Source organism: Faecalibacterium sp. IP-3-29, from assembly GCF_023347335.1.
Classification (GTDB): domain Bacteria; phylum Bacillota; class Clostridia; order Oscillospirales; family Ruminococcaceae; genus Faecalibacterium; species Faecalibacterium duncaniae.
Genome location: NZ_CP094471.1, coordinates 2753567 through 2861957 on the forward strand (window position 1 = coordinate 2753567; position 108391 = coordinate 2861957).

The 108391-nt window shown below is 59.7% G+C and carries 124 protein-coding genes and 5 tRNA genes (2 of these 129 cut by a window edge); 41 read left to right on the plus strand and 88 right to left on the minus strand.

All coding sequences use genetic code 11. From position 1 onward, the window contains the following. The 47 genes from MTP40_RS13105 to MTP40_RS13335 all read right to left on the minus strand — a co-directional run. A protein-coding gene (locus MTP40_RS13105; protein WP_207684665.1) for a hypothetical protein crosses the window boundary here: on the minus strand, positions 1–360 show its 5' portion. 303 nt of this gene lie to the left of the window's left edge; 360 of the gene's 663 nt are visible here — the first part of the coding sequence; the start codon lies at positions 358–360; its stop codon lies beyond the left edge, outside the window. Beyond that, positions 357–947: a CDP-diacylglycerol--glycerol-3-phosphate 3-phosphatidyltransferase gene (pgsA, locus tag MTP40_RS13110; protein ID WP_156067059.1), complete on the minus strand. Its 591-nt coding sequence runs from the start codon at positions 945–947 to the stop codon at positions 357–359. Before pgsA ends, MTP40_RS13105 begins: the two co-directional genes overlap by 4 nt. Positions 948–965: 18 nt before the next feature. Then, positions 966–2291, minus strand: a complete 1326-nt coding sequence (rimO, locus tag MTP40_RS13115) for a 30S ribosomal protein S12 methylthiotransferase RimO (protein ID WP_186851252.1) — start codon at positions 2289–2291, stop codon at positions 966–968. A gap of 189 nt (positions 2292–2480) precedes the next feature. Continuing rightward, positions 2481–2993 (minus strand): regulatory protein RecX, encoded by a 513-nt coding sequence (locus MTP40_RS13120; RefSeq protein WP_207697579.1) that lies wholly within the window; start codon positions 2991–2993, stop codon positions 2481–2483. Further along, entirely contained in the window at positions 2994–4175 is a 1182-nt protein-coding gene (gene recA / locus MTP40_RS13125) for a recombinase RecA (protein WP_082210798.1), read from the minus strand. Between the two features lie 126 nt (positions 4176–4301). Further along, positions 4302–5153, minus strand: a complete 852-nt coding sequence (prmC, locus tag MTP40_RS13130) for a peptide chain release factor N(5)-glutamine methyltransferase (RefSeq protein ID WP_249259514.1) — start codon at positions 5151–5153, stop codon at positions 4302–4304. Beyond that, positions 5147–6094, minus strand: coding sequence for a DUF1385 domain-containing protein (locus MTP40_RS13135; protein ID WP_249257482.1), 948 nt, complete (start codon positions 6092–6094; stop codon positions 5147–5149). The genes prmC and MTP40_RS13135 overlap by 7 nt, the downstream gene beginning before the upstream one ends. 81 nt (positions 6095–6175) lie before the next feature. Further along, on the minus strand, positions 6176–7597 hold the full coding sequence (locus tag MTP40_RS13140; RefSeq protein ID WP_215665442.1) for a sensor histidine kinase: 1422 nt from the start codon (positions 7595–7597) through the stop codon (positions 6176–6178). Between the two features lie 81 nt (positions 7598–7678). Then, complete coding sequence (locus MTP40_RS13145) at positions 7679–8383, minus strand: response regulator transcription factor (protein ID WP_005934889.1); 705 nt, start codon at positions 8381–8383, stop codon at positions 7679–7681. A 116-nt stretch (positions 8384–8499) separates the two neighbouring features. Next, the gene (locus tag MTP40_RS13150; RefSeq protein WP_227611058.1) at positions 8500–9804 is read right to left on the minus strand and encodes a hypothetical protein; all 1305 of its coding nucleotides are present in this window, start codon (positions 9802–9804) and stop codon (positions 8500–8502) included. A 299-nt stretch (positions 9805–10103) separates the two neighbouring features. Then, positions 10104–10445 (minus strand): 50S ribosomal protein L17, encoded by a 342-nt coding sequence (gene rplQ, locus MTP40_RS13155; RefSeq protein ID WP_005934891.1) that lies wholly within the window; start codon positions 10443–10445, stop codon positions 10104–10106. A 25-nt stretch (positions 10446–10470) separates the two neighbouring features. After that, the gene (locus tag MTP40_RS13160) at positions 10471–11427 is read right to left on the minus strand and encodes a DNA-directed RNA polymerase subunit alpha (RefSeq protein ID WP_035394747.1); all 957 of its coding nucleotides are present in this window, start codon (positions 11425–11427) and stop codon (positions 10471–10473) included. Positions 11428–11537: 110 nt separating this feature from the next. Further along, the gene (rpsD, locus tag MTP40_RS13165) at positions 11538–12140 is read right to left on the minus strand and encodes a 30S ribosomal protein S4 (protein ID WP_005934893.1); all 603 of its coding nucleotides are present in this window, start codon (positions 12138–12140) and stop codon (positions 11538–11540) included. 20 nt (positions 12141–12160) lie between these two features. Then, on the minus strand, positions 12161–12571 hold the full coding sequence (gene rpsK / locus MTP40_RS13170; RefSeq protein ID WP_005934894.1) for a 30S ribosomal protein S11: 411 nt from the start codon (positions 12569–12571) through the stop codon (positions 12161–12163). 14 nt (positions 12572–12585) lie between these two features. Beyond that, positions 12586–12957: a 30S ribosomal protein S13 gene (gene rpsM, locus MTP40_RS13175; RefSeq protein ID WP_005937976.1), complete on the minus strand. Its 372-nt coding sequence runs from the start codon at positions 12955–12957 to the stop codon at positions 12586–12588. A gap of 81 nt (positions 12958–13038) precedes the next feature. Then, positions 13039–13152 carry a 50S ribosomal protein L36 gene (gene rpmJ / locus MTP40_RS13180; RefSeq protein ID WP_005921832.1) on the minus strand — a complete coding sequence of 38 codons (114 nt, stop codon included), beginning with the start codon at positions 13150–13152 and terminating at the stop codon, positions 13039–13041. A gap of 35 nt (positions 13153–13187) precedes the next feature. Then, positions 13188–13439 (minus strand): translation initiation factor IF-1, encoded by a 252-nt coding sequence (gene infA / locus MTP40_RS13185; RefSeq protein WP_005937979.1) that lies wholly within the window; start codon positions 13437–13439, stop codon positions 13188–13190. 383 nt (positions 13440–13822) lie between these two features. Continuing rightward, entirely contained in the window at positions 13823–14614 is a 792-nt protein-coding gene (gene map, locus MTP40_RS13190; RefSeq protein WP_249259515.1) for a type I methionyl aminopeptidase, read from the minus strand. A 2-nt stretch (positions 14615–14616) separates the two neighbouring features. Beyond that, complete coding sequence (locus tag MTP40_RS13195) at positions 14617–15249, minus strand: adenylate kinase (RefSeq protein ID WP_249259516.1); 633 nt, start codon at positions 15247–15249, stop codon at positions 14617–14619. A gap of 141 nt (positions 15250–15390) precedes the next feature. Then, entirely contained in the window at positions 15391–16686 is a 1296-nt protein-coding gene (gene secY, locus MTP40_RS13200; RefSeq protein ID WP_097771299.1) for a preprotein translocase subunit SecY, read from the minus strand. Between the two features lies 1 nt (position 16687). After that, positions 16688–17128 carry a 50S ribosomal protein L15 gene (gene rplO / locus MTP40_RS13205; RefSeq protein WP_005934902.1) on the minus strand — a complete coding sequence of 147 codons (441 nt, stop codon included), beginning with the start codon at positions 17126–17128 and terminating at the stop codon, positions 16688–16690. Positions 17129–17148: 20 nt separating this feature from the next. After that, positions 17149–17334 carry a 50S ribosomal protein L30 gene (gene rpmD / locus MTP40_RS13210; RefSeq protein WP_005934904.1) on the minus strand — a complete coding sequence of 62 codons (186 nt, stop codon included), beginning with the start codon at positions 17332–17334 and terminating at the stop codon, positions 17149–17151. Between the two features lie 14 nt (positions 17335–17348). Continuing rightward, the gene (rpsE, locus tag MTP40_RS13215; RefSeq protein WP_097771300.1) at positions 17349–17849 is read right to left on the minus strand and encodes a 30S ribosomal protein S5; all 501 of its coding nucleotides are present in this window, start codon (positions 17847–17849) and stop codon (positions 17349–17351) included. Between the two features lie 19 nt (positions 17850–17868). Beyond that, complete coding sequence (rplR, locus tag MTP40_RS13220; RefSeq protein ID WP_005934906.1) at positions 17869–18228, minus strand: 50S ribosomal protein L18; 360 nt, start codon at positions 18226–18228, stop codon at positions 17869–17871. An 18-nt stretch (positions 18229–18246) separates the two neighbouring features. After that, the gene (rplF, locus tag MTP40_RS13225) at positions 18247–18798 is read right to left on the minus strand and encodes a 50S ribosomal protein L6 (protein WP_156067074.1); all 552 of its coding nucleotides are present in this window, start codon (positions 18796–18798) and stop codon (positions 18247–18249) included. A gap of 17 nt (positions 18799–18815) precedes the next feature. After that, on the minus strand, positions 18816–19214 hold the full coding sequence (gene rpsH, locus MTP40_RS13230; RefSeq protein WP_005934908.1) for a 30S ribosomal protein S8: 399 nt from the start codon (positions 19212–19214) through the stop codon (positions 18816–18818). A gap of 109 nt (positions 19215–19323) precedes the next feature. Continuing rightward, the gene (locus MTP40_RS13235; RefSeq protein ID WP_005921866.1) at positions 19324–19509 is read right to left on the minus strand and encodes a type Z 30S ribosomal protein S14; all 186 of its coding nucleotides are present in this window, start codon (positions 19507–19509) and stop codon (positions 19324–19326) included. A gap of 16 nt (positions 19510–19525) precedes the next feature. Next, a complete protein-coding gene (rplE, locus tag MTP40_RS13240) occupies positions 19526–20074 on the minus strand; it encodes a 50S ribosomal protein L5 (protein ID WP_005934909.1) in 549 nt (182 codons plus the stop codon). A gap of 18 nt (positions 20075–20092) precedes the next feature. Further along, positions 20093–20407: a 50S ribosomal protein L24 gene (gene rplX, locus MTP40_RS13245; protein ID WP_005934911.1), complete on the minus strand. Its 315-nt coding sequence runs from the start codon at positions 20405–20407 to the stop codon at positions 20093–20095. A 13-nt stretch (positions 20408–20420) separates the two neighbouring features. Then, a complete protein-coding gene (gene rplN / locus MTP40_RS13250) occupies positions 20421–20789 on the minus strand; it encodes a 50S ribosomal protein L14 (protein ID WP_005921875.1) in 369 nt (122 codons plus the stop codon). A 43-nt stretch (positions 20790–20832) separates the two neighbouring features. Then, positions 20833–21090 carry a 30S ribosomal protein S17 gene (gene rpsQ, locus MTP40_RS13255; RefSeq protein WP_005921877.1) on the minus strand — a complete coding sequence of 86 codons (258 nt, stop codon included), beginning with the start codon at positions 21088–21090 and terminating at the stop codon, positions 20833–20835. A gap of 12 nt (positions 21091–21102) precedes the next feature. Then, complete coding sequence (gene rpmC, locus MTP40_RS13260) at positions 21103–21288, minus strand: 50S ribosomal protein L29 (protein WP_005934912.1); 186 nt, start codon at positions 21286–21288, stop codon at positions 21103–21105. Beyond that, entirely contained in the window at positions 21278–21718 is a 441-nt protein-coding gene (gene rplP, locus MTP40_RS13265) for a 50S ribosomal protein L16 (protein ID WP_005934913.1), read from the minus strand. The genes rpmC and rplP overlap by 11 nt, the downstream gene beginning before the upstream one ends. Beyond that, positions 21718–22422 (minus strand): 30S ribosomal protein S3, encoded by a 705-nt coding sequence (rpsC, locus tag MTP40_RS13270; protein ID WP_005934914.1) that lies wholly within the window; start codon positions 22420–22422, stop codon positions 21718–21720. The genes rplP and rpsC overlap by 1 nt, the downstream gene beginning before the upstream one ends. Positions 22423–22434: 12 nt before the next feature. Further along, positions 22435–22770, minus strand: a complete 336-nt coding sequence (gene rplV, locus MTP40_RS13275; protein WP_005921882.1) for a 50S ribosomal protein L22 — start codon at positions 22768–22770, stop codon at positions 22435–22437. Positions 22771–22788: 18 nt separating this feature from the next. Then, positions 22789–23055, minus strand: coding sequence for a 30S ribosomal protein S19 (rpsS, locus tag MTP40_RS13280; protein ID WP_005934915.1), 267 nt, complete (start codon positions 23053–23055; stop codon positions 22789–22791). A gap of 17 nt (positions 23056–23072) precedes the next feature. Then, positions 23073–23903, minus strand: a complete 831-nt coding sequence (rplB, locus tag MTP40_RS13285; RefSeq protein WP_097771302.1) for a 50S ribosomal protein L2 — start codon at positions 23901–23903, stop codon at positions 23073–23075. A gap of 78 nt (positions 23904–23981) precedes the next feature. Further along, entirely contained in the window at positions 23982–24278 is a 297-nt protein-coding gene (gene rplW, locus MTP40_RS13290) for a 50S ribosomal protein L23 (protein WP_005934919.1), read from the minus strand. Beyond that, the gene (gene rplD, locus MTP40_RS13295; RefSeq protein WP_005934920.1) at positions 24278–24901 is read right to left on the minus strand and encodes a 50S ribosomal protein L4; all 624 of its coding nucleotides are present in this window, start codon (positions 24899–24901) and stop codon (positions 24278–24280) included. Before rplD ends, rplW begins: the two co-directional genes overlap by 1 nt. 14 nt (positions 24902–24915) lie before the next feature. Further along, the gene (gene rplC / locus MTP40_RS13300; protein ID WP_097771303.1) at positions 24916–25548 is read right to left on the minus strand and encodes a 50S ribosomal protein L3; all 633 of its coding nucleotides are present in this window, start codon (positions 25546–25548) and stop codon (positions 24916–24918) included. A gap of 93 nt (positions 25549–25641) precedes the next feature. Further along, positions 25642–25953 (minus strand): 30S ribosomal protein S10, encoded by a 312-nt coding sequence (gene rpsJ / locus MTP40_RS13305; RefSeq protein ID WP_005934923.1) that lies wholly within the window; start codon positions 25951–25953, stop codon positions 25642–25644. A gap of 584 nt (positions 25954–26537) precedes the next feature. Further along, on the minus strand, positions 26538–28295 hold the full coding sequence (locus MTP40_RS13310; protein WP_249259517.1) for an Rqc2 family fibronectin-binding protein: 1758 nt from the start codon (positions 28293–28295) through the stop codon (positions 26538–26540). 237 nt (positions 28296–28532) lie between these two features. Next, positions 28533–29309, minus strand: coding sequence for a Nif3-like dinuclear metal center hexameric protein (locus MTP40_RS13315; RefSeq protein WP_249259518.1), 777 nt, complete (start codon positions 29307–29309; stop codon positions 28533–28535). A 143-nt stretch (positions 29310–29452) separates the two neighbouring features. Next, positions 29453–30124: a class I SAM-dependent methyltransferase gene (locus tag MTP40_RS13320; RefSeq protein ID WP_249259519.1), complete on the minus strand. Its 672-nt coding sequence runs from the start codon at positions 30122–30124 to the stop codon at positions 29453–29455. Beyond that, on the minus strand, positions 30125–30379 hold the full coding sequence (locus MTP40_RS13325; RefSeq protein ID WP_005934504.1) for a DUF1858 domain-containing protein: 255 nt from the start codon (positions 30377–30379) through the stop codon (positions 30125–30127). A 333-nt stretch (positions 30380–30712) separates the two neighbouring features. Then, on the minus strand, positions 30713–31000 hold the full coding sequence (locus MTP40_RS13330) for a zinc-ribbon domain containing protein (protein WP_005921120.1): 288 nt from the start codon (positions 30998–31000) through the stop codon (positions 30713–30715). A 316-nt stretch (positions 31001–31316) separates the two neighbouring features. Beyond that, positions 31317–32513: an acetate/propionate family kinase gene (locus tag MTP40_RS13335; protein WP_156182136.1), complete on the minus strand. Its 1197-nt coding sequence runs from the start codon at positions 32511–32513 to the stop codon at positions 31317–31319. 183 nt (positions 32514–32696) lie between these two features. On the opposite strand from MTP40_RS13335, the gene MTP40_RS13340 reads away from it, so the two are divergent. The 7 genes from MTP40_RS13340 to MTP40_RS13370 all read left to right on the plus strand — a co-directional run bounded on the left by MTP40_RS13340 (position 32697) and on the right by MTP40_RS13370 (position 40901). Continuing rightward, positions 32697–33923, plus strand: coding sequence for a nucleotidyltransferase family protein (locus MTP40_RS13340; RefSeq protein WP_249259520.1), 1227 nt, complete (start codon positions 32697–32699; stop codon positions 33921–33923). A gap of 124 nt (positions 33924–34047) precedes the next feature. Beyond that, positions 34048–35367 (plus strand): NAD(P)-dependent oxidoreductase, encoded by a 1320-nt coding sequence (locus MTP40_RS13345; protein WP_249259521.1) that lies wholly within the window; start codon positions 34048–34050, stop codon positions 35365–35367. 199 nt (positions 35368–35566) lie between these two features. After that, on the plus strand, positions 35567–37117 hold the full coding sequence (locus MTP40_RS13350) for a DUF1538 domain-containing protein (RefSeq protein ID WP_249259522.1): 1551 nt from the start codon (positions 35567–35569) through the stop codon (positions 37115–37117). A gap of 12 nt (positions 37118–37129) precedes the next feature. Then, entirely contained in the window at positions 37130–37804 is a 675-nt protein-coding gene (locus MTP40_RS13355; RefSeq protein WP_097786494.1) for a P-II family nitrogen regulator, read from the plus strand. Between the two features lie 154 nt (positions 37805–37958). Then, the gene (locus MTP40_RS13360) at positions 37959–38828 is read left to right on the plus strand and encodes a YitT family protein (protein WP_179859154.1); all 870 of its coding nucleotides are present in this window, start codon (positions 37959–37961) and stop codon (positions 38826–38828) included. Positions 38829–38970: 142 nt separating this feature from the next. Next, positions 38971–39951, plus strand: a complete 981-nt coding sequence (locus MTP40_RS13365) for an alpha/beta hydrolase (RefSeq protein ID WP_249259523.1) — start codon at positions 38971–38973, stop codon at positions 39949–39951. Positions 39952–39962: 11 nt separating this feature from the next. Then, positions 39963–40901, plus strand: coding sequence for a nucleoside hydrolase (locus tag MTP40_RS13370; RefSeq protein WP_249259524.1), 939 nt, complete (start codon positions 39963–39965; stop codon positions 40899–40901). A gap of 70 nt (positions 40902–40971) precedes the next feature. On the opposite strand, the gene MTP40_RS13375 is transcribed toward MTP40_RS13370, so the two are convergent. Both MTP40_RS13375 and MTP40_RS13380 read right to left on the minus strand, forming a co-directional pair. Further along, positions 40972–42591, minus strand: a complete 1620-nt coding sequence (locus tag MTP40_RS13375) for a phospholipase D-like domain-containing protein (protein WP_156074910.1) — start codon at positions 42589–42591, stop codon at positions 40972–40974. Positions 42592–42603: 12 nt separating this feature from the next. After that, the gene (locus tag MTP40_RS13380) at positions 42604–43221 is read right to left on the minus strand and encodes a C39 family peptidase (protein WP_249259525.1); all 618 of its coding nucleotides are present in this window, start codon (positions 43219–43221) and stop codon (positions 42604–42606) included. Between the two features lie 145 nt (positions 43222–43366). On the opposite strand from MTP40_RS13380, the gene udk reads away from it, so the two are divergent. Then, a complete protein-coding gene (udk, locus tag MTP40_RS13385; RefSeq protein ID WP_005934518.1) occupies positions 43367–43996 on the plus strand; it encodes a uridine kinase in 630 nt (209 codons plus the stop codon). Between the two features lie 85 nt (positions 43997–44081). Here udk and nifU read toward each other — a convergent pair whose 3' ends face one another. From nifU to MTP40_RS13405, 4 genes are all read right to left on the minus strand, one after another. Then, positions 44082–44531, minus strand: a complete 450-nt coding sequence (gene nifU / locus MTP40_RS13390) for a Fe-S cluster assembly scaffold protein NifU (RefSeq protein WP_005934520.1) — start codon at positions 44529–44531, stop codon at positions 44082–44084. A 1-nt stretch (position 44532) separates the two neighbouring features. Further along, positions 44533–45750, minus strand: a complete 1218-nt coding sequence (locus tag MTP40_RS13395) for a cysteine desulfurase family protein (protein ID WP_249259526.1) — start codon at positions 45748–45750, stop codon at positions 44533–44535. Positions 45751–45909: 159 nt separating this feature from the next. After that, complete coding sequence (locus MTP40_RS13400; RefSeq protein ID WP_207684653.1) at positions 45910–46341, minus strand: hypothetical protein; 432 nt, start codon at positions 46339–46341, stop codon at positions 45910–45912. Between the two features lie 101 nt (positions 46342–46442). Beyond that, positions 46443–46766, minus strand: coding sequence for a rhodanese-like domain-containing protein (locus tag MTP40_RS13405; protein ID WP_249259527.1), 324 nt, complete (start codon positions 46764–46766; stop codon positions 46443–46445). A 139-nt stretch (positions 46767–46905) separates the two neighbouring features. Between MTP40_RS13405 and MTP40_RS13410 the strand changes: the two genes are divergently transcribed. From MTP40_RS13410 to MTP40_RS13430, 5 genes are all read left to right on the plus strand, one after another. Further along, positions 46906–47355: an RrF2 family transcriptional regulator gene (locus MTP40_RS13410; protein ID WP_097771320.1), complete on the plus strand. Its 450-nt coding sequence runs from the start codon at positions 46906–46908 to the stop codon at positions 47353–47355. A gap of 71 nt (positions 47356–47426) precedes the next feature. After that, positions 47427–47502: transfer RNA gene (locus MTP40_RS13415), tRNA-Trp, on the plus strand. A gap of 284 nt (positions 47503–47786) precedes the next feature. Continuing rightward, positions 47787–47863: transfer RNA gene (locus tag MTP40_RS13420), tRNA-Asp, on the plus strand. Between the two features lie 3 nt (positions 47864–47866). Then, positions 47867–47942: transfer RNA gene (locus MTP40_RS13425), tRNA-Thr, on the plus strand. Positions 47943–48181: 239 nt separating this feature from the next. After that, positions 48182–49399 (plus strand): iron-containing alcohol dehydrogenase, encoded by a 1218-nt coding sequence (locus tag MTP40_RS13430; RefSeq protein WP_249259528.1) that lies wholly within the window; start codon positions 48182–48184, stop codon positions 49397–49399. A 213-nt stretch (positions 49400–49612) separates the two neighbouring features. Here MTP40_RS13430 and MTP40_RS13435 read toward each other — a convergent pair. From MTP40_RS13435 to MTP40_RS13450, 4 genes are all read right to left on the minus strand, one after another. Further along, positions 49613–49688, minus strand: a tRNA-Thr gene (locus MTP40_RS13435). Positions 49689–49883: 195 nt separating this feature from the next. After that, positions 49884–50759 carry a patatin family protein gene (locus MTP40_RS13440; RefSeq protein WP_442900432.1) on the minus strand — a complete coding sequence of 292 codons (876 nt, stop codon included), beginning with the start codon at positions 50757–50759 and terminating at the stop codon, positions 49884–49886. Positions 50760–50971: 212 nt separating this feature from the next. After that, positions 50972–51045 (minus strand) — tRNA-Ile (locus MTP40_RS13445). A 74-nt stretch (positions 51046–51119) separates the two neighbouring features. Then, the gene (locus MTP40_RS13450) at positions 51120–51539 is read right to left on the minus strand and encodes a hypothetical protein (RefSeq protein WP_005934560.1); all 420 of its coding nucleotides are present in this window, start codon (positions 51537–51539) and stop codon (positions 51120–51122) included. A 109-nt stretch (positions 51540–51648) separates the two neighbouring features. On the opposite strand from MTP40_RS13450, the gene MTP40_RS13455 reads away from it, so the two are divergent. The 6 genes from MTP40_RS13455 (at position 51649) to MTP40_RS13480 (ending at position 57041) form a co-directional block, all read left to right on the plus strand. Beyond that, complete coding sequence (locus tag MTP40_RS13455; RefSeq protein WP_005934562.1) at positions 51649–52146, plus strand: hypothetical protein; 498 nt, start codon at positions 51649–51651, stop codon at positions 52144–52146. Continuing rightward, positions 52143–53420, plus strand: coding sequence for a glycoside hydrolase family 10 protein (locus MTP40_RS13460; RefSeq protein WP_249259530.1), 1278 nt, complete (start codon positions 52143–52145; stop codon positions 53418–53420). The genes MTP40_RS13455 and MTP40_RS13460 overlap by 4 nt, the downstream gene beginning before the upstream one ends. 102 nt (positions 53421–53522) lie before the next feature. Then, positions 53523–54056: a hypothetical protein gene (locus MTP40_RS13465; RefSeq protein WP_249259531.1), complete on the plus strand. Its 534-nt coding sequence runs from the start codon at positions 53523–53525 to the stop codon at positions 54054–54056. A gap of 1 nt (position 54057) precedes the next feature. Further along, positions 54058–54987: a DMT family transporter gene (locus MTP40_RS13470; RefSeq protein WP_249259532.1), complete on the plus strand. Its 930-nt coding sequence runs from the start codon at positions 54058–54060 to the stop codon at positions 54985–54987. Further along, entirely contained in the window at positions 54963–55517 is a 555-nt protein-coding gene (locus MTP40_RS13475; protein ID WP_249259533.1) for a M48 family metallopeptidase, read from the plus strand. Before MTP40_RS13470 ends, MTP40_RS13475 begins: the two co-directional genes overlap by 25 nt. A gap of 36 nt (positions 55518–55553) precedes the next feature. Further along, positions 55554–57041, plus strand: coding sequence for a lipopolysaccharide biosynthesis protein (locus MTP40_RS13480; RefSeq protein WP_249259534.1), 1488 nt, complete (start codon positions 55554–55556; stop codon positions 57039–57041). A gap of 65 nt (positions 57042–57106) precedes the next feature. On the opposite strand, the gene MTP40_RS13485 is transcribed toward MTP40_RS13480, so the two are convergent. Both MTP40_RS13485 and MTP40_RS13490 read right to left on the minus strand, forming a co-directional pair. Further along, positions 57107–59536, minus strand: a complete 2430-nt coding sequence (locus tag MTP40_RS13485; RefSeq protein WP_207685036.1) for a homocysteine S-methyltransferase family protein — start codon at positions 59534–59536, stop codon at positions 57107–57109. After that, positions 59523–60212 carry a vitamin B12 dependent-methionine synthase activation domain-containing protein gene (locus tag MTP40_RS13490; protein WP_207685035.1) on the minus strand — a complete coding sequence of 230 codons (690 nt, stop codon included), beginning with the start codon at positions 60210–60212 and terminating at the stop codon, positions 59523–59525. The genes MTP40_RS13485 and MTP40_RS13490 overlap by 14 nt, the downstream gene beginning before the upstream one ends. 152 nt (positions 60213–60364) lie before the next feature. Between MTP40_RS13490 and MTP40_RS13495 the strand changes: the two genes are divergently transcribed. The 3 genes from MTP40_RS13495 (at position 60365) to MTP40_RS13505 (ending at position 62689) form a co-directional block, all read left to right on the plus strand. Next, a complete protein-coding gene (locus tag MTP40_RS13495; protein WP_249259535.1) occupies positions 60365–60670 on the plus strand; it encodes a type II toxin-antitoxin system RelB/DinJ family antitoxin in 306 nt (101 codons plus the stop codon). Then, entirely contained in the window at positions 60667–60987 is a 321-nt protein-coding gene (locus MTP40_RS13500) for a type II toxin-antitoxin system RelE/ParE family toxin (protein WP_215696971.1), read from the plus strand. Before MTP40_RS13495 ends, MTP40_RS13500 begins: the two co-directional genes overlap by 4 nt. Positions 60988–61399: 412 nt before the next feature. Continuing rightward, positions 61400–62689, plus strand: a complete 1290-nt coding sequence (locus MTP40_RS13505; protein ID WP_249259536.1) for an O-acetylhomoserine aminocarboxypropyltransferase/cysteine synthase family protein — start codon at positions 61400–61402, stop codon at positions 62687–62689. A gap of 119 nt (positions 62690–62808) precedes the next feature. On the opposite strand, the gene MTP40_RS13510 is transcribed toward MTP40_RS13505, so the two are convergent. Together MTP40_RS13510 and MTP40_RS13515 are read right to left on the minus strand one after the other, a co-directional pair. Beyond that, a complete protein-coding gene (locus MTP40_RS13510; RefSeq protein WP_249257580.1) occupies positions 62809–63735 on the minus strand; it encodes an alpha/beta fold hydrolase in 927 nt (308 codons plus the stop codon). A 21-nt stretch (positions 63736–63756) separates the two neighbouring features. Next, entirely contained in the window at positions 63757–64014 is a 258-nt protein-coding gene (locus MTP40_RS13515) for an AbrB/MazE/SpoVT family DNA-binding domain-containing protein (RefSeq protein ID WP_097771333.1), read from the minus strand. A 302-nt stretch (positions 64015–64316) separates the two neighbouring features. Here MTP40_RS13515 and gltX point away from each other — a divergent pair, with 302 nt between their 5' ends. The 6 genes from gltX to MTP40_RS13545 all read left to right on the plus strand — a co-directional run bounded on the left by gltX (position 64317) and on the right by MTP40_RS13545 (position 69944). Next, positions 64317–65786 (plus strand): glutamate--tRNA ligase, encoded by a 1470-nt coding sequence (gene gltX, locus MTP40_RS13520; protein ID WP_098924215.1) that lies wholly within the window; start codon positions 64317–64319, stop codon positions 65784–65786. Positions 65787–65830: 44 nt separating this feature from the next. Then, the gene (locus tag MTP40_RS13525; protein WP_097771335.1) at positions 65831–66103 is read left to right on the plus strand and encodes a hypothetical protein; all 273 of its coding nucleotides are present in this window, start codon (positions 65831–65833) and stop codon (positions 66101–66103) included. Then, a complete protein-coding gene (locus tag MTP40_RS13530) occupies positions 66087–66365 on the plus strand; it encodes a DUF4160 domain-containing protein (protein WP_097771336.1) in 279 nt (92 codons plus the stop codon). Before MTP40_RS13525 ends, MTP40_RS13530 begins: the two co-directional genes overlap by 17 nt. A gap of 119 nt (positions 66366–66484) precedes the next feature. Beyond that, positions 66485–68767 carry a SpoIIE family protein phosphatase gene (locus tag MTP40_RS13535; RefSeq protein WP_249259537.1) on the plus strand — a complete coding sequence of 761 codons (2283 nt, stop codon included), beginning with the start codon at positions 66485–66487 and terminating at the stop codon, positions 68765–68767. Positions 68768–68822: 55 nt separating this feature from the next. Then, a complete protein-coding gene (locus MTP40_RS13540) occupies positions 68823–69764 on the plus strand; it encodes a pectinesterase family protein (protein ID WP_249259538.1) in 942 nt (313 codons plus the stop codon). A gap of 24 nt (positions 69765–69788) precedes the next feature. Continuing rightward, positions 69789–69944 carry a hypothetical protein gene (locus MTP40_RS13545; protein ID WP_166444380.1) on the plus strand — a complete coding sequence of 52 codons (156 nt, stop codon included), beginning with the start codon at positions 69789–69791 and terminating at the stop codon, positions 69942–69944. A 49-nt stretch (positions 69945–69993) separates the two neighbouring features. On the opposite strand, the gene MTP40_RS13550 is transcribed toward MTP40_RS13545, so the two are convergent. Together MTP40_RS13550 and MTP40_RS13555 are read right to left on the minus strand one after the other, a co-directional pair. Next, complete coding sequence (locus MTP40_RS13550; RefSeq protein ID WP_005934608.1) at positions 69994–71505, minus strand: sensor histidine kinase; 1512 nt, start codon at positions 71503–71505, stop codon at positions 69994–69996. Positions 71506–71523: 18 nt separating this feature from the next. Continuing rightward, positions 71524–72210, minus strand: a complete 687-nt coding sequence (locus tag MTP40_RS13555; RefSeq protein ID WP_035394613.1) for a response regulator transcription factor — start codon at positions 72208–72210, stop codon at positions 71524–71526. A gap of 239 nt (positions 72211–72449) precedes the next feature. Here MTP40_RS13555 and MTP40_RS13560 point away from each other — a divergent pair, with 239 nt between their 5' ends. The 5 genes from MTP40_RS13560 to MTP40_RS13580 all read left to right on the plus strand — a co-directional run bounded on the left by MTP40_RS13560 (position 72450) and on the right by MTP40_RS13580 (position 77634). Beyond that, positions 72450–73763: an SMP-30/gluconolactonase/LRE family protein gene (locus tag MTP40_RS13560; RefSeq protein ID WP_249259539.1), complete on the plus strand. Its 1314-nt coding sequence runs from the start codon at positions 72450–72452 to the stop codon at positions 73761–73763. 141 nt (positions 73764–73904) lie between these two features. Continuing rightward, positions 73905–74465, plus strand: coding sequence for a TIGR01440 family protein (locus tag MTP40_RS13565; RefSeq protein WP_154277133.1), 561 nt, complete (start codon positions 73905–73907; stop codon positions 74463–74465). 6 nt (positions 74466–74471) lie between these two features. Further along, positions 74472–75191 carry a YggS family pyridoxal phosphate-dependent enzyme gene (locus tag MTP40_RS13570; RefSeq protein WP_097771342.1) on the plus strand — a complete coding sequence of 240 codons (720 nt, stop codon included), beginning with the start codon at positions 74472–74474 and terminating at the stop codon, positions 75189–75191. A gap of 54 nt (positions 75192–75245) precedes the next feature. Further along, positions 75246–77036, plus strand: a complete 1791-nt coding sequence (locus MTP40_RS13575) for an ABC transporter ATP-binding protein (protein ID WP_005934623.1) — start codon at positions 75246–75248, stop codon at positions 77034–77036. A 13-nt stretch (positions 77037–77049) separates the two neighbouring features. After that, entirely contained in the window at positions 77050–77634 is a 585-nt protein-coding gene (locus MTP40_RS13580; RefSeq protein WP_098924203.1) for a sugar O-acetyltransferase, read from the plus strand. A gap of 68 nt (positions 77635–77702) precedes the next feature. On the opposite strand, the gene MTP40_RS13585 is transcribed toward MTP40_RS13580, so the two are convergent. The 13 genes from MTP40_RS13585 to MTP40_RS13645 all read right to left on the minus strand — a co-directional run bounded on the left by MTP40_RS13585 (position 77703) and on the right by MTP40_RS13645 (position 85435). After that, positions 77703–78146: a DUF6773 family protein gene (locus MTP40_RS13585; RefSeq protein ID WP_227622235.1), complete on the minus strand. Its 444-nt coding sequence runs from the start codon at positions 78144–78146 to the stop codon at positions 77703–77705. 3 nt (positions 78147–78149) lie between these two features. Next, positions 78150–78347, minus strand: coding sequence for a helix-turn-helix transcriptional regulator (locus MTP40_RS13590; RefSeq protein WP_005934630.1), 198 nt, complete (start codon positions 78345–78347; stop codon positions 78150–78152). Between the two features lie 292 nt (positions 78348–78639). Then, positions 78640–79077 (minus strand): GNAT family N-acetyltransferase, encoded by a 438-nt coding sequence (locus MTP40_RS13595; RefSeq protein WP_227622233.1) that lies wholly within the window; start codon positions 79075–79077, stop codon positions 78640–78642. 85 nt (positions 79078–79162) lie between these two features. Next, positions 79163–80113, minus strand: coding sequence for an ROK family glucokinase (locus MTP40_RS13600; protein ID WP_097773228.1), 951 nt, complete (start codon positions 80111–80113; stop codon positions 79163–79165). 185 nt (positions 80114–80298) lie between these two features. Further along, entirely contained in the window at positions 80299–81108 is an 810-nt protein-coding gene (tatC, locus tag MTP40_RS13605) for a twin-arginine translocase subunit TatC (RefSeq protein WP_156066665.1), read from the minus strand. A gap of 3 nt (positions 81109–81111) precedes the next feature. Beyond that, positions 81112–81318, minus strand: a complete 207-nt coding sequence (tatA, locus tag MTP40_RS13610) for a twin-arginine translocase TatA/TatE family subunit (RefSeq protein WP_005934643.1) — start codon at positions 81316–81318, stop codon at positions 81112–81114. Between the two features lie 94 nt (positions 81319–81412). Beyond that, entirely contained in the window at positions 81413–81943 is a 531-nt protein-coding gene (locus MTP40_RS13615) for a Sec-independent protein translocase subunit TatA/TatB (RefSeq protein ID WP_249257583.1), read from the minus strand. Between the two features lie 223 nt (positions 81944–82166). Next, on the minus strand, positions 82167–83051 hold the full coding sequence (locus tag MTP40_RS13620; RefSeq protein WP_249257584.1) for a fumarylacetoacetate hydrolase family protein: 885 nt from the start codon (positions 83049–83051) through the stop codon (positions 82167–82169). Between the two features lie 15 nt (positions 83052–83066). Next, the gene (locus tag MTP40_RS13625) at positions 83067–83618 is read right to left on the minus strand and encodes a DJ-1 family glyoxalase III (RefSeq protein ID WP_117533755.1); all 552 of its coding nucleotides are present in this window, start codon (positions 83616–83618) and stop codon (positions 83067–83069) included. A gap of 72 nt (positions 83619–83690) precedes the next feature. Continuing rightward, the gene (locus MTP40_RS13630; RefSeq protein WP_005934651.1) at positions 83691–83990 is read right to left on the minus strand and encodes a YerC/YecD family TrpR-related protein; all 300 of its coding nucleotides are present in this window, start codon (positions 83988–83990) and stop codon (positions 83691–83693) included. A 103-nt stretch (positions 83991–84093) separates the two neighbouring features. Continuing rightward, positions 84094–84585 (minus strand): GNAT family N-acetyltransferase, encoded by a 492-nt coding sequence (locus MTP40_RS13635; RefSeq protein ID WP_097773195.1) that lies wholly within the window; start codon positions 84583–84585, stop codon positions 84094–84096. 8 nt (positions 84586–84593) lie between these two features. Beyond that, the gene (locus MTP40_RS13640; protein ID WP_005934653.1) at positions 84594–85115 is read right to left on the minus strand and encodes a nitroreductase family protein; all 522 of its coding nucleotides are present in this window, start codon (positions 85113–85115) and stop codon (positions 84594–84596) included. A 137-nt stretch (positions 85116–85252) separates the two neighbouring features. Next, positions 85253–85435, minus strand: a complete 183-nt coding sequence (locus MTP40_RS13645) for a hypothetical protein (RefSeq protein ID WP_005934654.1) — start codon at positions 85433–85435, stop codon at positions 85253–85255. 434 nt (positions 85436–85869) lie between these two features. Between MTP40_RS13645 and MTP40_RS13650 the strand changes: the two genes are divergently transcribed. The 3 genes from MTP40_RS13650 to MTP40_RS13660 all read left to right on the plus strand — a co-directional run bounded on the left by MTP40_RS13650 (position 85870) and on the right by MTP40_RS13660 (position 88070). Continuing rightward, complete coding sequence (locus MTP40_RS13650; protein WP_249259540.1) at positions 85870–86817, plus strand: hypothetical protein; 948 nt, start codon at positions 85870–85872, stop codon at positions 86815–86817. 100 nt (positions 86818–86917) lie between these two features. Next, complete coding sequence (locus MTP40_RS13655) at positions 86918–87505, plus strand: RICIN domain-containing protein (RefSeq protein ID WP_035394617.1); 588 nt, start codon at positions 86918–86920, stop codon at positions 87503–87505. Between the two features lie 76 nt (positions 87506–87581). Beyond that, on the plus strand, positions 87582–88070 hold the full coding sequence (locus tag MTP40_RS13660) for an NUDIX hydrolase (protein WP_249259541.1): 489 nt from the start codon (positions 87582–87584) through the stop codon (positions 88068–88070). 103 nt (positions 88071–88173) lie between these two features. Here MTP40_RS13660 and MTP40_RS13665 read toward each other — a convergent pair whose 3' ends face one another. Beyond that, positions 88174–89232, minus strand: coding sequence for a PTS transporter subunit IIC (locus tag MTP40_RS13665; RefSeq protein ID WP_249259542.1), 1059 nt, complete (start codon positions 89230–89232; stop codon positions 88174–88176). A gap of 363 nt (positions 89233–89595) precedes the next feature. Here MTP40_RS13665 and MTP40_RS13670 point away from each other — a divergent pair, with 363 nt between their 5' ends. Both MTP40_RS13670 and MTP40_RS13675 read left to right on the plus strand, forming a co-directional pair. Beyond that, positions 89596–91095, plus strand: coding sequence for a GH25 family lysozyme (locus MTP40_RS13670; RefSeq protein WP_249259543.1), 1500 nt, complete (start codon positions 89596–89598; stop codon positions 91093–91095). A 3-nt stretch (positions 91096–91098) separates the two neighbouring features. Next, positions 91099–91929, plus strand: a complete 831-nt coding sequence (locus MTP40_RS13675; RefSeq protein WP_249259544.1) for an HAD family hydrolase — start codon at positions 91099–91101, stop codon at positions 91927–91929. A 187-nt stretch (positions 91930–92116) separates the two neighbouring features. Here the strand turns inward: MTP40_RS13675 and dnaJ are convergent, their stop codons facing one another. The 7 genes from dnaJ to MTP40_RS13710 form a co-directional block, all read right to left on the minus strand. Then, positions 92117–93286, minus strand: a complete 1170-nt coding sequence (gene dnaJ / locus MTP40_RS13680) for a molecular chaperone DnaJ (RefSeq protein WP_249259545.1) — start codon at positions 93284–93286, stop codon at positions 92117–92119. Between the two features lie 116 nt (positions 93287–93402). Next, positions 93403–95232 (minus strand): molecular chaperone DnaK, encoded by a 1830-nt coding sequence (dnaK, locus tag MTP40_RS13685; protein ID WP_005934665.1) that lies wholly within the window; start codon positions 95230–95232, stop codon positions 93403–93405. Positions 95233–95334: 102 nt separating this feature from the next. After that, complete coding sequence (gene grpE / locus MTP40_RS13690; protein ID WP_207684640.1) at positions 95335–95964, minus strand: nucleotide exchange factor GrpE; 630 nt, start codon at positions 95962–95964, stop codon at positions 95335–95337. Continuing rightward, positions 95961–97034 carry a heat-inducible transcriptional repressor HrcA gene (hrcA, locus tag MTP40_RS13695; protein WP_097771359.1) on the minus strand — a complete coding sequence of 358 codons (1074 nt, stop codon included), beginning with the start codon at positions 97032–97034 and terminating at the stop codon, positions 95961–95963. The genes grpE and hrcA overlap by 4 nt, the downstream gene beginning before the upstream one ends. Positions 97035–97219: 185 nt before the next feature. After that, entirely contained in the window at positions 97220–97762 is a 543-nt protein-coding gene (locus tag MTP40_RS13700) for a stage V sporulation T C-terminal domain-containing protein (protein WP_005934668.1), read from the minus strand. Between the two features lie 107 nt (positions 97763–97869). Beyond that, positions 97870–98922: a Fic family protein gene (locus MTP40_RS13705; RefSeq protein ID WP_223455328.1), complete on the minus strand. Its 1053-nt coding sequence runs from the start codon at positions 98920–98922 to the stop codon at positions 97870–97872. Between the two features lie 102 nt (positions 98923–99024). Beyond that, complete coding sequence (locus MTP40_RS13710; RefSeq protein WP_249259546.1) at positions 99025–100506, minus strand: sensor domain-containing diguanylate cyclase; 1482 nt, start codon at positions 100504–100506, stop codon at positions 99025–99027. 223 nt (positions 100507–100729) lie between these two features. Here MTP40_RS13710 and MTP40_RS13715 point away from each other — a divergent pair, with 223 nt between their 5' ends. Further along, positions 100730–102013, plus strand: a complete 1284-nt coding sequence (locus MTP40_RS13715; protein ID WP_249259547.1) for an NAD(P)/FAD-dependent oxidoreductase — start codon at positions 100730–100732, stop codon at positions 102011–102013. Positions 102014–102067: 54 nt separating this feature from the next. Here the strand turns inward: MTP40_RS13715 and MTP40_RS13720 are convergent, their stop codons facing one another. Then, the gene (locus MTP40_RS13720) at positions 102068–103453 is read right to left on the minus strand and encodes an alanine/glycine:cation symporter family protein (protein WP_249259548.1); all 1386 of its coding nucleotides are present in this window, start codon (positions 103451–103453) and stop codon (positions 102068–102070) included. 124 nt (positions 103454–103577) lie between these two features. On the opposite strand from MTP40_RS13720, the gene MTP40_RS13725 reads away from it, so the two are divergent. After that, complete coding sequence (locus MTP40_RS13725; RefSeq protein WP_249259549.1) at positions 103578–104489, plus strand: hypothetical protein; 912 nt, start codon at positions 103578–103580, stop codon at positions 104487–104489. Here MTP40_RS13725 and pdxR read toward each other — a convergent pair. Further along, positions 104396–105835 carry a MocR-like pyridoxine biosynthesis transcription factor PdxR gene (gene pdxR, locus MTP40_RS13730; RefSeq protein ID WP_249259550.1) on the minus strand — a complete coding sequence of 480 codons (1440 nt, stop codon included), beginning with the start codon at positions 105833–105835 and terminating at the stop codon, positions 104396–104398. The two genes, MTP40_RS13725 and pdxR, sit on opposite strands and share 94 nt — an antisense overlap. 223 nt (positions 105836–106058) lie before the next feature. Here pdxR and MTP40_RS13735 point away from each other — a divergent pair, with 223 nt between their 5' ends. Continuing rightward, the gene (locus MTP40_RS13735; protein WP_117533782.1) at positions 106059–106712 is read left to right on the plus strand and encodes an ECF transporter S component; all 654 of its coding nucleotides are present in this window, start codon (positions 106059–106061) and stop codon (positions 106710–106712) included. 351 nt (positions 106713–107063) lie between these two features. On the opposite strand, the gene MTP40_RS13740 is transcribed toward MTP40_RS13735, so the two are convergent. Both MTP40_RS13740 and MTP40_RS13745 read right to left on the minus strand, forming a co-directional pair. After that, complete coding sequence (locus tag MTP40_RS13740; RefSeq protein ID WP_005934679.1) at positions 107064–107540, minus strand: peptidylprolyl isomerase; 477 nt, start codon at positions 107538–107540, stop codon at positions 107064–107066. A gap of 162 nt (positions 107541–107702) precedes the next feature. Next, a protein-coding gene (locus MTP40_RS13745) for a hypothetical protein (protein ID WP_249259551.1) crosses the window boundary here: on the minus strand, positions 107703–108391 show its 3' portion. Its footprint extends 376 nt past the window's final position; 689 of the gene's 1065 nt are visible here — the last part of the coding sequence; its start codon lies beyond the right edge, outside the window; the stop codon is at positions 107703–107705.

Below are 108391 nucleotides of genomic sequence, written 5' to 3' on the forward strand. Positions count from 1 at the left end.
GAGCAGGTGGTGGTAGAGCATGGAGCTCTCGGTCAGCAGGAACACCACGCCGCCCTGGTCGGCACAGTAGGGCCCCAGCACGAACACCACGGTCAGGAAGGTCATGGTCAGGCAGCAGGTGGCAATGTACTTGAGCGTCTTGACCCAGCGGGGCAGCTGCCGCCCCGTGAACAGGCAGATCACCTGACACACCGCCACCAGCAGGCAGACAAAGAACGCAAAGACATTGGAGTTCTCGGTGTAAAAGGTGAAGGTCTGGCTGCCCACCGCTTCCCAGGTCATCCGGATGGCCACCGGCTCCCACCGCACGATGCAGAGGTTCAGGAAAATGGAACAGAGAATGGCGATCTTCTTGATCATTTTGCGGTATTGATGAAGCTGCGGTTGTCCCACAGGTACTTGATGCCGGAGATGGCGGTGGCAATGGCCACCAGCCAGCACAGCCAGTAAGAGAGGAACACGCAGTCAGCGCCTATCATAATGAAATTGCCCCAGGTCAATGCGGTGCCGAAGTAGTAGAAGATGATGGTGAGCATCTGCAGTACAGTCTTGACCTTGCCCCACATGTTGGCGGCGATCACCTTGCCGTCCTTGGCACCGGCGGCCACCATCCGCAGACCGGACACGGCAAACTCACGGGCCAGGATGATGCAGAGCACCACCGGGCTGCAAACTCCGTCCCGCAGCATGTAAATGAAGGCCACGGTGGTCAGCAGTTTGTCGGCCAGCGGGTCGGCAAACTTTCCAAAGTCGGTGACCATGTTCCACTTGCGGGCCAGATGGCCGTCCAGAAAATCGGTAAAACTGGCCGCGGCAAAGATGATGCCTGCCACCAGATACCAGGTGGGATTGAAATCTTCCGTTCCGATCTGGGTCAGGGAAACGAAGACCATGAACACCGGCACCAGAATGATGCGGGTCAGGGTGAGCTTATTGGGCAGATTCATATAGATTCCTCCAATTTGTTATTTTGCAACCGTGCCGTACAGATCGTAAAGGTCGCTATCCTCCACCAGCACATCATAGAACTGGCCGGGATAGAGCGGCTCCTCGCTGGAAACGCAGACATTGCCGTCCACCTCGGGGGCATCGCCGGTGGTGCGGCAGAGGTACAGGCCGCTCTCCTCGTCGATGCCGTCACAGAGCACACGGACGGTCTGGCCCACCTTTTCGGCCTGTTTCTGGGCCATGATGCCGGTCTGGATCTGCATCACCAGCTCTGCGCGCCGGTCCTTGGTCTCCTGATCGATCTGGCCGTCCATCTTTGCGGCCACGGTATTCTCCTCGGCAGAATAGGCAAAGCAGCCCAGACGGTCAAACCTGACCTCCTTGACGAAGTTGCACAGGTCTTCAAACTGCTCCTCGGTCTCGCCGGGGAAGCCTGCGATCAGGGTGGTGCGCAGGGTGATGCCGGGGATCTCCCGGCGCAGCTTGCCGATGACCTCCAGCAGCTCTGCGCGGTTGGAGCGGCGGTTCATGTTTTTGAGGATGGTATCGTTGCAGTGCTGGATGGGCAGGTCGAGGTAAGGCACCACCTTCTCGTTCCGCTTCATGGCGGCAATAAAGTCATCGGTGATACGCTCCGGGTAGGCGTACATGATGCGGATCCACTCAAGGCCCGGCACCTTGTTCAGCTTGTCCAGCAGCTCACAGATGCTGCCGGGCTTGCCCCAGTCCTCGCCATAGGCGGTGGGGTCCTGGGCCACCACGATCAGCTCCTTCACGCCCTCACCGGCCAGCCAGCGGGCCTCGGCCACGCAGTCGGCCAAATCGCGGCTGTGCAGCGGGCCGCGGATGCCCGGGATGGCGCAGTAGTGGCAGCGGTTGTTGCAGCCCTCTGCGATCTTTAAGTACGCATAGTGGGCAGGCGTGCCGATGACGCGCTTGCCGCCCAGCGGGAAGTCCTTTTTGGCACCGTAGCTTTCCAGATGGTTCTCGCCCTGGAACAGGCGGGCCACGATGGTGTCAATGGCCTTGTTGGAGGCACAGCCCACCACAGCATCCACCTCGGGGATCTCCTCCTCGATCTGGCTGCGGTAACGCTCGGCCAGGCAGCCGGTGACGATGACCTTCAGCTCCGGGTTCTGCTGCTTGTAGGCGCAGGCCTCCAGAATGTTCTCAATGGCCTCGGTCTTGGCGCTCTCGATAAAGCCGCAGGTGTTGACCAGAATAACATCGGCTTCACCCAGGTCGGCCACCGTCTCGTGACCAGCCGAAAGCAGGATGTGCACCATCACGTCCAGATCAACCTGGTTCTTGGGGCAGCCAAGGGAAATACATGCAATTTTCATAAAAAGGGATACTCTCTTTCTTTGGTTCACTTCTCCTCTGTACAACCTCTCAGTCTCGCATTCGCTCGACAGCTCCCCTAGTAGGGGAGCCCTTGGCAAAATCGGAAACTTTCCCTGACTGCCAAGGCCTCTCCTACTAGGAGAGGTGGCATTGCGAAGCAATGACGGAGAGGTTGTACCAAGGATCACTTATTCCTCTTCGATTCGCCGAATGGCTTCCTTAATGACGGAATACGAAAATCCCCGCCGCTGCAGGGCCGCAATGACCAGATCCCTGCGGCCCGCTTCCAGCTTTTTGCGGTAATGCCCTTCCACCAGAGCGGCGGCGGCTTCCAGCTCCGGGTCCTCGCCGGAAACATCGGGGGTGTAAACAGCATCCAGCGCCTGCTGGATCTCGCCTGCGGCCAGGCCCTTCTGCCGCAGATTCTGGGCAGCGGCGCGGCGGCTCTTTTTTGCCGCCAGCAGGGCGTGGGCACGGGTCTCGGCATAGCGGGCATCGTTGATATACTCCCGCTGCACCATCTCTGCCACCACGGCGGCACTGGTCTGCTGGGTATAGCGGCGGTTCAGCCGCTCATACAGCTGGCCCGAGGAAAGCTCCTGCCCGGCCAGCAGCTCCATGGCCCGGGTGCGGGCCTTGGCGGCATCGGTAGATTTTTCCTCTTCGGCCAGCGGGCGGCGGCCACGGCTGTAAAAGGCCATTTACTCTTCCACCATGATATCCAGCTCACTCTCGCTGCTGCGGGCGGGAGCCTTGACCACCGGCTCCTTTGCTGTGGCAGGAGCCGCCGGTTCCCCCTCTGCAGGGGCGGCAGCAGCCTTGCCCCCCGGGCGGCGGGTGGCATAGAGCTTGTCGGCATTGGCGCGCACCTGACCCTCGATATCGTTGGCGATCTCGGGGTTATCGCGCAGGAATTGCTTGGCATTGTCGCGGCCCTGACCCAGGCGGATATCGCCGTAGTTGAACCATGCACCGCTCTTCTGAACGATGCCCAGCTTGACACCCAGATCGATGAGCTCACTCATCTTGGAGATGCCCTCGCCGAACATGATGTCGAACTCCGCCTCACGGAACGGAGGAGCCACCTTGTTCTTGACGATTTTTGCGCGGGTGTGGTTGCCGATGAACTGGCCGGAAGAATCCTTCAGGCCCTCCACGCGGCGGATATCGATGCGGACAGAGGAATAATACTTCAGGGCGCGGCCGCCGGTGGTGACCTCGGGGTTGCCGTAGACCACGCCGACCTTTTCACGCAGCTGGTTGATGAAGATGCAGACGGTGTTGGTCTTGCCGATGACGCTGGTCAGCTTGCGCATGGCCTGGCTCATCAGGCGGGCCTGCAGGCCCACATGGCTGTCGCCCATCTCGCCCTCGATCTCGGCGCGGGGCACCATGGCGGCAACAGAGTCCACAACGATGGCATCAATGGCACCGGAGCGCACCAGCGCCTCGCAGATCTCCATGGCCTGCTCACCGGTATCGGGCTGGCTGACCAGCAGGTTGTTGATGTCCACACCCAGCGCCTCGGCATACACAGGGTCCAGCGCGTGCTCCACGTCGATGAAGGCAACATCGCCGCCCTTCTTCTGGGCTTCGGCCAGAACATGCAGGGCCAGTGTGGTCTTACCACTGGATTCGGGGCCGTACACCTCAATGATGCGGCCCCGGGGCACGCCGCCCACGCCCAGTGCCAGATCCAGGCCGATGCTGCCGGTCGAGATGGCATCCACCTGCATGGCGGCGTTATCGCCCAGCTTCATCACAGCGCCCTTGCCAAACTGCTTTTCGATCTGGGCCAGTGCCGTGGCCAGCGCATCCTTCTTGGCACCGGGATCGGTCTTCTGGGTCGCCGGGGCAACGTTGTTGTTCTGATTTTTTGCCATAGTGTCATGCTCCTTTGTCATCTGTTCCCGGCGCGGTGCGGCCAAACGCAGGCGCGGGCATTCCAATTCTTTCGGTACTAGTATAACACATTTTACAGATATTACAACAGGAAGTTGTAGATATTTTTATTGTTTTCTCGCCATCACACAGCGGTCATTGCCGCCAAAGTCTTTTCTGCACACGATATCCGTCCACCCGTTGGCGGCAAGCAGGGCCGTCACGGCCTCCCGCTGCTGCCAGCCGATCTCCAGGGCAAGGGCACCGCCGGGACGCAGGGCTTGCAGGTAGTGTTCCGCAATGGCGCGGTAAAATACCAGCCCATCCTCCCCTGCTTCCAGCGCCATGGCAGGCTCCTGCGCCACCTCGGGCTGCAGCGCGCCCATCTCGGCGGCGGTCAGGTAGGGCGGGTTCGACACAATAAGGTCCAGCTGCCTCTCCGGCAGGGTCTGCCAGTAGGTGAACAGATCTCCCTGCACCGGGGTGATGGTCAGTGCCGGGGAGAGATGGGCGTTCTGCTCCAGATAGCGGTATGCCGCAGGGCTCTTCTCCAGACTAGTGACCTGTGCCGCCGGGCAGAAGCGCTTCACACCCAGCCCCAAACAGCCCGTGCCGGCACAGAGGTCGAGCACCCGGGGTGCCTCCACCCCAGCCAGCATTCCGGCGGCGGCTTCGGCCACCACCTCAGTATCGGCCCGGGGGCAGAGCACGCCGGGGCCGACAGCCAGCTCAAAGTCAAGGAAGGGCCAGCTGCCGCAAAGGTACTGCAAAGGCTCCCGGGACGCGCGGCGGGCCGTCAGGGATTCCAGCCGCTCTGCCTGCTCTGCGCCCAGCGGAGCATCGGCAAGGCGGACATCCCCGCCCGCTGCCAGCCGGAAGAGCTCGGCCGCGTCAAAATCCGCGTCGAGGCAGCCTGCGGCGCGCAGGCGTGCCTCCACCTCCCGGACTGCTGCCCGGGGCAGCATCCCTGCGGTTACCATCTGCCGTCCTCCGGGTCCTCGGGCAGGACCGGCGTGACGGCGGCAATGGCCACCTCGATCATGCTGTCGTCCGGCTCAAACACGGTCAGATGCTGCACCCAGATACCGGGCTGCCGGATGATGCGGGTCGCAATGTTGTCCGACCGGCCGCACCACTTGAGCAGCTCGTAGCTGATGCCCATGACCAGCGGCAGGAGCAGCAGCTTGAACACCACCCGCAGGCTGGTGCTGGACCAGGGCAGCACGCTGTACAGGAACACGCTGACGATGACCACCAGGATCAAAAAGCTGGTGCCGCACCGGGGGTGGAAGCGGGTATATTTGCGGACATTCTCCACCGTGAGGGGGTCTCCGGCCTCGTAGCAGGCAATGGTCTTGTGCTCGGCTCCGTGGTACTCGAACACCCGGTGGATCTCCTTCATCCGGGAGATGGCGGCCATGTAGGTCAGGAAGATGGCGACCTTGAGCACCGCTTCCAGCACCACCTTGACCCAGCGGCCCAGCGGCACCAGATGGTTCAGGCCGCCCACCAGCACCGTGGGCAGAACGGTGAAGAGTAGGATGGCAAACAGCCCGCCGATCACGGCAGCTGCCGCCAGCATGATATCTTCGGCCTTTTTGCCCAGATGGTCGCCCACCCATTTTTCAAAGGCGGTCTCCTCTTCGGCGGGGTCGTAGTCGTCCCCCATGCTCACCTGTGCCGAGTACATCATGTACTTGTACCCCATAATCAGGCTTTCGATCATCGAGATGGCTCCCCGCACCAGCGGGATCTTCGTCCACACGCCGTGGGTGGGGGTAGGCTCGACCTTGGTCTCAATGGTGCCATCGGGCTTGCGGACAGCACAGCAGATGTTTTTCGGGCCCCGCATCATAATGCCCTCCATCAGGGCCTGCCCGCCCACACTCGTCTTGAAGCGTTCCTTGTTCGGTTGATTCATCGGCTCTCCTATGGGGCGCTGCGGCCCCTCTCTATCGTAAAAACTGCCCCTCTATCTTACCAGATAAATATGGACAATCTCTTATCGTTTGTAGATCGGCAGGCCCAGGGTGACCACTGTGCCCCGGCCCAGCGTGCTCTTGAGGTCCATGGTGCCGTCCAGTGCGGTCATAATGGAATCCACCAGCGCAAGGCCGATGCCGCTGCCCCGCACCGAGTTGCTGCCCTTGTAAAACTTGGTCTTGACGTTTTCCAGATCCTCCGGCGGGATGCCGCGGCCCTGATCGATGATCTCGATGAAGGCTTTGTACTCACCCTGCCAGATCTTGACCGTGATGCGTCCGCCGGGGGCCGAATACTTGATGGCATTGTCCAGAATGTTGATGAACACCTGCCGCAGGCGGTCGGGGTCGGCGTAGACCGGGATCATCTCCTCCGGCTCCGCATAGGCCAGCAGAAGCCCCTCCCGCTGGATGCGCGCTTCACAGAAAAGGACAGCGTCCGTCAGCTCGGCCACAAGGTCCAGGGGGCGGCACTCCATTTTCAGGCGGCCATTCTGCAGGCGGCTGAAATCCAGCAGCTCCTCCACCATGTTGTACAGGCGGGCGGTCTCGTTGTTGATGATCTCCAGCCCCTTGCGGTAGTTCTCATCGGTGGGATCATCCAGGGTGCGCAGGGTCTCCACCCAGCCCCGGATGGAGGTGAGCGGCGTGCGCAGCTCATGGGAGACCGAGCTGATGAATTCGTTCTTCATCTTCTCCGTCTCTTCCAGTCCCTCGGCCATCTGATTGATGGTGCCGCGCAGGCGGTCCACCTCGTCCCGCTCGTCACCGGTCACAGGCAGGCGGACATCCAGTTCTCCCCGGGCGATGCTGGCGGCGATCCGCTCCACCTGCCCCAGCGGCACCACGATGCCCCGCACAAAGTACAGGCCGGAGGCCACTGTAAAGCCCAGAATGGCCGCCACCACGATCAGGCTGATGATGAAAACGCTCTTCAGCTGCGCCTGCACCAGCGTCAGGCTGGTGACAAGGCGCATGGCAGCCACGTCCTCGGCCGCATAGGGCACCAGACTGCACACAGCCATGACCGTTTCCCCGCTGGCGGTGCGGTAGATGGCCACACCCACGCCGTCCGGTGCATCCTGCGCCTTGTTAAAATCGTCCTGCACCACGATGCCGTCCGCACCTGTGCCGCTGGAGGAGGCGATCACGCCGCCGTAACCGTCCAGCAGCATGAACTCATATTTGTCTTTATCCGCAAACTGCTCCACCATCCGGCGCAGGGCCACACTGCGGTTGGCCGCGGTCTTCTGGGCCGTGTCGCCGGTGTACATTTTCAGCTGACCGTTGATGGAGGAAAAACGCCGCATCATGGTCTGCTGGACGCTGTTGTAGTAGCTGCGGCCGAAGTTGTACACAAACATGCTTTCCACCAGCAGCACCAGCAGCACCGTCAGGAACAGGCTTCCCCGCAGCCAGCGGTGGGTAATACCACTGCGCATTGCTTTTCCTCCTTTCTGTCAGTAATCCTGGCTCTCCCATTGGGAGAGCTGTCGAGCACAGCGAGACTGCGCAGTCTTTCTTTACTCCTCCCACCGGTAGCCGTAGCCCCACACTGTCATAATGTGGGTGGGGTGGCTGGGCTCATCCTCTACCTTCATCCGCAGACGGCGGATGTTCACATCCACGATCTTCACATCGCCGAAGTAGTTCTCGCCCCACACGCCTTTCAGGATCTTTTCCCGCACCAGCGCGATGCCGGGGTTGTGGAAGAACAGCTCCATGATCTGGAACTCCACCTGGGTCAGCTCGATCTGCCGCCCGGCCTTGAGGAGAACACGGCGGTTCTCATCCAGCACAAATTCCCCGCTGACCAGCGTGGTGGGGGCATTTTCGTCGGCAGCGGAGCCGCCGCCCGAGCGGCCCACCCGGCGGCAGAGGGCCTCCACACGGGCCAGCAGCTCACTGACGCTGAAGGGCTTGGTCATATAGTCATCCGCGCCGATGGACAGGCCGCGGATCTTGTCCTGCTCCTGCCCCTTGGCACTCAGGATGATGATGCCGATCTTCTGGTCGGTGCGGCGGATGGTCTCGCAGAGCGAGAACCCATTCATGCCGGGCAGCATCACATCCAGAATGGCAGCATCACAGCCGGGCTTCTGCTCCAGCAGAGGCAGGGCGGCTTCGGCGCTGTCGGCCTCCACCGCCTCCATCCCCGCCAGCCGCAGGTTCAGCGCGATCATCTCGCGGATGCTGGCTTCATCCTCTACCACAAGTACCTTGACCATCTAAGACCTCCATATTTTTCTGCCTTCTCCCTCTGCCCAAGAGCACACGGAGAAGCATTTCACCTCAGAACACCCAGCCTGCATCCGGTAAGCTTCTGCAAAACTGAGCGGCATCATCAATTCAACCGGTACAACGACCGGGACAGTCGATAGCTCTGATCCTTCAGCACCACGTCCGGCCCGAACTTGGCCTGCATCTGGCGGGATGCCACCACGCCCAGGCGGGTCCAGCCCGCCGCGCTCTCGCTGGAAGGAACCAGGCGCATGGTCAGCACCAGCTTGCCCTCGTCCACAGTGTGCAGCTCCACGGCCTCCTCTCCCTCAGCGCTGTCGGTGAGCATCAGGTTGCCCTCCCACTCGGCAGGCAGCTCAATATAGCAGCTGCTCTCCTCGTCCAACAGGCCGAAGCTCTTTTCCGGCTCCGGGCTGGTGTAGTCCATCCAGACGATAAAATCCATTCGTCGGCTCTGGCTCAGGTTCAGCAGGCCCGCTTCGTCAGGCTGGGTGGGGATCTCCACGATGCCGTCGCCGTCCAGATCCCGGCTGACCAGCGTGGAGACATTGCGCAGGGACGCATTGTACAGCTCACTGGTGCTGATCTGCTCGGCGGGCAGCATCTGCTGGCTTTCCTCATCGAAGTAGAGCAGCACCGTGGCCAGATTGTTGCCCGAGAGGCCGGTCCAGCCGTCCAGCACCAGATAGCGCTTTCCGTCCGCTCCCAGGCCCGCCGCCACAGCGGCGCAGCCCGAGAACTTATCTGCCGAAAGGCCCATAACAGCCACCTGCTGGAACATCCCGTCCCGGTCAACGGTCAGCAGCTCGATCTGCACCCCGCCGTCCTCCAGCGTGGACATCAGGATCAGATCCTCGTTGCCGCCGCCGGTGATATCCTCCACCAGATACTGCTCATAGGACTGTTCCAGAATGGCATTGACCGTGCCGTTCTCGTAGGAGTACACCGCCAGATAGCTGTCGCCCTGCGCGGCGAGGTACCCCACCACCAGCTGGGTGGCGGCACCATCCTGCAGCTGTGCCAGCCGGACATTGTCCACTGTGTCCGCCAGACCCTCGATGCTCTGGCGGACCTGCCACACGCCTGCGGCATCCTTCTGCAAAAATGCAATGCAGACGTTGGAGCTCTGGGCCGTGGTGTAAAGAACAGCGGCATCCTGCTGGCCGTCACCATCCAGATCCTGCAAAAGGAACGGTGAGAGCAGCTCCCCCTGCATCGGGTATTTCAGCTGGGCGCTCTCCCCCAGCCACTCGTTCAGGGCATTTTGCAGCGCACCGTAGTCGCCCGGAAGGCGCGGGGCACGCAGCAACTCCTCCACCTGCACATTTTCCGACATCGGAAGGCCGCACGCCGAGAGCAGGCCCATCATGCAGCCTGCACTCAGCACCAGAAACCGTCGTCTTTTCAACCGCCGCCCCTCCCTTCTGTGGAAAATTCGCAAAGTCGTGCAGAAATACAGTATAATTATAGCATTCTTGCCCCGCCATCACAAGCCCCAGCTGCTAACGCCCAACCGGGCAGCGCGGCATTCCCACGCAAGTGAAACGGGCCATTCCATCGCCCGCCCTACTGCCTGCGGCAGCAGGGTCCCACCCCAGCGGACACTTGCTTTGGGAATACCCCGCTGCCCGACCCACACGATGCAAAAAAGGCCCTTTCCCCGAAGGGAAAGAGCCTTTGTTACACTGTTTGAACAGTCAGAGTCGATCAGACGAGCTCCAGAACTGCCATCTCAGCAGCGTCGCCGCGGCGAGCGCCGATCTTGATGATGCGGGTGTAGCCGCCGTTGCGGTCAGCGTACTTGGGGCTGATCTCATCAAACAGCTTCTTTGCAACATCTTCCTTGGTGATGTAGGCGTAGACCTGACGCTTGGTGTGCAGGTCGCTGGCCTTACCCAGGGTGATCATCTTCTCGGCCATGGAACGAACGTCCTTAGCGCGAGTGACAGTGGTCTCAATCTTGCCATTCTCTAACAGGTAGGTGACCATAGCGCGCATCATAGCGTTGCGGCTGTCGCTGGTTCTACCGAGCTTTCTGGTACCGGGCATCCCGTTTCACTCCTTATTATTTTAGTTACTCATCGTCTGTGTTCAGCTTAAAGCCCAGGGAGTCCAGCTTTGCCATGACTTCTTCCAGGCTCTTGCGGCCGAGGTTACGGACTTTCATCATCTCGTCCTCGCTCTTGCTGACCAGATCCTCCACCGTGTTGATACCGGCGCGCTTCAGGCAGTTGAAGGAACGGACGCTCAGATCCAGCTCTTCGATGGTCATCTCCAGAGCCTTTTCCTTATCGTCGTTGGTCTTCTCCACCATGATCTCCGTACCGGCAGCCTCATCGGACAGGTTGACGAAGAGGTTCAGGTGCTCGGTCAGCACACGGGCAGCCAGAGAAACGGCTTCCTGTGCATTGATCGTGCCATCCGTCCAAACCTCGATGGTCAGCTTGTCGTAATCGATGGCCTGTCCAACGCGGGTACTCTCAACGTTATAATTCACCTTGAGCACGGGGGTGTAAATGCTATCGACGGGAAGAGTGTTGATATCGTTCTTCTCGACGATGGCCTGCTTGTTGCGCTCTGCAGGCACATAACCGCGGCCCTTATCGAAGGTGAGCTCCATGACGAGCTTGCCGCCCTCGCCCAGGGTTGCAATGTGCCATTCAGGGTTCAGGATCTCAATATCATCGCCCTGCTTGATGTTGTCCGCAGTAACCTCACAAGGGCCGACTGCCTCAACACGCACTGTCTTCGGCCCGTCGGTGTACAGCTTTGCAGCAATACCCTTCAGGTTCAGGACAATTTCGGTAACGTCTTCCTTGACGCCCTCAATGGTGGAGAACTCGTGAACCACGCCGTCGATCTTGACGCTGGTCACGGCGACACCGGGCAGAGAGGAAAGAAGCACACGACGCAGGCTGTTGCCCAGTGTGATGCCAAAGCCACGCTCCAGAGGCTCCGCCACGAATCTGCCGTAGCGGCCGTCCGGGGACAGGCTTGCCGTTTCGATTTTGGGACGTTCAATCTCCATCATATCTATGCCCTCCTTGTCAAACCGATGTTGCCATCGGCCCATTATTAAATTCTTTTAAAAAGAATGCGAAAGGTCGCCATCCAGAAGGAAGGCCTCCCCTTCTTAATGGATTACTTGGAGTACAGCTCGACGATGAGGTGCTCTGCAACTTCGTAGTCGATGTCGCTGCGCTCGGGGAGCTTGGTCACAACACCCTTCAGGGTGCCGGCCTCACGGTTCAGCCAGGAAGGCAGAGCCACAACGGGAGCCTCGGGGCCAACGAGCTTTGCGAACTTAGCAGAAGAGCGGCTGGACTCACGGACCTCGATCACGTCACCGGCCTTGACCTGGTAGGAAGGAATGTTGACCTTCTTGCCATTGACGGTGAAGTGAGCGTGGCTCACCAGCTGACGAGCGTCGCGGCGGGTCTGAGCAAAGCCCAGGCGGAACACGACGTTGTCCAGACGGCACTCCATGATCTGGAGCAGGTTCTCACCGGTCTTGCCGGGGCGAGCCTCAGCACGCAGGTAAGCATTGTGGAACTGCTTCTCCAGAACGCCGTAGATAAACTTGACCTTCTGCTTCTCCTTCAGCTGAGATGCGTACTCAGACTGCTTCTTGCGGACATTGCCGTTGGAGTTGCGGGTGGTATTCTTCTTTGCATAGCCCATGACCGCAGGAGAAATGCCCAGGGCCTTGCAACGCTTTGCGATAGGCTGCGTATTCTTTGCCATAATTCAATTTCCTCCTTCGATCAGACACGACGGCGCTTCGGGGGACGGCAGCCGTTGTGGGGGATGGGAGTCACGTCCTTGATCAGGGTGACTTCCAGGCCGGTAGCCTGCAGCGCACGGATAGCGGACTCACGGCCAGCGCCGGGGCCCTTGACGTAGACTTCAACAGTCTTCATGCCATGCTCGATTGCAACCTTGGCTGCGGTCTCGGCAGCAGACTGGGCTGCGAACGGGGTGCTCTTACGGCTGCCACGGAAGTTCAGGGAGCCAGAGGAGCACCAGGACACTGCATTACCCTGCAGGTCGGTGATGGTAACGACAGTATTGTTGAAGGTAGACTGGATATGAGCCTGACCAGCAGCAATGTTCTTGCGCTCTTTCCGCTTCATGCGGACATTTGCGCCCTTCTTGGCGTTATTTGCACTTGCCATTTCTCAAATCCTCCTTACTTCTTCTTGTTAGCGACAGTGCGCTTGGGACCCTTGCAGGTACGTGCATTGGTCTTGGTGCGCTGGCCGCGGCAGGGCAGATTCTTGCGATGGCGGGTGCCACGGAAGGACTGGATCTCAACCAGGCGCTTGATATCCAGAGCAACGTTGCGGCGCAGGTCGCCCTCAACGATGATGTTAGCCTGATCGATGTAGTCACGGATCTTAGCCTCTTCTTCCAGAGTCAGGTCCTTGACGCGGGTATCGGGGTTGATGCCAGTTGCTTCCAGGATCTTGTTCGCAGTGGTCTGACCGATACCGTAAACGTAGGTGAGACCCACCTGAACGCGCTTCTCGCGGGGCAGGTCAACGCCGGCAATACGTGCCATAGTAGTATCCTCCAAAATCATCCCATGTCAGTGTCGGGGTCTGCGCCGGGACTCTACGCACTTGACCCCCAGGCGCCCGAATTAGCCCTGGCGCTGCTTATGCTTGGGGTTCTGGCAGATGACCATCACGCGGCCTTTGCGGCGGATGACCTTGCACTTTTCGCAGATGGGTTTCACGGAAGGCTTGACCTTCATGATGTTGAACCTCCTTTTGGTTGATGCCCTGGCACTTATTTGGAGCGCCAGGTGATGCGGCCCTTTGACAAGTCATAGGGCGACATTTCTACGGTAACCTTGTCCCCGGGCAGGATACGGATGAAATTGGTCCGCAGCTTGCCGGAGATGTGCGCTAAGAGGATGTGCCCGCTGGGAGTGAGCTTCCCGGTGTTCTTATCCTCGCTCAACATTTCCACCTTAAAGATGGCGTTGGGCATGGCTTCACGCACGATGCCTTCGATCTCGATAACGTCTTCTTTAGACAAGCTATTTGCCTCCTCATTGGATCTGCTCAGTTTGCCATGAATTGACGGACAGGCGGCGATAACCGCCACATACTTCTTCTCCTGCGGCACAAAATCCGCAAAGTGGGCAGAAAATCCCTGTCCACCGAGAAAGTATCTGGCTGTCACGGCCATTTATAGATTATACACCTTTTGTAATGGATTTGCAAGTGTTTTTTCCGTATTTCCGATAAAAAATTCTCGCATTTTCAAACCGGCCGTTTCCCCGCCCCGGTTTTGCGCTTCTCCACCGGGAAGATGAAAATTTTTCACCAAAACTTGTCAGAATTGCACAAAGGACCTGCTCCGGACGCAAAAAGGCCTCCCGTTTCCGGGAGGCCCTGGGGGATGCTGTGCCGGTTTGCTTACTTCAGGCAAAAGGTCTCGGGATCAAAATCGGGATCATCCCAGAAGCGGGTCATGATCTCGGTGCGGTCCTTCAGGATCGCGTTCGAGTGCTCGAAGTGCGCTGCCAGACCGCCGTCCTTGGTCTTGACCGTCCAGCCGTCTTTGGCCTGGGTGATCTTGCAGTCGTACTGGCAGATCATAGGCTCAATGGCAATGGTCATGCCGGGCACAAGGCGGGGGCCGCGGCCCTGATGGCCGTAGTTGGGCACCTCGGGGTCCTCGTGCAGTTCACGGCCGGTGCCGTGGCCCACGAACTCCCGGACCACGGAGAAACCTGCGTCCTCACAGTAGCTCTGCACCGCATAGCCGATATCACCGATGCGGTTGCCGGCCTTTGCCTGCTCGATGCCCTTGTACAGGGCTGCCTTGGTCACATCCAGCAGGCGCTGTGCTTCCAGGTCGATCTTGCCCACCGCATAGGTGCAGGCGTTGTCGCCGTTGAAGCCATCGACCTTTGCACCGGTGTCGATGCTGACGATGTCGCCCGGGCGGATGACGATATCATGCGACGGGATGCCATGGATGATGGTATCATTCAGGCTGATGCAGGCCGTTCCCGGGAAACCGTACAGTCCCTTGAAGTTGGGGGTACCGCCGTGCTTTACGATGAAATCGTAGATCAGCTTATCCAGTTCCCAGGTGGTCATGCCAGCCTCAATGTGCTGGCCGCCGTACTTCAGGGCAGCTGCGCTCAGGGCATTGGCCCTGCGCATTCCGTCCAGTTCTTTCGCATTCTTGATTTGGATCACGATTATGCCTCCAGTGCTTTCATCACTTCAGCGGTCGTCTCCTCGATGGAGGGGCAGAAGGGGATCACGGCCAGCTTGCCGCGCTCACGGTAGAATGCCACCAGCGGCTCGGTCTGCTCGTGGTAAGCCTTCAGGCGATCCAGAACGGTAGCGAGCTGGTCGTCCTTGCGGATGACGGTCTTGCCGCCGCACAGGTCGCACACGCCCTCGACCTTGCTCTTCTTGTTGATGATGTGGTAGCTTGCGCCGCACTTCTCGCAGACGCGGCGGCCGCTCATCCGCTCCACGATGACATCGTCCGCCACAGACAGCTCCAGCACCTTGTCGATGCGGATGCCCATGGTCTCGATGGCCTCGGCCTGAGCGATGGTGCGGGGCACGCCGTCCAGGATGAAACCGTTGGCGCAGTCGTCCTGTGCCAGGCGTTCCTTCAGGATGCCGATGATGACCTCATCGGGCACCAGAGCGCCAGCGTCCATGAAGCTCTTTGCCTTCAGGCCCATCTCGGTGCCTTCCTTGACAGCAGCGCGCAGGATGTTGCCGGTGCTGATGGAGGGGATGTTCAGCTTTGCGCAGATGATCTCGGCCTGGGTGCCTTTGCCCGCGCCGGGTGCGCCTAACAGAATCAGATTCATAGGTATTCTTCCTTTCTTCTATCAAAGGAGCCTTTTTTGATGTTTGAAGGAACTAACGCCCCTTCAAAGCAAAAAAGCACTGAAAAGTACGAGCATGCTCCCCTTTCCAGTGCTTTCTCACATCAGTGCTTTTGTTTTAGATCAACCAAGGAAACCCTTGTGGTTGCGCATCGTCATAAAGCTGTCGAGGCTGCGGGTGGTATCAAGTGCCACACCAACCACGATCAGCAGGCTGGTACCGCCCAGCTGGATGCTCATACCGGTCAGGTTGCCCAGAATGATCGGCAGTACAGCCACCGCAGCCAGGAAGATGGCACCCATGAGGGTGATCTTATTCAGGGTGCGGGTCAGGAAATCGCTGGTCGGCTTGCCGGGACGGAAGCCGGGGATCGAGCCGTTGTTGCGGCGCAGATTGTTGGCGATCTCAACGGGGTTGTACTGGATGGCCACATAGAAGTAGTTGAAGGCCAGGATCAGCAGCAGGTAGATCACGATGTAGAGCAGCGACGTGTAGTTGAAGGTATGGAAGAAAGCATACCAGAACGGATGTGCTGCCTGATCGATCTGCAGGAAGCTGCCGATGGTGCCGGGGATCGAAACCATCGCGGAAGCGAAGATGATGGGCATCACGCCGCTCATGTTCAGCTTCAGGGGCAGGTAGCTGTTCTGCCCGCCCATCTGCTTGCGGCCCACCACACGCTTGGCATACTGGATGGTGATGCGGCGCTCAGCGTTGGTCATAACAACGATGAACACGATCACCACCAGTGCCAGAACCAGCAGCAGGGGCAGCAGGATATAGAACCGGGTCTCGCCTGCAGCGGCGCGGGTCAGCAGACCCGTGACGGTGGTGTAGACACCGGACCAGTTGGAAACGATCGAGGAGAAGATCAACAGGGAGATACCGTTGCCGATACCCTTGTCGTCGATCTGCTCACCACACCAGGTGATCAGCTGCGCACCTGCGGTAAAGGTGGCAATGATGACAACAGCGGTAAAGATACCAGCCGCGCCGCTGGTGTACTTCAGTGCGCCCATATTGCGGATCACGAAGTAGTAGCCGAGGCTCATCACCAGAGCGATGACACCGCCGACATACCGGGTGATCTGCTGCATCTTCTGCTGGCCGTCGGCTTCCTTCGCCATGTTTTCCAGGGCGGGGATCGCAACGGTGAGCAGCTGCACAATGATGGAAGCGTTGATATAAGGCGTCACACCTAACGCGAAGAGTGTGCACCGAGACAGGGCACCACCGCTCATCATATCGAGATACGAGAGCATATTGCCGTTGGAGAACATCTGGTTCAGTGCAGAACCGGTGATGAACGGAACGGGGATGGCGCTGCCCAGACGATACACCACGAGGATCGCCAGCGTGAACAGGAGACGATTTTTAAGCTCGGGAATCTTCCATGCGTTACGGAATGTCTGGAACACCTTACATCACCTCAGCCTTTCCGCCTGCCTTCTCGATTTTCTCTTTGGCAGAAGCGGAATAGGCTGCGGCCTTGACGGTCAGAGCCTTGGTCAGCTCGCCGTTGCCCAGGACCTTAACACCGTCCAGAGTCTTCTTGACCAGACCCTTTGCCTTCAGAGCCTCGGTGTCAACGACATCGCCAGCGTTGAAAGCTGCTTCCAGGTCAGCCACGTTAACAATGGCGTACTGGGTAGCAAAGATGTTGTTAAAGCCAACCTTCGGCAGGCGGCGTGCCAGAGGCATCTGGCCGCCCTCGAAACCAGCGTGCTTCACGCCGGAACGGGCCTTCTGGCCCTTGCTGCCGAAACCGGCAGTCTTGCCATTGCCGGAGCCAATGCCGCGGCCCTTGCGGGTCACAGCCTTGTTTGCACCGGGAATAGCGTGCAGTTCATGAAGTTTCATTATGCGTATACCCCCTGCTATTAGGCTTCGGTGACGCTGAGCATAAAGCCGATCTTTGCGATCTTGCCCTGCGTAGCGGCATTGTCAGGCTGAACGGTAACGTCGCCCGGCTTCTTCAGGCCCAGGGCCTCAGCGGTAGCGATCTGCTTAGCGCCGCGGCCGATCAGGCTCTTCTTCAGCTCGATCTTGAGCATCTTATCTGCCATGGTTTGTTACCTCCTTAACCCAGAATCTCACTCACGGTCTTGCCGCGCTTCTCAGCGACGGACTCCGCGCTGACCAGGCCGCACAGACCTGCGAAGGTAGCAGAAACAACGTTGATGGGGTTGTTGGAACGCATAGACTTCGCACGGATGTCCTTGATGCCAGCAGCCTCAATGACGGCACGCACAGGGCCGCCGGCGATCATGCCGGTACCGGGTGCAGCCGGCTTGAGCAGAACGGCACCTGCGCCGTACTTGCCGACGATCTCGTGGGGGATGGTGGTGCCCTTCAGGGCAACCTTGTGCATGTTCTTCTTTGCAGCAGCCTCGCCCTTGCGGATTGCCTCAGGCACTTCGCCAGACTTGCCGATGCCATAACCGATGGTGCCCTTGCCGTCGCCCACGACAACCAGAGCGGCAAACTTCATGATGCGGCCGCCCTTGACAGTCTTGGAAACGCGGTTGATGGAGACAACCTTGGTGATCATGCCGTCGTCTTCACGGTTTCTCATAGCCATAATGTGTTTCCTCCTCTCATTACAGCTTCAGGCCGCCCTCACGGGCGCCATCAGCCAGGGCCTTAACACGGCCATGATAAACGTAGCCACCACGGTCGAACACGACCTCGGTGATGCCCTTTTCCAGAGCCTTTGCTGCGACCTTCTTGCCGATCTCAGCTGCGGCCTCGACGTTGCCGCCGAAACCATTGAAGTCCTTGTCCATAGTGGATGCAGACACCAGGGTCACGCCCTGCTCATCATCGATGATCTGAGCGTAAATGTGCTTGGCGGAGCGGAAAACATCCAGACGGGGACGTGCTGCGGTGCCGCTGATCTTGTTGCGAACGCGGCGATGACGACGAAGACGAGCTTCGTTCTTGTCGATCTGCTTAACCATTGTCTTTCACTCCTTACCTTATTTCTTGCCCTTGCCGGCCTTGCCTTCTTTGTGCTTGACAACCTCGCCCACATAGCGGATGCCCTTGCCCTTGTAGGGTTCAGGCGGCTTCTTGGCGCGGATCTCGGCGGCGTACTGGCCCACCTTCTGCTTGTCAATACCGGTAACAGAGAAGTGGTTGGGGTCCTGCCACACGATGGTGCAGTCCTCGGTATCGGGGACATTCACCTGGTGGGAGAAGCCCAGGTTCATAACCAGGTTGGAGCCCTGCTTCTGGCAGCGCAGGCCAACGCCCACGATCTCCAGCTTCTTCTCGTAGCCGTTCACAACACCGTTGACCATGTTAGCGATGTTGGTACGGGTCAGGCCGTGCAGGCTGCGGGCCTGGGGATCGTCATTGGGGCGGGTAACCAGAACTTCATTGCCCTCGACCTTAACGGTCATCAGGGGGTGGAAGTTGGAATTCAGGCTGCCCTTGGGGCCCTTGACAGCGACGGTGTGTGCTGCTTCATCAACAGTAACAGTGACGCCGGCAGGAATGACGATGGGTTTTCTTCCAATTCTCGACATTGTCTTTTACCCCTTTCTTACCACACAAAGGCCAGGACCTCGCCGCCAACGTGCGCAGCACGAGCAGCCTTATCGGTCATAATGCCCTTAGAGGTGGAAATGATTGCGGTGCCCAGGCCCTTCATGACCTTCGGCATATCCTCGCAGTTGGTGTAGATGCGCAGGCCGGGCTTGGACACGCGGCGCAGGCCAGCGATAACGGGCTCGCCGTTAGCCTGGTACTTCAGGGTGACAACGATGGTACCCTGAACGGTGTCGTTCTTCACCTGCATGCCCTTGATGTAGCCCTCGTCAACCAGAATCTGGCAGATAGCCTTCTTCATGTTGGAAGCGGGGATCTCCACAGAAGGGTGTTTGGCAGTGCTAGCGTTGCGGATGCGAGTCAGCAGGTCCGCGATAGGATCAGTAATCTGCATGTGCCACTAACCTCCTTAGATTAGCTCTCATTTGTTTTATAATGATACCGCCCCGAAACATGCTTGCCCCGGGGCGGATATCCGACATTCTATCCAGCCCTCTGGCAAATTACCAGGAAGCCTTCTTCACGCCCGGGATCTCGCCCTTGTAGGCCAGCTCACGGAAGCACACACGGCACACGCCGTACTTGCGCAGCACGGAGTGGGGGCGGCCGCAGATGCGGCAGCGGGTGTATGCACGGGTAGAGAACTTAGCAGGACGAGACTGCTTCAGCTTCATAGACAGTTTAGCCATTGTATCAATCTCCTCCTTAGTTATTCTCGGTAGCGAACGGAGCGCCCAGAGCCTTCAGCAGCTCCTTGCCCTCTTCGTCGGTCTTAGCGGTGGTAACAAAGCAGACATCCATGCCGCGGACTGCATCGACCTTATCAAAGTCGATCTCGGGGAAGATGATCTGCTCCTTGATGCCGCATGCAAAGTTGCCGCGGCCGTCAAAGCCGTTGCCGTTGATGCCGCGGAAGTCGCGGACACGGGGCAGAGCGACGTTGAAGAAACGATCGACAAACTCGTACATACGCTCACCACGCAGGGTGACCTTGCAGCCGATGGGAGTGCCCTGGCGCAGCTTGAAGTTAGCAACGCTCTTCTTGGCACGGCAGACGACTGCCTTCTGGCCAGTGATCTGGCCCAGATCCTTCATAACAGCTTCCAGGATCTTCTCGTTGTCCTTGGCTTCGCCGCAGGCAACGTTGATGACGACCTTGTCCAGCTTGGGGATCTGCATAACGCTCTTGTAACCGAACTTAGAGTTCAGAGCAGGAGCAATTTCATTGACATACTGTTCTTTCAAACGAGCCATTGTTCCTTACTCCTTTCCTTACAGCTCAGCGCCGCACTTCTTGCAGACGCGGACCATCTTACCGTCCTTCTCGACATGGCCCACGCGCACGGCCTTGCCGCACTTGGGGCAGATGGGCATGACCTTGGATGCGTACATAGCACCCTCAGCCTTCACGATGCCGCCCTGCTCGCCCTGACGACGAGGCTTGACGTGCTTGGTAACCATGTTCTGGCCCTCAACGATGACCTTGTTCTCAGAGGGGCTGACCTGCAGGACCTTACCAGTGTGGCCCTTGTCCTTGCCGCTGATGATCATAACGTTGTCGCCGGTTTTAACATGAAGATTATTCATTTTTAAAACCTCCTTACAGCGATTCCGGAGCCAGGCTCAGGATCTTGGTGTAGCCGGCATCACGCAGCTCGCGAGCAACAGGTCCAAAGATACGGGTACCCTTGGGGTTCTTGTCGGCCATAACGATAACGGCGGCGTTCTCATCAAAACGGATGTAGGAACCGTCGTCGCGGCGCACGCCATGCTTGCTGCGCACGATGACAGCCTTGACGACGTCGCCCTTCTTAACGGAGCCGCCGGGGGCTGCCTTCTTGACAGAGCAGACCACGACGTCACCAATGTTTGCGTATCTCTTGCGGGTGCCGCCCAGCACACGGAAGCACATCAGCTCCTTGGCACCGGTGTTGTCGGCAACTTTGAGATAAGTTTGCATCTGAACCATTTCAGATATCTCCTTTCAAACTGTTCAAAGCAGCGGGCAAAGATTACTTTGCCTTCTCAACGATACGGACCAGGCGCCAGCGCACATCCTTGCTCAGGGGGCGGCACTCCATGATCTCAACACGGTCACCGATACCGCACTCGTTCTGCTCGTCACGAGCCTTGAACTTCACGGTACGCTTCAGGATCTTCTTGTACAGGGGGTGCTGCACGCTATCCTTAACGGCAACCACGATGGTCTTATCCATCTTGTCGGACACGACAACGCCGACGCGGGTCTTTCTCAGATTACGTTCTTCCATCGTTTAACCTCCTTACTGCTTCTCAGCCAGAACGGTCATCACGCGGGCGATGTCCTTCTTGACTGCGTCGATGCGGCCGGGGTTCTCCAGCTGGTTGATGGCATGCTGGAAGCGCAGGTTAAACAGCTCAGCCTTCAGGTCGACCAGCTTGCTGGTCAGCTCTGCGGTCTGCATTTCGCGGAGTTCATTAGCCTTCATTGGTGCCATCCTCCTTCACGGAGTCCTCACGGACTGCAAATTTGCACTTGATGGGCAGCTTGTGCATAGCCAGGCGCAGAGCCTCGCGGGCAGTTGCCTCATCGACATCTGCCAGCTCGAACAGAACGCGGCCGGGCTTAACGACAGCAACCCAGTACTCGGGAGAGCCTTTACCGGAACCCATGCGGGTCTCAGCGGGCTTCTCGGTAACGGGCTTATCGGGGAAAATCTTGATCCACACCTTGCCGCCACGCTTGATGTAACGAGTCATGGCAACACGAGCAGCCTCGATCTGGGTGGAAGAGATCCATGCCGGCTCCAGAGCAACAAGGCCGTACTGGCCCTGGCACACCACGTTGCCGCGGGTAGCCTTGCCGGTCATGCGGCCGCGCTGAACGCGGCGGTACTTAACACGCTTAGGCAGTAACATTACTTGTTGCCTCCTTCCTTCTTCTGAGCGGTCTTAGCGCTCTTCAGGACCTCGCCCTTGTAGACCCACACCTTAACGCCGATGCGGCCGTAGGTGGTAGCAGCCTCAGCAAAGCCGTAGTCGATGTCGGCACGCAGGGTCTGCAGGGGGATGGTGCCCTCGTGATAGCTCTCAGTACGAGCGATATCAGCGCCGCCCAGACGGCCGGAGCACATAGCCTTGATGCCCTTAGCGGGAACGGTGGAACGATCGCGGGGGCTCATAGCATTGCGCATGCACTGCTTCATGGCACGGCGGAAGGTCACACGGTTCTCCAGCTGACGAGCGATGTCCTCAGCAACCAGCTGTGCGTTGGTGGAAGCGCTCTTGACCTCGATGACATTGACGATCACAGTCTTGCCATACTCCTTGGTCAGCTTGTTCTGCAGAGCAACGCGCTCCTCACCGCCCTTGCCGATGACCATGCCCGGCTTAGCGCAGTAGATGTTAACAGTCACGCGAGGAGCGGAAGTGGAAGGATCCACAGTACGCTCGATCTCGATCTTGGGGACACCAGCGTCCTTCAGCTGAGCCTTCAGCTCAGTGCGGATCTTGTGATCCTCGACGAGGTTATCGCTGAAATCCTTCTTGGAGGCAAACCAGCGGCTGTCCCAGTCTTTAATAACGCCGACACGAATGCCGTGCGGATTTACTTTCTGGCCCATTGTTTTCCCTCCTTACTCTTTCTCTTTCAGAACAACGGTCATGTGGCTGGTGCGCTTCAGGATGCGGTAGCCGCGGCCCTGTGCACGAGGCATCATGCGCTTCAGCGTGGGGCCGGGGCACACGTAGCACTCAGCAACGTACAGATTGTTCTTGTCCATATTGAAGTTGTTTTCCGCATTAGCGGCTGCAGACTTCACCAGCTTCAGAAGGGGCTCACAAGCGGCCTTCGGGGTGTACTGCAGGATTGCCAGCGCTTCGTCCAGGGGCTTGTTACGGATCAGGTCCATAACGATAGACACCTTACGGGGACTAATGCGGGCATAACGAAGAATTGCCCGAGCTTCCATGTTGTGTTCCTCCCTCTATTATTTAGAATTACCGGTGTGGCCCTTGAAGGTACGGGTGGGAACGAACTCACCCAGCTTGTGGCCAACCATGTCCTCAGTCACATACACAGGCACATGCTTGCGGCCGTCGTGAACGGCAAAGGTGTGACCAACGAATTCGGGGAAGATCGTGGAGGCGCGGCTCCAGGTCTTGATGACCTGCTTCTTGCCGGAAGCGTTCATTGCTTCAACGTGCTTCAGAAGAGCAGCCTGGACGAAAGGTCCTTTTTTAATGCTTCTACCCATTGTCTTAAACTCCTCTCTTACTTACCTGCACGCTTCACGATGAGCTTATCGGAGCGCTTATGATGCTTGCGAGTCTTGAGACCCAGAGCGGGCTTGCCCCAGGGAGTCATAGGACCGGAGTGACCAACAGGTGCGCGGCCCTCGCCACCGCCGTGGGGGTGGTCGCAGGGGTTCATAACGGTACCACGGCTGCCGGGACGAACGCCCATGTGGCGCTTACGGCCGGCCTTGCCCAGGTTGACGTTCTCGTGGTCGATGTTGGAAACCTGGCCCACAACTGCGGTGCAGTTCACGGGCACGTTGCGCATCTCACCGGAGGGCAGACGAACCAGAGCGTAGCCATTCTCCTTAGCCATCAGCTGAGCCATGTTGCCAGCGGAACGAACCAGCTGAGCGCCGCGGCCGGGATACAGCTCGATGTTGTGGATGATGGTACCAACGGGGATGTTCTCGAAGGGCAGGCAGTTGCCGGGCTTGATGTCGGCAGACTTGCTGCTGATGACCACATCGCCCACCTTCAGGCCATCGGGAGCAATGATGTAGCTCTTAACGCCATCGGTGTACTCGACCAGAGCGATGAATGCGCTGCGGTTCGGATCATACTCGAGAGTCTTGACGGTAGCGGGGATATCGGTCTTCTGACGCTTGAAGTCGATGACACGATACTTGGTGCGGTTGCCGCCGCCCTGGTGGCGGACGGTGATACGACCGGTGTTGTTGCGGCCGCTGTGCTTCTTCATGGGCTCCAGCAGGCTGCGCTCGGGAGCGACCTTGCTCAGGACGCTGTAATCCGTGACGGTCATGCCGCGGCGGCCCGGAGTAGTGGGGCCATACTTCTTGATAGCCATTGTGCTATTCTCCTTTGTTTATCTTATGAATTATTATCGGGGTCATATCCCCATAGAGGAACCCTCGGCGGGTTCGGTTTAGACCATGCTGTTGAAGAACTCGATTTCCTTGGAGTCCTTGGTCAGGGTCACGATTGCCTTCTTGGAAGCGGCAGTGTAACCAGCATGCATGCCCTGGCGGCGGAAGCGGCCACGCACGGAAATGGTGTTGACCTTAGCGACCTTAGCGCCGGGGAACAGGGTCTCGACAGCCTGAGCGATCTCGACCTTGGTGGCATCAGTAGCAACCTTGAAGGTGTACTTCTTATCAGCGATGCCAGCCATGGAGTTCTCGGTAATGACCGGCTTCAGGATGATATCATGTGCGGTTTTCATTAGCCAAGCACCTCCTCGAGCTTCTTCGCTGCGTCGACGCTGATGATCAGCTTGTCGGCGTTCAGCACATCGTAGGTGTTCACGCTGCCTGCAAAGGTGGTCTTGACACCGGCAATGTTGCCAGCGCTCTTGACGAACTTTGCATCGACGGTCTCGTTGACCAGCAGGTTCTTCTTGCCAGCGCCAACAGCGTTCAGCATTGCAACCACAGCCTTGGTCTTGTACTCGTCGCAGGTGAACTTATCAACAACGACCATGTTGCCATTGGCAGCCTTGTCAGACAGAACGCTCAGCAGAGCCAGGCGCTTGACCTTGTTGTTGATGTGGTAGTTGTAGCTGCGGGGCTTGGGGCCCAGAGCAACGCCGCCGTGAGTCCACTGGGGAGCACGGATGGAGCCCTGACGAGCGTGGCCGGTGCCCTTCTGACGCCAGGGCTTCTTGCCGCCGCCGGAAACTTCCATGCGGATCTTGGTGTTCTGGGTGCCCTGACGCTGGTTGGCCAGGAAGTTCACCACAGCAATGTGGACAGCCTTCTCGTTCGGGGTGATACCGAACACGGCGTCGGAAAGCTCGATCTCGCTAACGTGCTGACCGTTCATATCGACTACATTAAACTTTGCCATTGTAGCTTTCCTCCTTACGCCTTCACGCTGTTGGCCAGAGTGACGATGGTGCCCTTGGAGCCGGGAACCGCACCCTTGACAGCGATCAGATTGTTCTCGGTGTCAACCTTGACAACGGTCAGGTTCTGCACGGTGACCCGCACAAAGCCCATGTGACCGGGCAGGCGCTTGCCGGGGAACACACGAGAGGGGTTGGAAATAGCGCCCATAGAACCTGCATGACGAGCAACAGGGCCGGTGCCGTGGCTCTCACGCAGACGGTGCTGGCCAAAGCGCTTGATAACGCCCTGGTAGCCCTTGCCCTTGGAAACGCCTGCAACGTCAACCTTGTCGCCTGCTGCGAAGACATCAGCCTTCAGCACGTCGCCAACGTTCATTGCGGAAACATCTTCCAGACGGAACTCGCGCAGGGTCTTCTTGGGGGCAACGTTTGCCTTCTTGAAGTGACCTGCAGCTGCCTTGTTGACCTTCTTGGCGGAAACCTCGCCGAAGCCCAGCTGGACAGCCTGGTAACCATCGCTCTCGACGGTCTTCTTCTGCACCACGGTGCAGGGACCAGCCTCGATGACAGTTACGGGAATAACCTTGCCGTTCTCATCGAACAGCTGGGTCATACCGACTTTCTTGCCGATAATGCCTTTAACCATTTTCTTTTCCTCCTGTAAAGGTTATTGGTTGGCGGCGCACGTCACCGCCAACATGACCCCTCGGGAAACGAGGAGCATCGCTTGGATCAGCTGTTACAGCTTGATCTCGATGTCCACGCCAGCGGGGAGCTGGAGGCTCATCAGAGCCTCGACCGTCTTGTTGGACGGCTTCAGAATGTCGATCAGACGCTTATGAGTGCGGCTCTCGAACTGCTCGCGGCTATCCTTGTACTTGTGGGTAGCGCGCAGAACGGTAACGATCTCACGATCGGTGGGCAGGGGGATGGGGCCGGACACGCGGGCACCAGTGTGCTTTGCGGTCTCCACGATCTTCTCTGCTGCGGCATCGATCAGCTGAGCATCATAGCTCTGCAGACGGATTCTGATTTTCTCTTTGACTGCCATTGCTTACGCCTCCTGAAAAAATTGATTTTGCCCTAGGCGAGCCGATAAATTGCTCTACACAGTTCCGGGTGTTCCTCGATTTGGCACTAGAAAAACCGGTGAACCGCCTGGCAGTTCTCCCGGAGATATATTAGCAAATCAAATCCGAACATTGGTTCCACCCGTTTCGCAGGTTACCCCGCCGAGGGAACGTATTCCATCGCTGTCAGTAATTTTTTCGCCCGGTTCTAAGATCGGACATACTCCGCGGAAATAACCCATCACGACTATTGCCGGATGACAACCTCCCGCATCTACGCATATCGCTGGCCTGCACGACTTGTATCGCACAAGCCCTTTGCAGCCGAGAGATATTTTATCACATCTTCGTGCATTTGGCAAGTGTTTTTTCAAAAAAATCGTATTTTTCTTTTTTATTTTCTCCGCACGGTCTTTTGGCGCATTTTTTGTGCATTTTGCATACCGCGTTCCACGTTTTCGCGTGGAAAACTCCCCCGCCTCTCAGGATGCACCGGAATGGGGCGCTTTATACAAAAAGACCCTCTCCGTCAGGGCCCGCAGGCTTTGACGGAGAGGGTCATTCTTTACTTTTTCTGTTTCAGCTGTTCTTCCAGCCCATCCCGGGGCGTGATGTAGACGGTGGTGTACACCTCATACAGAACCATGCCGGGCTTTGCGCCGTTGGCTTTCCAGATGTTCTTCACCTCGGTGGTGTCTACCGCCACCTTGGCACCGGTCCCGGCCTTGTAGGCGCTGGAATAGATCACGGCCAGCTCGGCGGCCTCCTGCCGGGTGGTGTCCGGGATATCCTCGCCCCGGCTCATCACGACCACATGGCTGCCGGGAGCCTTCTGGACGTGGAACCAGAGGTCCTTGCCCCGGGCGGTGTGGAGGGTCAGCTTGTCGTTCTGGGCGTTGTTGCGGCCCACAAGAATTTCAAAGCCATCGCTGGAGGTAAAGCGCAGGAAGTCGGCAGGCTTCTGACGCTTGTCGCGCTGCTTGTAGTATTTCAGGTAGCCCTGACTCTTGAGCTCTGCCCGGATCTCGTTCAGTGCCGCCTCACCGGCGGCGGTCTCCACCTCATAGAGTACGGTTTCCAGATAGGCGATCTCCTTTTCCCCCTCTGCCAGCAGGTCTACCAGCATCCGGGCGGCGGTCTGTTTCTTCTTGTAGTTCTTGAAGAAGTTCTGGGCGTTCTGGCTGGGGCTAAACCGCAGGTCCAGCGGAATGGTCACTTCCCTGCCCTCGTCGTACCAGTTGGGCACGGTGATGCTCTTCATTCCCTTCTGGGCCATGTAGAGGTTAGCCGAGAGCAGCTCCCCGTAGAGCCGCAGCTTCTCGCTCTTGCCGCTGGCGGCCAGCTCCTCCTGCCGTGCGGCCTGCTTGCGGACCGCACGCTCGTACATGTTGTGCACGGCCTTGTGCAGCTCCTTGCTCTTGGTGCGCAGGCGCTCGGCGCGGTCCTTCTCGGCATAGTAGCCCTCGAGCAGGGCGTTGAAGGACGGCCACTCTTTTATAGTATAGGTATCGCCGTACTGCAGGGGCCGGAAGAAGGTGAACTCCACCGGCTTGCCGTCCGGGGCAGTCACGCTGCAGGGACAGCCGCCGTTGTGGTGGAGCTCCTTCAGCTCATCAATGGCGGCCATCAGCTTCCGCTTCTGCGCATCGTCCAGCTCGTTGGCCAGCAGGTGTTCCCCGTCGAAGGCGCGCCAGGCGGCTTCCCGGCAGACCACCGGGCCGACACCGGCCACGGTCTTGTTCAGGGCATCGGCCACAGGCAGATCCCGCTCACAGGCCGCCGCCACGATAGATGCGGCGCTCACCTGCAAAAAGTCGGGGCGGGCCGGTTTGGGCGGGATGGTGTAGGGCAGGCCCGGCAGCAGCTGCCGGACATCGCTGTCCTCAAAATCCACTCGCTTGAGGGCATCGATGATCTTGCCGTTCTGCACCAGCACCAGATTGGAGTAGCGGCCCATCAGCTCGGCGCAGAGGATGTTCTGCACCAGGTCACCCATCTCGTTGGTACACTGGAAGGTAAAGTACACGATGCGGTCACCCGGCTCCATCCGCACATCCAGCAGCTTGCCGCCGGTCAGATGCTTGCGCATCAGCATGCAGAAGGAGGGCGGTGTCTCGGGGTTCTCGAAGCTCTCCTCGGTCAGGCAGACCCGGGCCGAGCCGCTGCGTGCCGAGAGCAGCAGCGCATAGGTCTCGGTGCGGGTGCGCAGAGTCAGCACCAGTTCATCGCGGGTGGGTTCAAATATTTTTGCGATCTTCGCATCGGTCAGGGTCTGTTTCAGCTCCCCAGCCGTCAGCGCCAGCGTCGCGGCATCAAGTGCCATCTTATAATCACCTGTTTCTCTGATAGAATCTCTTATTCGTTTACGCAAAACGCTCCGGTTTTGCCAAGGGCTCCCCTACTAGGCAACGACGACGACCGCCGCCAGTGGCGGATGAAGGGAGGAGTTGTTGGGGCCGCGGCCAGCAGGACACGAGTGCAATCCTTTGCACGAAGTGGATGCTGGGAGCCGCAACCCGTATGCTGGCGCAAAGCGCCTGAGAGGTTTAATCCGTCTCCTTTATATATAAGTAAACGGATCTCTGTTCTCTCCGCTCACCCGCACCTCCAGCTCCGGGAACGCAGCGTGCAGACGGTCAGCGATGGCTGCACACACCGGGAACTCGGTGGCGTAGTGCCCCGCCGCCACCAGCGACAGCCCCAGACGCACGGCATCTATGGCCGCGTGGTGGTTGGCCTCGCCGGTCAGCAGACAGTCCGCCCCCACGGCAAGGGCATCCTCGAACATACTTCCGCCCGCGCCGCTGATGACCGCCAGCCGCTTTACGGTCCTGCCGGTATCTGCAAACTTGACCTGCACCGCAGGGCCGCTCCGGGGCCGGTTGCACCGCCCGCCCAGCACAGCCTGCGCCTTGCGGGCCAGCTCCGGCACCGTGATGGGCTCAACCTCGCCCACCCGGCCGCAGCCATCGGCAAACACTTCCCAGTCCCGCATCCCGAAGATGCCCGCCAGCACCTCGTTCACGCCGCCCTCGGCGGCATCCAGATTGGTGTGCATACAGATGGCAGAGATGCCCTTTTGCACCAGCTGGAAGGATACATCCCGGGGGGTCAGCTTTTTCAGCGGGCTGAAGATGACCGGGTGGTGGGACACGATGAGCTCGCAGCCCCCGGCCGCAGCTTCCTCCACCACCTCGGGGGTGATGTCCAGCGTTACCAGCACCCGGGACACCTCACGGCCGCAGCCCACCAGCAGGCCGGGGTTATCCCAGCTCTCTGCCAGTTCCAGCGGCGCATAGCGCTGCATTTCAGCGTAAATATCATTGGTTGTAGCCATAAAGCTGTACCTCCAATTTCAGCAGCCTCACCCTCTCCGTCATTGCTGCGCAATGCCACCTCTCCCGAAGGGCGAGGTTTTGACAATCCCCACAAAGTTTCCGGTTTTGCCAAGGGCTCCCCCTTTGGGGGAGCTGGCGAGCGTCAGCGAGTCTGAGAGGGCGAGCCATCTAACAATTTATCGATCTCCTCTGCCAGCTCCGTCCCATCCGGCACGCCCAGCCGGAAACGGGGGAGCTTGGCCTTCTGCCAGGCGGCATATCCTGCCCCCTCGGGCCATTCGGCTGTTCTGCCGAACAGGCACTCGGTAAAGGTGGGAGTGCGCACCTCGCCGGTGTACTCGGCAGCCATCACGGCGTACCAGCGGCCCGCCGCCTGCACGGGGCGGTCTGCCGCCAGCGCAAAGCCGTGTTCCCACAGCCAGCGGCGCAGCTCGCTGTGGCGGGTGGCCGGCACCATCACCAGCCGGGGCCCGCCGACCTGCGACACCCACGGGGCCTGTTCGATGATCTCCCAGGTGGTCTGTGCCGAAACGCCCGCCAGCACAATGGTTCCCACCTCGCCCGCAGACAACACAGAAAGACCGTCGCCGAGCCGAAGCTCAACGCGGTCTCTGCATCCTGCATGTTCCAGCGTCTGTTCTGCCTTTGCCAGCGGGCCGGGGCGCAGATCGGCCCCGATGACCCGGGGGTATTTTCCCGAGGCCGCCAGCACCGCTGTCAGCTTGCCGTGGTCACAGCCGATGTCGGCCACCGGCTTGCCCGGCAGCACCAGCTCGGCGGCGGCGGTCAGACGCGCATCCAGTGTGGGGAGCACTCAGGCCTTCTTGGAAGCCAGATGGGCGTTCAGCTTCTCCAGCAGCTCGTCGCAGTCCACACCGTGGACCTCGCAGGCCTCGGCAATGGTCTCGCCGCGGGAAGCGGGGCAGCCCAGGCAGTGCATACCGATCTCCATAAAATAGGGAGCGGTGGTCTGATCCATATCCAGAATATCGCCAATGATGGTCTCGCGGGTCACCTGCATCGTCTTGTTCTCCTCGTTCTTCTTGAGCATATTAAAAATATCAAACATGATGGGATTTCCTTTCTGTTGTGGGTGTTTTCGTGGTCAAACAGACCATTCGTATATACTATACCCTATTACTAGGTATTTTTGCAAGACTTCTTACAAATTTTAAGCCTCATCTTTGTACAACCTCTCAGTCGAGCTTACGCTCGCCAGCTCCCCTGGTAGGGGAGCCTCTGGCGAAACCGGAAACTTTGCGTGGAATGCCAAGGCCTCCCCTCGTTAGGGGAGGTGGCATTGCGAAGCAATGACGGAGAGGTTTTGCGTCCTCTTTCCACACAAAAAGCCCCCGCCATCTTGCGACAGCGGGGGCCAAGCTTCAGATTTAAAAATCAGCGCTTAGTTCTGCTTCATACGAGCGAAGCAGTCGGAGCAGTAGACCGGACGGTCCTCACGGGGCTGGAAGGGAACCTTGCAAGCCTTGCCGCAAGCTGCGCAGACAGCATCGAACATCTGGCGCTCACCGCTGTTGCTGCGTGCGCCGCCGTTCTTGCGAGCGTCACGGCAGGGCTTGCAGCGCTGGGGCTGGTTCTCAAAGCCGCGAGATGCGTAGAACTCCTGCTCACCAGCAGTCCAAACAAACTCCTTGCCGCAGTCTTTGCAAACTAAAGTCTTGTCTTCGAACATAGTAGTATCTCCTCTTTGTTTAGTTCTTGCCCGCGGAAGGATTGTAACCATACCTTTGGTTTTTAGGGACCATCGCGCTGATCGTAAGCTACCAGGGGCTTGAATGATAGAACATCCTCTGGTTGAGGACTTCTCTATTGTACCGTTCTTTTTTTGATTTGTCAACCAAAAAACAAACCTTCGGCTTCATTTTTGTGCATTCGGCCCAATTAGACAGGGTTTGCGCCCCGGAAAACAGCAAAAGGGAACGCGCCCCCATTCAAAAGCGCGTTCCCTTTTTTATTGCATTGTAAAAACCGCGTAAAATACAAACGGCTTACTTCTCGACAACTTCCTTGGTGTCGCGGGCGATCATCAGCTCCTCATCGGTAGCAATGACCAGCGTGCGGACCTTTGCGCCCCAGGCAGTGATCTCACAGACATCGCCCTGGATGTGCTTGTTCTTGTCGGTATCGATGCGGATTCCCAGCCAATCCATGTGGTGGCAGATCTTTGCACGGGCAGCAGCATCATGCTCGCCGATGCCGCCGGTAAAGACGATGGCATCCACGCCGCCCATGGCGGCAATGTAGCTGCCGATGGTCTTCTTGATCTGGTAGTTCAGCATGTCAGAAGCCAGCTGTGCGCGCTTGTTGCCTGCAGCAGCTGCCTCCTCCACATCGCGCTTGTCGCTGGAGACACCGGAGATGCCCAGCAGGCCGGACTTCTTATTCAGGATCTCGTCCAGCTCGTGGCCGGTGATGTTCAGGGTGTACTTCAGGTAGTTGACCACAGAGGGGTCCAGGTCGCCGCAGCGGGTGCCCATCATCAGGCCGGCCAGCGGGGTCATGCCCATGGAGGTATCCACGACCTTGCCCTGGTCCACAGCGGCAATGGAAGAACCGTTGCCCAGGTGGCAGGTGATCAGCTTCAGGCGCTCAATGGGCTCCTCCAGGTACTCGGCAGCCTTGTATGCAACATACTTGTGGCTGGTGCCGTGGAAGCCGTAACGGCGGACACCGTATTTCTCATAGTACTCGTAGGGAATGGCGTACATATAAGCCTTCGGGGGCATGGTGCTGTGGAAAGCGGTATCGAACACAGCGACCATGGGGATGTTGCCGAACACCTTGCGTGCAGCCTCAATGCCCAGGATGCCTGCGGGGTTGTGCAGGGGGGCCAGGGGGCTCAGCTCCCGGAGGGTATTGATGACTTCATCGGTGATCAGGCAGCTGGCCTTGAACTTCTCGCCGCCGTGGACAACGCGGTGGCCGATGGCGTTGATCTCGCTGACATCGTCGATGCACTTGCCCTCGCCGGTGGTCATCTTCTTCACGACCTCAGCAAAAGCCTCGGTGTGGGTGGGGAAGATCGCCGGGGTGGTGGCCTTGTGGCCGTTGGCCTCGTGGGTGATCATGCTGCTTTCCATGCCAATGCGCTCGCACAGGCCCTTGCACAGCACCTTCTCGCCGTCCATATCGATCAGCTGATACTTCAGGGAGGAAGAGCCGCAGTTAATAACCAGAACTTTCATCTTCTTGTGCCTCCATATTCTTTTCGGTTCGCAGATGCGGACAGAATTTTACAGATTCCTAGAAATATTATATAATAGGTTCCAAGGGTTTTCAAGCCGCAACCGGGCAAAGGGTTCCACAAAGTATCCATGCTTTTTTGTACACCCTGCCCACAAATGGAAAGAGACACAGGTTATTTCTGTATGAACGATATAAATTTCACAATGTATAAGCTCGCCGGGATCATTGCCGAATACGATCCCTTCCACAACGGCCACGCCTGGCAGCTGCAGCAGGCAAAGGCACTGGGTGCTCAGCGGGTGGCGGTGGCCATGAGCTGCGGGCTGACCCAGCGGGGCGCGCTGCCCCTGCTGCCCGAAAGCGTGCGGGTGCAGGCCGCGCTGACCTGCGGGGCCGACCTCGTGTTCGCCCTGCCCGCTCCTTATGCTTGTTCCGGGGCGGAATGCTTTGCCCGGGCCGGGGTGCAGCTGCTGGCCGCCGCCGGGTGCGACGCTCTGGTGTTCGGAGCCGAGACCCCGGATGCGGCGCTTCTGATGGAAGCCGCCCGGGTGCTCTCCGGCGCGGAATACCGCACCGCCCTCAAGGCCCGGCTTGCCGCCGGGGCCCGCAGCTTTGCGGCAGCCCGGCAGGCAGCGGTGGAAGCAGTCTGCCCGGGCACCGGCCTTGCCGCCCTGCTGGACAAGCCCAACAACAATCTGGCCGTGGAATACTGCAAGGCTATTCTGGAGCTGGGGGCTGCGCTGGTGCCGATCCCCCTGCCCCGGCAGGGTGCCGGTCATGGGCAGGCCCTGACCGAAACAGGGGGGCAGTTTGCCAGTGCCAGCGCCCTGCGCACGCTCTGGCAGAACGGCGGAGCTGATGCCGCTGCTCCCTATGTTCCGGTGGAAGTCCTGCCGCTCTACCGGGAAGCCTTTGCCGCCGGGCAGTACACCGATCTTGCGGCCGCCCAGCGCTGTCAGCTGGCGCTTCTGCGCAGCCGGTGCGCAGGAACCGCGCCGTTTGCCCAGGTGCGGGGCATTTCGGAAGGTCTGGAGCACCGGCTGGAAGCCGCCGTGCGTTCCAGCACCACCCATGCGGAGCTGCTGGACAGCCTGACCACCGTGCGCTATCCACGGGCACGGATGCGCCGCCTGGCCATGGATGCCGCTCTGGACTATCCTGCCGATGCCTTCCCCGCCCTGCCGCCCTATCTCCACCTGCTGGGGGCGCAGAAGGATGCCCTTCCCCTCCTGAAGGCTGCCGCACTGCCGGTGTCCCACTCCCTTGCACGGCTGGCCGAACAGAACGCCCCCTGCCGGGCGGTGGTGGACGCTCAGCTGCGGGCCTGTGATTTTGGCGCGCTGTGTCGTAAAAAGCCGGAGCCGATGGGGGGTGTACTTCGTCAAAAAATTATCTTTTTGACGAAATAGCAAAATTTTCTCCTGAAATTTTTACATTTCCACACTTGTATCCCGGCAACGGTTCGGTGTATCATAATGATAGTATTGGATACAACGAAGCGTCCCCAGCCTGTGGGACAAGAGGAGGAACTCCATGGCATTACACGTTCTGGACGAAGCCAACCGCTGCCTCGGCTGCAAAAAGCCGATGTGCCAGCAGGGCTGTCCCATCCACACCAACATCCCCGAGGTCATCCGTCTGCTCAAGGCAAACGAGCTGGATGCCGCAGGCCGGATGCTGTTTGAGAACAACCCCCTGACCACGGTCTGCTCTCTGGTCTGCAACCACGAGAACCAGTGCGAGGGCCACTGCATCCGCAACCGGATGCCCAGCCACGATCCTGTCCACTTTTCCATCATCGAGGACTATATCTCCACCACCTATGCCAACAAGATGACCAAGGGCCCCGCCCCCAAGAACGGCATGAAGGCCGCCGTGGTGGGTGCAGGCCCTGCCGGCCTGACCATTGCCGTGCTGCTGGCGCGCTGGGGCTACGATATCACCATTTTTGATGCCCGGGATAAGATCGGCGGCGTGATGCGGTACGGCATCCCCAACTACCGCCTGCCCGACAGCGTGCTGGACGATTTCCAGTACCGCCACCTTGAGCTCAAGGGCATCCGTGTCCGGCCCAACACCACCATCGGCAAGACCATCACCATCGACGACCTGTTCCGCGACGGCTACAAGAGCGTGTTCATCGGTGCCGGTCTGTGGAAGGCCAACGCCATGCACATCAAGGGCGAGACCCTGGGCAACGTGGCCTTCGGCATCGACTATCTGGCCAACTCCAAGGCCTTCCGGCTGGGGGACGACATCGCCGTGATCGGCGTGGGCAACTCGGCCATGGACTGCGCCCGCACCGCCATCCGCAACGGTGCCCGCCATGTCACCTGCTATGCCCGCCGGGACGAGAGCTGCATCAGCGCCTCTGCGTACGAGGTCAGCTATGCCAAGCTCGAGGGCGTGGGCTTCCGCTTCTGCAAGGCCCCGGTGGAGATCCGGGAAAACGGCCTGATCTGCCGCGACACGGTCAAGAACGAAGAGGGTAAGTTCGTGCAGGTAGAGGGCAGCGAGACCTTCTACCCCCACACCGGTGTCATCGTCTCGGTGAGCCAGGGCTCGGAGAGCAACCTCGTCAAGACCACCACCGGCATCGAGACCAACCAGAAGGGCCTGCTGACCGTCAGCGAGGACGGCAGCACCACCCGCGAGGGCGTGTTTGCCGGCGGCGATGCCGTTATGGGTGCCCGTACCGTGGTCGAGGCCGTGGCCATTGCCAAGCAGGTGGCCGAATCCATGGACAAGTACATGAAGAGCCTGCCTGCAGATACGACCCCCGATCCCTACGCCGACATCCCCACCTTCCAGACCCCCACCTCAGACGTTCTGGGCAAACAGGAAGTCAAATAATGCTTTTCCCGCCCGGCTGGTCTGTCCCGCCGGGCGTTTTATTTCTCATCGTTTTCCATTTGATTTCCAATTTGTAAATTTTGCGCCCATTTATCCATCTTTACCGTTTCTTAGTTGACCCCTTTTTCCGTTTTTCGGTATACTATTCATATATCTGCATGTGTTTTGTACACTGCGGAAATATTTTCTCGAAAGGTCGGTGGACATTATTCTCAAGGCATCCATCCCCAAACTGCGGGAAAAATTATTGGAAGCGCTTCAGGCGGTGCTGCCCATCGTGGCCATTGTGCTGGTGCTCTGCTTCTCCATTGCTCCCGTCTCCCCCAGCATCCTGCTCTGCTTCCTGCTGGGCGCGGCTATGATCATTGTGGGCATCATGTTCTTTACGCTGGGCGCGGAGATGAGCATGAGCCCCATGGGCGAGCGAGTGGGCGCAATGCTCACCAAAAGCCGGAGCGTGCCGCTCATCATCGGTGTCGGCTTTCTGCTGGGCTTCCTCATCACCATCTCGGAGCCCGACTTACAGGTATTGGCCAATCAGGTGCCCTCCATCCCCAACATGACCCTCATCCTCTCGGTGGCGGCAGGCGTGGGGCTGTTCCTCGTGGTCGCCTTCCTGCGTATGCTGCTGAGCATTGCCCTGCCCAAGCTGCTGGTGGTGTTCTACGGGCTCATCTTTGTGCTGGCCGCCTTTGTGCCAAAGGAATTTCTTTCCGTGGCCTTTGATTCCGGCGGTGTGACCACCGGCCCCATCACCGTTCCCTTCATCATGGCGCTGGGTGTCGGCGTGGCCGCCATCCGTTCCGACCGCCATGCCGCGGACGACAGCTTTGGTCTGGTGGCGCTCTGTTCCATCGGCCCCATTCTGGCGGTGCTCATTCTGGGCATTGCGTTCCAGGCCAGCGACAGCACCTACGTTCCACCCATCCTGCCCAACGTCAGCGATTCCGTGGAGCTGTGGCAGCTCTTCCACGAGGGCCTGCCCACCTACATCAAGGAGATCGCCACCTCCCTGCTGCCCATCATCGCCATGTTCGGCGTGTTCCAGCTGGCGGCCCTCAGGCTCGACCGGCGGACGCTGGGCCGCATCGGCGTGGGCCTTGCCTATACTTATATCGGTCTTGTGCTATTCCTCGCAGGCGCAAACATCGGCTTTATGCCAGCCGGTAATTATCTGGGTCAGGTGCTGGCAGGCCAGAGCTTCCGCTGGCTGCTGGTGCCCATCGGGATGCTCATCGGCTACTTCATCGTCAAGGCCGAGCCCGCCGTCTATGTACTGAACAAGCAGGTGGAGGAAGTGACCGACGGTGCCATCTCCGCCAGTACCATGGGCGCAGCCCTCTCGGCAGGCGTTTCCCTCTCGGTGGGTCTTGCCATGGTGCGGGTGCTCACCGGCATCTCCATCCTGTGGTTCCTCATCCCGGGCTACGCCTTTGCCATCGGCATCTCCTTCGTGGTGCCCAAGCTCTACACCGCCATCGCCTTTGACGCGGGCGGCGTTGCTTCCGGCCCCATGACGGCCACCTTCCTGCTGCCGCTGGCGCAGGGTGCCTGTGTGGCTGTGGGCGGCAATATCGTCACCGATGCCTTCGGCGTGGTGGCCATGGTCGCCATGACCCCCCTCATCACGGTGCAGCTCATGGGTCTGATGGCCCAGCTCAAGCAGCGCCGGGCCCGGCAGGCACAGCCTGTGCCCGCCGCCGTGCCGGCCTTTGCCGACCTGCCGGATGATGCCATCATCGAGCTGTAAGGAGGTCCTGCTGTGAATACTTTATACTGGCTCGTCACCATCACCGACCGCCACTCCACCGATGCCTTTCTGGCCCTTTACGAGGAGCACGGCATCACGGTCAGCCTGCGCACGGTGGGTGCAGGCACGGCGGTGCGGGAGACCCTTTCCACCCTGGGGCTGGAGCAGACCGAAAAGGCCGTGCTCTTTGCCATGATCACCGCCGAGACCTGGCCCGGCCTGCAAAAAGACCTGCGCCGCAAAATGCGCATTGATGTGCCGGGCACCGGCATCGCGTTCATCATCCCGGTCAGCAGCATCGGCGGCAAGCGGGCGCTGCAATTCCTGACCGAACACCAGACCTTTGCACTGAAGGAGGAAAGCACCTTGAAGGATACCCGCTATGAGCTGCTGCTCGTCATTGCCAATCAGGGCCACACCGGCTCCATCATGGACGCAGCCCGCGCCGCCGGAGCTGGCGGCGGCACCGTCATCCACGCAAAGGGCACCGGCATGGAGGGTGCCGCTCACTTTATGGGGGTGGATCTGGTCAACGAGAAGGAGCTGGTGCTCATCGTGTCCCGCACCACCCTGAAAAACCAGATCATGCAGGCCATCATGCAGGGGGCAGGCCCCAAGGCGGGAGCCATCGTGTTCTCCCTGCCCGTGACCGATACGGCGGGCCTGCGGCTGCTGGACGAGGAGTAACGGCCTCACCCTCTCAGGCGCTTCGCGCCAGCTCCCCCAAAGGGGGAGCCCTTGGCAGCCACATCAATCCCGCTGTTCTGATGGGAAGCAACAGCATCGGGTGGATTTTCTTGAAGTTTTCCTGTATTATAAGGATAGTATGGGAGGTACTGCTATGAAATCTACTCGTCGCTGGCAGCAGCTTTTGCTGAACAGTCTGGCTATCATCCTGGGCAACGCACTGTATTCGCTGGCGGTGGCCCTGTTTCTGGAGCCCGCCGGGCTCATCACGGGCGGTGCCACCGGCATCGCGCTGGCCTTCGGGCGGCTGACGGGGCTTTCCGTCTCCGGTTTCCTCTTCCTCTTCAACATGTCCATGCTGGTGTGGGGCTGGGCGGTGCTGGGCAGGAAGTTCGCACTGAACACCCTTGCCAGCAGCGTGCTGAGCCCCGCCTTTCTGGGGCTGTTTGAGCGGCTGCTGGACGGCCGGGTGCTGACTGAGGACATCTTCCTCTGCACCATCTTCTCGGGTCTGGGCATCGGCGTTGCGCTGGGCATGGTCATCCGGGCGGGCGCTTCCACCGGCGGCATGGATATCCCCCCGCTGGTGCTGCAGAAATGGTTCCGCTGGCCGGTGTCCATCACCATGATGCTCTTTGATATCGCCATCCTGCTGGTGCAGGCGGCGTTCAGCCAGCCGGAACAGGTGCTCTACGGCATCGTGCTGGTCATCACCCACACCATCGTCATGGACAAGATGCTGATGCTGGGCGACAGCCGCACCGAGGTCAAGATCATCAGCACCCGGTCGGATGAGATCCGCACCGCCATTCTGGCTGAGATCGACCGTGGCGTGACCGTGCTCCACGGCGAAGGCGGCTACACCGGCGAGCCCAGCGAAGTGCTGCTCAGCGTCATCTCCAACCGGGAGCTGCCCCGGCTGGAAAAGCTGGTCCATTCCATCGACCCCGCCTGTTTCCTCATCGTCAGCCGCGTGACCGAAGTCAGCGGCCGGGGCTTCTCAATGGAAAAGGAATACCAGTAAATCTTCTTGACAGTGTTTCTGCTATCTGCTATATTGATATCAGAATAACAAAGTCGATTTTGGGCTTTCGCACAGGGACCCCCCTGCCTTTTGGGGTTATCTGTACGAAGGCCCGTTTTATTACAGGAAAAAGGAGCCAACTATGAAAATCACTCAGATCCCCATGGGGGCCCACAATGCCCAGCTGACCTGCTACCTGCAGGATCCCTGCACCGAAATGCCTGCTCTGGACCGCTGTCCTGCGATCCTGATCTTTCCGGGTGGAGCCTATGCCTTCTGCTCAGACCGGGAAGCCGATCCTGTAGCGCTGGCCTTCCTGAACGCAGGCTACAATGCCTTTGTGCTGCGGTACAGCGTCTCCCAGAACTGTCCGGTGGAGGAGGTCTATACCAATGCCTTTGCCGAAGCGCAGGAGGCCATGGACTACCTGCACCAGAACGCAGGCGACCTGCACATCGACCCGGAGCAGATCGCCGTAGTAGGCTTCTCTGCCGGCGGGCATCTTGCCGCCTCGGTGGGCACCATGGGCCGGGTCCGTCCCGCGGCCATGCTGCTGGGCTACGCTGTGTTCAGCGTCCCGGGCAAGGCGTTGGGCATGGAGCTTCCGGACCTGCTGCAGCAGGTGGATGACCAGACTCCCCCTGCCTTCCTTTTTGCCACTCAGGGCGACCATCTGGTGCCCGCCACGCAGTCCCTGCAGTTTGCCACCCTGTTGGCAGAGCGGAAGATCCCCTATGAGATGCATATCTTTGCTTACGGCGACCACGGCTTCTCCACCGGCAGCCGCCACATTGCCAATCCCCAAAACCCGGAAAACCCGGAATCCGCAGTGTGGCAGGGCATGGCACTCGGCTTCCTGAACCACATCTTCAACCACGACGTGCTGGTGCCCGCCCCGGAGGAAGTCAAGGAATTCTGTCTTGATATGAAGATCGGCACCCTGCTGGACACTCCTCAGTCCGCTGCCCTGATCCAGCAGCTGTTGCCGGAGCTGGCCCAATATGTGCAGCAGGAGCCCGGCTCCCGGGGCATTTCGGTGAACAATCTGCAATTCTACAGCAACAAAATGTTCGATGAAGATAAGCTGGCCGCACTGAACGAAGCGCTGGCAAAACTGAATTGAGGGAACACCACATGGAACGCTTTGAACTTCTTGCGCGGCTTGGATTTGCACCACCGGAGGCCTGCCGGATGCGGGTCATCATTGACACCGACGCAAAAAACGAAGGCGATGATGACTTTGCCATCCTGCACCATCTGCTCACTCCGCAATTTGACGTGCGTGGTATCTGTGCCACCCATTTCGAGGTCAAAACCACCCAAAGGGGTCTGCCGCCCCACAGCATGGAACGCAGTTACCAGGAGGTATGCCGCCTGCTGAACGCCGCACACATCGACGATGTTCCCGTTCTTCATGGTTGTACTGCCCCTCTCGCCTCCCCGGAGGATGCTCCCGACTGTGAAGCCGTCGAGTTTCTGATCCAGGAGGCTCTGCGGGATGACCCGGCTCCCCTGTACATTGCGGCCCAGGGCGCTGTGACAAACATTGCCGCCGCCCTGAACCGTGCCCCGGAGATCGCGTCCCGCATGACGGTGCTCTGGAACGGCGGCGGCCCCTATCCCGCCGGACGACCGGAATTCAATGTTCAGCAAGACCCCATCGCCTGCCGTGTCCTGTTGGACAGCGCTGTCACGGTCTGGCAGATCCCACAGGATGTCTACGCCAGATTCGAGGTATCCCTTTCCGAATTGGCGCTTCGGGTACGGCCCTGCGGCGAAGTGGGAGCCTATCTATTTCAGCAGCTGATGGACGAGTACCCCTCCGAATACGATCCCCGCTTTCCTCTGCGCACCGGGGGCAATTGGACTTTGGGTGACAACACTACCGCCGCCGTCCTGCTGGAGAATGGATTCCGGGGGCACTGGACACTCCGCCCGTCCCCTGTGCTCCTGCCCAACCTGACCTATGCTGAAGCTTCCGACCGTAAAACCATCCGTGTCTATCACGATCTGGATGTCCGTTTTGCACTGGAAGATTTTTATTCCAAGCTGGCGCTGTGCTACCCCAGATAAGGATCATACAAAACAACAGCCCCCTCGGGTCATAATAGCCTGAGGGGGCTGTTGCTCTGTAATTCAGCTGTTACAGCAGCGGTGCAATGACCTTGAGCAGCATTCCGGTGGCACGGAGCAGATAATGCTTCTGCCAGATGCTGGCCGAGGTATTTTCCACCGCGCGGCACTGCTCCAAGGTGTGCTGGAAATCCTGCTCAATGTCCCGGATGCAGGGAGCATCCACCATCCAGACGGCATCCTCAAAGTGATGGTACAGGCTGCGGTAGTCCAGATTGATGGTACCCACCACCGCTTCCCTGCCATCCACCACGAACACCTTGGCATGGACAAAACCGGGGCTCCACTCGCTGATCTTCACACCCGAATCCAGCAGGGCCGAATAGTGGCTCTTTGCCAGTGCGTAGGGGAACTGCTTGTCCGGCTTTCCGGGCAGGATAAGGTGGACATCCACGCCCCGTTCGGCGGCAAATTTCAGAGCGGTCTCCAGTTCGCCGTCCAGAATGAGGTAGGGGGTCATAATGTGGATGTAATCCCTGGCCCGGTTGAGCAGGTCGATATAGACCATCTCGCCCACCCGCTCGCCGTCCAGCGGGCAGTCCCCGTAGGGAGCCGCCACGCCCTTTGCATTTTCCGGCACCGGAATGGGCCGGGTCAGGAACTGCTCATATTCCGGCTCCTTCAGGATGCCCCACATCTGCAGAAACTGAGCCGTCAGCGAACGGACTGCCTCGCCCTCCAGCATCACGGCGGCATCCTTCCAGCGGCCATGCTTCTGGATGTGGTTGATGTACTCATCGGCAAGATTCACGCCGCCGGTAAAACCGACCCGCCCGTCAATGACAAGAATTTTCCGGTGGTCGCGGTAATTGTAATGGGTAGAGACGAATGGCTGCACCGGGCTGAACACCTTGCATTGGATGTTCAGCTTCTCCAGCAGCCGGGGGTAATTGCGGGGCAGGGTGGAAAACTCACAGGTACCGTCGTACATCACCCGGACATCCACGCCCTGCAGCGCCTTGCGGGCCAGCACTTCCAGGATCTTGCCCCACATCAGGCCCTCGTCGATAATGAAATACTCCACAAAGATATATTCTTCTGCCGTTTCCAGCTGGCGCAGCAGTTCCTCAAACTTTGCCTCGCCGCCGGGAAAATAGGTCATGGCAGTGTTCTGGTACACCGGAAAGCCGCCGCCCCGCCCATACAGGTACTTTGCCAGCGAGGCTGCGCCGGGTTCAAGCGCTTTCAGCTGCTCCACTGCCTTTTGGCTCTGCGGCAGCCAGCCGCGCAGCTGGTCCTCCAGCTCCAGCAGCCGCTTGCGCAGGATGTTGTGCCCGAAATTGCTCTTGACATAGAAGAACATCGGAATGCCCACCACCGGTGCAATGGCAACCACCACCATCCAGGTGATCTTGGCGCTGTTGTCCATCTTGCTGTTGAGCAGGTAGATGACCATGGCCGATGTAACGACCACGCTGCCGCCAAAGTAATGGGGCCACAGGTTGCCGAACCACCGGAAGATGCTGAACAGCAGCCCCACCTGCAGCAGCAGCAGGATCAGCACCAGGCCAAAGCGGCTGAAGATGGCGTGGATCACACCCTTCTGCCCCTTTCTCAGCAGCCGCAGGCCGCCGTCCTCAAACTGATGAACATAGCCCTTGACGTTCTGTTTCAGTTTCTCTGTTTTCATGTTCCGCCTTTCTTATTTTCGCCGCAGGGTCACCGCATAGGAGTCCTGTGCCGCGTGGCAGCGCTCCACCAGCTCCTTGGGCTGGGCGCAGACCCCATGGTCATGCCACGGGTCATTGAACCAGTAGTTTTCCTCATCGTAGCCCACCAGCAGCAGGCAGTGCTCGTGGCACTTCCAGGCAAAGTCGGTGCCATCGGCCAGCAGCCAGTGGTCCCGCTCCTCGGGCACCGGGGTAAAATCCAGCGTTGCCCAGAACACCACCGGCATTCCCTCGTCAATGAACCGGCACAGCTGTGCCGCGGTCTCGCCGCTCACGTCCAGCACCTCGAACCGGTCCGCCGCGCCCTCGTGCGCCAGCGCACTCTGCAAAGCCTGCACGATGCAGGGGGCATAGCAGCCGTACCCGGTGTGGTCGTGGGGGTCGCCGGGGTAGACGAACATCGGGTCAGGCCCGTAGAGCCTGCCCTCCTGTTCCCAGTAGGGGGCGTGGGGCAGGTCGCGCTCAATGAACACGTCCGGGTCAATGGGGATGCCCATAGCCTGCAGCAGCATCACGCTGCTAATGCTCTCGCAGCCGTTCACCCAGCGGGCAGTCTGGTCGATATACGGGGCCGGAATGATCTTTTTCATCAATTTTCCTCTTACTCTGTCAAAAACAGTGGTTTTGTGATATCATAAGCAGTGAGAAACAGGGGTGTTCCCCAACAATATACCTATTATAGCTTATTCTGACCGGTTTTTCTACCGGAATCGGCAGGCAGGAGGATTTTGGGACATGAACAATCTGATCATCGGCATCGCAGGCGGCTCGGGCAGCGGCAAGACCACGCTGGCTTACCGGCTCAAGGAGCGGTTCGGGGAGGACGAGGTGCGTCTGATCTCCCACGACAGCTACTACAAGCGCCACGATGAACTGCCTTTTGCAGAGCGCTGCAAGCTGAACTATGACCACCCGGACGCGTTCGACAACGACCTGCTCATCCAGCACCTGAAGGAGCTGAAGGCGGGCCGCGCCATCGACTGCCCCGTGTACGATTACGCCAACCACAACCGCAGCAGCGAGGTACAGCATATCGAGCCCGCCCCCGTCCTCATCGTGGAGGGCATTCTGCCCCTGGCTGAGCCGGAGCTGTGCAGCCTGTTCGATTACAAGATCTATGTAGACACCGACGCTGACGAGCGGATCCTCCGCCGCATCCTGCGGGATGTCAAGGAGCGGGGCCGCTCTCTGGACAGCGTCATCGCCCAGTACCGCGCCACTGTCAAGCCCATGCACGAGGCTTTTGTGGAGCCCAGCAAGCGCAACGCCGATATCATCATCCCCAATGGCGGTGAAAACGGCCCCGCCATCGAGATGCTGGCCCACCATATCCGCAGCCTGATCCAGAAGGCAAATCTGCGCTGAACTTTCACCGCAGTTTCGTATGATACCAAAAAAGGGGTGGTTCCCGACCGGGAACCACCCCTTTTTATGATTCTGCGGATCCTGCTCAGACCTTGCAGCTCTCACCGCTGCAATGGTCACAGTCTTCTTCCAGCTTGCCCACAATGGGTTCCGGATCGATGCCCTGACGGCGGTAGTAATCGGACAGAGCGGCCTTGACCGCCTGCTCTGCCAGAACGGAGCAGTGCACCTTGATGGGGGGCAGACCTTCCAGAGCTTCCACAACGGCCTTGTTGGTCAGCTTCAGGGCCTCGTCAATGGTCTTGCCCTTGATGAGGTCGGTGGCCATGCTGCTGGTGGCAATGGCGGCACCGCAGCCAAAGGTCAGGAACTTGACATCAACGATCACGTTGTTCTCGATCTTCAGGTACATGCGCATGATATCGCCGCACTTGGGGTTGCCGACCTCACCCACGCCGTTTGCGTCGGGAATCTCGCCGACATTGTGCGGGTTTGCGAAATGCTCCATGACCTTTGCGCTATACATACTTGCCATTTTAGTTGTCTCCCTTCAGGCTGAAATGACGGGCGGTGTTCTGGCCCTGCAGCCACATACAGCTCATTGCGCGGCGGCGGGGAATGACCTCCTCCAGCACGTCGCACAGATATTTTGCTTCCTCCATGGTATTCTGCGGACCAAAGGTGAACCGCATGGAACCATGACCGATCTCCTCCGGCACGCCGATGCTCAGCAACACATGGCTGGGGTCCAGGCTGTCAGAGTTGCAGGCCGAACCAGTGGATGCGCAGATGTGGTGCATATCCAGGTCCAGCAGAATGGTCTCGCCCTCCAGGCCGGGGAAGCTGATGTTCGCATTGCCGGGCAGGCGGTGCTCCAGGCCGCCGTTCAGGCGGGCCTCGGGGATGTTCTTGAGCACGCGGTCAATGACGTAATCACGCAGCTCTTTCTCGTGGGCCATCCGCTCGTCCAGATGGGCGACGGCCATCTCCAGTGCCTTGCCCATACCGGCGATACCGGCCACGTTCTCGGTGCCGGCGCGGTGGCGGGCCTCCTGGCTGCCGCCATCGATCAGGTTCTGGGGCCAGATGCCCTTGCGGCAGTACAGTGCGCCCATGCCCTTGGGGCCATTGAACTTGTGGGCGCTCATGGACAGCATATCCACGCCCAGCTCCTTGACATCCACGGGAATGGTGCCAACGGCCTGCACCGCATCGGTGTGCATCCACACGCCGTGCTTGTGGGCGATCTCCGCGATCTCCTTGATGGGCTGGATGGTGCCGATCTCGTTGTTGGCCATCATAATGCTGACCAGCGCGGTATCGGGACGGATGGCCGCCTCCACATCCTCCGGGCGGATATAACCTTCCGGGGTGGGCTTGATATAAGTGACCTCAAAGCCCATGCGCTCCAGAGCCGCCATGCTGTGCATGATGGCGTGGTGCTCAAAGGCGCTGGTGATCAGGTGCTTCTTGTTCTGGCGGGCCTTGGTGAAGGCAGTGCCCTTCACGGCCCAGTTGTCGGCCTCGGAGCCGCAGCCGGTGAAGAAGATCTCCGCCGGAGACGCGTTGATGGCCTTTGCCACCTGGGCGCGGCCGGTGTCCACAAACTCTTTGGCCTCATAGCCAACGCTGTAATGGCTGCTGGGGTTGCCGCAGGCACCGCTCAGGGCCTGGGTCATCACTGCCAGCACCTCCGGGGCACAGGCAGTCGTGGCAGCATTGTCGAGATAAACCACTTTCTCCATAGTTTCCATGGGATTGATCCTTTCTGGCAAACGACAAATCGTTTTTGCATTTCCGGACCGAACGTCCGGGCCTATGATACCTTTTAACGGGAATGTTATACCATATCATTCCCTAGCATGTCAATAGGAATACTGGAAATTCATCAATCCGTAACAATCCGGGCAGATTCAGCGGCCTTTTCCGGCCAGCTTTCCCAGAACCACCTTCCATTTGGGGTAGCCCCAGCGCCGATCCTCGGAAAAATCATCGGCCAGCTTCCAGGGGAAGGTGCCGCCATCGAAGTACAGATTGCCCGCTTCGTCCACCCGGTCCAGCTTTTTGGGCAGGTATTCCTCATCATAATAGCTCTTGCGCTTATCCGGCAGTGCCCAGTGCAGGGTGCCGTCGGCATCCATGCCGGAAGCCCACACGCCGAACACAAAGGTCGCCGCCTCGCCGTAGCAGTGCTGCTCAAAGCGGATGGCACCATCATAATAGAATTTGATGACCTCCAGCGTACCGGATTCCTTTTTGCCGTCCCGGCCCAGCGTGGGGCGGTAGTCCTGCTGATACCGGCAGCCGCAATGGGCTCCGGCAAACTTTTTCGGGTCGAACGCCATAAGTGCACATCCTTTCTTTTGCACAAAACTCCCTCCGTCATCGCACGGACAGGCCCCATCTCAAAGGGGGCTGTCTGCGAAGCAGACTGGGGGAGTTTCCTTTAAAAATGCCCCTCAAAATCGCCCTCGATCTCATACGGCCAGCTCAGGATGCCGCCGAGATCACGCAGGTTGATGTAGCCCTGCGCTTCCAGCTTCTGTGCGGCATCGGCACTGCGGCGGCCGGTGCGGCAGTAGATCAGCCACTGGGCGTTTTTGTCCGGCATGACCTCCTCCGCGCGGGTCAGCACGTCACCCAGAGGCAGCAGCTTCGCGCCGGGGATATGCCCCACGGCAAATTCGTCCGGCTCCCGGACATCCACGGCCTGCGCCTTGCCTGCATCCAGCAGGCGGATGGCTTCGGCCGGAGTGATCTTCTCTACCATTGTCTCATCTCCAAGTTCCGATATTTTCTCCATTATATGATAACAGACGTTTTTTGTTTCGGCAAGAGAAACCGGCGTTTTCGCTTTGCAAAACCTGCACCGCGTGGTATACTAAGGGGAGAAACAAGGAGAGTAGACCATGAAATTTTCCACAAAGAGCCGCTACGCCCTGCGGCTGATGGCCGAGCTGGCCCGCTACGCACCGGGCACCACCGTCTCCCTGAAAGAGATCAGCGAACGGCAGAACCTGAGCCTGAAATATCTGGAACAGATCGTCACCCCGCTGGCCCGGGTGGGGCTTGTGAAAAGCGAGCGCGGCAGCCAGGGCGGCTACCGGCTGACCAAGGCCCCCGCCGACTACACCGCCGGTGAGATCCTGCGCGCCATTGAGGGCAGCGTGGCCCCCATCCCCTGCCTTGGCAGCGAGACCAACGAGTGCCCCATGTCCGAACAGTGCTTCACCCTGCCGTTCTGGGCCGGGCTGGACGAGGTCATCAACCAGTACATCGACAGCGTCACTCTGGAGCAGCTGGCCCAGAGCCTGCCCGCCGCCAAGGACGGCTGCTGCGGCTGCAACACCAAGATCTGAAAATTTATGCTTGACATTTTGCGCCGAATCTTATATAATAAGCAGGCATTCAGCGAATGCAGCATAGATTTAGGGGTATAGCTCAGTTGGTAGAGCAGCGGTCTCCAAAACCGCGTGCCGTGAGTTCGAGACTTACTACCCCTGCCACAAACCTCCGGAGCAGCCGTTCCGGAGGTTTTGTTTTTGCGCAGACATACTCCCTCAGTCATCGCTGCGCGATGCCAGCCCCCTCTGGGATGGGGCCTTTGTGCCCCTGCAAAGAGGCTCCCTCATGGAAGGAGCTGGCTGCGAATGCAGTGAGCAGACTGAGGAAGTCCGCCTTTTTCATCTTTTTTGCGGCTTTTTTGTTTTTTCCGCTTGACAAGCCGCCCATCTTCCGGTATAATAAGGCACGTTCCGGCGGTAAACGCCGCACGAACTTGAGCGATCATGGCCCGGTAGCTCAGTTGGTTAGAGCACCAGCCTGTCACGCTGGGGGTCGTCGGTTCGAGCCCGATCCGGGTCGCCATTTGCTGCTATAGCTCAGTTGGTAGAGCGCATCCTTGGTAAGGATGAGGTCTCCAGTTCGAATCTGGATAGCAGCTCCATTGAAAAACCACTTGAAGTCTTAGAGCTTCAGGTGGTTTTTTGTTTACCATTTTCCCGGTTTCTCCGGCCGGGAAGCCCTCCCTTTCCAGCGAAATGCCCAAAATTGGGTCTGATTTTTCCACATTCCGGCAATTGAACTTTTGGATGGTTTGCAGTACACTTTGTGTAAGAGAGTTGGTTATTTTTGTGTCAAACATCCACAGGCCAGAGAGTTTTGATTGAATCGGAGGTATTTCCTATGGCTCGTTTTACTCTTCCCCGCGATCTGTACCACGGCAAGGGTGCTCTGGAAGCCCTGAAGTCCTTTACCGGCAAAAAGGCCATGATCTGTGTCGGCGGCGGCTCCATGAAGCGGTTCGGCTTCCTTGACCGCGCTGTTGGCTACCTGAAGGAAGCCGGCATGGAAGTGGAGCTGTTTGAGGGCATCGAGCCCGATCCCTCTGTTGAGACCGTCATGCGCGGCGCAGAGGCCATGCTGAAGTTTGAGCCCGACTGGATCATTGCCATGGGCGGCGGCTCCCCCATTGATGCCGCAAAGGCCATGTGGATCAAGTACGAGTACCCTGAGATCACCTTTGAGGAGATGTGCAAGGTGTTCGGCATTCCGCCGCTCCGCCGCAAGGCCCACTTCTGCGCCATCTCTTCCACCTCCGGCACCGCCACTGAGGTGACCGCCTTCTCCATCATCACCGATTATCAGAAGGGCATCAAGTACCCCATCGCTGACTTTGAGATCACCCCCGATGTCGCCATCGTCGATCCCGATCTGGCCGAGACCATGCCCAAGAAGCTGGTTGCCCACACCGGTATGGATGCAATGACCCACGCCATCGAGGCTTATGTTTCCACCGCCCACTGCGACTACACCGACCCGCTGGCCATCTTCGCCATCCGGATGATCCAGGGCGATCTGGTGGACAGCTACAATGGCGATATGGCCAAGCGCGATTCCATGCACAACGCACAGTGCCTGGCCGGTATGGCATTCTCCAATGCGCTGCTGGGCATCGTCCACTCCATGGCACACAAGACCGGTGCTGCCTTTGCCGACTACGGCGCACACATCATCCACGGTGCTGCCAACGCCATGTATCTGCCCAAGGTCATCGCCTTCAACGCCAAGGACCCCGAGGCCAAGAAGCGCTATGGTGTCATCGCTGACGAGATGAAGCTGGGCGGTTCCAACGACGACGAGAAGGTCAAGCTGCTCATCGAGTACCTGCGCGGCATGAACGATGCGCTGAACATCCCCCACTGCATCAAGAACTACGGCCCCGATTCCTACCCCACCGAGCAGGGCTTTGTTCCCGAGGAAGTGTTCCTGGAGCGTCTGCCCGAGATCGCAAAGAACGCCATCGGCGATGCCTGCACCGGCTCCAATCCCCGCCAGCCCAGCCAGGAGGAGATGGAGAAGCTGCTCAAGTGCTGCTACTACGACACTGAGGTCGACTTCTGATTTAAACCGACATTTTACAGACACTTTTACCTCTTTCCCATAACAGCAAAGCCGCAAGCCCTCAACAGGCCTGCGGCTTTGTTGTTTGATGGACCTCTCAGGCGCTCCGCGCCAGCTCCCCTGACTGGGGCTGCCAGGCTTGCGCTGCTGCAGACGGCAGAGCGATGGATGCAAAAAACCGCCCTGACGGTTTCCCATCAAGGCGGTTTGAGCTGGAGCTGCTATCCAGATTCGAACTGGAGACCTCATCCTTACCAAGGATGCGCTCTACCAACTGAGCTATAGCAGCACAATCACAGCTCAATTATTTTACCACAAGAATTCTCTCTTTGCAAGTGTTTTTTGCAAAAAATCCGATTTTTCTGTTCCAAAGCAAAAAAGCCCAGAGCGATACCGCTCCAGGCTCCTTTGTCTGTATGTACATATCATATTATAATGTCCGGGGCGGTCCGGGGCGGATATTGTCAAGGGAAGTGAACGGGTTTCATCTCCAGGTGCCCACCGATTCATCTTGTTTGGTGTTTTGCATCCACCGCACCAGCGCTTCGGCGTCCTGTTTGCCTTTGGCGTACATTTTTTCAAGGCCGGCGCGGTTCTTGGTCAGGGTGGACATTCCCTCGGTGCTGTCCGGGGCGATGATGCAGACAAGGCCCTGTCGCTCCAACTCCCGCGCCCGCTGGACAGCCGTGTTGTACCGCCATGCCCGGCGGCGCAGCCCCTCGGCTGCAGCGGGGTAATGCGACTGCAGCAGGTGTGCCAGATGCTCGTCCAGGGCATCACTCCTCACCAGCCCCACGGGCTTGGTCAGGATGAGAGCCACCCGGTCGCAGCCGTGGGCAAAGGCCCATTCCAGCGGGACGGGGTCGGCCAGGCCGCCATCAAAATAAGGCACGCCATCGACGACGCAGGGCTGGTCGATGACCGGGATGCAGCAGGATGCCATGAGGATGCGGTAGTCGTCCGGGTGGAGGTCTGCCTTGGTGAAATACTGCGCCTCGCCGTTCTGTGCATTGGCGGCCACCACGCAGAGCTCTGCCGGGCTGCGGGCAAGCGCCGCGTAATCCAGCGGATTCTCGCCGCCTGCATTGCTGAGGGTGCCGTAGACATAGCCCAGATCGAGATAGGAGTGCTTGTGGATGAGGTTGTGCACGCTCATGTACTCCCTGCGGAAGGAGTATTCATCGTAAAAGGGCTTGTTCCGCCCATGCTGGCCTGCCAGATAGGACGCCATATTGGCGCTGCCCGCCGAAACGCCGATGCAGAGATCGAAGCGGAGGTCCTCCTCCAGGCAGCGGTCCAGCACGCCAGCGCCGTAAATGCCCCGCAGGCCGCCACCCACATCGATGACACCGTATTTCATGGTCTGTTCCTCCATCGTTTCATTCCATTTCCCTCCCAGTATAACGGGACGGCGGGAAATACTCATTGAGCAAACGGCGGGATCTGATGCAATTTGCGGCAGAAAGCAGGATCTGCCGCAATGGGGGCAAACAAAAACGGCCAGATGAGCAAAGAACTGTACGAATGAGCAAAAAAGAAGCACGAAGGCCGAAACCTTCGTGCTTTTTTGCATGGGCCAGCCAGGACTTGAACCCGGGACCAAGCGGTTATGAGCCGCCAGCTCTGACCAACTGAGCTACTAGCCCCCATTGCCCGGTTTGCCGGGCGCACAAGTAAGTATAACAAAAAACGCGCGAAATGAAAAGCGTTTCGGGCAAAATTATTTTGTGCGGTGGGCTTCCAGCTTCTGCTGCATGAACTTGTCCAGCATTTCCTGCGGAAAAAGCGGCTCCTTGTAGCCAAAGGCCTCCCGGATGAAGATCAGGGTAGCGATGGTCTGCCGCCCGGGGTCAAGCCGGAGGGTATACAGGGTGTCCAGCGGCTGCTGGGTAGGCTGGTGCAGGGTCAGATGGAGCAGGAAACCGCCATCGTTCTCACGGCGGCACTCGTAGGCGAACTCGTCGTCCGGGCTGTGCTGGTCCAGCCGGTCGAAGCAGTCGTCCAGCGGCAGGTCGGTGCGGAATTCGGAAAGGCCGCTGGGGCCATACTGGCTGCGGCGGGCGTTTTCCCGCCGGGTGAGCAGAAAAACGATGCAGCCCAGGGCGGCCGCCAGCAGGATGAGTGAGAATACAACGTTCATGGGTCCCTCCGCAGATTTTGAATCATGTTTTCCTTATTGTAACACAACCTGCGGAAAATTGTGTTATAATATTTGAAACAATCCAAATTTTTGCTGGAGGACTTCCCCTATGAAGCTCAAATTCACCCATAAGACCTGGTATTTCTTCCTGCTGTGCGCGGCAGCGGCATCCATGCTCAACGGCTTTGCCGTGCTGGGCGGCATGGATTTTTCTTTTCTGGAGATGGTCGCGTTCTGCATCACCGGCATCACCATCCTGTTTCTGGCCGCTGAAAAGGGCTCTGACCCCAAGGACAAGCGCAGCTATTTCCTGATTTTTGTCCTGCTCATGCTCAGCTATGTGCTGAACGGCTGGGCAGCCTACTTATTCTCCGCACTGGTCTGGCCCGCCCTGCTGGCACTGGAATACCAGAAGGGCAGGCCCATCCAGCGCCAGCTGCAGCTGGTGGGTGCCGCTGAGGCGTTCCACCTGCTCTTTGTCCTGCTCACGGTCTACGGCGGCATGGCAGGCCTGAGCTTCTGGGCCAATCTGCTCTGGGTGCTGCTGGCCTGCGCCCGGGGCTGGGCGGCACTGAGCCTGTACAAGATGCAGGAGGAAGACGCATGACCCAGCGGCGGCGGAACCGGCACCGCAAGCGCCGGGTTGGCCGCCGCGCCTTCCTGATCGGACTGGGCGGGTCTGTATCTGCCGCCCTGACGTATTATCTGCTGCGTTCTATCCCGGCAGGAAACAACGCGGAGCCTGTGCCATCGCCACAGACTGCCCCCAACCCCGCCCTGCCCAGCGGCGAGTGGCGGGCGGTGTGGGTGAGCTATCTCGAATTTGCAGAGATGGACTTTTCCTCAGAAAGCGCGTTCCGGGCCGATGCCGCCGCGCTGATGGACAACTGCCTGTCCCTTGGGCTGAACACCGTCATTGCGCAGGTGCGGCCCTTCGGAGATGCGCTTTACCGGAGCAGCCTCTTCCCGTGGAGCCACCTGTGCACCGGCGTGCAGGGGCAGGACCCGGGCTTTGACCCGCTGGACGTGCTGCTGACCGAGGCCCACGCCCGGGGGCTATCGCTGGAGGCCTGGGTCAATCCCTACCGGCTCAGGAGCTCGGCTTCCATGCCCCCTGCTATTGCAGAGAACAGCCTGCTGAACGCCCACCCGGAGTGGGTCTGCACCGTGAACGAGGGGGCCTACCTGAATCCCGCCATTCCGGAGGCTGCCGACTATGTGGTGCAGGGCGTGGCAGAGCTGGTACAGAATTACGCCGTGGACGGCATCCACTTTGACGACTACTTCTACCCCACCACCGATCCTTCCATTGACGCGGCGCAGTTTGCAGCCAGTGGGGAAGCTGACCTGACCGCATGGCGGCGTGCCAATGTGACCCGGCTGGTCAAAGCCGCCCACGATGCCGTCAAGGCTGCCGACCCGACCCTGCGGTTTGGGGTCAGTCCCCAGGGCAACCCGGACAACGACCGGAACGAGCAGTACACCGATCTCTCCGTCTGGCTGACGGCCTCCGGTGCAGATGCCGTTGTGGATTACCTCTGCCCCCAGATCTACTGGGGCTACGGCTATACCCTCTCCTCCGGCAGCACCCGCTTTGCCTTTGAGAACATCACCGCCGAGTGGCTGGCCCTGCCCCGGGCAGAGAGCACGGCCCTCTATTTCGGGCTGGGAGCCTACCGGGTCGGCGTGGGAGACGGCGGAGCCAACGCCGACAGCGTCAGTCAGTGGTGCACCGGCAGCGCGCTGGCCCGGCAGGTGACCGACCTGCGCAGCGCCGGTGCCGGGGGCTGGGCGCTCTACCGCTATGGTTCCCTGTTCCGCTCCGACGAAAGCGGCCTTGCCGCCGCCGAACGTGCCGCTCTGACGGCATTGGACGGCTAAGACACAGAAAATCCCTTGTAAGCAGGAAAAAAATGCGGTATACTATGGTATCATGCAAAAATATCGCATTTTTTCACCTGCTGTTTTTGAGGATAGAAAAACATGAGTAAAACAAAACGAATCCTTGCCTTTGCGCTGGCAGCTGTGCTGGCCGTTGTCGTCCTGAGCGGCTGCAAGAGCATTGCCCAAAAGGTGTTCGGATCTTCCAACGAGGTGCAGGAGGATGACACCACCCAGTGGGCCGTGCTCAACTCTGACCCGCTGATGATCGATGGCATTGCCGATACCACGGCCAAATACGCCACAGCCCGGGCCAACGGGGCGCTGAACATCGTGTTCAACGGCATCTGGAGCCGCCAGACTGAATACTTCACCGTGCCCAGCGGCCTGCTGAGCATTTACGGCTGCGGCACCACCGACGGCGGTGCCCAGAAGTTCAAGGTCTCTCTCTGGAAAAAGGTGGACGGCGGCGCGCAGTATGTGGACAACACCACCTTCTATTTCACCGCCGACGGCCAGAACTACCACTGCGACATCGACAACCTTGACCCCAACGCAAGCTACCGCGTTACCATTTCCTACGATTCCAGCCGTTACTACCTCTACGGTCTGATGAAAGTGGAGGGCATCGGCTAAGATGAACACACAAACAAAACACTCTCTCATGCTGATGCTCTGCGCCTTTATCTGGGGCACGGCGTTCGTGGCCCAGAGCGCAGGCTCCGGCATGGGGGCTTATTCCTTTCTGGCCGGGCGCAGCTGGCTGGCGGTGCTGGTGCTGCTGCCCACCGTCCGCGCCTTTGATGCCCTCCACCGCAGGCACGGCGCAGCCTATGGCTGGCCCAAAGCCCCTGCCGACCGCAGGCTTCTGCTGACGGCGGGGCTTTGCTGCGGCACCCTGCTGTTTGCGGCCTCCGCTGCCCAGCAGATCGGCATCACGCTCAACCCTTCCACGGCCAAGGCTGGTTTCCTGACCGCCATGTATGTGGTGCTGGTGCCGGTGTTCGGGCTGTTTCTGGGGCGGCGGGGCAATGCCCGGCTCTGGCTGAGCATGGTCATCGCCGTGGGCGGGCTCTACCTGCTCTGCATGAAAAACGGCTTTGGCGGCATTGAGGCCAGCGATTGGATCCTGCTTTCCTGCGCCGTGCTGTTCAGCTTTCAGATCATGACGGTGGACCACTTTGCCCCGCAGGTGGACGGTGTCCGCCTGAGCCTGCTGCAGTTCTTTGTGGTGGCTGTGGAGAGCACCGCTGCCGCCCTCCTGTTCGAGAACCCCACCCTGGCCGAGTTCGGGGCCAACTGGCTCCCGCTGGCCTACTGCGGCGTGATGTCCAGCGGCGTGGCCTATACCCTGCAGATCCTGGGCCAGCGGGACGTAAACCCCGCCATTGCAAGCCTTATCATGTGTCTGGAAAGCGTGTTCAGCGCGCTGGGCGGCTGGCTGCTGCTCCACCAGAGCCTTTCCATGCGGGAAATCTTTGGCTGTACCCTCATCTTTGCAGCGGTGGTCCTGGCCCAGCTGCCCGTGGAGGACTGGCTGAAATGCCGCAGCGCAAGCCGGAAGTGACCCGGCGCACCGCCGCAGACATTCCCTATGAGCTGACCCGCAAAAAGGTCAAGCGGCTCAACCTGCACATCCGGCGGGACGGCACCGTGGCCGTGAGCATCCCGTGGTCCTACACGGTGGGCTTTGCCGATGCCTTTGTGACAGAGCAGGCCCAGTGGATCCGGGAGGCGGTCTCCCGCCAGCTGCGGCGGAACGCCCGGAATGACCAGCCCCTGCCCTCCCAGGCGGAGGCACTGGCCTGTTTTACTGCCATGAGCGATAAGGTCTACCCGGCCTTTGCCGGGGTGCTGGGCGGGCAGAAACCCACCATCAGGGTGCGGGACATGACCAGCAGGTGGGGTGTGTGCTACATGAAACGGCGGCAGATCACCTTTGCATTGCAGCTCTACAATATGCCGCCCGCCGCGCAGATCTATGTGGTGGTGCACGAGTACTGCCACTTCCTGCAGCCCAACCACAGCCCGGCCTTCTGGGCCGAGGTGGAAAAGCTGCTGCCAGACTGGAAAGAACGGCGGGCTTTATTGAAATAAACCTCGTGATAAAAATCAACAGGAGGGGTTCGACCCTTGGAAAGTGAAAAAAAGACCTCCGGCGGCGACAAATATTCAAAGCTGGCCGGAAACACCATTATCTTTGCCATTTCGAGCTTTTCGTCTAAGCTGCTGACCCTTTTGGTGCAGCCGTTCCTGACCTACGCCATGGCCGAGATCGCCGATCTGGGTCTGGCGAAGATCCTGAGCCAGTACGCAAACCTGCTCATCCCCTTTGTCTCGATGGGCATGTCCAACGCCATCATCCGCTTTGGCCTGGACAAGGGCAACAGCGAAAAGCAGGTGTTCACCAACGGCCTGCTGACCATTCTGGGGGGCTTCGGCATCCTGATCCTCTGCTGGCCTGTGGCGCAGTTCCTGCCCGATATGGCACAGTACGGTTTCCTCATCTACATCTACGTCCTGATGAGCTGCCTGCGCACCCTCTGCACCCAGTTCGTGCGCAGCCGCCAGTGGAACAAGCTGGTGGCCGTGGACGGCATCCTGTGCACCTTTGCCACCCTGATGTTCTATGTGCTCTACCTTGTAGGCTTCCACTGGGGTGCCAACGGCTATCTGCTGGCCATCATCAGCGGTGACCTGGTCAGCGTGCTCTTCCTCTGCATCACCGGCAGGCTGTGGAACTATGTGGAGCTCAAGGGTCTGAACCGGGATCTCTGGCAGCAGATGCTCCGCTTTTCCCTGCCCATGATCCCGGCCCAGATCAGCTTCTGGGTCATCAACGCATCGGACCTGTTCTTCGTGCGCGAGATGTGCGGCGGGCTGGACGGCCACAGCGGCGACGCTTGGAGCGGCCTGCTTTCCACCGGCTACTTCCTGCCCACCATCCTGACCACGCTGGGCCTGATCTTCTACGATGCCTGGCAGCTCTCCGCCGTGACCGAGGAGGAGGGCCGTGCCCGGTTCTTTACCAAGATCTTCCGCACCTATTCCTCGGTGCTGTTCTGCTGTGCGGCAGGCATCATCTGGCTCTGCCGCCCGGTCATGCATGTGATGAAGTCCAACTACTACTACGCCTGGCACTTTGTGCCCTTCCTTACGCTGGCTTCCACCTGCAGCTGCTTCAACCAGTTCCTCAACAGCGCATACGTTGTCAACAAAAAGTCCACCCACAGCCTGTGGACCATGCTGGCCGGTGCTGTGAGCAACTGCATTATGAACTACTTCTTCATCAAGTGGTGGGGGCCCATCGGCGCAACGGTGGCTTCCTTCTTCGGTCTGGGCATCGTGTTCGTGCTGCGCGCGCTGGATGCCCACAACATGATCGGTATGTCCATCCACCCGGGCCGGGTGGCGCTGAACTTCGGCGTGCTGGCGGGCGAAGCCCTGCTCCTGCTGGCCGAGCCTCCGCTCTACGGCCTGTGGACAGGTCTCCTGACCGCCGCCATCATCCTGTTCAACTTTGCAGGTGTCTGGGCCATGGCCCGGATGCTCCTGCCCAAGCTTCTGGGCCGCCGGGGCAGGACTCTGGTGAGTACAGTAGACAACTGGATCAAAAAGTAAACCAAAAAACGACCCTCTCCGGGAATTGCAATGCGGAGAGGGTCGTTTTTTCTTAATATCCCAACTTATACGCCAAAGAACTCCTTGGCAATATCGGCACTCTGCTTGGCATCCTTGGCGTACCAGTCGGCACCGATCTTTTTTGCATATTCGGGGGTCAGCACAGCGCCGCCCACCATGATCTTACAGTCCAGCTTGGCATCGTGCAGGGCCCGGATGGTCTCCTCCATGCTCTTGAGGGTGGTGGTCATCAGGGCGGAAAGCCCCACCAGATGCACATCCTTCTCCCGGACGGTGTTCACGACCGTTTCCACCGGCACGTCACGGCCCAGGTCAATGACCTCAAAGCCATAATTCTCCAGGATGACCCGGACGATGTTCTTGCCGATGTCGTGGACATCGCCCTTGACGGTGGCAATGACGATGCGTCCCTTGCTGGCGCTGCCCTCGCCCTTTTTGGCAATGGCGGTCTTGATCTCCTCAAAAGCCCCCTGCGCGGCGGTGGCCGCCTGCAGCAGCTGCGGCAGGAAGAGGGTTCCCTTTTCATACTTTGCACCCACGATATCCAGCGCCGGAATGAGGGCTTCGTCCACCAGCTCCAGCGGCTCCTTTTCCTCCAGCAGCGCCCGGGTGCGGGCAGCTGCCTCGCCCTTCAGACCCTTTTCCACCGCCTTCATCAAGGGGGCATAGGGGCCGGCGGCCTCCGGTGTTTCGCCTGCTGCCGGGGCGGTCTGGGCATTCTGCACGGCCTGCGCCAGTGCGGCAGAGGCGGGCACCCGGTTGGCATACCGCTCAATGTACTTCGTGCTCTGCCTGTCCCGGTTGGTCAGAACGTTGTAAGCATAGACCGCCGCCATCATCTCCTCGCTGGAGGGGTTCATAATGGCAAGGTCAAGCCCGGCATACATGGCCATGGTAAGGAAGGTGGTGTTCAGGTAGGAGCGACAGGGCAGACCAAAGCTGATGTTGGACACGCCCAGAATGGTGCGCACCCCCAGCTCCTCCTTGCAGGCGTGAAGGGCCTGCACCGTGGCAAGCACATCCTCCTGCTGGGCGCTGGCCGTCAGGGTCAGGCAGTCGATATAGATGTCCTCCTGCGGGATACCTGCCGCCAGTGCCGCGTCCCGGATGCGGCGGGCAATGGCCACGCGGTCCTCGGCTTTGGGCAGGATGCCCCGCTCGTCAATGGCAAGGCCGACCACCGCCGCGCCGTACTTTTTGCACAGGGGCAGAATGGTGTTCAGCTTTTCCGCCTCGCCGTTCACCGAGTTGACGATGGGCTTGCCGTTGTAGACCCGCAGGCCACGTTCCAGCGCCTCGGCATGGGAGGAATCCAGCTGCAACGGCAGGCTGACCACGCTCTGCAGCGCCTTGACCACCTGCTCCATCAGGGCAGGCTCATCCACACCGGGCGCACCCACGTTCACATCCAGGATCTGGGCCCCGGCCTCGGTCTGGCTCACGGCCTGTTCCAGCACATAGTTCATATCCCCTTCCCGCAGGGCCTGCTGGAACCGCTTTTTGCCGGTGGGATTGATGCGCTCACCCACCACCGTGATGCCGTCCACATCCACGCAGTCCATGGGGCTGCACACCACCGACTTCATGGGGTGATCAGGGCGGCCCGGCCTGCAATCGGCAAACACGCCGTTCAGCAGCTGGATAAACTCCGGGGTGGTGCCGCAGCATCCGCCTGCAGCAAACAGGCCCAGCTCCCGGTAGGGCTTCATCTGCATGGCGTAGAGCTGCGGGGTGATATCGTAGCCCGAGCCATCGGCGCGGGGCAGGCCTGCGTTGGGCTTGACGAACACCGGGAAGCTGCCGGGCAGGGCCTCGGTCAGCCGCTTTGCCATGGGGAAGATCTCCTTGGGGCCAAGAGAGCAGTTGATGCCCACGGCATCGGCCCCCAAACCCCGGGCGGTGGCGGCAAAGCTCTCGACCGTACAGCCGGTAAAGGTGCGGCCGCCCGCTTCAAAGCTCATGCTGGCCAGCACGGGCAGGCTGCTGTTCTCCTTGACGGCCAGCAGGGCGGCCTTCAGCTCATACAGATCGGTAAAGGTCTCAAGGAACACGAGGTCAGCCCCGGCGGCCACGCCTGCCCGGACGATGCGGCCATACTCTGCCACGGCATCCTCAAACGCAAGGGTGCCGTTGGGTTCCAGCAGCTCCCCCAGCGGGCCCACATCCAGCGCAGCCAATGCACCGTAAGGGGCACAGGCCCGTTTGCAGTTGGCAATACCCGCCGCAATGATCTCCTCCAGCGTGTACTCGCTGCCCGCCAGCTTGTGGGCGGAAGCGCCAAAGGTATTGGCATTGATGATGCGGCTGCCTGCGGCGGCGTACCGGGCATGGATGCTCTCGATGAGCGCCGGGTCGGTGATGTTCAGCTCCTCGGGGCGGGCCCCCAGTTTCAGGCCCGCAGCCTGCAGCATGGTGCCCATGCCGCCATCCAGCAGGATGGTATTGGGCCGGTCAAACAGTTCATTCGCTTGCACAGGTGATCCCCCTCTTTCTATATTCGCACCGGGTGCGGAGCACGCAGTGCCCGCACCCCGCCAGATGACCCCGGACCGGGTGATCACTGACCCCCAGAATGGCCGTGATGCTCTTGCGGGGGGTCATCAGGTTGTTTTCCGTGACACAGAGTCCGGCGCGGCGGGCGGTGTCCAGCGCTGCCGCCAACAGCGGCTGCACGGCAAGGGGCCAGTCCCCGTAGCCCGGGGAATAGCGCCCCGTCAGATACTTGCCCTGCCGGGCAGCCCATTGGCGCAGCTCAGCCTCAGCGGCCTCCGCAGTCTGTTCGGCCAGCGCGGAGCCCAGCGCATCCGATGCCACACCGGCGGCGATATCGCCCACACCGGCACGGCGGATCTGGGCATCCACACCGGGGCCAAGCGTCACGGCCAGCAGCAGGGCGGCGGTGCAGCCTTCCAGATGCTTTGCCACATCTTCCCCCGCCAGAATGCCCGCCGCTGTCAGGCTGTCGGGGTCGGCCTCCAGCCAGACTGCCCGGGGCGTGGCTGCCGCCAGCAGCGGCACGGCGCATTTTTCCAGCAGCGCCTGGGTGGCCGCGTCCGCGCCGCCCCGGGCCCCGAAATACCGCGCCGCCTGTGCAAGGTCGATGCCCTCCGGCTTTTCCAGCCGCAGCGGCATACTTGGCCCAATGCTCATCTGCCCGCCCTCCTTTACAAGAATAAAGAATAGACTTAGTATACAGCATCCCCGTTTTCCCGTCAACGCAAAACACCGCATTTATTTTTGCTTGCAACTGATTGCATTCGCAAGCAATCTGCGTTATACTGTAAAAAAGGAGTGTGATCGTTATGGCTAACACCGCCGCCGTCTATGCCCGCATTGATACCAACCTGAAAGAAAGCGCCGAGGATATCCTTGCTCAACTGGGCATTACCCCATCCAGCGCCATCCAGATGCTTTACCGCCAGATCGTCCTGACCCGGGGGCTCCCGCTCGATCTACATCTTCCCCCTGCCACCCCCACTGCTGTGGGTGGCATGAGCCGTACCGAGTTGGATACCGAGCTGCAAAAGGGAGTCGCCTCTCTGCAAAATAGCAAAAGTTTTTCTGCCGATGAAGTCGATGCCGCATTGTATCAGGAGTTTGGAATATGAGCAGCGCTTATACGGTCCGCTACGCACCGCAGGCGTTGGACGACCTGCGGGATCTCTACTCCTATGTCGCATTTTCGCTCAAAGAGCCAGCTACCGCCCAAAAACTGGTCAACCGCATCCGCAAGGCTGCTCGCTCACTGGATGCCCTGCCCGGGCGGTACCCTGTTGTGGACTGGGAACCGTGGCAGAGCATGGGGATGCACAGGTTTACCGTGGAGAATTTTCTGCTGTTCTACCTGATCGATCAAAGCACCCGTACCGTAACTCTCGTTCGTATTGTTTATGGTGGGCGGGATCTTCAAAACCTCGCAAAATAGACCCCTGCGGAAAATTTCCAACTTTTTTGCAATAAACCTATTGACAATCTGGGTAAATGGGGATATAATCCAGACAATAAATCCACCAACCTAGTGGGAAATTGAAGTCAAGTTCCCCAGGGTCGTAGAGGATTGGGAAAATCGTTGAAAGGAGGGCACAAAAATGACGCTGATCTGGAAAAACCTGCTCCACGCGAACTTCCGTTGTGGGCGAATGTACACCACCCGGGTAGAATATGGGACCGAGCGCTGTGCATTGCCCTCTGCAGACCGAATGTGTGTGCGAATGTGATGGAAAAGCTGCCAAAGCGCTAAACCCGAATTTTGCCCGGTGCACTGAAATGGTGTCAGTGACCGGGATTTTTTATGCGTCAGAATTATACTTTAAGTACAGATAGAGAGGTTAATTACTATGTCTAACTATAAATTTGAGACCCTGCAGCTTCACGTTGGCCAGGAGCAGGCCGATCCCGCAACCGATTCCCGCGCCGTGCCCATCTACCAGACCACTTCCTATGTGTTCCGCAACAGCCAGCACGCCGCTGACCGTTTCGGTCTGGCCGATGCTGGCAACATCTACGGCCGCCTGACCAACTCCACGCAGGATGTGTTCGAGAAGCGCATCGCTGCTTTGGAGGGCGGCGTGGCTGCTCTGGCCACTGCTTCCGGTGCTGCCGCCATCACTTACACCATCGAGGCGCTGGCACAGGCCGGTGACCACATCGTGGCACAAAAGACCATCTACGGCGGCAGCTACAACCTGCTGGAGCGCACCCTGACCCAGTTCGGCGTGACTACCACCTTTGTCAACGCTCACGATCTGGCCGAAGTGGAGAACGCCATCCAGCCCAACACCAAGGCCGTCTATCTGGAGACGCTGGGCAACCCCAACAGCGATATCCCCGACATTGATGCCATTGCCGCCATTGCCCACAAGCACGGCCTGCCGCTGGTCATCGACAACACCTTCGGCACCCCGTACCTGATCCGCCCCATCGAGCACGGCGCAGACATCGTGGTCCACTCTGCCACCAAGTTCATCGGCGGCCACGGCACCACCCTGGGCGGCATCATCGTGGACAGCGGCAAATTTGACTGGAAGGCCAGCGGCAAGTTCGGCAATATCGCCGCTCCCAACCCCAGCTACCACGGTGTTTCCTTCGCCGATGCCGCAGGTCCTGCCGCCTTCGTTACCTACATCCGCGCCATCCTGCTGCGCGATACCGGTGCCACCATCTCCCCGTTCAATGCATTCCTGCTGCTGCAGGGCACCGAGACCCTGAGCCTGCGCATCGAGCGCCATGTGGAGAACACCAAGAAGGTGGTCGAATTCCTGGCAAACCATCCTCAGGTGGAGAAGGTCAACCACCCCTCTCTGCCCGATCACCCGGATCACGCCCTGTACGAGAAGTATTTCCCCAACGGCGGCGCATCCATCTTCACCTTCAACATCAAGGGCGGCCGCGAAGAAGCCTTCAAGTTCATTGACAACCTGAAGATCTTCTCCCTGCTGGCAAACGTTGCAGACGTGAAGAGCCTGGTCATCCACCCGGCCTCCACCACCCACAGCCAGCTGAACGATCAGGAGCTGGCCGAGCAGCAGATCTATCAGAACACCATCCGCCTGTCCATCGGCACCGAGCACATTGATGACATCATCGCCGATCTGGAGGCAGGCTTCGCAGCCGTCCGCGGCGAATAATCCCCCTGCCCCCCATGCTCTGACAAAAACTCTCCTCCATTCTCCTTTTTGATCGTGTGTGCAAAGAACCGCCGCCCGAAATTTCCGGGCGGCGGTTCTGTTTTTGTGTGTTCGTGTTTTTACAGCCGGCGTTCCAGCCAGTCACCAATGTCAGCAAAGACCTCTTCGCGGTTCAGCTCCACCAGCAGCTCATGCCGGGCGCTGGGGTACAGCTTGACCTCGATGTTCTTCACACCGGCATCCAGCAGGCTCTTGACCGCCCGCTTCACGCCTGCGCCCTGTTCGCCCACCGGGTCGGCATCGCCTGCCAGGAACAGCAGGGGCAGATCCTTGGGCACCCGGGCCAGAAGAGCCGGGTCGTACAGCCGCAGGATGCCGCTGAACATGCTGTAATAGGCGTTCAGGGTAAAGATAAAGGTACAGCGCTCGTCGGCGCGGTAGCGGTCCACCTCCACCGGGTCACGGTTGAGCCAGTCGTGGGCTGTGCGGCCCTCCAACCCCTTGTTGTACCCCAAAAACGAAAGTCTGGCCACCAGTTTGCTGCGGTAGTGCCAGCCATGGAACACGGCCAGCACCCGGCAGATGGTCCTGGCCAGCTGCACCAGCGCTTTGGGCTGGTAGCCGGTGCCCATGATGATGGCACCGTCCAGCTTATCGCCCCACTCACAGAGGTACTGCCGCGCGTAGAACGAGCCCATGCTGTGGCCCAGCAGGAAATAGGGCACGCCGGGATACAGCTGCTTTGTCAGGGTCGTCACAGCGTGCAGATCCTCCAGCAGGGCGCGGTTGCCGTCGGGTTCGCCGAAGTAGCCATAATCCTCTTTGGTGCGGATGGACCCGCCGTGGCCCAGGTGGTCGTTGCCGGTGACAAGGATGCCCCGGGCGGCCAGGTTCTCGGCCAGCGGCTTATAGCGGTCGATGAACTCCACCATCCCGTGGGAGAGCTGCAGCACCGCCCGCACCTCTCCCTCCGGCACACAGCGGAACGCGTGGAGCGTCCGCCCCGGCTGGCAGGACGGCAGGGTAAAGTCGATCATCTGGCTCATGGGCTGCCCTCCTTCTCCGCTTTATTTTTTCATGCTGCCGATCTTCTTGCGGCAGGAGGTGCAGATGCAGTAGCCTGCATACTGGATGGCATTATCGTCCACCTCGCCGCAGAAATCGCAGCTGCCGGTGGGGCGGTATTTTTTGAGGATGATCTCATCGCCCTCCACAAAGATCTCCAGCTTGGCATCGTTGTCCAGCTTCATGCTGGTGCGCAGCTCCTTGGGCAGGACGATACGGCCCAGGCCGTCAACGCCGCGGACGATTCCGGTACTCTTCATAGTTTTTTCTTCTCCTTTGTCATTTACACCTCAGACAGCCATTTTCCAATTTTCTCCCGGCCCTGATCTCTCCTTCAGAGCCTTCAAAGGAAAATTGTGCCATCTCTCCCACTCAGTATACAAAATTTCCAATCATTCGTCAATGATTGCGCGCGGTTTCGACAAAAAGATTTTTCTTTTGCTTCCAAACGCCCATTCTGCCAAATCTGCGGCCGATTCGTTGACAAAACAGCGCACAGCGATTAAACTAAAAGGTAGCTATCCGCAATTTTTTGCCTGTAAATATAAAGGAGCGTTTTTTTATGCCGAGCAATAAAGTCCGCACCCGTTTTGCCCCCTCGCCCACTGGCTACATGCACGTTGGCAACCTGCGCACCGCGCTGTACACCTACCTGATGGCCAAGCACGAGGACGGCACCTTCATCCTGCGCATTGAGGACACCGACCAGGGCCGTTACGTTGAGGGCGCTGTGGATGTCATCTACAACACCCTGCGGGAGACCGGCCTGCTGTGGGACGAGGGCCCGGACATCGGCGGCCCTGTGGGCCCCTACGTTCAGAGCGAGCGGATGGGCATGTTCAAGCAGTATGCCGAGCAGCTGGTGGCAGAAGGCAAGGCCTACTACTGCTTCTGCACCGAGGAGCGGCTGGAGGCACTGCACGCCGAGCAGCGCGCCAACGGTGAGATGACCCACTACGACGGCTGCTGCCGCGACCTGCCCGAGGAGGAGGTCAAGCAGCGTCTGGCTGCAGGTGAGCCCTACGTCATCCGCCAGAAGATCCCCAAGGAGGGCGTGACCGGCTTTGACGATGTGGTCTACGGCCACATCGAGGTCGAGAACAGCGAGATGGACGACCAGATCCTCATCAAGACCGACGGAATGCCCACCTACAACTTTGCAAATGTTGTGGACGACCACCTGATGGGCATCACCCATGTCATCCGCGGCAGCGAGTATCTGTCCTCCACCCCCAAGTACAACCTGCTGTATCAGGCCTTTGGCTGGGAGATCCCCACCTATATCCACTGCCCACCCGTGATGAAGGACGCGCAGAACAAGCTGTCCAAGCGCAACGGTGATGCCAGCTATCAGGATCTGGTGGCCAAGGGCTACCTGAGCGAGGCCGTGATGAACTACATCTGCCTGCTGGGCTGGAGCCCCAAGGGCGAGTACGCCGAGCAGGAGATCTTCAGCCTGGAAGAGCTCATCAAGATCTGGAGCCCGGACGGCATCTCCAAGTCCCCCGCCATCTTCGACCCCCTCAAGCTGCGGGCCATCAACGCGGAGTATATCCGCCGCCTGAGCCCCGAGGAGTTCCAGAAGAAGGCCGAACCCTGGATCGATCAAGCCGTGCACACCCCCATCGACAAGAAGCTGCTCTGTGCCAACCTGCAGCCCCGCTGTGAGGTGCTGGGCGAGATCCCCGAGCAGCTGGACTTCTTTGACGCAATGCCCGACTACGATGTGAGCCTGTACACCAACAAGAAGCAAAAGACCACCCCGGAGACCGCCCGGGAGGCACTGGAAGCCCTGCTGCCTCTGCTGAGCGACGAGAGCCTGGACTTCTCTGACCGCGACACCGTGTTCAACGCCTGCAAGGCCAAGGCCGAAGAGCTGGGCAAGAAGAACGGCTGGCTGCTCTACCCGCTGGGCATTGCCCTTTCCGGCAAGCAGCGCACCCCCGGCGGCGGCACCGACCTTGCCTGCATGATGGGCCGCGAGACGACCCTTGCCCGTGTCAAGGCTGCCATTGAGAAGCTGAACGGGTGATCTTCCTTCCCCCTTTTCGCAATCATATCCACGGAGGTGTTTTTATGATGTACCCATTTATGACACTGGACGACAACACCGAGATCGTGCATTCCGAGATGCAGCCAGACCACCGTGTAAAGGTCTACATCGAAAAGCCCGACGAGAAGGATTGTTTCCACTCTGCGGTCTGCTATCTGCCGGATTATACCTGGGAGGATGTCAGCGGCTTCACCCCTGCTGAGATCGACCGCTACCAGAAGTTCCTGGAATCCACTGCACATCTGATCCTGCAGTTTTCCCAGGAAGGAGGGGTGGAAAATGCCGCAGGTTTTTAAGATCGGCTCCTACTGGGTCTACTTCTGGGCCAACGAAAATGATCCGCTGGAACCCATTCATGTTCATGTTTCACAGGGTGCTCCCAGCAGCAACGCGACCAAGATCTGGATCACCCGGGCCGGGAAATGCTATCTGTGCCACAACAATTCCAACATTCCGCCCCGTGTTCTGCGAAACATCATGGCCATCATCGAAGCTCGAAGCGATGAAGTGATTGCCAAATGGATGAATTTCTTTGGTGAAGTGCGCTATTTCTGCTGATTTGAGCCGCTTCCCCGCATGACCCCATAAAACGCCGCGCGCCCGCGCTACAGTATATGCAAAGGGCGCGGGAAACAGAACATTGCAAAAGATCCCCGCCGGAAAGCGGGGATTTTTTCATGCCGGAAACCACAAAACTCCACCCGAAGCAGCCTGTTGCCGCCGCGTTGGCCTCCCGGGCGGCGGTACGCCCGGCCCTGCGGCAGGGCGGGTCCTTTGCGCTGGGGCTTGCCGGGGGCTGGGCCGTTCTCTACGGGGCCCTGCTCCCCTTTGGGCTGGGGCTGACATTGGGCCTGCCTGCGGACTGCTTTGCCGCCTGCGCAGCCGGAGCTGCGCTGAGCATCCTGTTCCACGGGTTCGGGGCGTTTTCACTGGACAGCCTCTGCCTGCTCTGCGCTGTGGGGGCGGCCGTGGCCGCCCGATGGCTCTGGCCCGGCAGGCTCCGCCCGGCATTTCTGGCCGGGTGCGGGGCGCTGGTGCTGGGAGGTGTCTGCTTTGCGCTGGGGCCCGGCGGGGCAGGCTTCACGCTGGTGTTCTTCTGCGGGGCAGATGCCCTGCTGGCGGGCGGCTTCGGCTATGCGCTGCAGCGCTTCCCACCCGAAAAGCCCGGCTTTGGCACCCTGCTGGTCGCTTCTGCCGTGGCGGCGGCGCTGGGCGGGCTGCGCTTCGGCCCCCTCTGCCTTGGGGTAGCGGCCTGCGCCATGGTGGATGCCGCCCTCTGCTGCCGCGGGCAGGAAAAGCCCGCGCTGGCCTTTGCTGCCTTCACCGGGGCCGCGCTCTGCGCCGCAGACCCTTCCCTTGCCCCGGCAGCGGTGGGGCTCTGCTGCGGCACGGCGGCAGCGGTCCTGCTGGTCCCCGGGCGGCGGGCTGAGACCCTTGCCGCCTGTGCGGGCGGGTGTGTGCTGGGGGTACTCTGTGTTCCCGCCCCCGGCACGGCCCTGCCCCTGCTCCTCAGCGCCGGGCTGGGTTTTGCGGCCCCCGCCTTTTTCCCAAAACACTGGCTGACACCGGTGCCGGAAGCCCCCGCGCCGCCCGAGGAGCCGCCCCGGCTTTCTGCCGCCGCCACCCGGCTGGAAGCAGTGGCCGAGAGCCTTTCCTCGCTGGCCGAGACGGTGAACGCTGTGTACGATGCGTTTCCCCGCCGGTGCGACACCTTCCGCTGGGTCATCGACAACACCCACGACAGCCTGTGCTTCAACTGCGGGCGGCGGGAGACCTGCTGGAAGCAGGAATACACCGCCACGCTGGAGGGAATGAACGCCCTGCGCCCCATTCTGGAACAGCAGGGACACCTGCAGGCCAGCGACCTGCCCGGCCAGCTGTCCAGATGCATCCATCCGGCGGCGCTCTGCGCGGCAGCAAACCGCTCCTTTGCGCTCTACCGGAGCCGGAAGGAGGCCCATGTCCACGCTGAGGCCATGCGCACCGCCCTGACCGAACAATACAGCGCCATGGCCGATGCCCTGAGCGTGCTCAGTGAGCAGCTGGGCCGCCCCGGGAACCCGGAGCCTTACAAATCCGGGCGGGTGGCGGCGTTTTTTGCCAGCCTGGGCACGCCGCCGCTGGAATGCGCTGTCACGCTGGACGACCTGGGCCGGGCACGGGCGGCGGTCACCCTGCCCCGCACCCGCTTCTCTTCCCCCGAGCTGGCCGCGCTGGCGCAGGAGACCGGGCGCATCTGCCGCCGGGACTTCGACCCGCCGCAGGTGCTCTCCTGCAAAGGGATGACCACCCTGCTCTTCTGCGAAAAGCCCGCCCTCCGGGCCGTGTTCGGAACTGCGGGCACAGCGGCAAAGGGCACTGTCTCCGGGGATGCGGTCCAGCAGTTCTGCAGCCCGGCCGCTGCCCAGATGATCCTGTGTGACGGCATGGGCACAGGCCGCCCGGCCGCCGTGGATGGCAGCCTTGCCGCCGAGCTCACTGCCCGCCTGCTGAAAGCCGGTTTCACCGCTGAGCTGGCGGCGCGGCTGGTCAATGTGGCGCTGGCCCTGAAAAGCGATGAGGAGAGCGGGGCCACCCTCGACCTGATCAGCGTAGATCTTTACACCGGCACGGCACGGATCTTCAAGGCCGGGGCCGCCCCGGGCTTTCTGGTGCACGGGGGCCGCGCCCGTCCGGTGGGCGATATCAGCCTGCCCATCGGCATTCTGGGCGGCGTGAACGGCCAGAGCCGGGTGGTGCATCTCGCCGCCGGGGACTATGCCGTACTGGTCTCGGACGGTCTGCTGGTGGACGGCCCCGGCTGGGTGGCCAAGCAGCTGGAACTCTCCGCCGCCGCAGGCGACCCGCCCGAAAAGGTGGCCCGGATCCTTGTGGAGACCGCCCGCGCCCGCGCCGAACAGACCGGCCGACCCGATGATATCACCGCCGCCGTGCTCCGGTTAGAGCCCTGCGGACATTGAAAATTTCACAAAAGGGGCATATAATAGCCTTATCTTTTCCAAGGGAGGACTGCCCATGTTAAAACTCACCGTTTCCCAGGATGGCAGCGGCGATTTTGCCAGCATCTCGGAGGCCGTGCTGGCGGTGCCCTACGAGCTGGAAGCAGAGATCTGCATCGGGCCCGGCATCTACCGGGAAAAGCTGGTCTGTGAAAAACGGGCGCTCACCCTGCGGGGCGCGGGAGCCGATGCCACCACCCTGATCTTTGGGGACGGCGGCAAGCTGCCCCACCCGGATGGGCGGCCCACCCACACCTTCCGCAGCTACACCGCTTTTTTCAGCGGCGGCAGCGTAACGGTGGAGGATCTGACCATTGCCAACGATGCCGGTCCGGGCAGTGCCGTGGGGCAGGCCATTGCCGCCTATGTGGATGCGGAAAAGGCCGTGTTCCGCCGGGTAAGGCTACTGGGCAACCAGGACACGCTCTTCTGCGCGCCCCTGCCCGAGGCTGAACGGGAGAAGGACGGTTTTCTGGGCCCCCGCAAGTTTGCGCCCCGCCGCCCCTCGGCGCAGTATTACCAGAGCTGCGAGATCGCGGGGGACATCGACTTCATCTTTGGCGGGGCCGATGCCCTGTTTGAGCAGTGCATCCTGCGCACGGTAGACAACCACCTTCCCCACAGCTACATCACCGCCCCTTCGGGCAGTGCCAACGGGCTGGGCTTCGTGTTCTGGGACTGCGATTTCGTCTCCGACTGCCCCGCCGGAACGGTCTATCTGGGCAGGCCCTGGCGGCCCACCGGCAAGACTGCCGTGCTGGACTGCCGCCTTGGAGCCCACATTGCGCCGGAGGGCTTTTCCGGCTGGAATGACCGTACGGACACCTGCCTTGCCCGCTTTACCGAGGCCGGAAGCAGCGGCCCGGGGGCACGCCAGCGCCCGGACTGGGTCGCAGCGCCCTCTACCGCCGATGCCGCTGCCCTGCTGACCCGGGCGCGGAAGCTCTGCCGCCCCTGAGATCAAAAACAAAGGAATACGAATATGAAAAAACTCCCCAACGCCGTAAAATGGCTCATTATCGTGGTGGTGCTGGCCCTGATGGGCTGGATGCTGGTCAAGGTGAACGACCGCGCCTCCCGCGTGAAGATGCCGGAACCGGACAACAGTCTGGGCATTTACCGGAAAGCAGATGCTTAAAAAGAGCGACCCTCTCCGTCATTGTTTCGGAATGACGGGGAGGGCCGCTTTATTTGGTATCTGTTGCAATAAACCAGAAGGTCGTGCCTTTGCCCAGCGTACTCTGCACGCCGAAGCGGAAGCCGTGCTGCTGGAAGATGGCCTTGGTGATGGAAAGCCCCAGGCCGGTGCCCTGCTTGCCCGCATCGGAGCGGGAGCGGTAATACCGGTCAAAGATATAGGGCAGATCCTCGGCACAGATGCCGGGGCCGTGGTCTTCGATCTCCACCCGGACTCCCTCGGGCACCTTAGAGGCCCGCAGGAGGAAGATGCCGTCCCCGCCGATGTGGTGCATGGCGTTGCCCAGCAGGTTGTGGAGGGCGCGCTGCATCATGTTGGGGTCGGCATAGACAGGCAGCTCTTCCTCCGGCAGTTCCAGCTTGAGCTGCCAGCCATTTTGGGCACAGACCGCGTCATAGCGCTCACTGACCTCATCGCAGAGCTGGCCCATATCAAAGTGGACCTTCTCGCACTTTTCCGCGCCGCTGGTCACCTTGCTCAGCTCCATAACACTGGAGACCAGCGCCGTCAGCCGGTCGGCCTCATCCACGATGATGTTCATCTGCTCGTCCCGGTGGGCCTTGTCGTCGCCGGTGATGTCCCGCACCGTCTCCGCATAGCCCTTGATGAGGGTCAGCGGGGTGCGCAGGTCGTGGGAGACATTCGCCAGCAGGTCGCGCTGCATCTGAGCCGCGTGCTGGACTTCCTTGGCCATGTGGTTGAACTCCTGCGCCAGGTCGCCCAGTTCGTCCCGGCGGTTGGTCTCCACCTGAACGGCGTAGTCGCCCTGTGCCACCTGCCGGGCCGCGCCCGAAAGCTGGCGCAGGGGCTTGGTGAACCACTCGCTGAACAGCCACGCCGCGCTCATGGAAAAGGCAAAGATCAGCGCCGCCGCCAGCGGCAGCACCGTGCTCATCACCTCGCCAGCCTCCGAGACATGCATCAGGCTGGTGGTCACCAGCACGGTATAGCTGCCGTCGGAGGTCGTTCTGCCCACCATCAGCTCCACCGTGCCCGAGGGCGTGGGCGGATTGATCTTCCGCACACAGCTGCCGGTCTCGCGGCAGAGCTGGCGCATGGCGCGGGCGGTGCTGTAAGAGGGCAGCTCGCTGTTTTCATCGGTGGGCCGGGTGCGGTGCAGGTTGCAGTAGGAGAGGTTCTCCACCTTGAAGATCTGCCGCAGCGTAACATCGGAGATATCCACGCAGAAGCTGCTCATGCCGCCGTTTTCGTAGATCTCGCTGCTGAGCTGGTTGAAAAACTGGCTGTTGACATAGAGCTGACTGCCGAACCCCCAATAAGAGAGGGTCTGGCCGTCGGCAATGGCATCGTCCAGCTTCTGCACGATGGCATCCGCCTGTTCGGTCAGCTGCTTCTGGATATGGGTGGTGTACAGGGGCTCCAGCAGCTGGGTGCACAAAAACCAGAACAGCACCAGCAGCAGCAGGCAGATGAAGCAGAGGAACCACATCAGCTGCCCGCGGATGCCCACGGTACGCCGCTTTTTTTCGGGTTGCCGCATCAACCGCAAACCTCCTGTTTAACGCGCTGCATCCGGGTCGAACTTATAGCCGATGCCCCATACGGTGGCAATATAGCCCCGGCATTTGCCCAGATGGCCGCGCAGCATCTTGACATGGGTATCCACGGTGCGGTCCTCGCCAAAATAGTCGTAGTTCCACACCTTCTGCAGGATCTTCTCCCGGCTCAGGGCAATGCCCTTGTTGGAGGCCAGGAACACCAGCAGGTCAAACTCCTTGGGGGTCAGGCTCACATCCTCGCCCGCCACCCGCACGGTGTGGCTGGCCGTGTCGATGGTCAGTTCGCCAAAGGTCATGGTGCCATCCGATGCCTCGGAGCGGGGCATGGTGCGGTTGAGCACCGCCTTGACACGGGCCACCAGCTCCCGCGGGGAGAAGGGCTTGACCACATAGTCATCCGCGCCGCCTTCCAGACCGGCCAGCTTGTCATATTCCTCGCCGCGCGCGGTCAGGATGATCACCGGCGTGTTGATGTGGCGGGCGCGCATCTCGCGCAGGCAGGTCATGCCGTCCATAAAGGGCATCATCACATCCAGGATCACCAGATCAAAGCCGCCGCCGCTCAGCAGCGAAAGGGCGGCAGAGCCGTCGCCCGCTTCCTCGCAGACATAGCCTGCATATTGTAAATGCTCCCGGATCAGTTCCCGGATGCGGGGTTCATCATCAACGATCAGTATCTTTGCCATCTGAGGTTTCCTCCTCGTTATCAAAATAGCTCCAGTTTCTAGGGGTATCATAATATAATTATTGGAAAATTTTGTGAAGTTTAAGTGAATGGTTTGGAAAACCGCCGCCCCATTTTTCTTAGTATACCACAAAAGCTCTGCAAGAAACAGCAGGAGCCTGCCGCCCGCTTGCTTCTCTGCTATAAAGTGTGCTATACTGATTTGATAAAAACAACCATCAGAACAAAGGAAATCTGCCTATGCGCATCGGATTCGTTGAACTGCTTCTCATCCTGCTCATCGCGTCACTGACCATCGGGCCCAGTGCGGCCCTGTGGGTAGACCGCTGGCTTCGCCGCGCCAACCGGGCCAGCGCCGCCGCTGCACGCCGCCGGGCCGTGCAGGAGGCCCAGCGTGCCGCCGAGCGGGAGGAAGTGCTCCAGAGGTTCCAGAAATTGAGCATCGTGTTTACGCTGGCCGCGGTTGCTGCGCTGATCTGGGCGCTGGTGCTCCGGCCCATTGAGGCTCCGCCCAAAGCCTACACCGCCCCGGATCACCGGCAGGCCTCCGGCGCGGCGCAGGCAGCGCTTTCCACCGACCGCAGGGAGATCTGGGATCTGGGCGGGTATCAGGGTGTGGACTGCATCCGCACCCGGGATGGCCTTGTCTATGCGGCGGCATGGAACGGCTCCTCCCTGAAGAAACGCACCAGCGATCTGGTGCGCACCGACGGCGGCAACGCTGCGGTCATCCTGAGCGTAGAGGGCGAGCTGACCGGCTTTGCGTTCGATGCTGCGGGAGACCTGTGGCTCACAGTCCTCACCCCTGCCGGGGGCACCCTCTGCCGCGCCCGGCACGACAGCTGGGGCGCTTCGGTGGAGCAGGTGGTCACGCAGATCGACGGAGCCCCGCTGGGGGCCCTTTCTGCCGTGGAGGTCGGTGCGGACGGCAAGGTCTACTTTGCCGTGGTCGGGCAGGAGAGCGCGGAACATGGGCTGGAAAGCGCCCTGCGCACCGAGCTGCTGGCCCACACCGGAACAGGTGCGGTATACGTTTATGATCCCGCCGCCCGCACCGTGGAGCAGGTGGTGGGCGGCATTGCCGGAGCGTCCGGCCTTGCGCTGGACGAGCGCACCCAGACCCTCTACATCTCCGACCTCGGCAGCCGCTGCATCTGGAGCGCTGCGGCCTCTGCCCGCAGCCTGACCGCAGGGGGCAAGGGCTGTCAGAGCAGCTTCAGCGGGCTGCCGGGCTATCCCGGCACGCTGGCGCTGGATGAGGACAGCACCCTCTACATCAGCTACCGCTGGGCCAGCTCCAGCTGGCTGGAACGCCATGCAGGCAGCACCTTCCTGCGCGGTGTGGCCCTGCGGCTGAGCGAATCGATGCAGGAGAACCTGTTCTCCCTGCCCGCCGACGGCATCCGCGCCGAGGCCGTTTCCACCGCCAGCGGAAGCTGGCTGTGGAGCTTTTCCGGCAAGCCTCAGGGCAGCAGCTCTGCCCTCTGCCCGGTGGAGAACCGGGTGTATTTTGGCATCGCGGGAGAAAAAGCGCTTTATTCTGTACGGGTCTGAACCGCTCCGTCACGCTTCGCGTGCCAGCTCCCCTGCCAGGGGAGCTCTGGGCATCCCGGAAAAATTGTTGTAAACGCTTGGGCCCAACAGAATACAAAACATCGGGTCATCGCGGCAACCGATCGATACGAGGTAATTGATATGACAGACGCATTCAAACAGCAGATCCAGGCGGAAGCCCGGCAGGCAGTGGAAGAGCTGCTGGAACAGGCAAAGCTGAAAAAAGGCGACGTGTTCGTGGTGGGCTGCTCGTCCAGCGAGATCGTGGGCGGGCACATCGGCAAGGACAGCAGTCTGGAGGCCGCGCAGGCCGTCTACGCAGGCATTGCACCGGTGCTGGCTCAGCGCGGCATCTGGCTGGCGGCACAGTGCTGCGAGCACCTGAACCGGGCCATTATCATGGAGCGGGAAGCCGCCGAACAATACGGCTGGGAGGAAGTGTGTGTTGTGCCCCGGCCCCATGCGGGCGGCAGCTGGGCCACCACCTGCTGGAAGCAGTGCAAAGACCCCATTGCTGTGGAGGAGATCCGCGCCCACGCCGGTATCGACATCGGCGGCACCCTGATCGGGATGCACCTGCGCCGGGTGGCCGTGCCGGTGCGGCTGAGCCTGAACCGGATCGGGGAAGCAAACATTCTCTGCGCCCGCACCCGTCCGAAGCTCATTGGCGGAGAGCGCGCAAAATATACCGAGGAGGACTGATGCCTTATGGCAGAAAAAACACCGGAAGAGATGCGGGAGGCCGTGCTGGCCATCCGTGAAAAGATGGCCGCCGCTGCCCGGGAGGCAGGCCGTGACCCTGCCGAGGTCCAGCTGTGCGCCGCCTGCAAGACCCGCACCGCTGAAACCGTGGCCGCAAGTGCCGCCCTGCCCATTGACGTGTTTGGCGAAAACCATGTGCAGGAGCTCTGCGCAAACTTTGACGCAGGCGCTTACTGCGGCAAGCCCAGCCATTTCATCGGACACCTGCAGACCAACAAGATCAAAAAAGTCCTGGGCCGGGCCAGCCTGATCCAGAGCGTGGGCAGTGAACATCTGCTGACCGCCATCGAGAAGGAAGCCGCCAAAGCAGGCATCGTGCAGAACGTCCTGCTGGAGGTGAACATCGGCGGAGAGGAGAGCAAGAGCGGCGTTTCGCCGGAGGCGCTCTGGCCCCTGCTGGATGCCGCTGCCGCACAGGAGCACATCCGGGTCAAGGGCCTGATGGCCATTCCCCCGGTCAACGATGACGATGCACAGAATCGCCGGTACCTCGCCGCCGTCCATGACCTGTTCGTAAAGGCCGGGGAGCGCGGCTATTCCAACGTGGAGATGCAGACCCTCTCCATGGGCATGAGCGGCGATTACGAGAACGCCATCCGCGAAGGCGCAACGCTGGTGCGCATTGGCACCGCGATCTACGGCGAACGGGATTACAGCAAAAAATAAGCCTCTCCGTCATCGCTGACGCGCAGGCTGAGAAGTTGAAATCAAGGAGGAACCATGGCAAAACAAAACATCAAAGACCCCGGTGCGCATCACAACAGCAGCGGCGCGCTCATCCGCCGCTTTTTACCCTATCTGGCAAAGCACAAGGCAGTGCTCTTTCTCGACCTGTTCTGTGCCGCGCTGACCACCCTGTGTGACATCTTCCTGCCCAAGATCATGAGCACCATCACCAACTCGGCCATGGGCGTGGGCATCACCCTGACCACCGGCATCGTGCTCAAGCTGGCGGGCATCTACTTTGTGCTCCGCATCATCGACGGTGCGGCCCAGTATTTCATGTCCGGCATCGGCCACATCATGGGCGTGCACATCGAAACCGACATGCGCCGGGATGCCTTTGACCACCTGCTGCTGCTCGACCACACCTATTACAATAATACCAAGGTCGGCACCATCATGGGCCGCATCACCAACGATCTGTTCGATGTGACCGAGTTTGCCCACCACTGCCCCGAGGAATTTTTCATCGCCTTTATCAAGATCCTGGCCTCCTTCATCATCCTGTGCCAGGCCAGCATCCCGCTGACGCTGGCGGTGTTCGCCTGCGTGCCCCTGATGGGCGTGGTGTCCGTTTATCTGAACGGCCGTCTGCGTGCCCGGTTCCGGCAACAGCGCATCCAGATCGGTGAGCTGAACGCTACCATCGAGGACAGCCTGCTGGGGCAGGGCGTGGTAAAAGCCTTTGCCGCCGAGGAGCAGGAGCGCGCCAAGTTCGAGCAGGGCAACAAAGACTTTGAGCACATCAAAACGCTGGGCTACTACGCCATGGCAGCCTTCAACACCTCCACCCGCCTGTTCGACGGCCTGATGTATCTGGTGGTCATTCTGGCGGGCGGCCTGTCGCTGGTCAACGGTAAGATCACCGCCGGTGACCTGGTGGCCTACATGCTCTATGTCACCACCCTGATCGCTACCATCCGCCGCATCGTCGAGTTCGCCGAGCAGTTCCAGCGCGGCATGACCGGCATTGAGCGCTTTGCCGAGATCATGGACACCCCCGTGCCCATCCACGATGCCCCCGATGCCCGGCCCCTGCAGCCCGGCCCCGGTGCCATCCGGTTTGACGATGTCAGCTTTGAGTACCCGGACGACCACAACAAGGTGCTCCACCATGTCAGTCTGGACATCAAGGCAGGCGAGCGGCTGGCTCTGGTCGGCCCCTCCGGCGGCGGCAAGACCACTCTGTGCAACCTCATCCCCCGCTTCTACGATGTGACCAGCGGCCACATCTACATCGACGGGCAGGACATCCAGCAGGTCACCCTCAAGAGCCTGCGCGAGGACATCGGCATCGTCCAGCAGGACGTGTACCTGTTCAGCGGCTCTGTGGCGGATAACATCGCCTACGGCAAGCCCGATGCCACCCGGGAGGAGATCATCGAAGCTGCCCGTCTGGCCGGTGCAGAGCGCTTTATCATGGCCCTGAAGGACGGCTTCGACACCTATGTCGGCGAGCGCGGTGTCAAGCTCTCGGGCGGCCAGAAGCAGCGCATCGCCATTGCCCGGGTGTTCCTGAAGAACCCGCCCATCCTGATCCTGGACGAGGCCACCAGCGCACTGGACAACGAGAGCGAGATCCTTGTGGGGCAGAGCCTGGAAAAGCTGGCCCATGGCCGCACCACCCTGACCATCGCCCACCGCCTGACCACCATCAAGAACTACGACCGTATTCTGGTGCTTGGCTCCGAGGGCATTGTGGAATCCGGCACTCACGAAGAGCTGCTGGCAAAGCAGGGCGTGTACTACCGCCTGTGGAACCAGCTGCCCGGTGAGGACACCTTATAACAGGAGAACGTTTATGACAGAACGTGAAAAATGGGAAGCAGGTCTCTGGTACGACGCAAACTACACCCCGGAGCTCTGTGCCGAACGAGAGAAAGCCGAGGAGCTCTACACCGAGTTCAACCAGACCCGCCCCTCTGAAAAAGCAAAGCGGGCAGAGCTTCTGCGTCAGCTGCTGCCCCACATGGAAGAACATGTGGTCATTCTGCCGCACCTGTATGTGGATTACGGCTATCACTGCTTCATCGGTGCGGGCACCTACATCAACCACGGTGCTTACCTGATGGACTGCGCAAAAATCACACTGGGCAGGCACTGCTTCATCGGCCCCAACTGCGGCATGTACACTGCCATCCACCCCATGCTGCCGGAAGAGCGCAACAGCGGCCTTGAGACCACAGCCCCCATCACACTGGGGGACAACGTCTGGCTGGGCGGTGATGTCACCATCCTGCCCGGGGTCACCATCGGCTCTAACACGGTCATCGGTGCAGGCAGCGTGGTCACAAAGGATATTCCCTCCGGCGTGGTGGCCGTGGGCAACCCCTGTAAGGTGCTGCGGCCTATCACCGAAAAAGACAGCATCCGGTATCAGAAATAATTGCAACAACAAAAAGCGGGACCGCTGAGTTTTCAACGGTTCCGCTTTTTGTTGTGGAAAATCAGGTGTTATTTTTCTTCCGGTTCATCGTCCAGCTTTTTCCGATTCTTCTGCACCAGATGTACACAGAATTGGAGCAGTGCAAAGCAGAGCAGACCTGTCGAAACACCAGTAAACGCAGCGCCCATCCAATAGCCATAGGTCAGGCCACACAGCACCGTAACCGCCACGGCCGCCAGCAGAGAACAAACCGCATTGGCTCCCATACTGGAAGAAAGATGGCGGTCCCACAGGCCATTCCGGACGCACTCTATACAGGTGTAACCACATCCGGCCATAAAAACGACCCATTCTCCGGTCGCTTTATCTGCATTGCCCGTCATCATCTGAATCACCATTGCGGCCAGCAGACCGCCCCACATCAGCCAGAAGCCACGCCTCTCAATTTTGGACATGGTCTGCTCCTGCATCTCATCCAGAACATTTTTCTTGCTGTACAGTGAAAATTTCATTTCTCATTCCTCCCAGAACAGTTCATCCAGTGTTTTTCCCAGAATTTTGCAGATGCTGCGGCAGAGATTGATGGTGGGGTTGTACTCGCCCTTTTCGATCGCGTTGATGGTCTGGCGCGAGACCCCAGCCGCTTCTGCCAATGCCCCCTGCGTCATATCTTTTTCCGCGCGGGCAGCTTTCAGTTTCAGATTCTTCGGCATCCTGTCACCTCGTCCATTTCCTGTGAGGGTAAGCTCATTCCCTCTGGATACAGAATAGCACTCACCAGACATTATGTCAAGTATAATTTACTTTTTGTCTTGTATTTTATATTTCAAAAATAGAAAAAGCCCCGTGTCCGGCATATCGCACCGGCACGGGGCTTTGCAATGATTTCAGAAAAACGTTCCCGGCCCGCCGGGATGTAAGGATGCAACCGGACGCGCTCCAAAATCCCGGAGATAGTGCTGTTCCAGTTCGTCCGTTTTTGCCTCAAAAATAACCACGGCAGATTTACAATCGTTTTTTCATCAGCTTCAGGTTCGTTGCTTCCGCCATCCCGAAGCCGCCGTAAAAGTGCATGTGGTGTGCATCATCCGGACAGACCAGTTCAATCACCTGTGCACCACGTTCCCGCACACGCTGTTCCACTTCTTGGAGAAGTAATCTGCCATACCCCTTGTTCTGATACTCCCCGAAAATCAGGATCTCGTCGAGATAATAGAATGTAAATTCATCGTAGCTTTCCAAAAAACCGATGACAAGCCCTGTTGGAATATCGTTGTCATCTTCTTGCATCAGACAGAGGGAATCCTCCATCGTTACCATCTGACGGATTCGCTTATATGCCTTTTCATAAGTCCAGCACCCGCCAGAATGTTGGTTGTAGTGGTTCATATAAAGCGTTGCTGCTTTTTCAACATTTTCCTCTGTAATAGGGGTATAATTCATTGATTCAGCTCCTTCTTCTTATAAAATAAAAATCCCCATGCCCACACGATTGAGATGCGGGCATGGGACCATGAAATATCAGGTTTTATTCTCCCACGATGAGCCGCACAGCACCATAGATGCCGGCATCATTGCCGAGGGTAGCGGCAACGATGGGGGTCTCGCGGCAGGAGCTGAAGGCATAGGTCTTGAAATGCTCCCGCAGGGGGTTGAAGAGGACATCTCCGGCACGGGCGACACCGCCGCCCACCATAAACATCTCGGGGTCGGTGGTGGAGGCAATAGAGGCCAGCGCCATGCCCAGGATGTCGGTCATCTCGTCCACCTCACGGGCGGCCAGTGCATCGCCTGCACGGGCGGCATCAAAGACATCCTTGGCGGCAAAGTCGGTGCCGCGCAGGGTGCAGGGGGTGTCCGGGTTCTCGTCCAGCAGCTTCTTCATACAGCGGACCACGCCGGTGGCGCTGGAATACTGCTCCAGACAGCCGTGCTTGCCGCAGCCGCAGACCGCCGTCTCGTGGGGGTTGACGGTGATGTGGCCGATCTCGCCGCCTGCACCGTGTGCACCTTCGATGATCCTGCCGTTGACGATGACACCGCCGCCGACACCGGTGCCCAGCGTGACCATCACCGCGCTGCGGCAGCCCTTGGCACAGCCCATCCAGATCTCGCCCAGCGCGGCCACGTCGGCATCGTTGCCCACCAGCACCTTGATGCCGTCCAGCAGGCCGGACAGCTGGATGGAGACGTTCCGCTCACCCCAGCCGCCGAGGTTGGCGCAGACAATGGGCACGATGCGGCTGTCCAGCACAGGGCCGGGCACACCGACACCCACGCCCTCCACCTGCTCGGCAGTGATGCCGTTTTCCTGCATCTTGTCCTTCACGGCCTTGGCCAGGTTCCCGAGGATGTGTTCACCTGCATTGGAGGTGTCGGTGGGCACCTCCCACTTTTCCAGCAGAGCGCCCGCCGTGGTAAACAGGCCCACCTTGGCCGTGGTGCCGCCCAGGTCGATGCCGAATGCGTACTCTTTCATATTCATTTACCCCTTCTTTGCGGCGGTCAGGCCGCCGGTTTTCTCATCGTTATCATTATAGCATATCCATTTGCAAAAGACAGCGGCTGAAACAGGATTTATGCAAAAAGCCGAAAATCCGTTTCGATTTTTGGCAAAGCAAAAGGCCCTCCCGCAGTGGGAGGGCCGGAAAGCCTTGGGAGAACTTACTCTTCGTCAGAGGATTCCTCTTCGTCATCCTCATCCTCGTCGTCATCATCCGTCTTGGGCTTATAGAAAATGCCGCTGAGGAAGATGCTGATAAAGTACAGCAGGCACATGGGCACAGCCACGAAGCACTGCGACACGATATCGGGCGGGGTGATGATGGCTGCGACCAGGAAGATCAGGACAATGGCAACGCCGCGGCCCTTCTTCATGATCTCGGGGTTTGCAATGCCCATCTTGGCCAGAATGATGGTGACCAGAGGCATTTCAAACACACAGCCGAAGATGATGAACATGGTCAGGCAGAGGTTGATGTAGCTCTCGATGCTGATGGATGCCGTGATGTAATCGGTACCCTCCAGCGTGACGAGGAAGTTCAGCATGAACGGCAGGGTGACCTTGTAGGCGAACAGCACACCTACGCAGAACAGAGCCAGACCGAACAGCAGCACCAGCCGGAAGAAGAATCTCTCGCTCCGTTTCAGGCCGGGTTTTGCAAAGGCGTAGACCTGATACAGCGCCACCGGAATGGTCACGATCACCGCAGCGATCAGGGACACCCGGAAATACTGCATCAGCTTTTCCTGCGGGGCCAGGAACACGAAGGTGTAGTTCGCATTCATTGCCATGGCCGTCAGCAGGTCGATCAGCTTATCCGAAATTGCCAGGAAGCCGATCACGCCCACTACAAACACCGCCGCGCAGATGATCAGCCGGTTCCGCAGCTCTTTCAGATGTCCGGTCAGCGTCATGCTGCCGTCGTCCGACATGACTTCGGCTTTCTTTTTGCGCTTCACGTTGGTAGCCACAAATTACTCCTCGTCCTTCTTCTCAGCCTTTTCCTCGGTCTTGGTCTCGGCAGGCTTGGCGTCGCCGTTCTCATCCACGTCTTCCATACCTTCCTTAAAGTTCTTCATGGTCTTGCCGAACATCTTGCCCAGCTTCGGCAGGTTCTTGGGTCCAAAGATGACCAGAACGATGATCAGAACAATGATAAGCTCCTGAGGTCCGATTCTCATAATAATAATCTCCTTTTTACTCTTGCCGCGCCGCTCTGGCGGGCTGGATTCCAGTTTTTATCCTACAACCGCGGGCGCGGGTGTATCCATGTACTTAGACCTTTGCCTCTTCGGCAGGGGCAGCTTCCTCAGCGGGAACAGCCTCGGCAGGGGCTTCGTTTGCAGCGGGGGCCTCCTCGGGCTTTTCCTCTGCAGCAGGCTCTTCTGCCTTTTCCTCTGCCTTCACAGGCTCAGCGGCAGGCTCCTCCGCCTTGACAGGCTCTTCGGGCAGCTCCTCCACGGTATCCTCCAGCTCGGCCACTTCCTCGACCTCTTCGGCCTTCTTGGCTTCTTCCTTGCTGGTCTTACCAATGTTGGTAAAGCTCTTGGTGACATCCTTCATGCTGTCGTCGATGTCCTTCTTGATGTCGGTCAGGGGAGCAACGGCTTCCTTGATGGGGGCCTGGATCTCGTTCAGGGGCTCCACCACATTCTTCTGGATCTCCTCGGAAGCGGCACCGGTGTACTTCTTCAGCTCCCGCAGCATCTTGCCGAGCTTGCGGGCGTACTCGGGCAGCTTATCGGGGCCGATGACCACGAAGGCCACGAAGGCCACCAGGAGCAGCTCTGTAAAACCAATTTTCATAGCGTTCCAATTCCTTTCCTCTCACACAACAGGCATCCTTTGCGGCCTGTCGTGCTGTTACTGCACAGGGGATGCGGCGCGATGTGCGCCTTTGTTGCCCTATGTATACCGGAAGTGTGTGAACTTCAAATGAACTTATTTTGAATAGTATATGAACAAGAGCAATTTTGTCATCAATTATATAACAGCTCGGATATTCACGCTCAGATATTGCATTTCGGAATCACTCGACCGGATTGGTCAGTGTGCCAATGCCCTCGATCTCGCACCGCACCACATCTCCGGGCTTGAGGAACTGCGGCGGGTCCATGCCCATGCCCACACCCGCCGGGGTGCCGGTGGCAATGATGGTGCCCGCTTTCAGGGTCATACCCTGCGAAAGCTCGGCAATGACATGGTCGATGTCAAAGATCTGCAGGGCGGTATTGGAATCCTGCCGCTTCTCGCCGTTGACAAAGCTGCGGATGCCCAGCCTGGGCGGGTAGTCGGCAAAGGCATCTGCCGTGACGATGCAGGGCCCGATGGGGGTAAAGCCGTCCAGACTCTTGCCGAAATACCACTGTTTGTGCGCCGTCTGCACATCCCGGGCTGAAACATCGTTCAGGATGGTGTAGCCGAAGATGTAGTCCCGGGTCTGACCGGCGGGCACATCCCTGGCATCCCTGCCCAGCACCACAGCCAGCTCACACTCATAATCCAGCTTTTTCACCAGATCGGTGTGGGCCTCGATGGGGCCGCCGTCCGGCACGGCGCGGGTCACGCGCTTGGAAAAGTAGATGGCATCCTCGTGTTTGGTGGCAAAGGCAGCGGCAGAATATTTCTCCGCCTCATCGGAGTGGGCCATATAATTGATGCCCAGGCAGATGACATCCTGCGCCGGGGCCGGGATGGGGCTTTCCAGTGTGACGGCCTCCACAGGCAGAGCGGGAATGCCCGCAATGGCCAGCGACAGCCCATACCGCACCTGCGGGGTCAGAAACGGAATGGCCTCGCTCAGGGTCTCATAGCTCAGGCCCAGCCAGCTCAGCGGCCAGACCTGCCGTCCATCCTCCGATAAAATCGCCGGGTCTTCCACGCCGTCCGGCAAGCGGCAGGTAATAAAGCGCATACCGCATCCCCTTTCTCAGTGCCGATACGCAATGGCGTTCCGGATACGCTCCGCCTCTGCCTGACCGGCCAGCTGGCGCACCAGTTCCAGTGCAAAGGGGATGGCACCGCCCAGCCCATAGCTGGTGGTGATGTTGCCATCCACCACGACCTCTTCATCGTGGACGATGGCACCGGCCAGCTGATCCTGGAAGCCAGCGTGGGCGGTGGCGTTCCTGCCCTCCAGCAGGCCAAGAGAGGCCAGGATGCTGGGGGCGGCACAGATGGCGGCCACCTTCCGGCCTGCCCTGGCAAAGGCGGCACAGGTCTCGGTGACCGTCTTGTTGGCGGCAAGGTTGGGTGTGCCCGGGATCCCGCCGGGCAGAACGACCATGTCCACATCGGAATAATCCACTTCCTCGGCCAGCGCATCGGCGGTCAGGTGGATCTTATGGCTGCTCACCAGCTCCCTGCGGCCCATGGCAGAGGCCACGATGACCTCCACCTTGGCGCGGCGCAGCAGGTCTACCACCAGCAGAGCTTCGCACTCCTCGGTGCCATCGGCAAAAAATACAACTGCCTTACTCATCTTTACAGACTCCCTTCTAAAAAAGCGCACCGCAGGGCGGGTGCTCCCCTGCCCCGCGGCGCGCGGTCCGTGTTATTCTTCGGCGGGCTGTTCCGCCTTTTCTTCCAGCAGGCGGCGCAGCACGCTGTCATCCTTGCTGATGACCCGGCTCACCCGGCTGATGATGGCGCTGGACGCACCAATGTTGCCCATGATGCTGGTATAGCTCTGCTTGTTGACCAGCTTTTCCGCGATGTTATACCGCTGCTCCATTGCACTGAGCTCGGCGTAGCTGCACACATCCTGCAAAAAGCGGTAGCACTCCTCAGGCGTTTTCAGCTCCAGCAATGCAGAATACAGGCCGGACTCTCCGGTGGGATGATCTTTTGCCATGGCTTGTTCCTCCCCTATCGTTCAGGTTGGGTCTGGCCCGCGCGGGGCACTTCAATACACTACTTTATTGTAGTGCAAACGCGGCAAAAAATCAACGGGAAATTTACAGCATTTTTTCCAGTGTGGTCAGCTGCATGGAAATGCCCGCAGCTTCTGCCTCGGCGGGGCCCAGCACGCGGTAGCCCTTGGTCTTGAAGAACTGCAGCACCGGCAGGCACTTGGTGTGCACCTCGCAGTACAGGCGGCCCCGGCCCTCACCCCGGGCCAGACGCTCGCAGGTGGCCAGGATATCCCGGCCCAGTGCTTTGCCCCGGTACTCGGGCTTGAGGTAGAGGTGGAGCAGGTGCAGGGCCGTGTTCTCCATCTTCCAGGCAAAGTAGCCGATGGTCTTGCCGCCCAGCACCACGAGGAAATAGTTCACATCGTTGTCGATGTCTGCCTCAATGGCATCGGCGCTCTGCAGCGTTTCCACCAGCGTGTCCAGCTGCTTTGCAGGGTAATAGCGCTTGTAGACCTCGTGCCAGATCTCACTGGCAAGGTCAGCGTTGGCGTGAATGTATTTGGCCTTTGCGACCAGCTTGTAATCGGGTTTCATAGTGCTCCTTATGCGTATACGATATAATCCGGCTTGCGGGGGGCGGCGGGCCGGGGTTCCTCTGCCGGGTAGCCCAGAATGCAGTGGCCCACACCGATATAGTCCCCCTCAATGCCCCACTTTTTCAGCAGGGCCTTGCCCTCTTCGGTCTCGAACTCTTCCTTTGCGCGGTTGATCCAGCAGCTGCCCAGCCCGATGGCGGCAGCAGCGTTCATCAGGTTGCCCATCACAAGGCTGCCGTCCTGCACGCCACAGCGGGCGTTGGCATCCGCCAGCACCACCAGAATGGTGGGGGCACCGTACATGGGGTCGCCCGTGTTGCCCATCACGGCAGCATTCATCCGGGTGAGCTGGGCGCGGGTCTCGGCATCCTGCACCACCACGATCTTTGCACTCTGGCGGTTCATGGCGCTGGGGGCAAAGGTGCCTGCACGCAGAACGGCTTCCAGCTCTTCTTTCGTGATCTGCTCCGGCTTGTAGGCGCGGCAGCTGCGGCGGGTCTCAAGGGTATGTAAGGTCTCATTGGTCATAGCAATTTCCCTCCCTAAAAGTTCTGGTGTTATTGTACCATACAACGCCGTAAAGTGCAAAACAAAAAGGCGGCTGCGCCTTCCTTTTTGAAAGCGCAGCCGCCTGATTGCTCTTCGTTGGTTTGGAACGAGATGTTTTACAGCGCGGTCTTGATGTTGTGATGCGTGGAGCTGTAACGAACAACTGCTTCCATCAGGGCAACGGGCCACAGAATGACCTTACCCAAGATCTCGGCCGGCTTGACATCCACCGTATCCATGCTGTTGATGCCGAACAGAACCAGACAAGCAATGCCGCAACCCAGAATGTAATAGTACATAAGTCAAACCTCCTATATTTTTCTCACAGGCTTACGCCTGAAGCTCAAGTGTCGGCGGGGCGTTTTCCGCTCTCCGCATCCTTACTATACCGCAGTTTTGATATAAAGTCAATATCCAAAAACGTGAAACAAATTAAAGTTTCTTTTGAAAGCCGTTTTGTTCATGTAAATAAAGCAGTAAAGTTCGCTTTGCTTTATAAATGTGAAGTCAGTGTCCTGAATTGGCCGTGAGCCGGAAACAAATTGTTCATATTCTGCCCTGAAAGAGGCCGAAAACGGTCGTTTTGTACTTGTAAGAAAAACAGGAAATGGTGCACAAAGCTCCATCTGCAATTTTGTGCAGAGCGCCCTGCAATAACAGCTGTTTTTCATACGTTTACAGGTTAAGGAAAGACGTGTCGGAATTTTTTGTTTTTTGAAGTGAGGACACCGCCATGAAGAAAATTTTTCGCAAAAAAATTTTTGCTTTTTTCCTCTCGGCCCTGCTGGTGCTGGCCCTTTCCCTGCCCGTTTTTGCGGACATGGGCCCCAAGCCCTCGGTCACGCTCAAGCTCTATTACACGCCGGGCCAGCGCTATGCGGTCACCCTGCTGGGCAATACGGCCCTCAACGGCCCCTGGACCGCCCCGGCAGACTACCGGGAGCGGATGGGTTCCCGGGAGGCCTGGGAGGCCTTCCGGAACTACCCCGCCCCCGAGGGCTACTACTTTCTGGGCTATTTTCAGGAATACCCCGGCACGGCCGACGAGGAGTTCGTCTGGGGCTACTACCCGCCCAACAAGTTCTATGTTTTACTCTATAATATAGAGACTGGTACATTCTACCGCAGCGAGGAGCCGGTGGAGCGCTATGCCTTTTCCAGCGAGTGGCAGGTGCTTCTCGATTTCCAAGACGGCCTGCGGGTCTACCACAACCGCAACGATTCCGACATCCTTTCCTCCTTTGCCGCCCGGGTGCTCATTACCCTGATTTTAGAGCTGACGTGGGGCATCCTGCTTTTCGGGCTGCGCGGCCCCGCCCAGCGCAATCTCATCGGCAAGGTCAACCTTGCCACGCAGATCATCCTGAACCTCGGGCTGTGCTATGGCACGCTCTATCTCGGGCCGATGTTGGGCAATTTCCTTTATTTTGCACTGGAGGTACTGGTGTTCTCCGTGGAGGCCTTTGTCTACAACCGGTATCTGCCCTGGCCGGAGGGCAAAAAGCCTCACCCCATCCTCTATGCGCTGACCGCCAATCTCCTTTCCTTCGGCATCGGGCTGGAATTGAACACTCACTGCACCAACACGCAGATCCGGCTGATCGGGCTGATCTGTCTGGTGCTGTGGTATGCCGGGCCGTGGCTCTGTCGAAAGCTGCGGAAAGTGCAAAATGCACAATAAAAAGAAAAAAATTCGTCAAGAATCAATCTTGTTGCGTACCGGGAAATCCGCTATAATAGAAGCGTCAAACCAGATTTTACCAGAAAGGAGACACGGACGTATGGCAAAAGCATCTCAGGTCGTTTTACTGGAAAATGAGTTTTACCTCATCAAGGCACCCAATGGGAAGGTGTTGGAGATCAAGAACTTCAACACGGAGAACGGCGCGGCCATCCGTCTGTGGGACTACGCCGGGCATCCGTGGCAGCAGTGGCAGTTCGTGGATGCCGGCGAGGGACGCTGGCGGATCAGGAACCGCTTTACGGGCAAGTTCATCGATCTGGCCCTGGGCGGCGTGGTCGAGGGCACCTGGCTGCACCAGTGGGGCCGCACCAGCGGGCTGAGCCAGTGCTGGGAGCTGGAGTCCACCCGGAACGGCCGCACCCGCATCCGCAACGTGCTGGCCGACAAATACATCGACCTTGTGGGCATGAACACCTCCAACGGTGCACAGGCCCAGATCTGGAATTACGTCTCGGGCGGCAATCAGGAATGGAACCTGGTGCGCGTTGACCCCGACACCGCGCAGACCAACGCCCGTGCCGAGGAAAAGCGGGACCCGGAGCCCACGCCCTCCCAGCGCAAGCACCAGAATGATCTGGTGCGGAAGCTGAACAACGCCGGAAAAGGCCGGGCCGCACGGAAATAAGAAACGATAAAAGCGTCCCACAGGGGGCTCCCTGTGGGACGCTTTTTGTAATGCTGACAGAAACGGAGAATTGCTGATGGATCCCAAATTTCCCATGCGCAACACCACCCTGTGCTATCTGGAACAGGATAATGCCTACCTGATGCTCCACCGCGTGACCAAGAAGAACGACCTGAACCACGACAAATGGATCGGTGTTGGCGGCAAGTTTGAGCCGTTTGAAAGCCCGGAGGACTGCCTGCTGCGGGAAGTGCAGGAGGAGACCGGCCTCACCCTGACCTCCTACCGCTGCCGGGGCGTAGTGACCTTTCTTCTGGGCGAGCTGACCGAATACATGTTCCTTTACACCGCCGATGCCTGGACAGGCACACTGGTAAAGGATGCCGCCCGGAACGAGGGCATTCTGGAATGGGTGCCCAAAGAGCAGGTGGAGCGGCTTCCCATCTGGGAGGGCGACAAAATCTTCTTCCGCCTGCTCAAGGAGGACAGACCCTTTTTCTCGCTCAAACTCCGATATGAAAATGATACGCTGGCTGAAGCCGTGTTGGACGGGAAACCTTTATAACTCCCTCAGTCACGGCTTTGCCGTGCCAGCTCCCTCGGAGAGGGAGCCTTTTAGCCTCCCTCATTGAGGGAGGTGGCGTCGCGTAAGCGATGACGGAGGGAGTTTAGTTCAGCTTCAGATCGCCCTCTTTGATCCAGCCCAGCCTGCGCTCGATCTCGCAGAAGAGAACGCTCAGGACAGCGGGCAGAACAAAGCAGATCAGGGCCATGGCGGCCCAGTCCATGGGGGTAATGGCGGCCTTGGTGCCGGCGGCGATATCGTTCACCCAGCCGGTGTACACGCCGATCTGGCCCACCAGACCGCAGGTGCCCATGCCGGAGGAGACCGCCGCGCCGTTCATCTCAAAGTGGAACAGGCAGGTCGCCAGCGGGCCGGTGATGGCCGAGGCCAGCGTGGGGGCGATCCAGATGCGGGGGTTCTTGATGATATTGCCCATCTGGAGCATACTGGTGCCCAGGCCCTGGCTGACCAGGCCGCCCACACCGTTCTCCTTATAGCTCATCACGGCAAAGCCGACCATCTGGGCGCAGCAGCCTGCCACAGCAGCGCCGCCCGCCAGACCGGTCAGGCCCAGGGCCGCGCAGATGGCGGCAGAGGAGATGGGCAGGGTCAGCGCCACACCCACGATGACAGACACCAGAATGCCCATGACCAGCGGGGCCTGCTCAGTGGCCCACATGATCAGGGTGCCCACCTGGCTGGCGGCGGCACCGATGGGAGCCGCGATGAGCATGGAAAGGCCCACGCCCACAAAAATGGTCACCAGCGGGGTGACAAGGATATCGACCTTGGTCTCCTTGCTCACGGCCTTGCCCATCTCAGCAGCCACAATGGCAATGATCAGAACAGCCAGCGGGCCGCCTGCGCCGCCCAGCGCATTGGCCGAGTAGCCCACGGTGATCAGGCTGAACAGCACCAGCGGGGGGCAGTGCAGTGCCCAGCCGATGGCACAGGCCATGGCCGGACCGCTCATGGCCGAGGCATAGCCGCCCAGATCGACCAGCACCTCCAGCCCGGTCTGCTGGCCCAGCGTTTTGATGATGGTGCCGATCAGCAGGCTGGCGAACAGGCCCTGTGCCATGGCACCCAGAGCCTCGATGAGATAACGCTGCGGCGTGATAACGATATCCTTCCGCTTCAAAAAGTCCTTTACACTTGACATAGACTCTTCCTAACCTTTCTCTCCCGGCCCATTGCGCGGGAGCTTTCCGTGTCAAGTATCATACCATACACCTGTCAAGACAGCAAGAGGAGGCCGCGTTTTTCGTCCAAAGCGACAAATTTCACAGCTTTGGATGCAATGATTCTGCTTTCCTGCTCGTTTTTACTGTGGAGCGTGTTTTTCTTTCCGCTTTTTCTGCCTGACGCGATGCCGGAGCACAGCGAACTGATTGACGGCGACCCGGGTTTGGGTGTATACTGGGAGAGTAAAAATAGCTTTATCCGCAATGATGCGAGACTATATTGGCGGGCCGGTGCAGTTCGTGTATCCTGCCCGGTCCAGCTTGGAGGCAGAGCAAGCGGCATGAAACCAACATCTTTCAAAAAATCAAGCAAGAACGGCACCGGCCGCAGCATCGGCCAGGCTGTTGCGTGCCTTGTGATGGCGGCAGCCATCACCATTGGCGGTGCGGGCACCACCTTCCTGCTGGCATCCCAGCCTGCGGGCCTGACGGTCGAGCCCGCCGCCCTGCAGACTGAGGGCAGGGTCACCCTGCCCAAATTCGATCATAAGAGTGACAGGAGCGAGGCAGAGGCCGAGAGCACCCAGCCGGAAGAGAGCGCTTCTTCTCAGGAGCAGGCCGCAGCCAGCACCCCTGCCGCACCCGTGACCAAGGCGGAGAACACCGCCGCCGCTCCGACAGAGAGCACCGCCCCCGCTGCAAAGCCCGCTGTGCAGCCGGAGGCTATCCCCGCCGACCCCATGGCCGGGGATGCTTCGGAGATCGAGAACGAAAACTCCTTCCCCCACTTCCTGACAGAGACCGAGGCGCTGGCCGCTGAGGACCCGATGGCCGCTCCTGAGGAGGCCGCCATCCTGCCCGAAACGGAGGAGACCGCCCCCGTAGCCGAGGAAGCGCCTGCCGCTTCCGAGAACGGCGAGAATATGTTGGCCGAAGCCCAGATCAAGGATATCAACGGCACCGTTCTGCTGACCCCTGAAGAGATCCGGGAGGCACTGGACAGCGGCACGCTGGACGAAGAGAGCGTAGACCCCACCTGCCTGACCGGTGAAAACGGCCTGCTGCAGTGGCTGTGGGAGTTCTTCTTCGGCAAGGATGAGGAAGAAACGCCTCAGTATTCCGGCTGGCGCACCGAGAACGGCAAGACCTATTACTACGACCAGAACACCCACCAGCCTGTCACCGGCATCCAGAGCATCGACAACAAGCTCTATTATTTTGATGCCTCCGGCGTGCAGCAGCCCGCCACCTTCGGCATCGATGTTTCCAAGTATCAGAGCAGCATTGATTGGGACAAGGTGAAAACGGCAGGTGTGGAGTTTGCCATCATCCGTATCGGCTACCGCGGCTATGGCTCCGGCGCGCTGGTGCAGGACCCAAAGTTTGAGGAGCACTTCACCAACGCCCGCAACGCCGGGCTGCGGGTGGGCATCTACTGCTTCAGCCAGGCTGTCAACGAAAACGAGGCCCGCGAGGAAGCACAGGCCTGCGTCTATGTGCTGAATGGCCGTCAGCTCGATTACCCCATCTACTTTGATACCGAGGCTTCCGGCGCGGGCAATGGCCGTGCCGATGGTCTGGGCGTGGAAGACCGCACCAAGTGTGCCGTGGCTTTCTGTGAAGAGGTCAAGGCACTGGGCTACAAGCCCGGCGTGTACGCCTCCACCACCTGGTTCCGCAAGCGGCTGGATATGAGCCAGCTGTCCAACTACTACATCTGGAACGCCCACTACAACGTGGCCTCCAGCCCCATTGCCTGCAACATGTGGCAGGGCACCTGCACCGCCCGCATCCCCGGCTACGGCGGCCAGATCGATGTGAACATCAGCTATATGGGTTAAGTTATGGACCGTATCCGCTTGATCGCATCCGACATGGATGCCACCCTTCTGGACGAACAAAGTCAGCTCCCGGCAGACTTTGAAGAGACGATCCATGCACTGGCAGAGCTGGGCATCCGGTTTGCTCCTGCCAGCGGCAGACCGCTCTATACGCTGGAAGCCATGTTCCCCACCTTACAGGATGAGCTTGTTTTCATCGGCGACAACGGCGGTGCCATCCGCTGGAAGGGGCAGAACCTCTTCACTTCGGAGATGTCTCCGGAAGGCTGGCGGGCGCTGAACCGCCTGACCCGGGAGCAGGGCGATATTGCGGTTCTCTGCGGTCTGGAAAGTGCCTATGTGGAGCGGCCGTTCGCCGTCCACGATGCCGTGCTGCGGCATTTCTACACCAAGATCGAATATGTGGACCGGCTGGAAGATGTCGCCGCCCCTGCCGACAAATTCACCATCTACCTGCCACAGCACAATGCGCAGCAGGCCTACGATACGGTCTATGCCAGTCAGCGGAGCATCTACTCCGTAGCCGTTGCCGGTGAATGCTGGGTGGACATCATGAATCCCGGTGTCCACAAAGGTGCCGCCCTGCAAACGCTGGGGCAGCTGTGGGGCCTGCCGTCTGAGAGCATAATGGCCTTTGGCGATACCTACAATGATGCCGAGATGCTGCAGACCGTCCGCTATGGTTTTCTGATGGAAAACGGCAGCGAACCGCTGCGCCAGAAGGTTCCTTTTCTGGCCCCTTCCCACCGGGAAGCCGGTGTCATGCAGGTCTTACACCGTGTTCTGGCACAGAACGGTTGTGTCTGTCCGGAGGATTTTGTCCCGGCACATTAAATCCAAGCATAAAAAATGGAGCTGTTACACATCTCGTGTAACAACTCCATTTTTGTTTAGCGTGCTCACCCTCTCCGTCTTTGCTTCGCAAATCCACCTCTCCCGAAGGGAGAGGCAAGTGCTCTTGGCTCCCCCTTTGGGGGAGCTGGCGAGCGTCAGCGAGACTGAGAGGGCGAGGCCGCCAATCTTATGCAAACATATCCTTCAGCTTCTTGAAGAAGCCCTTGCGCTTTTCGTAGTTCTCCTCTTTCAGGGTGCCCTCAAACTTCTTCAGGGCATCGCGCTGGGCCTTGTTCAGCTTCTTGGGGATCTCTACCTCGCACTTGACGTACATATCGCCCCGGCCGCGGCCGTTCAGATACTGGATGCCCTTGCCGCGCAGGCGGAAGGTGGTGCCGCTCTGGGTGCCTTCGGGCACGGTGTACTCCACCTTGCCGTCAATGGAGGGCACGGTGATGCTGTCGCCCAGAACCGCCTGGCTGTAGGTAATGGGCACCGTGACCCAGACATCATAGCCGTCGCGCTGGAACACCTCGCTGGGCCGGACCGTGACCATCACGATCACATCACCGGCAGGGCCGCCGTTGGCACCGGCATCGCCCATGCCGCGCAGTGCAAAGCTCTGATCATCGTCGATGCCCATGGGGATGGACACCTCCAGCGTTTTCCTGGCTGCAGTTTTTCCGCTGCCGTGGCAGACCTTGCAGGGGTTCTTGACCAGCTTGCCCTTGCCGCCGCAGCGGGAGCAGGGCTGCTGGGTCTGCATCACGCCAAAGGGAGTGCGCTGCTGCCGGATGACATAGCCGCGGCCGCCGCAGTCCGGGCAGGTCTCGGGGCTGCTGCCGGCGGCGCAGCCGCTGCCATGGCACTCCGTGCACTCCTGCTGGCGGGTGATGGTGATGTTCTTCTTGCAGCCATGCACGGCCTCATCAAAGCTCAGGGTGATCCGCACACGGATATCCTGACCCTTGCGGGGGGCGTTGGGGTTTGCCTGACGGGCAGAGCCGCCAAAGCCGCCGAAACCGCCGCCAAAGATATCACCGAAGATATCGCCCAGATCGACTCCATCGCCGCCAAAGCCGCTGAAGCCGCCCGCGCCGCCGCCGTTCTGGGCTGCATAGCTGGGGTCCACACCGGCAAAGCCGTACTGATCGTACAGCTGGCGCTTCTTCGGGTCCGAAAGCACCTCGTTGGCTTCATTGACTTCCTTGAACTTTTCCTCGGCATCCTTATCGCCGGGGTTGTAGTCCGGGTGGTACTTCATGGCCAGCTTGCGGTAAGCCTTTTTGATCTCCGCATCGGTGGCCGTTTTGGGTACTCCCAGCACTTCGTAGTAATCGCGCTTTTCCTGTGCCATAACCATACCTCTATAAAACCAGCAAAGGCCGCCCCGGCAAAACCGGAGCGGCTTTTGCTTTTATCCGGCACGCCTGCCCGCCGGTTTGGCCGGGCATCTGCCGTTTGTGTCAGAACTTAGACTTCCTTGAAGTCAGCGTCCACAACGCCGTCATCGTTGGGCTTCTGCTGGTTGTTTGCGCCAGCATCGGGGCCGGGCTGTGCGCCTGCAGCCTGCTGGGCAGCAGCGGCAGCCTGATACATCTTCTCAAAGACATGGCTCAGCTCATCCTGCTTTGCCTTGATCTCATCGATGGAACCGGACTGAACAGCGGTCTTGAGGTCGGCCAGCTTTGCCTCAGCTTCGCTCTTCACGTCAGCGGGCATCTTGTCGCCGTTCTCCTTCAGCATCTTCTCAGTCTGGAACACCATCTGATCAGCGCCGTTGCGGATATCGACCTCTTCACGCTTCTTCTTATCATCGGCAGCAAACTGCTCAGCTTCCTTCACAGCCTTGTCGATATCTTCCTTGGACATATTGGTGGAAGCGGTGATGGTGATGTTCTGCTCCTTGCCGGTGCCCAGATCCTTCGCGCTGACCTTCACGATGCCGTTTGCATCGATATCGAAGGTGACTTCGATCTGAGGCACACCACGGGGAGCCGGAGCAATGCCATCCAGGTGGAACACACCCAGGCTCTTGTTGTCACGGGCAAACTCACGCTCGCCCTGCAGAACGTTGATCTCAACAGAGGGCTGGTTATCAGCAGCAGTGGAGAACACCTGGCTCTTGTGGGTGGGGATGGTGGTGTTGCGGTCGATGATCTTGGTGCACACGCCGCCCAGGGTCTCAATGCCCAGGCTCAGCGGGGTGACATCCAGCAGCAGCAGGCCCTTGACATCGCCCTGCAGAACGCCGCCCTGGATGGCAGCGCCCACAGCCACGCACTCATCGGGGTTGATGCCCTTGAAGGGCTCACAGTTCAGTTCCTTCTTGACTGCATCGTAGACAGCGGGGATACGGGTGGAACCACCGACCATCAGGACCTTCTTCAGGTCAGAGGGACGCAGGCCTGCATCCTGCAGAGCCTTGCGGACAGGGGTCATGGTGCGGTCGACCAGATCAGCGGTCAGCTCATTGAACTTTGCGCGGGTCAGGGTCATATCCAGATGCTTGGGGCCGGTAGCGTCAGCAGTGATGAAGGGCAGGTTGATCTGGCTGCTCATTGCGCTGGACAGCTCGATCTTTGCCTTCTCAGCAGCTTCCTTCAGGCGCTGTGCGGCCATCTTATCCTTGCGCAGGTCGATGCCGTTCTCGTTCTGGAACGCATCTGCCATCCAGTCGATGATGCGCTGGTCGAAGTCATCGCCGCCCAGGTGGGTATCACCGTTGGTGGCCAGAACCTCGGTCACGCCGTCGCCCATCTCGATGATGGAGACATCGAAGGTGCCGCCGCCCAGGTCGTAGACCATGATCTTCTGGTCCTCTTCCTTATCGATGCCGTATGCCAGAGATGCGGCAGTGGGCTCGTTGATGATACGCTTGACGTTCAGGCCGGCAATGGTGCCTGCGTCCTTGGTTGCCTGACGCTGGCTGTCGTTGAAGTATGCAGGAACGGTGATGACTGCATCGGTGACAGTCTCGCCCAGATAAGCCTCAGCATCTGCCTTCAGCTTCTGCAGGATCATAGCGCTGACCTGCTGGGGAGTGTACTCCTTGCCGTTCAGGGTCACCTTGTGGTCGGTGCCCATATAACGCTTGATGGAAGCCACCGTGTTCTCAGGGTTGGTGATGGCCTGGCGCTTTGCGACCTGACCCACCAGACGGTCGCCGGTCTTGGTGAAGCCGACAACAGACGGGGTGGTGCGTGCACCCTCAGAGTTTGCGATAACAACGGGCTCGCCGCCCTCCATAACAGCCACGCAGCTGTTGGTAGTACCAAGGTCGATACCAATGATCTTACTCATAATGAAAGCTCCTCTCAAATTCAGAACGTTTTTTGTTTATATGATGCTCAAATGTTACCAAGCGGATGTTATATTTGAAAACCCTTGCGGGGTCTTGCAAAATCACTCTGCCACAACAACGGTGGCATGGCGGACGATCTTATCGCCCAGCTTGTAGCCCTTCTGGTAGACCGTGATCACGGTGCCGCTCTCCTGCCCATCGGGGGCGGGGATCTGCTGCACGGCATTCATAAAGTTGGGGTCAAAGGGCTTGCCCAGCGCCTCGATCTCCTCCACATGGAGGACACTCAGCGCCTTGGCGGCTTTGTCCAGTGTCATGGTCACGCCCTTCTTGTAGTTCTCGTCGGTGGTGGGGGCGTTGGCCGCCATCTCCAGCGTATCCAGAATGGGGATGATCTGGTTCACGGCAAAGGACACGCCGTCGTTGAACTTCTGGTCAGCCTCACGGGTGGAGCGCTTGCGGTAGTTCTCATACTCGGCGGCCATCCGCAGCAGCTGATCCTTGGCCTGATTGGCATTCTTCTCAGCCGCGTCCAGCTTTGCCTTCACGGCCTCCAGCTCCCGGGCCTTCTTGTTGAAGAAGCCATCCTTTTTCTTGGGGTCTGCCGCTTCAGCGTTCGTCTCGGGAGCCGCTGCCTGCTCAGGTGCAGTTTCCGGGGCGGCCTGCTCGGCGGTGTTGGGCTCCACGGCAGGTTCTTCTGCCTGCGGGGTCTTTTTTGTTTCTTCGCTCATTCCAGGTCCTCCTTATAGATCACAGTCCGCCGGGGTGCGGCTGCCTGCGGGGTATCTTTTCGTTTGCCGCTCATTCCTTCGCCAAGCTGGTCGGCAAAGGTGTGGAGCAGCGGCATCAGCTTCTGGAAGGGCATCCGGGTGGGGCCGATGAGGGCCACGGAGCCCCAGAGGCCTCCGCCCACCAGATACCGGTCACTCACGATGCACAGGCCAGGAATCTGAGGTTCCAGATCCTCGCCCAGCAGGATGCTTTCGCTCTGCTCTGCCGGGGGTGCAATGAGGGCGGCGGCCTGCTCTTCGTCGTTCAGCAGGCTCAGGATGCTGCCCACCTTGCCGTCCAGCTGGGGCCAGTCCAGCAGGTACTGCTCACCACCCAGATACACATGGGGCTGGGTGGAATCCTGCAGGATGGCGGCGGCGGCGCTGATCACCGGCACCAGCTCCGGGCTGATCTGACTGCACAGCTCTGCAAGGAGCCGGGGCGACAGATCAACAGGAGCCACAAAGGTCAGGTTCCGGTTGAGCAGGGCGGCAAGCGCCGCTGCATTTTCCCGGGAAAGACCGGTGCGGACCCGCGCCACACGGGTGCGGACATAACCGGCAGTGGTCACAGCCAGCACCGCTGCGGCGCTGCGGCCCACCTGCACCACCTCGTAGTGGGCGATGCAGAGATCCTCAGCACAGGGGGTGCTGACGGCGGCTGTGCAGCCGCTGATGGCGGCCAGCGCCTTGGCGGCACCCTGTGCCAGCTTTTCCGGCTCATGGTCAAGGCTTGCGAACACCGCGTCCACACGGGCGCGGGTCACACGGTCCAGCGGCTGGTCATCGGTGAGAAGATGATCCAGATAATAACGGTAGCCCTTGGCACTGGGGACACGGCCTGCGCTGGTGTGGGGCTGCTCCAGCAGACCCAGCTTGGTCAGCGCGGCCATCTCGTTGCGCAGCGTGGCACTGGAAACTGCCATATCAAAGTAGTTTGCCAGCACACTGCTGCCCACGGGCTCGCCCTCGAGGCCATACAGCGCAACGATCGCCTGCAAGACACGCTGTTTGCGTGCATCCATCGTCATAGCGCCTGCCTCCTTCGTTCGCTTTTTGTTCTTTAGCACTCCTTCTTCCTGAGTGCTAAGACCATTATATCCAATTTTGCGGCGCTGTCAATAGCTTCTCAGAAAAGTTTTGAAAGATTCATAATTCTGTCATAAAGGCCGCACAAAAAAAGAGCCGCCCTGCGGCGGCTCTCCTATATAATAGATCATTCCTCCATCTGCTTTGCCAGAAATGCCGCCGCCACGTTCACCGCCTTGAGCTGGGCGGCATCGGGCTGGGCAGTGCGGTCCTCCGTAAGCAGGCCCACACTGCCGGTGACATCCCCCGCCGCAATGATGGGCACAGCGCACAGCAGCGCCCGGGGTGAGCCCTCACAGGGCAGCAATGCCTTTTCGGGGCTGCCATCGCTCTGGTAGGGCTTGCGGCTGTCCATCAGCTTTTCCAGCGGCTGGCTCACGCTGCGGTCTGCCAGATCCCGCCTGCCCGCACCGGATGCCGCCAGAATGCGGTCCCGGTCTGAGACAAAGGCCGTCAGGGCAAAGCACTTGCTCAGCACATCCACATACTGGGCCGTTACCCCGCTCAGTTCCCCCATGGGCGAATACTTTTTGAAGATGACCTCGCCGTCCCCTGTTGTGAAGATCTCCAGCGGGTCTCCCCTGCGGATGCGCTGGGTGCGGCGGATCTCCTTGGGGATGACCACCCGCCCCAGCTCATCGATGCGGCGCACGATGCCGGTTGCTTTCATAAGGTTCCCTTCCTTTCCATGTTCCGGTTTTGCTTCCAGATTTCTGTGAAGTATGGTTATTCTGTGGAAACAGGAAGGGAATTATTCATTCAGCTCCGGCCGGAGCCTTACCTGCGCACATACTGCGTCTTTCTACCCGCGCCGATCCTCTCCAGAACGCCCTCCTCTGTCAGTTTTTTCAGCGCGCTTTCAATCGAGCTTGTACCAAAGCCCGGGCAGGCCTCTGCGGCCTCCTGTTTTGTAAAGGCTCCCAGCCTTTCCATCGCATAACTGCGCACTCGTTCGTACGCCGTCACGCGCTTCTGTCCCCCGCCAACCAGATCGACCCGCTGCTCAAAATCCTGATAACAGGAGCAGATCACCGCCAGCATATATTTGATGAACGGTGTCGGGTCATTTTCCTCCTCATGCCAGTGCTGATCAGCCTGCGCCAGTGCTGCATAGTACTCATCCTTAGTCTCTGCAATTGCTTTTTCAATGCTGATGTACTGCCCCACAACATATCCATTCTGATACAGCATCAAAAGGGTCAGCAGCCGGCTCATTCTGCCGTTACCATCATTGAAAGGATGGATACAGAGAAAATCCAAGATAAAACAGGGGATCAAAAGCAGGGGATCAACGAGTTCTCTATGCAGCACATCCTGATAAGTGCAGCAAAGTGCCTCCACAGCACCCGGTGTCTCGTATGGTTCCAGCGGGCGGAACAGCACATGGCGTTCCCCGCTGGGAAGGGTCATATCGATCTCATTGGGTGTAGTCTTAAAATGTCCTCGATAGGTCAAATTCGTATATTTCAGCAGATCACGGTGCAGTTGCAGGATGTACCCCGGCTCTACCGGAATATAGGCATAGTTCTCGTGGATGAGATTTAAAACATTCCGATATCCCAATATCTCCATTTCGTCCCGGTTACGTGGAGTCGTTTTATCTTCAACCAGCTGTTTCAGGCGCGCATTGGTCGTGATGATCCCTTCGATCCGATTGGAGGACTCTGTACTTTGGATCTTTGCGATCTCCACCAGCCGCTCCAATTCAGCGGGCCTTTGTTTCAGATATAGTTCCTGCCGCCCCTTGCATTCATGGATCTTCGCAACATAAGACAAGACCTCATTATCCCAGGAGTATTCTGCAATCTTTTTATAATCAAATGTACGCATGATTCACCCATTCCTTCTCCCAGCCCGTTCTTCCTTCTCCCAATTATACGCTCATTTTGGGAGAAAGCACAAGAAACTGGGAGAAATCTTTTATCGTTCTCGTCACTCGCAGCTCCTGCCGGAGCGCTGCTTATCCTCATACATCCGGTGGTCGGCCAGGATGCGGATGGCACGCACATCGTCGCTGTCGCAGGGGTAGACCGCACAGCCGCAGCTGGTGCTAACCTGCACCTCTGCATCCTTCAGGCGGTAAGGCTCCCGGATGGCTGCCTTGATCTTTTCCACCCGGCTCTTGCAGAACCCCTCCGTTACGGCTCCGTTGACGATGAGAGCGAACTCATCCCCGCCGATGCGGAACACCGCATCGCTCTCCCGCACGCAGCCCCGCAGGCGGCTGGCCACCTCCTTGAGCAGCTGGTCGCCCACATCGTGGCCGTAACGGTCGTTCACAGGCTTGAAACGGTCAAGGTCGAGGTAGAACAGGACAAACGGTGTCCTGTTCAGCTCGTTTTCTTTCAGCAATGCGTCAAAATAGCGTTCATTATACAGTCCGGTCAGGCCGTCGGTGTTGGCCAGGTCCTCCATCTGCTGGCGGGCCTCCTCTTCCTGCCGGAGGGCGCGCTCCTTTTCCTCCACGCGCAGGCGGGCATCGATGCGGACACCGTGCACCAGCACGATGCCTGCGCAGAAGAACAGCCCAGCCAGCAGCAGGATGGTGGCGTTCTGGATCTTCCGCATTCCACTGTCCACCACGTCACGGCCGACGATGCCCACAATGGACAGATCCTGAAAGCCCACAGGCTGGTAGACCAGATAATAGCTCTTGCCCTCAAGCCAGCAGGAAAGGCTGCCGCTGCGGCCCTCTGCCACGTCCTGCCGGGCCCGGGTCAGTGTGCCCGCATCCACCTGCGCATACTTCTGCAGGTAGTCGAACAGGTTGTCCATCCAGTCCTCGATCTCGCTCTTGGGCTCCTCCGAGAGCATCACATCGCCATCGGGATGGATGATGTAGCAGTCGCTCTGGCCGCCGTAAGCACTGCCGCCGATCAATTCCTCTATGGTCTTATTCCGATAGCTCACGGCAAGGCTGGTGTAGGTGGTACCATCGATCTCCACCGGCGCAATGGGCGCAGAGTATACCACCCGGCGCTCCCCGCTCCGCATGATGTAGCTGGACACCGTAGGCTTGCCGGTGCGGTACATCTCCTCAAAGGCCGTCCAGAGGTGATCCACTTTTTCATGCTTGCCCCGGATGCTCCAATATTCGCAGTTTTCATTGAACAGATACACGCTGCTGTACCGCCAGATCTCCCGCTCGGCCTCATAGCTACGCAGGCGTTCCTCCGCCAGGCCCTCCTCATTGGCAGCCTGCAGGCTCTTGCCCCACTCGTTCAGCATGTTCCAGTTGCTCCGGCTGAAGATGGTAAACGACTTATCCACCTGCTCATAGGTCTCCAGCAGGTTGCGGGTGCCTTCGTCATAGAACTGCTGCCGGATGTACAGGATGTACCAGCACAGACCTGTCACCACGACCATCGCCAGCAGCAGCGCAGCTGCCGTCCATCTTTCTTTTTTCTTCCACATATTCAGCTTCTCCTCAGCAGAGTCCCAACTCTCTGCCCTTTTCCGGCCGCATTTCCACAGCCTGCGAAACCACGCAATTCCGTCGAATCAACACTACCAAATTCTGCTTTTTCTGTCAAGGCTTTCGTCAAAGATTATTCGCTGCAAATTTGGGGCATTCTTCTATCCTTTTGCTGCTGTGTATGTTATAATAAAATGTATGGATTTCTGAGGGGGTGCTCTTATGCAGCAGATCGTGATATTGGGCGGCGGTGCAGCGGGCCTTGCCGCCGCATTGGCCGCCGCCCAGTCTGCCCCGGCAGGGGCAGTGCGGGTGACGGTGCTGGACCGCAACCCCAGGTGCGGCAAAAAGCTGTTGGCCACCGGCAACGGCCGCTGCAATCTGGGCAACACCGGCATTGCACCGGAGCAGTATTTCACCGCTGACCCCGCCGCCCTGCGGCCCCTGCTGGCCGCGGTGGATGCCGCCGCACCGCTGGAATGGTTCGCGGCGCTGGGCCTGTACACCCGCACCGATGAGGCCGGGCGGGTATACCCCTACTCCAACCAGGCCGCAGACGTGCTGGCCCTGCTGGAAGGCCACCTTGCCCGGCTGGGCGTGGAGGTGCGTACCGGCTGCACTGTGCAGACCCTGAGCCAGAACCGCAGCGGCTACACCATCCTGTGCGAGGATGCCGAGGGTCAGGACCAGACCCTGCGGGCCGATGCCGTCATCTGCGCCATGGGCGGCAATGCCGGGCCGCAGTTCGGCACCGACGGCTTCGGCACCCGATTCGCCGCCCAGTGCGGCGGAAAGCTGGAGCCGCTGTACCCCTGCCTGACCGCCCTGCAGACAGCAAAGCCCAACCGATCTCTGGCCGGCATCCGGGCCAAGGCCGCTGCCACCCTGCTGGACCTCGACCGCCACTGCACCGTGGCTGTGGAAAACGGCGAGGTGCAGTTCACGGACTATGGGCTTTCGGGCATCTGCATCATGCAGCTGTCCGGCCATCTGGCCCCGGGGCGGGGGCCAAAGCGCCCGGCCGTTGAGCTGGACCTCTTCCCCATGCTGGACGAGACTGCCCTGACCGCCCTGTTTGCGACCCGGGTGCCCCTGCTGCCGGGCAAGGCACCTGCGGATTTCTGGACAGGTCTGCTCAATCCCAAGCTGGGCCGCGCCCTGTGGGCAGCGGCAAAGCTGCCTGAAAAACCGGTGGACACCCTGCCGGATGCCGCCTGGCAGGTGCTGGCCAACGCGGCCAAGCACTGGCTGTTCGAGGGTCTGACCCCCTGCGGCTGGAAGCAGGCCCAGACCACCGGCGGTGGCCTGAGCCTGACCGAAGTGACCCCCAGCTTCCAGTTCAAGGGCTGCCCCGGCCTTTACTTTGTGGGTGAAACGCTGGACTGCGCCGGCAGCTGCGGCGGCTTCAACCTGCACTGGGCCTTTGGCAGCGGCATCGCCGCCGGGCGTGACGCGGTGCGGAGCCTGAAGCGGCCTGCCCCGAAGCCGAATCAAAAGAAGCGATAAAGAATGACCCTCTCCATCCCGCATCTGACAGACAGACTGCATGGACGGAGAGGGTCATTTTCGTTTCAGATACGCTTGTGTCTCCCGGACCACCACCCCCGAAAGCCCCACTACGCCCACAAGATTGGGCAGCATCATCAGGCCGTTGAAGGTATCGGAGAGCGCCCAGGCCAGATCCAGCTTCATCACAGCACCCACCAGCACCATGGCCGCAAACACCAGTTTATATCCTGCGGCGGCACGCTCCCCCAGCAGATACACCACTGCCCGGGTGCCGTAATGGCTCCACCCCAGCGTAGTGGAATAGGCAAACAACAGGACCGACACCGCGATGAACTGCGGCCCGAACGCCCCGAACACCGTAGAAAAGGCCTGCCCCACCAGTGCGGTGCCCTCCACACCGGTCAGCGCCGCACCGGTGTCCAGATCCACAAGGCCGCTGGTGAGTACCACAAGGGCCGTGAGGGTGCAGACCACCATGGTATCTGCAAACACCTCGAACATCCCCCACATTCCCTGCTGGACAGGCTCTTCCACGTTGGCCGCGCAGTGCACCAGCACCGACGCGCCCAGTCCTGCTTCGTTGGAAAAGGCTCCCCGCTTGAATCCCCAGCTGATGGCCCGGGCCATGCCGTAACCCAGCACCCCGCCCCCGGCGGCCTGCAAGCCAAACGCCCCACGGAAGATGGCCGCGAATGCCGCCGGGACAGCCGCCCAATGGACACAGACCACGGTCAGCGCCCCGAACAGGTAGAACAGGGCCATGAGCGGGACGATGGCCTCCGTAACTGCGGCCACCCGCTTCAGCCCGCCCAGTATGACCCGCCCGGTGAGCAGGGCCAGTACGATGCCCGTTGCCACCGGCGGCACCCGGAACACCGCCTGCAGATTGCCCGCAATGGAGTTGATCTGGCTCATGTTCCCCATGCCGAAGCTGGCCAGCACGCAAAAGCAGGCAAACAGCACCGCCAGTGCCCGGCCAAAGCCGCCGCCCAGCCCCTCGGCCAGATAGTACATGGGCCCGCCGCACCATCTTCCGGCGGCATCCCGGCGGCGGTAGCAGATGCCCAGCACGTTCTCGGCATAACTGGTCATCATCCCCAGCAGGGCCATGACCCACATCCAGAACACAGCCCCCGGCCCGCCTGCCAGAATGGCCGCCGCCACGCCCACGATGTTGCCGGTGCCGATGGTCGCCGCCAGCGCCGTGCAAAGGCTCTGGAACTGGCTGATGGCTTCATCGTCCGTGTGGGCGGTCACGTTTCGGTCCAGGAAGATGGCCCCGATGGTGTGCCGCATCCAGTACCCGAAATATCGCAGCTGGAAAAAACCGGTGCGCACTGTCAGCAGACAGCCGGTGCCAAACAGCAGTGCCAGCCCCACCGGCCCCCATACCACACCGCCGACCACCGCGTTCACCCGCGCCAAGCTCTCCCACATACACAAACGCCCCCTGTGCTCTACTGTATGGCACAGGGGGCGTTTTCATGCCCGGGCAGCGGTTTCTGTATAAAAAAGCGCATCCCGGCCCACCCTGTTCCAAAACGGAACGGAGGAACACAGGATGCACAAGAACGGTTGGAGGCCCTTCTGGGCGGCTTTGGGGGCGGCACTTCTGGTGCTGCTGCCGCTGGTGGGCGGCACAGTCCTGCTCACCCGGCAGATGGTGCGCACCCGCATCCAGACCGCCCAGCCCCAGAGCGGGGTGCCCATCCAGCTGCCCCGGGCCGAGCACCGGATGACCCTGCTTCTCTGCACCGCCGGGGAGCAGCCGGGCTTTTTGCTGGTCTACCTGAACGCCGCTCAGAACAGTCTGAACCTGCTGGCCATGCCGGGGGAGCTGACGGTTCCCTTCAACGGAGAGACTGCCAGCCTTGCCCACTGCTACGGAGCGGCGGGGCCCGCCCGGTGCCGTCAGGCGCTTCTGGAGGTGCTGGGCCTGCCGGAGGATATGCTTTATCTGGCGCTGTCCCCCGCCGTGCTGGAAAAGACTGCTTCCCGTTACGGGCCGGTGCGGGTGGGGTTTTCGGGGGCACTGACTGCCGATGAGCTGGCCGAAACCGGGCTTTCCGCCGCCGTGCAGAGCATTTCGGCCAAGGAGGCCCACGCTCTGCTCTCCGGCTGGGATGCGGACGGCACCCTGCCGCCTGCCCGCCGGGCCGCTGCCCGGGCGGCAGTGTGGGAAGCCTTTTTCCGGCAGGACCTCGCCCTGCTGCCCGCCACCCTGCCGGATGCCCTGCGGGCCAGCAGCGCGGCCCTGCTCACCGACTTTGCAGCACAGGATTATACCCTATTGGGCACGGTTCTGGAGTTTCTGGCCAACAACAGCGCCCTCCCCCACGCCGAGGCCCTGCCCGGGGCGTGGGATGCAAAGGCGGGCACTTACACGGTCACAGACGCTTCCCGGGCGGCAGTGCAGACCTTCCTCAGCGTTTCGCCCGCCTCGGGGAATGATGCCTCGCTCAGGGAACCATAGCCCAGCACAAACGTTCCGGAAAAATCCTGTTCCCCGCCGGTCAGGTCATAATCGCTCAGCAGACTCAGGGCCACACCCTGCGCCTTTGCGGCGGCGTGAAGGGCGGCATCCGGCGGGGCATTTTTCAGCCTTGCCAACAGATGCAGGCCGGTGTGCAGGCCAGTCAGGGTCAGCTCGTCCGATGCAAAAGCAGCGCGCAGAGAGGCAGCCAGAGCATCCCGCCGAGCCTTGTAGGCCACGCGCTCCCGGGCAAGATGCCGGGTAAAGTAGCCCTCGCGGATGAAGCGGGCCAGGGTCTGCTGCTCAAACCGGCTGACGGTGCCGGAATAGATCCGGTACTTTGCCCGCCAGGCGGGCAGCAGCTGCCGGGGTAGCACCATGTAGGCGATGCGGATACCGGGGGCCAGGCTGCGGGAGCAGGTGGAGAGGTAGACCACCGGGCCGTCGGCCCCGGCCATGCCCTGCAGGCTGGGCAGGGGGCGGGTATCAAAGCGGAACTCCGAATCGTAATCGTCCTCTATGATATACCGCTGGCCCGGGCAGCGGGAGGCCCAGTGGAGCAGCTCCGTGCGGCGGCCCGCCGGCATGGTCACGCCCGTGGGGAACTGGTGGCTGGGCGTGACATAGCACACCGCCGCGCCCGAGCCGGACAATGCCTCAACAGAAAGGCCGTCCGCATCCACAGGCAGGCAGCAGCACGCCACGCCGTTGTTTTCCAGCACCTGCTTCGCGCGCTGGTAGCCGGGATTCTCCACCGCCGTTTTGCCGGGCAGGAGCGGAGCCAGCAGGCTCAGCAGGTACTCCATACCGGCACCCACCACCACCTGCTCGGCGGTGCACCGCACGCCCCGGTATTCCTCCAGATAGTCCGCCAGCGCCTGCCGCAGCTCCACGTCCCCCTGTGCATCGCCATGGGTCAGCAGCTGGGGCGAGGAATAGAGCAGCTCTTTCTGCAGCCGGGCCCAGGTGCGGAACGGGAACAGCCCCGGGTCCACGCCCCGGGTGGACAGATCGAACCGGACGGGCGGCTCAGCCGCTTCCGGCTGCGGAGCGGCAGATACCGGGGGCGGCACTTCCTCGGGCCGGGTGGGCAGGGCAAGATATTCCTGTACATAAAAGCCGCTGCGCTCCCGCGGCTCCATGTAGCCCTCGGTCGCCAGGATCTGATATGCCGCGTCCACCGTGTTGACAGAAACCGACAGCTCTGCCGCCAGCCGCCGCTTGCCGGGCATCCGGGTGCCCGCCGGAATGGCCCCGTTGCGCATCTCGGCGGCAAGGCTCTCATAGAGCTGCTCGTACAGCGGCACCCCGCTGGCGGCATCCAGTGCAGTTGTCAGATGAAACATAAGACCTCTCCCCTTTTTGGGTACTTTGCCAAACTGACCCCATAAAAAAACTTTATTCTGGGTATTTTCATGGTGCCAGTTTTGCGTATAATAGGAGCATACCAACCACACACCCAAATGTCAAGTAGTTTTATGGGTAAGTGACTTTGAAACGGGCGAACGATCCTGCGGAGCAGGATGAAGGGGGTTCGCCCCGAAAAAAAAAAAGCGGAGGGGAAAAATCATGTCTACAACTGCAATGTGGCTGCTGCTGGCCGTGGTGATCGTTGTCATCCTGTTCGGCAGTGTGCTGTACAAGCGCACCTTTACCACCAAGGAGCTGGCCCTGACCGGCGTTATGGCCGCGTTGAGCCTGGTGGCATACCTGTTCTTCCGTGTGCCGTTCTACGGCGGCTCCTCGTTCCATCTGGGCAACACCTTCACCGCCCTGACCGCCCTGCTGCTGGACGGCGTTTCCGGCGGCCTGGCCGGTGCGATCGGTCTGGCTCTGGCCGATATCCTGGCCGGTGACCCGGGCTATGCCGTGACCACCTTTGTGCTGAAGTTCATCATCGGCATCACCTGCGGTGCCGTGGCCCACAAGGTGTTCAAGCTGCGCGATCTCGACCGCCACAGCAAGGGCTACCTGCTCAAGGTCATCGTGGCAGGCGGCTCCGGCCTGCTGCTGAACGTCATCACCGACCCGTTCCTGGGCTATTTCCGCAACATTTACATCTTTGGCCAGGAGTATACCGTGGCACAGGCCCTGTCCAAAATCGCCGGTGGTGTCACCTTTGTCAACAGCGTAGCCTCCACCATCTGCGTGGTCATCCTGTATCTGGCCCTGCGCCCGGCTCTGGAGCGCGCCGGTCTGCTGCCCAAGGGCGAAAAAAAGTAAACCTCTCATCTCTTTCTGACGCATATATGGAAAGCCCCCGGCCTGTATCCTCAACATGATATGCTGCCCCTAGAGTAGACAGAGTAAAAAGAAAACTCTGCGTACTCTGGGGGTATTTTCATGTCAAGCAAGAACAATCACGATACAGCGGAAGTAAAATATCAAAAAAATATCCCGTGTTGGACGCTGCAAGCTCACGTCCGTGCCATGAATCGAGCGTCCTAATGCCGATTTGCACAAAAAATTCGCCGTTCCCTTGTGGAAACGGCGAACAAAAATCTTATATTATTTTTTCTGTCTCCTTGACGGGGCACTTCACGGGCAGGCGATGTGGGACAGAAGTGCAGAAGATCAGCCCTCGATGAGCTCAACGGTCTTCATCTTGACGGGGGTGGTGGGCTTATCGTTCCAGTCGGTGCGGACGGAAGCGATCTTATCCACGACCTCCATTCCGGCAACGACCTTGCCGAAAGCGGCATACTGGCCGTCCAGATGGGGAGCGTCCTTGTGCATGATGAAGAACTGGCTGCCGGCGCTGTTGGGGTTCATGCTGCGGGCCATGCTGATCACGCCGCGGGTATGCTTGATGGGGTTGTTCACACCGTTTGCAGCGAACTCGCCCTTGATGTTCCAGCCCGGGCCGCCGGTGCCGTTGCCCAGCGGGCAGCCGCCCTGGATCATAAAGCCGGGGATGACACGGTGGAAGGTCAGGCCGTTATAGAAACCCTCGCTGACCAGCTTCTTGAAATTCTCACAGGTGATGGGGGCGACTTCCTCATTCAGCTCAATGTCGATGATGCCGCCGTCTTCCATAGTAATGCGAACCATAACGCTACAATACTCCTTTTGTGTTGACCCCGCAGCGGGGGTGTGTGGGGCAGAAATGCCTGCCCGGATATCCCTTATAGTATACCATAGGTTTTACAGGTTGCAACAGCATGGTTGCAACCTTTTTGTAAATTCGTCAAAGTTCCGGGGCCGGGAGCCTGCTTATTCCATCTTCATCCGCTTTGTGATGAGTTGGCCGTTCTGTACTGTGCCGTCCGAGATATAATACTTCCACTCGGTCGAGCCGTCGGACATCAGGTACTCCACAGCAAACACCTGCCCAGCCTGGATTTTTACAGGGTAGTTGTCGGCTGGCAGAATCTCACGGGGTGTCGGCAGCTCCTTAAAGTCCTCGTATGCGTCTTCCAACCGCCAGAACTTTCGGATCTTGTAGCCCTTTACCATCGAAATATCCTGCTCACCGAAATAGGATGCTGTGTAGGTCTTTCCGTTGACTTCCAGCGCGTCGATCCGTTCCGGTTCCTGCGTCAGATCTTTGATATGGAGATGTTCCCCATAGTTCTCGCTCAACTGTTTTGCCATGCGAAAGTCCGAGTTCCGATACTCCGACTCCACAATATGTGTACTTCCATAGATACCCATGATATCGGTGCGGCGTACCGCTTCCAGCTCCTGATAGCTGCGCCGGAAGTTCTCCACCATCCGATCCTCCCGGTATCGGACCGAAGAAGCTTCATCCGTCGCCTTGATCTCATAGTACCGTTTGCCCTGTTCCATGTTTTCCTGCGCACGCCGGTACTCTTCGCTGTCCTTCTGCCCATTGGCTTCCAGATAGGCCAGATACCGCGGCCCGGTGCTTTCCCAGGTATGGCCCACGTCGGTGCCGTGGA

What these genes read in the sequence shown, in the direction of transcription:
- pgsA (WP_156067059.1), bottom strand. Translation starts at nt 947, where the DNA reads ATGAATCTGCCCAATAAGCTCACCCTGACCCGCATCATTCTGGTGCCG.
- rimO (WP_186851252.1), bottom strand. Translation starts at nt 2,291, where the DNA reads ATGAAAATTGCATGTATTTCCCTTGGCTGCCCCAAGAACCAGGTTGAT.
- MTP40_RS13120 (WP_207697579.1), bottom strand. Translation starts at nt 2,993, where the DNA reads ATGGCCTTTTACAGCCGTGGCCGCCGCCCGCTGGCCGAAGAGGAAAAA.
- recA (WP_082210798.1), bottom strand. Translation starts at nt 4,175, where the DNA reads ATGGCAAAAAATCAGAACAACAACGTTGCCCCGGCGACCCAGAAGACC.
- prmC (WP_249259514.1), bottom strand. Translation starts at nt 5,153, where the DNA reads ATGGTAACCGCAGGGATGCTGCCCCGGGCAGCAGTCCGGGAGGTGGAG.
- MTP40_RS13135 (WP_249257482.1), bottom strand. Translation starts at nt 6,094, where the DNA reads ATGAATCAACCGAACAAGGAACGCTTCAAGACGAGTGTGGGCGGGCAG.
- MTP40_RS13140 (WP_215665442.1), bottom strand. Translation starts at nt 7,597, where the DNA reads ATGCGCAGTGGTATTACCCACCGCTGGCTGCGGGGAAGCCTGTTCCTG.
- MTP40_RS13145 (WP_005934889.1), bottom strand. Translation starts at nt 8,383, where the DNA reads ATGGTCAAGGTACTTGTGGTAGAGGATGAAGCCAGCATCCGCGAGATG.
- rplQ (WP_005934891.1), bottom strand. Translation starts at nt 10,445, where the DNA reads ATGCCCGGTACCAGAAAGCTCGGTAGAACCAGCGACAGCCGCAACGCT.
- MTP40_RS13160 (WP_035394747.1), bottom strand. Translation starts at nt 11,427, where the DNA reads ATGATGGAGATTGAACGTCCCAAAATCGAAACGGCAAGCCTGTCCCCG.
- rpsD (WP_005934893.1), bottom strand. Translation starts at nt 12,140, where the DNA reads ATGGCAAAGAATACGCAGCCTATCGCAAAGCGTTGCAAGGCCCTGGGC.
- rpsK (WP_005934894.1), bottom strand. Translation starts at nt 12,571, where the DNA reads ATGGCAAGTGCAAATAACGCCAAGAAGGGCGCAAATGTCCGCATGAAG.
- rpsM (WP_005937976.1), bottom strand. Translation starts at nt 12,957, where the DNA reads ATGGCACGTATTGCCGGCGTTGACCTGCCCCGCGAGAAGCGCGTTCAG.
- rpmJ (WP_005921832.1), bottom strand. Translation starts at nt 13,152, where the DNA reads ATGAAGGTCAAGCCTTCCGTGAAACCCATCTGCGAAAAGTGCAAGGTC.
- MTP40_RS13195 (WP_249259516.1), bottom strand. Translation starts at nt 15,249, where the DNA reads ATGAATCTGATTCTGTTAGGCGCACCCGGCGCGGGCAAAGGCACCCAG.
- rplO (WP_005934902.1), bottom strand. Translation starts at nt 17,128, where the DNA reads ATGAAACTTCATGAACTGCACGCTATTCCCGGTGCAAACAAGGCTGTG.
- rpmD (WP_005934904.1), bottom strand. Translation starts at nt 17,334, where the DNA reads ATGGCAGATAAGATGCTCAAGATCGAGCTGAAGAAGAGCCTGATCGGC.
- rpsE (WP_097771300.1), bottom strand. Translation starts at nt 17,849, where the DNA reads ATGGCTATGAGAAACCGTGAAGACGACGGCATGATCACCAAGGTTGTC.
- rplR (WP_005934906.1), bottom strand. Translation starts at nt 18,228, where the DNA reads ATGGTTAAGCAGATCGACAAGAACGAAGCTCGTCTTCGTCGTCATCGC.
- rplF (WP_156067074.1), bottom strand. Translation starts at nt 18,798, where the DNA reads ATGTCGAGAATTGGAAGAAAACCCATCGTCATTCCTGCCGGCGTCACT.
- rpsH (WP_005934908.1), bottom strand. Translation starts at nt 19,214, where the DNA reads ATGCAGATTACTGATCCTATCGCGGACCTGCTGACTCGCATCCGCAAC.
- MTP40_RS13235 (WP_005921866.1), bottom strand. Translation starts at nt 19,509, where the DNA reads ATGGCTAAACTGTCTATGAAGCTGAAGCAGTCTCGTCCTGCTAAGTTC.
- rplE (WP_005934909.1), bottom strand. Translation starts at nt 20,074, where the DNA reads ATGGCTCGTTTGAAAGAACAGTATGTCAATGAAATTGCTCCTGCTCTG.
- rplX (WP_005934911.1), bottom strand. Translation starts at nt 20,407, where the DNA reads ATGAATAATCTTCATGTTAAAACCGGCGACAACGTTATGATCATCAGC.
- rplN (WP_005921875.1), bottom strand. Translation starts at nt 20,789, where the DNA reads ATGGTTCAGATGCAAACTTATCTCAAAGTTGCCGACAACACCGGTGCC.
- rpsQ (WP_005921877.1), bottom strand. Translation starts at nt 21,090, where the DNA reads ATGGAAGAACGTAATCTGAGAAAGACCCGCGTCGGCGTTGTCGTGTCC.
- rpmC (WP_005934912.1), bottom strand. Translation starts at nt 21,288, where the DNA reads ATGAAGGCTAATGAACTCCGCGAAATGCAGACCGCAGAGCTGACCAGC.
- rplP (WP_005934913.1), bottom strand. Translation starts at nt 21,718, where the DNA reads ATGTTACTGCCTAAGCGTGTTAAGTACCGCCGCGTTCAGCGCGGCCGC.
- rpsC (WP_005934914.1), bottom strand. Translation starts at nt 22,422, where the DNA reads ATGGGCCAGAAAGTAAATCCGCACGGCATTCGTGTCGGCGTTATTAAA.
- rplV (WP_005921882.1), bottom strand. Translation starts at nt 22,770, where the DNA reads ATGGAAGCTCGGGCAATTCTTCGTTATGCCCGCATTAGTCCCCGTAAG.
- rpsS (WP_005934915.1), bottom strand. Translation starts at nt 23,055, where the DNA reads ATGGGTAGAAGCATTAAAAAAGGACCTTTCGTCCAGGCTGCTCTTCTG.
- rplB (WP_097771302.1), bottom strand. Translation starts at nt 23,903, where the DNA reads ATGGCTATCAAGAAGTATGGCCCCACTACTCCGGGCCGCCGCGGCATG.
- rplW (WP_005934919.1), bottom strand. Translation starts at nt 24,278, where the DNA reads ATGAAAACCGCACATGATATCATCCTGAAGCCGGTCATTACCGAGAAC.
- rplD (WP_005934920.1), bottom strand. Translation starts at nt 24,901, where the DNA reads ATGGCAAAGTTTAATGTAGTCGATATGAACGGTCAGCACGTTAGCGAG.
- rplC (WP_097771303.1), bottom strand. Translation starts at nt 25,548, where the DNA reads ATGGTTAAAGGCATTATCGGCAAGAAAGTCGGTATGACCCAGCTGTTC.
- rpsJ (WP_005934923.1), bottom strand. Translation starts at nt 25,953, where the DNA reads ATGGCAGTCAAAGAGAAAATCAGAATCCGTCTGCAGAGCTATGATGCT.
- MTP40_RS13310 (WP_249259517.1), bottom strand. Translation starts at nt 28,295, where the DNA reads ATGGCACTTGATGCCGCGACGCTGGCGCTGACGGCTGGGGAGCTGAAA.
- MTP40_RS13315 (WP_249259518.1), bottom strand. Translation starts at nt 29,309, where the DNA reads ATGGCTACAACCAATGATATTTACGCTGAAATGCAGCGCTATGCGCCG.
- MTP40_RS13325 (WP_005934504.1), bottom strand. Translation starts at nt 30,379, where the DNA reads ATGTTTGATATTTTTAATATGCTCAAGAAGAACGAGGAGAACAAGACG.
- MTP40_RS13330 (WP_005921120.1), bottom strand. Translation starts at nt 31,000, where the DNA reads ATGTTCGAAGACAAGACTTTAGTTTGCAAAGACTGCGGCAAGGAGTTT.
- MTP40_RS13335 (WP_156182136.1), bottom strand. Translation starts at nt 32,513, where the DNA reads ATGAAAGTTCTGGTTATTAACTGCGGCTCTTCCTCCCTGAAGTATCAG.
- MTP40_RS13340 (WP_249259520.1), top strand. Translation starts at nt 32,697, where the DNA reads ATGAACGATATAAATTTCACAATGTATAAGCTCGCCGGGATCATTGCC.
- MTP40_RS13345 (WP_249259521.1), top strand. Translation starts at nt 34,048, where the DNA reads ATGGCATTACACGTTCTGGACGAAGCCAACCGCTGCCTCGGCTGCAAA.
- MTP40_RS13360 (WP_179859154.1), top strand. Translation starts at nt 37,959, where the DNA reads ATGAAATCTACTCGTCGCTGGCAGCAGCTTTTGCTGAACAGTCTGGCT.
- MTP40_RS13365 (WP_249259523.1), top strand. Translation starts at nt 38,971, where the DNA reads ATGAAAATCACTCAGATCCCCATGGGGGCCCACAATGCCCAGCTGACC.
- MTP40_RS13370 (WP_249259524.1), top strand. Translation starts at nt 39,963, where the DNA reads ATGGAACGCTTTGAACTTCTTGCGCGGCTTGGATTTGCACCACCGGAG.
- MTP40_RS13375 (WP_156074910.1), bottom strand. Translation starts at nt 42,591, where the DNA reads ATGAAAACAGAGAAACTGAAACAGAACGTCAAGGGCTATGTTCATCAG.
- MTP40_RS13380 (WP_249259525.1), bottom strand. Translation starts at nt 43,221, where the DNA reads ATGAAAAAGATCATTCCGGCCCCGTATATCGACCAGACTGCCCGCTGG.
- udk (WP_005934518.1), top strand. Translation starts at nt 43,367, where the DNA reads ATGAACAATCTGATCATCGGCATCGCAGGCGGCTCGGGCAGCGGCAAG.
- nifU (WP_005934520.1), bottom strand. Translation starts at nt 44,531, where the DNA reads ATGGCAAGTATGTATAGCGCAAAGGTCATGGAGCATTTCGCAAACCCG.
- MTP40_RS13395 (WP_249259526.1), bottom strand. Translation starts at nt 45,750, where the DNA reads ATGGAAACTATGGAGAAAGTGGTTTATCTCGACAATGCTGCCACGACT.
- MTP40_RS13400 (WP_207684653.1), bottom strand. Translation starts at nt 46,341, where the DNA reads ATGGCGTTCGACCCGAAAAAGTTTGCCGGAGCCCATTGCGGCTGCCGG.
- MTP40_RS13405 (WP_249259527.1), bottom strand. Translation starts at nt 46,766, where the DNA reads ATGGTAGAGAAGATCACTCCGGCCGAAGCCATCCGCCTGCTGGATGCA.
- MTP40_RS13410 (WP_097771320.1), top strand. Translation starts at nt 46,906, where the DNA reads ATGAAATTTTCCACAAAGAGCCGCTACGCCCTGCGGCTGATGGCCGAG.
- MTP40_RS13430 (WP_249259528.1), top strand. Translation starts at nt 48,182, where the DNA reads ATGGCTCGTTTTACTCTTCCCCGCGATCTGTACCACGGCAAGGGTGCT.
- MTP40_RS13440 (WP_442900432.1), bottom strand. Translation starts at nt 50,759, where the DNA reads ATGAAATACGGTGTCATCGATGTGGGTGGCGGCCTGCGGGGCATTTAC.
- MTP40_RS13450 (WP_005934560.1), bottom strand. Translation starts at nt 51,539, where the DNA reads ATGAACGTTGTATTCTCACTCATCCTGCTGGCGGCCGCCCTGGGCTGC.
- MTP40_RS13455 (WP_005934562.1), top strand. Translation starts at nt 51,649, where the DNA reads ATGAAGCTCAAATTCACCCATAAGACCTGGTATTTCTTCCTGCTGTGC.
- MTP40_RS13460 (WP_249259530.1), top strand. Translation starts at nt 52,143, where the DNA reads ATGACCCAGCGGCGGCGGAACCGGCACCGCAAGCGCCGGGTTGGCCGC.
- MTP40_RS13465 (WP_249259531.1), top strand. Translation starts at nt 53,523, where the DNA reads ATGAGTAAAACAAAACGAATCCTTGCCTTTGCGCTGGCAGCTGTGCTG.
- MTP40_RS13470 (WP_249259532.1), top strand. Translation starts at nt 54,058, where the DNA reads ATGAACACACAAACAAAACACTCTCTCATGCTGATGCTCTGCGCCTTT.
- MTP40_RS13475 (WP_249259533.1), top strand. Translation starts at nt 54,963, where the DNA reads ATGCCGCAGCGCAAGCCGGAAGTGACCCGGCGCACCGCCGCAGACATT.
- MTP40_RS13490 (WP_207685035.1), bottom strand. Translation starts at nt 60,212, where the DNA reads ATGAGCATTGGGCCAAGTATGCCGCTGCGGCTGGAAAAGCCGGAGGGC.
- MTP40_RS13495 (WP_249259535.1), top strand. Translation starts at nt 60,365, where the DNA reads ATGGCTAACACCGCCGCCGTCTATGCCCGCATTGATACCAACCTGAAA.
- MTP40_RS13500 (WP_215696971.1), top strand. Translation starts at nt 60,667, where the DNA reads ATGAGCAGCGCTTATACGGTCCGCTACGCACCGCAGGCGTTGGACGAC.
- MTP40_RS13505 (WP_249259536.1), top strand. Translation starts at nt 61,400, where the DNA reads ATGTCTAACTATAAATTTGAGACCCTGCAGCTTCACGTTGGCCAGGAG.
- MTP40_RS13510 (WP_249257580.1), bottom strand. Translation starts at nt 63,735, where the DNA reads ATGAGCCAGATGATCGACTTTACCCTGCCGTCCTGCCAGCCGGGGCGG.
- MTP40_RS13515 (WP_097771333.1), bottom strand. Translation starts at nt 64,014, where the DNA reads ATGAAGAGTACCGGAATCGTCCGCGGCGTTGACGGCCTGGGCCGTATC.
- gltX (WP_098924215.1), top strand. Translation starts at nt 64,317, where the DNA reads ATGCCGAGCAATAAAGTCCGCACCCGTTTTGCCCCCTCGCCCACTGGC.
- MTP40_RS13525 (WP_097771335.1), top strand. Translation starts at nt 65,831, where the DNA reads ATGATGTACCCATTTATGACACTGGACGACAACACCGAGATCGTGCAT.
- MTP40_RS13530 (WP_097771336.1), top strand. Translation starts at nt 66,087, where the DNA reads ATGCCGCAGGTTTTTAAGATCGGCTCCTACTGGGTCTACTTCTGGGCC.
- MTP40_RS13535 (WP_249259537.1), top strand. Translation starts at nt 66,485, where the DNA reads ATGCCGGAAACCACAAAACTCCACCCGAAGCAGCCTGTTGCCGCCGCG.
- MTP40_RS13540 (WP_249259538.1), top strand. Translation starts at nt 68,823, where the DNA reads ATGTTAAAACTCACCGTTTCCCAGGATGGCAGCGGCGATTTTGCCAGC.
- MTP40_RS13545 (WP_166444380.1), top strand. Translation starts at nt 69,789, where the DNA reads ATGAAAAAACTCCCCAACGCCGTAAAATGGCTCATTATCGTGGTGGTG.
- MTP40_RS13550 (WP_005934608.1), bottom strand. Translation starts at nt 71,505, where the DNA reads ATGCGGCAACCCGAAAAAAAGCGGCGTACCGTGGGCATCCGCGGGCAG.
- MTP40_RS13555 (WP_035394613.1), bottom strand. Translation starts at nt 72,210, where the DNA reads ATGGCAAAGATACTGATCGTTGATGATGAACCCCGCATCCGGGAACTG.
- MTP40_RS13560 (WP_249259539.1), top strand. Translation starts at nt 72,450, where the DNA reads ATGCGCATCGGATTCGTTGAACTGCTTCTCATCCTGCTCATCGCGTCA.
- MTP40_RS13565 (WP_154277133.1), top strand. Translation starts at nt 73,905, where the DNA reads ATGACAGACGCATTCAAACAGCAGATCCAGGCGGAAGCCCGGCAGGCA.
- MTP40_RS13570 (WP_097771342.1), top strand. Translation starts at nt 74,472, where the DNA reads ATGGCAGAAAAAACACCGGAAGAGATGCGGGAGGCCGTGCTGGCCATC.
- MTP40_RS13575 (WP_005934623.1), top strand. Translation starts at nt 75,246, where the DNA reads ATGGCAAAACAAAACATCAAAGACCCCGGTGCGCATCACAACAGCAGC.
- MTP40_RS13580 (WP_098924203.1), top strand. Translation starts at nt 77,050, where the DNA reads ATGACAGAACGTGAAAAATGGGAAGCAGGTCTCTGGTACGACGCAAAC.
- MTP40_RS13585 (WP_227622235.1), bottom strand. Translation starts at nt 78,146, where the DNA reads ATGAAATTTTCACTGTACAGCAAGAAAAATGTTCTGGATGAGATGCAG.
- MTP40_RS13590 (WP_005934630.1), bottom strand. Translation starts at nt 78,347, where the DNA reads ATGCCGAAGAATCTGAAACTGAAAGCTGCCCGCGCGGAAAAAGATATG.
- MTP40_RS13595 (WP_227622233.1), bottom strand. Translation starts at nt 79,077, where the DNA reads ATGAATTATACCCCTATTACAGAGGAAAATGTTGAAAAAGCAGCAACG.
- MTP40_RS13600 (WP_097773228.1), bottom strand. Translation starts at nt 80,113, where the DNA reads ATGAAAGAGTACGCATTCGGCATCGACCTGGGCGGCACCACGGCCAAG.
- tatA (WP_005934643.1), bottom strand. Translation starts at nt 81,318, where the DNA reads ATGAGAATCGGACCTCAGGAGCTTATCATTGTTCTGATCATCGTTCTG.
- MTP40_RS13615 (WP_249257583.1), bottom strand. Translation starts at nt 81,943, where the DNA reads ATGAAAATTGGTTTTACAGAGCTGCTCCTGGTGGCCTTCGTGGCCTTC.
- MTP40_RS13620 (WP_249257584.1), bottom strand. Translation starts at nt 83,051, where the DNA reads ATGCGCTTTATTACCTGCCGCTTGCCGGACGGCGTGGAAGACCCGGCG.
- MTP40_RS13625 (WP_117533755.1), bottom strand. Translation starts at nt 83,618, where the DNA reads ATGAGTAAGGCAGTTGTATTTTTTGCCGATGGCACCGAGGAGTGCGAA.
- MTP40_RS13630 (WP_005934651.1), bottom strand. Translation starts at nt 83,990, where the DNA reads ATGGCAAAAGATCATCCCACCGGAGAGTCCGGCCTGTATTCTGCATTG.
- MTP40_RS13635 (WP_097773195.1), bottom strand. Translation starts at nt 84,585, where the DNA reads ATGAAACCCGATTACAAGCTGGTCGCAAAGGCCAAATACATTCACGCC.
- MTP40_RS13640 (WP_005934653.1), bottom strand. Translation starts at nt 85,115, where the DNA reads ATGACCAATGAGACCTTACATACCCTTGAGACCCGCCGCAGCTGCCGC.
- MTP40_RS13645 (WP_005934654.1), bottom strand. Translation starts at nt 85,435, where the DNA reads ATGTACTATTACATTCTGGGTTGCGGCATTGCTTGTCTGGTTCTGTTC.
- MTP40_RS13650 (WP_249259540.1), top strand. Translation starts at nt 85,870, where the DNA reads ATGAAGAAAATTTTTCGCAAAAAAATTTTTGCTTTTTTCCTCTCGGCC.
- MTP40_RS13655 (WP_035394617.1), top strand. Translation starts at nt 86,918, where the DNA reads ATGGCAAAAGCATCTCAGGTCGTTTTACTGGAAAATGAGTTTTACCTC.
- MTP40_RS13660 (WP_249259541.1), top strand. Translation starts at nt 87,582, where the DNA reads ATGGATCCCAAATTTCCCATGCGCAACACCACCCTGTGCTATCTGGAA.
- MTP40_RS13665 (WP_249259542.1), bottom strand. Translation starts at nt 89,232, where the DNA reads ATGTCAAGTGTAAAGGACTTTTTGAAGCGGAAGGATATCGTTATCACG.
- MTP40_RS13670 (WP_249259543.1), top strand. Translation starts at nt 89,596, where the DNA reads ATGAAACCAACATCTTTCAAAAAATCAAGCAAGAACGGCACCGGCCGC.
- MTP40_RS13675 (WP_249259544.1), top strand. Translation starts at nt 91,099, where the DNA reads ATGGACCGTATCCGCTTGATCGCATCCGACATGGATGCCACCCTTCTG.
- dnaJ (WP_249259545.1), bottom strand. Translation starts at nt 93,286, where the DNA reads ATGGCACAGGAAAAGCGCGATTACTACGAAGTGCTGGGAGTACCCAAA.
- dnaK (WP_005934665.1), bottom strand. Translation starts at nt 95,232, where the DNA reads ATGAGTAAGATCATTGGTATCGACCTTGGTACTACCAACAGCTGCGTG.
- grpE (WP_207684640.1), bottom strand. Translation starts at nt 95,964, where the DNA reads ATGAGCGAAGAAACAAAAAAGACCCCGCAGGCAGAAGAACCTGCCGTG.
- hrcA (WP_097771359.1), bottom strand. Translation starts at nt 97,034, where the DNA reads ATGACGATGGATGCACGCAAACAGCGTGTCTTGCAGGCGATCGTTGCG.
- MTP40_RS13700 (WP_005934668.1), bottom strand. Translation starts at nt 97,762, where the DNA reads ATGAAAGCAACCGGCATCGTGCGCCGCATCGATGAGCTGGGGCGGGTG.
- MTP40_RS13705 (WP_223455328.1), bottom strand. Translation starts at nt 98,922, where the DNA reads ATGCGTACATTTGATTATAAAAAGATTGCAGAATACTCCTGGGATAAT.
- MTP40_RS13710 (WP_249259546.1), bottom strand. Translation starts at nt 100,506, where the DNA reads ATGTGGAAGAAAAAAGAAAGATGGACGGCAGCTGCGCTGCTGCTGGCG.
- MTP40_RS13715 (WP_249259547.1), top strand. Translation starts at nt 100,730, where the DNA reads ATGCAGCAGATCGTGATATTGGGCGGCGGTGCAGCGGGCCTTGCCGCC.
- MTP40_RS13720 (WP_249259548.1), bottom strand. Translation starts at nt 103,453, where the DNA reads ATGTGGGAGAGCTTGGCGCGGGTGAACGCGGTGGTCGGCGGTGTGGTA.
- MTP40_RS13725 (WP_249259549.1), top strand. Translation starts at nt 103,578, where the DNA reads ATGCACAAGAACGGTTGGAGGCCCTTCTGGGCGGCTTTGGGGGCGGCA.
- pdxR (WP_249259550.1), bottom strand. Translation starts at nt 105,835, where the DNA reads ATGTTTCATCTGACAACTGCACTGGATGCCGCCAGCGGGGTGCCGCTG.
- MTP40_RS13735 (WP_117533782.1), top strand. Translation starts at nt 106,059, where the DNA reads ATGTCTACAACTGCAATGTGGCTGCTGCTGGCCGTGGTGATCGTTGTC.
- MTP40_RS13740 (WP_005934679.1), bottom strand. Translation starts at nt 107,540, where the DNA reads ATGGTTCGCATTACTATGGAAGACGGCGGCATCATCGACATTGAGCTG.